The sequence below is a fragment of the Polynucleobacter sp. AP-Kaivos-20-H2 genome, from assembly GCF_018882215.1.
Lineage (GTDB): Bacteria > Pseudomonadota > Gammaproteobacteria > Burkholderiales > Burkholderiaceae > Polynucleobacter.
On record NZ_JACVOX010000002.1, the window covers coordinates 113,910 to 229,252 of the forward strand.

Genomic DNA, 115,343 nt, shown 5'->3' on the forward strand with positions numbered 1-115,343 from the left:
CTTTGACCTCGCCCAAAATACGCACGCCAAGGCCTGGTCCTGGGAATGGATGGCGATAGACCATCTCACGTGGCAAACCTAATGCAACACCAAGCTCACGCACTTCATCTTTAAATAATTCACGCAATGGCTCAAGTAACTTGAGATGCATATCCTCAGGCAGACCACCAACATTGTGATGACTTTTAATCGTGTGCGCGCCCTTCTTACCTTTACCAGCAGACTCAATGACGTCTGGATAAATAGTTCCTTGCGCAAGCCACTTGGCATTTTCGATCTTGCCAGACTCGGCCTGGAAAATCTCTATGAATTCTTTACCGATGATTTTGCGTTTAGCTTCTGGATCAGCAACCCCAGCCAACTCACCCATGAATTTCTCTTTAGCGTCAACGCGGATCACTTTCACACCAAGATTGCGTGCAAACATCTCCATCACCATATCGCCTTCATTGAGACGAAGCAGGCCGTGATCCACAAATACGCAAGTCAATTGATCGCCAATCGCGCGATGAATTAAGGCTGCTGCAACACTGGAGTCGACGCCGCCAGACAAGCCTAGAATGACTTCTTCATCGCCGACTTGCTTGCGAATATTCTCAACTGCTTCTGCAATGTAGTCGCCCATTACCCAGTCAGGTTTGCATTGGCAAATCTCGTGTACAAAGCGCTCAATGATTGCAGTGCCTTGAATGGTATGTGTGACTTCTGGATGAAACTGAAATGCATAGAAGCGACGCTCTTCATCCGCCATGCCAGCAATTGGGCAAGACTCAGTAGAGGCCATCAACTTAAACGCAGGTGGCATTGAGGTGACTGAGTCACCATGACTCATCCACACCTTCAAAATCCCATGACCTTCACTGGTGGAGAAGTCCTGAATGCCTTTAAGCAAATTGGTGTGGCCATGCGCACGAACTTCTGAGTAACCAAACTCACGCGCTTTACCCAAAGACTCTGCGGAAGCAACTGCGCCACCTAATTGGGTGGCCATGGTTTGCATGCCGTAGCAAATCCCCAAAACAGGTACACCAAGCTCAAAAACAATTTGGGGTGCACGGGGACTGCCGTCTTCAGTTACCGAACTAGGGCCGCCGGAGAGAATGATGCCCTTACCGCCCTGCTCTTGAATGAATTTTCGAATGAATTCAGGGTCGTAATCGTAGGGATGGATCTCTGAATACACGCGTCCATCACGTACACGCCGAGCAATGAGTTGAGTTACTTGTGAACCAAAGTCGAGAATCAGTATTTTGTCGTGCACGAAAAGATCAGCCTTTATTTCAGCTTTTTTTGTTGTTAATCAATATGATAATTTGGCGCTTCTTTAGTGATCTTCACGTCATGAACGTGCGACTCTCGCACGCCAGCTGAAGTGATTTCTACAAAATTGGCTTTTTCATGGAGCTCATCAATCGTTTTGCAGCCGAGATAACCCATAGAAGATCGAATGCCGCCGGTCAGTTGATGCAAGATGGCCAGCACGCTACCTTTATATGGCACCTGACCTTCAATACCTTCTGGCACTAACTTTTCTGCATTCGCAACAATATCGCTCTGGAAGTAACGATCAGCAGAGCCATCCGCCATCGCGCCCAAAGAACCCATACCGCGATAGCTCTTGTAAGAACGTCCTTGGTATAAGAACACTTCGCCTGGAGCTTCTTCAGTGCCAGCGAACATGCCACCCATCATGACCGAACTAGCGCCAGCCGCTAATGCTTTTGCAACGTCACCCGAGTAACGTATGCCACCATCAGCAATTAATGGAATACCAGTGCCCTTAAGTGCAGTTGCCACATTCACAATCGCAGTAATTTGTGGAACGCCTACGCCAGCAACAATACGAGTTGTACAGATTGAACCAGGACCAATACCAACCTTGACACCATCAGCACCATGATCAGCCAATGCCTTAGCAGCATCACCAGTAGCAATATTGCCGCCAATCACTTGTACATGAGGGTAATTTTTCTTAACCCACTTCACGCGATCCAATACACCTTGGCTATGGCCGTGAGCTGTGTCAACTACGATCACATCAACACCAGCGCGTACCAATAACTCAATACGCTCATCGTTATCAGGGCCAACGCCTACTGCGGCACCAACGCGCAACTTACCTTCGCTGTCTTTACAAGCATTCGGGTGTTCAGTTGCCTTGAGAATGTCTTTAACGGTAATGAGGCCACGCAGTTCAAACTTGTCATTGACAACCAATACGCGCTCTAAACGATGATGACTCATTAAGCGTTTTGCTTCATCTAATGAGCAACCCTCTTTCACAGTAATCAATCGCTCACGTGGAGTCATCTTGGTTTTTACTGGAGCATCTAAGTCTTCTTCGAAACGCAAATCGCGATTCGTAATAATGCCAACAACCTCTTTACCAACAAGTACTGGGAATCCTGAGAAACCATGCTCACGAGAAAGTTGGATCACCTGACGAAGAGTGACATCCGGGCTAATCGTGATTGGATCACGCAGAACACCAGATTCATATCGCTTTACTTTAGCTACTTCACGCGCTTGCTCAGCGGGCTTTAAGTTTTTATGAACGATGCCGATGCCACCTTCACTAGCCATGGCGATTGCCAAACGACCTTCAGTGACGGTATCCATAGCTGCGGACACCAATGGTGTATTAAGTGAAATATCTCGAGTTAACTTACTTGCCAAGCTGGCATCTCGAGGGAGCACCGATGAATAAGCCGGTACGAGGAGCACATCGTCAAAAGTGAGTGCTTTTTGAATGAGTCGCATGCAAAACCCCTAGTCGCAAAAACAGATTATAGCCTCCTAGCCTTTCTTTTAGCTGCGGCAGCCTGGAATTTGGCATCCTGGTTCTGATTAGCCTTCTTACGCCGAACCGTCTTAGGGTCGATTAATAGCGGGGAATAGAGCTCTAGGCGATCTCCAGCATAAATGGGACTATCCCAGTCCTTGCGCTTACCAAAGACCCCAAAGCAGCCTTTTCTGGCTAAAACAGGGTCGTCTGGACCAACTGCAATTCCAGCTCTCATGAGGGCTAGACCAATCGTAGGCAACTCGTTGTCCGTCAGAAAGAGCTTGAACGCCTTAAGCTCTGGCTCACCCTGCCTGGCATCACAGAGAATGAGGTCAAGTGAGCGCTCAGCCATAGAGGTCCTCGGCACGCTTTACAAAGCAGTCAACAAAGGTGCCGGCTATATGACCAAATACTGGGCCAATAATCTTGTCCAAAATCACGCTCTTGAACTCCCAGTGCAGCTTGAACTCCACCTTACAAGCATCTTCCCGCAAGGGGATAAAGTTCCATTGCCCAGAAAAGTGCTTAAACGGGCCATCTACAAAGACCATGTCAATCGTTTCAGGGCGGTGATTCACATTCCGAGTATGAAAATACTGGGTAATGCCCTTGAAATGAATATTAATTTTGGCGTCGAGCACGGTCTCAGTCTGCTCAAAAATCTCTACACCGCCACACCAAGGCAAAAACTCAGGATAGCGGGCGACATCCGTCACCAAGCCATACATACGGTCGGCTGATTGGCCAATTAAAACGGTCTTGTAGACGTCTGCCATAATCGTTCTTGAGAGCTAAATAAATATGAGTATCGTCGATAACAAAAAAGCCTTCTTTGATTATTTTATCGAGGAGCGCTTTGAGGCAGGGCTTGTGCTAGAAGGCTGGGAAGTGAAAGCCATCCGCGCAGGTCGCGTGCACGTCAAAGAAGCGTATGTTGTGATTCGCAAGGCGGAGCTATTTTTGATCGGCTGCCATATCACCCCCCTGCTCTCAGCCTCCACCCATATCGTTCCAGACAGCACTCGTACTCGAAAACTCCTTCTGAATGCGATTGAAATTAAAAAACTCATCGGCAAAGTAGAGCAAAAGGGCTATACCCTGGTACCCCTAAACCTGCACTTCTCCAAAGGCAATGTGAAGTGTGAGATTGGTCTGGCTAGAGGTAAGAAGCAACATGACAAGCGTGCAGCCACTAAAGAACGTGAGTGGGAAGTCCAAAAAGGTCGTATCGCTAGAGGCGATCTAAACGCTTAATTTCTCGCTTAACCCCATAAAAACTGGGGTAGACTGCCCTTAGGGCGAATATTTGAGCATTTATGCACTTTTATAGTGCAATTCAGCACCAAGCCGCTTCAAATCATTCATTCCAGCTTTTATATAGGCATTAGTTTGGTAACTATGAAATTGCCTTTTGACGAAATGCTCGACGCCGCAGGCCAAGCGCGTCCCCACTACCAAATCTTTCACAATTGGCTTAAACAGCAAAGTGACACCCTCATGGGTCTCAAACGTGCTGAAGCAGACCTGATCTTTAGAAGAGTGGGCATTACCTTTGCCGTCTACGGAGATGATCTGGGGTCGGAAAGAACCATTCCTTTCGATCAAGTGCCACGCATCTTTACTGCCAAAGAATGGGAGCAACTTGAAGCGGGATTACGTCAACGAGTCAAAGCACTTAATCGCTTTATCTACGACGTGTATCACGATGAGGACATTATTAAGGCGGGCATTGTTCCAGCCGAACAGATTTATAACAATGCGCAATATCGCCCTGAGATGCGCAACGTCAACATACCACGCGACATCTACGCACAAATTGCTGGCATCGATATTGTTCGCGCCGGTGAGGGTGAGTTCTACGTTTTAGAAGATAACTTGCGAGTTCCTTCCGGCGTGTCTTACATGGTTGAAGACCGTAAGATGATGATGCGACTCTTTCCTGATCTCTTCCAAAAATATCGCATTGCTCCTGTAGAGCACTACCCTGATCTTTTATTGGAATGTCTCAAGTCAGTTAAACCAGATGACGTTAAAAAACCAAACGTCGTTGTGTTGACTCCAGGCATGTATAACTCTGCTTACTTTGAACACAGCTACCTCGCGCAGCAGATGGGTGTTGAGTTAGTAGAAGGTAAAGACTTATTTGTGAAAAATGAACAAGTCTTTATGCGGACCACTCAAGGACCTGAGCGCGTTGATGTCATCTATCGTCGTGTTGATGATGACTTTCTGGATCCATTGGCATTCCGCTCTGATTCCACTCTAGGCGTTGCGGGACTCTTATCAGCACACCGCGCTGGTAACGTGACACTGGCAAATGCGATTGGCACCGGTATTGCTGATGACAAATCCATCTATCCCTATGTACCCGAGATGATCGAGTTTTATCTTGGCGAGAAACCAATTCTTAATAACGTTCCTACTTTCCAGTGCCGCAAGGCAGATGACTTAGCTTATACCTTAGCCAATCTAGATAAGTTGGTAGTGAAATTGACTCATGGCGCCGGTGGATATGGCATGTTAGTTGGTCCGGCATCAACCAAAGCAGAGATTGAAGAATTTAGAACGCACCTTATTGCCAATCCAGACAAATATATTGCGCAACCTACCTTAGCGCTATCCACCTGCCCTACCTTTGTAGAGTCTGGTGTTGCACCAAGACATATCGACTTAAGGCCTTTTGTTCTCTCGGGCAAAACGATCAAGATGGTTCCTGGCGGATTGACTAGGGTCGCACTCAAAGAAGGTTCTTTAGTAGTGAACTCCTCCCAAGGTGGCGGAACTAAAGATACTTGGGTATTGGAAGAGTGAGAGATGAGTATGGGGAATAAGAAAATATGTTGAGTCGTACCGCTGATTGTCTTTATTGGATGGCCCGTTACACCGAGCGCGCAGAGAATACTGCCCGCATGCTCGATGTAAACCATCAAACCTCCCTACTGCCACAGCCTGCGGAGTTTTTAGAGCAGAGTTGGAAAAAACTACTCACAATTTCCAAGCTGGAAGAAGCCTTCCTCAGCAAATATGATGTGGTTAATCGTGAGAATGTTTTGGACTTCATGATTTATGAAACCAGCAATCCTTCGAGCATCGTTTCTTGCTTGTTTGCTGCGCGTGAGAATGCCCGCGTTATCCGCGGCAAGATTACTTCCGAAGTTTGGGAAACCCAAAACACCACTTGGCTTGAGCTACAGCGCATCCTAGAAGCAAGACATCAAGCCGATCCTAGTCGCCTTTTGGAGTGGGTGAAGCACCGTTGCCACCTCTTTAGGGGCGTCTTATACGGCACGATGCTGAAGAATGAGGCCTTTTACTTTATCAGCGTGGGAACCTTGCTAGAGCGCGCCGACAACACTGCACGTATTCTGGAAACTAAGTATGAGGACCCAGCAGCACTGCGGGTTCTTGGAGCTAAGAAATCCTCGGAAGATGGCACTGATGGTGAATTCTTTGACTTCTACCACTGGGCAGCTTTACTGCGCTCCGTTTCCGCATTTGAAATCTATCGTCAAATTTATTCTGATCAAGTCACACCAAAACAAGTCGCACAACTACTCATCTTCAACAAGCAGATGCCTCGCTCCTTGGTATCCTGCATCAATGAATTAATCCCCCTCATTTCTGAGGTCAAGAATCAGCAATCCAAAGAAATTGAACGCTTACTTGGAAAACTCAAGGCAAGCTTGGATTACTCTGATATTGATGAGGTATTTGAGCAAGGCCTGGAAGAATTTATTGAGGCTTTCTTAGAGCGCATTAACTACATAGCCGATGAGTTTAGCAATGCTTATCTCATTCCACTGGCTGTTGCCTAAGAAATCACAAAGACTATATGCATCTTAAAATTCGCCATCGCACAGAATATCGCTATGAAACACCCGTGCGTTATTCCATACAAGAGTTGCGCTTGACGCCTCCCGCTCTAGCTGGCCAACAAGTCGATAAATGGAGAATTAGTACGCCAATTAAAGCATCTAGCTCTATAGATACTTTTGGCAATCTTTGCAGTGTATTTGTACAGGAAACCCCTTACACCTCAATGATGATTGAGGCTGAAGGTGAAGTGCATACACAAGATGCATTTGAATTTGTTGATGATGCTAAAGCAGTTTCGCCCTACTATCTTTTGCAGCAAACGAATCTCACTGAATCTACAGATGAAATGTTGGAATATTTCTCCTACGGCATTCCAAAGAAAAATTCAGTTGATCAAGTGCTTAAGCTCGCTGAGGCAGTTCAAGGATTGATTGTGTACTCTCCTGGCCAAACGAACTTTGCTACGACTGCAGCTCAATCCTTTGCCATGAAATCTGGTGTTTGCCAAGATCATGCGCACATTATGTTGAGTCTATGCCGCGCCTCTGGAATTCCAGCGCGATATGTCAGTGGTTATTTCTTTGCAGAAGAGTCTCCAAATCTTGCTAGCCATGCTTGGATCGACTTTTGTAGCGATATCGATAAAGGCATCTGGACCAGTGTAGATATCACCCATGCCTGCTTAGTTGACTCACGTCATATTCGCCTTGCCATTGGTAGAGATTATTATTCTGCTGCACCTGTTAAAGGGGTGCGCTCTGGCGGCGGAGGAGAAGAACTCAGCGCCAACATTTCGATTCAACAGTTGCCATAGCAACCCTCTGGGATATTTAAGAGATAATTCCAAGAAATAATGAAGAGGGTCTGTGTATGACGTATTGCGTTGGTCTTTGCCTTAAAGATGGTCTTGTTTTCTTATCTGATACCCGGACAAATGCTGGCGTAGACCAAATTGGCACTTTTAGAAAGATGTCTTTGTTTCAAAACAAGGATCGCTTCTTTACCTTGATGAGTGCCGGCAATCTTGCCATTACCCAATCCGTTAAAGAAATCCTGCTGCAAGGACAGCTTTTTAAGGGCAAAAATCTCTGGACAGCTAAAAACTCATATGAAGCCGCAGTTGTTGTGGGTGACGCCATTAAACAAGTGTATGAACGCGATCATATTGCACTTGAAAAATCGGGCCTTGAATTTAACTGCAATATGATTTTTGGTGGTCAAGTGAAAGGCGAGAAACCGCGCCTATTTAATATTTATTCGGCTGGGAACTTTATTGAGGCTACTCCCGAGACTTGCTATTTCCAGATTGGTGAATCTAAGTACGGCAAGCCCATCTTAGATCGAGTACTCAATTTCAATACACCACTTAATCTGGCAACCAAGTGCGCCCTCATCTCTATGGATTCGACTCTGAAGAGTAACATTTCGGTTGGACTACCTCTGGATATGCTGGTTTACGAAAAAAATTCTCTGAAAGCCACGAAGCTCGTCACTCTAGATGATGCCAACCCCTACTTCGCAATGATCCATCAAGCATGGGGCGAGAAACTACGCGAGGCCTTTAATTCGATAGCGGAACCCAGTTGGAGCGGCGCTCATAAATCGAGCGATATCTCCACTCCTGCTAAAAAAATGGGGATTGTTCCTATCAATCATCCCCCATCTAAGGCAAGAGCTCAAAAGGCCACAAGAACAACTAAGGCGACTCCCGTAAAGAAGGCGGCAAAGAAAGTGGTGCCAAAGAAGGTGACAGTAAAGAAAAAGTAAGTCTCCAATAATGAAGCGTTAGATGCATTTATAAACAAAAAGGCCTAGATTTTTTCTAGGCCTTTTGCTTTAACGCTATCCGCTTTGGTTTAGGCTTTTAAGTTCTTACCTAACATCTCCCAGGTAGCCACTACGCTATCTGGATTTAATGAGATTGAAGTAATCCCCTTCTCAACCAACCAACGAGCAAAGTCTGGGTGATCTGAAGGGCCTTGGCCGCAAATACCAACGTATTTATTTTGCTTACGGCAAGCATCAATTGAACGAGCAATCATGAACTCTACCGCTGGATCGCGCTCATCAAAGTCGATAGCCAACAATTCCATACCGGAGTCACGATCTAGGCCCAGAGTTAATTGAGTCATGTCGTTTGAGCCGATTGAGAAACCATCAAAGTACTCAAGAAACTGATCAGCCAAAATCGCATTAGATGGGATCTCGCACATCATGATCAGACGCAAACCATTCACACCACGCTTGAGACCAAACTTCTCCATCATGTCGATCACGCGCTTAGCCTGATTGATGGTACGTACAAACGGAACCATGATTTCTACGTTATCCAAGCCCATATCTTCACGAACTCGCTTCATTGCAGCGCACTCGAGAGCAAAGGCTTCACCAAAGTCTTCAGAAACGTAACGTGATGCACCGCGGAATCCCAGCATTGGGTTTTCCTCGTCTGGTTCATAACGTGATCCACCAATTAACTTCTTATATTCATTGGATTTGAAGTCTGACAAACGAACAATCACTGGCTTTGGATAGAAAGCAGCAGCAATCGTTGCTACACCTTCAACCAACTTATCTTCATAGAACTGACGCGGGCTAGCATAGCCACGAGCAACGCTCTCAACTGCACGCTTGAGGTCAGGATCAATATTTGGATATTCCAATACAGCACATGGATGTACACCAATGTAGTTATTGATGATGAACTCAAGACGAGCTAAGCCAACACCAGCATTCGGAATCTGACAGAAATCAAATGCCAGCTGAGGATTGCCGATATTCATCGTGATCTTCACTGGAATCTCGGGCAACACACCACGAGATAATTCAGTGACTTCGGTTTCGATCAAGCCATCATAAATATGACCTTCATCACCTTCGGCGCAAGAAACTGTCACCATCATGCCGTCTTGCAAATGCTCAGTGGCATCACCGCAACCAACAACTGCAGGTACACCTAATTCACGAGCAATAATTGCTGCGTGGCATGTACGTCCACCACGATTGGTCACAATCGCTGAAGCACGCTTCATGACTGGTTCCCAGTTAGGGTCAGTCATATCGGCGACTAAGACATCGCCTGGCTGAACACGATCCATTTCGCTTGGGTCACGAATAATACGTACAGGGCCTGCACCAATCTTTTGACCGATTGCGCGACCTTTTGCCAATACCTTTGAGCTGCCTTTCAACTTGTAGCGCATCTCTACTTGGCCAGCTGCCTGACTCTTCACAGTCTCAGGACGTGCTTGCAGAATGTAGATACGGCCATCTTGACCATCTTTACCCCATTCGATGTCCATTGGACGACCGTAGTGTTTCTCAATGATCACTGCATATTTAGCCAACTCAGTGATATCGGCATCCTCCAAAGAGAAGCGGTTACGCTTTTCTGGGGTGACATCAACAGTTTGTACTTTTTCTGCAGAGCCTTTAGGGGCAAATTGCATTTGAATTAACTTTGAACCCAAGGAGCGGCGAATAATTGCCTTCTTATCTTGAGCCAAAGTGGTTTTGAATACATAAAACTCGTCCGGGTTTACTGCACCCTGAACAACAGTCTCACCCAAGCCATAGCTAGAGGTAATGAAAACCACATCCTCAAATCCAGACTCGGTATCCAGAGTAAACATCACGCCAGCAGCTCCCAAGTCAGAGCGAACCATACGTTGAATACCAGCAGATAGGGCTACTTCAGCGTGAGCAAAGCCCTTGTGAACACGGTAGGAGATCGCACGATCGTTATACAAAGAAGCAAATACTTCACGAATTTTCTTGAGAACATCATCAATACCTTCGACGTTCAAGAATGTTTCTTGCTGACCTGCAAAGGAAGCATCTGGCAAGTCTTCAGCAGTCGCTGACGAACGTACTGCAAATGAGCCTTTGCCAGAATCATCCAACACTGCAAATGCTTTACGAATTTCTTCATCTAACTTTGGCTGAAATGGCGCAGTTTCGATCCAGCCACGAATTTCTGAGCCGGCTTGGGCTAATGCACGCACATCATCAATATTCAAACCATCCAAACGCTGTTGAATACGCTCAGTCAGATTGTTGTGCTTTAGAAAGTCACGGAATGCTAACGAAGTCGTAGCAAAACCTGTAGGAACACGAACTCCAGTAGAAGCCAACTGAGAAATCATCTCTCCCAATGACGCATTCTTACCGCCAACTGATTCAACATCAGTCATGCGGAGTTGTTCAAAAGGCAAAACATAGGCATCAGCCATACTGCTATTTTGTTGCTGTTGGTTGGACATAAAATACTCTCAAAAGATAAGGAAACTGGTGTAGCGGCCGCCCTAAAGGGGGCATGCTTTAATATGATTCTATTGTAGTGCTGACCCTGACTTTTAAGCCAAATCCATGTCTAACGAAACCCGCATTGTTTTTATTGTCTCTGACGGCACCGGCATTACTGCCGAGAACTTCAGCCAGTCGATTTTGGCCCAATTTGAGGCCACTTTTAAGCATATTCGGGTGCCCTTTGTGGATAGCGTAGACAAGGCCCATGACGCCGTCAGCAGCATCAACCAGGCAGCCAGTAAATATGGGGCTCAGCCGATTGTTTTCACCACCTTGGTGAACTCCGAGCTCAATGCCATTGTTGGCAAGGCAAATGGACTGATCCTAGACATGTTCCAGACTTTTGTAGCCCCATTAGAGGCAGCTTTGGGCATGAAATCCACCCATGCCATGAATCGCCTTCACCATAATGCAGATACCGAGGCCTATAAGAACCGAATTGAGGCCATTAACTATTCCTTGGCCCATGATGATGGCCAGTCCAATCAAAACTTGGCTGAAGCCGATGTCATTCTGATTGGCATCTCCCGGGTTGGTAAGACACCAACCAGTCTTTATCTGGCAATGCAATACGGACTTAAGGCGGCTAACTACCCCCTGATACCGGAAGATTTCGAACGAGGACAACTTCCGAAGGATTTAGTCCCATATCGCCAAAAAATCTTTGGCCTCATGATTGATGCTGAACGACTCTCAGAGATTCGTAATGAACGCAGACCTGGTAGTAACTACGCCAAGCTAGAAAACTGCCGCTATGAAATCAACGAAGCAACAGCGATGATGAAAAAGCAGTCCATTCCATGGGTGCTCACTACCAGCAAATCCATTGAAGAGATTGCAACTACTGTGCTGCAAGCAATCAAGTCGGATAAAACAATACTGGGGTAAGCTTTAACCCCATGGTTTAAGTACGCCTAATCCGCAGAGTCTCAAACAGACATACCGCCGCCGCAGTTGAGACATTAAGCGATTCCACCCGCGGATCAATCGGGATTGACACCCCTTTAGCTTGAGCAAGTAAATCGCCAGATACACCGTGCCCTTCACTGCCCATTACCCAGGCGACTGGGTGGAACAGTTCTTTTTTCAGGGCGTAGAGGTCTTGCTCTGCATCTGCTGTAGCTGCAAGTAATGGCGCTGTAACTGCACTCAGTAATTGCTGGTTAGACCAGCCTTCATATAAATCTAGAAGTTTGTGTGCGCCCATACCTGCGCGCAATACTTTTGTAGACCACAGATGGGCACAGCCTGATAAAGCGATGACTTGGGTAAAGCCTGCGGCTGCTGCAGTGCGCAGAATAGAGCCAACGTTACCCGCATCTTGTACCCGGTCCAGTATCACCACGTCACCATCAAAGTTTGCAATAGATTGAGGTGTTGTGAATGTAGATTTTGGAAGATCAAGTAAACCAGCAATATGCGGCGCATTCACTAAATCAGAAAGCAAGTCCCAGAGAGTGCTATCTAACTGAAATACCTTAGTTTTTGGACAGATCTCGATATGTTCGTAGACAGCTTGTGAGATTTCCGCATTCTTCAAACCAATTTCTGAAGTAAGCAATGTCTTTAAGGCTGGATCACCTACCCAAGTCTGCACCAGATGAATACCTTCCAATAATGCTTGGCCGCTAGCGAGCCTAGCCTTCTGCCCCTTAGATCCAGTGGCCTGTAGGTTACGAATCTCTTTAAACAAAGGATTCTCTTTGGAGGTGATGAGATCGAAGTTCATGACTTAATAGTTTTGATTTTCTAGAACTTTGCGCACCGGTGAAAAACTTCTTCTATGTTGATCGCATGCGCCAAATTGTTTAAGTGCAGCAAAATGCGCTTCCGTTGGATAACCCATATGATGTGCAAATCCATATTCCGGATGGCGCTCATGCAATATTTGCATTTGGCGGTCACGCGTGACTTTGGCAACGATCGATGCCGCTGATATTGCAGGCTCCTTAGCATCACCCTTCACAATTGCTTCTGCAGCTATTGGCAATTCTGGGCAGCGATTGCCATCAATCAATGCTTTATCAGGCCAAGCGCCTAAGCGAGTGGTGAGATCTTCAATTGCCCTGCGCATTGCCAGCATCGTGGCCTGCAAAATATTAATCTTATCGATCTCAGCCGGACTGGCTTCGCCAACGCCCCAAGCTTTTGCCTTTTCCATAATCTGCTCATAGAGATATTCACGACGAACAGCAGTTAACTTCTTAGAATCTTTTAAACCTTCAATTGGATTATTGGGATCAAGCACTACGGCACCGGCAACTACTGCACCAACCAATGGTCCTCGCCCCGCTTCATCTACGCCGCAAACCCAAATAAGACTCATGTGCTTACTTTCATGCGCTTACTTGCTTCTTGCGATTATTGGCGATCGTCTGAGCTATCGCTTGCGCAACCAATAAACCCGTTGGACGACGCAAAGTTTCATGCATCTGCGCAAAGCGTTCTTTGAGTTTGGCAACTTTAGCTGGATGCTCTAACCAGGCTTGCACGGCATGAGCTAGCTTTTCTGGAGTGGCGTCATCTTGCAGAAGCTCAGGAACAACAAATTCGCCACACAAGATGTTTGGCAGACCTACATAAGGCATATAGCCTTGCCGTTTCATAATCTGCGCAGTTAACCAGGGCACCTTATAAGAAATCACCATCGGCTTTTTCCATAGGGCAGCTTGCAAAGTGGCTGTACCACTAGCAATTAGTACAACATCCGATGCTTCTAGCACTTCATCAGCCATGGCATCCAGCAGATGAATCTGGATATCTGGATTGGTGTTTTTTGTCTTAAGTAAAAGTTGCTCAAGAGGCTCACGTAATCGCGGTGTCGCTACTGGAATTAAAAAGTGAAGCTTCTGACCTTTTAATCTCTCCGATAGGATCTGCATGGTTTCAAAAAAGACGGGGGCTATGAGCTCAATCTCTGATCCACGGCTTCCAGGTAAGACAGCAATTACCAATCCTTCAAGGGAGGTAGTAGGAATTTTGAGGTGTTTACTTAATTTTTCTCGCGCTTGCTCAATATTGGGTTCAAGCGGAATTTCACTAGCCAGTGGATGACCCACATAAGTCGATGCTACACCAGCTTTGTCATAGATTTCAGTTTCAAAGGGGAAGATGCACAGCATGCGCTCTACTGCTTGGGAGATCTTCTTGATGCGCCCTGCTCGCCATGCCCAAATAGAAGGCGAGACCAAATGCAAAGTGGGGATACCTGCTTTGCGTAATTGCAGTTCGACACCCAAATTAAAATCCGGGGCATCAATGCCCAGATAAACGTCTGGGCGACCCTCATTCAGGAGGTTTTGAATCAGTTCTTTACGCAGTTTCAGAATAGCTGGAAGCTGCTTAATAGCCTCTACATAACCGCGCACACTTAAGGTTTCCATTGGCCAATCGGAGCGCATACCTTCGGCTTGCATGCGAGGACCACCAATGCCATAAACCTCAAGACCAGCCATGTCCGGTATTTGATTTAGCGCACCAAGAACTGGCGCTGCTAATAGATCGCCAGAAGGTTCGCCAGCTACACAAGCTAATTTTGGCAAAGTACTTCCGTTACCGAATAATGCCGCGCGTTGATGCGGCAATAAAGTCATGGAACTGTGCGAGCTTCTCAGCAGTAGCTGCATCTGCCGCTGAAGCAACAACCATCTTCTGAATCTCTACTTTAGCGTCCTCAAAACTGAGCCCATCCTTATAAAGTACTTTATAGGCTTGACGCAAGGCTGAGATAGTCTCACTTGAGAAACCGCGGCGCTTTAAACCCTCAACGTTGATACCATGAGGAGAAGCTTTATCTCCAGCAGCAATTACAAATGGCGGAATATCTTGCACTAGCGCAGAAGCACCGCCCAACATTGCATGCTGACCGATGCGAACAAATTGATGCACACCAGACATGCCCCCCATGATGGCCCAATCTTCAACCTGAACATGGCCAGCGATTTGCGCATTGCTTGAAAAAATTGTGTGATTACCAACCTGACAGTCGTGCGCAATATGCACATACGCCATGATCCAGTTATCGTTACCAATGCGAGTAATGCCTTCGTCTTGCGATGTACCCGTATGTATCGTCGTGAATTCACGCACAGTATTACGATCACCAATAATCAACTGGGTTGGCTCACCACGGTATTTCATATCCTGCGGAGGACCGCCAATAGCTGCAAAGTGGGCAAAACTATTTTGCGTACCGATTGTGGTGTAACCCTCAATCACTGTATGAGAGCCTACTTTAGTACCAGCGCCAATCTTCACGTTAGGGCCAATGACGGAATACGGGCCAATCTCAACATCGCCAGCCAGCTCAGCCTTACTATCGACTACAGCAGTTGCATGAATACGAGTCATTACGCGCCTTTCGAACGTACTGCACAAGTAATATTAGCCTCTGCAGCAATCTCACCATCTACAGTTGCTTGCACTGAAAATTTATAAATACCTGCGCGTTCACGCTCTAATTTTGCAGTCATGATGAGTTGATCCCCAGGCAACACGGGCTTTTTAAAGCGCGCGCCATCAATACCGGCAAAGTAATAGATTGCATCTTCCGCGCGTTCTTCAGAGAAAGTCAGTAAAGCAGCTGTTTGCGCTAAAGCCTCAATAATTAACACACCAGGCATAACTGGGAAATCTGGGAAATGACCCTGAAAGAAAGGCTCATTCATGGTGACGTTTTTTAATGCGGTGATGCTTTCACGCGGGGTAATTTCTAATACGCGGTCTACCAATAGGAATGGGTAGCGATGGGGTAGCAATTGAAGAATCTTATTGATGTCGATTGCGATTGGTGTGCTCATAAATGACCCGCTGAAAAGTAAATATTAATTTTGGTTCTACAGAATCTTAAGACTCTGTAGTTTTGTTTTTATCTAACAAGCGCAAGCGCTGACGTATTTTATCTAGCCCACGCAAGATGGCAGCGTTTTTCTCCCAGGCGCCGTGGAGCATTGATGGATAAACGCCTGTGAAATGCTGCCCAGGCTCTGTAATAGATCGAATAATGGAAGTATTACCAGAAATCGTTGTTCTATCGGCAATCGTGAGATGACCAGCAAAATTTGCTGCTCCACCAATGATGCAGAAATTACCAATTTTGGTGCTTCCAGAGATGGCAGCACATCCAGCAACAACGCAGCAATTACCGATCACTACGTTATGCGCTATTTGCACCTGGTTATCAATTTTTGTTCCTGCGCCTACAACTGTGTCACTCATTGCACCACGATCAATCGTGGTTGAGGCGCCAATCTCCACATCATTGCCAATAACCACTCGCCCCGTCTGGGGAATCTTGACCCACTCCCCACCTGAAGCAGAAAAGTCTGGAGCAAAACCAAAGCCATCGGCACCGAGCACAGCGCCGCTATGAATAATGCAACGCTCACCAATCTGAGTATTGTAATAAATGGAAACCGATGGATAGATCAAGGTATCGCTGGCAATAACACTATCTTTGGCAATGGTGGTATTTCCCAGAATCGAAACACGTTCGCCTAACTTTACACCTGCGCCAATCTGAACAAATGGTCCAATGTGACAGGAAGATGGAACGATTGCAGTGGAATCAATGACTGCACTAGGATGAATGCCGGGAGCGTAAATTGGGCTACTTGCTTTTGCAAAGTGCTGCGCCATTCTAGCGAATGTAGCGTATGGATTTTTAGATACAAAGTACACCCGCTTTGCAGAATGCACGCTAGGATTTGCCTGCAAAAACTCTAAATCAGACTTGCCAACAATCAAGGCGCCAGCAGCGCTATCGCTTGCTTGCTGTCTATAAAGGGGATTGGATAGGAAGGATATCTGATCTGGCTGCGCTCGCTCCAAAGGAGCGAGGCCAGTTAATCCATGGGAAGCCTCCCCCACCAAGCTTGCTTGAAACTGTTCGGCCAGCTCAATGGCGGTCGGCATAAAGCTTACTTCTGGCTATTTAAAGCCTTGATAACGTCATCGGTTACATCTGCCTTAGGGCTGACATAAGCGGCTTCTTGAACAATGACATCAATTTTTCTTTGTTCTGCAATTTGCTTCAACACTGCATTTGCTTTTTCTGCAATCTTGGCGCGCTCTTCGAAAGTACGCTGGTTAAGATCCTCAGTAAATTCGCGCTGCTTGCGTTGCAGCTCCCGATCCTGATCGGCCAACTCACGTTGACGACGAACACGCTCCGCTTCATTCATCACAGCGGCATCACGATCTAACTTCTCAGCAGCAGATTTAATTTTTTGAGCGCCGTCACGCAAATCATTCTGACGCTTAGTAAATTCATTTTGCAAACGCGTTTGCATTGCTTTAGCTAGATTAGACTCATTAAACACCTTTTCGGAGTTCACAACCGCAACGCGTGTTCCCGCGTCCTGAGCAAAAACTTGGGGGGCTAAAAATGCTGTCATTGCAGCAGTCACGCCAATTTGAATCCATTTAGAAGATTGATAAAGCTTCATAAAACTTTCCTTAAACAATTAAAACGCTGTACCCACTTGGAACTGTAAACGCTGGACATTATCTGTTGGCTGTGTCTTGTACGGAATGCCATAGCTGAATTTCAAAGGTCCTAGTGGTGATATCCATGATAATCCCAATCCGTAAGAGTACCTTAGAACTAAATTGAGATTTTGTCCAAATGCATTACCGCCGTCAACGAAAGTAAATAAACGCAAGGTTTTATCGACGCCAGAGCCCGGCACAGGGAAGGTGTACTCCAGGTTAGACACAATCTTAGACTGTCCGCCGGTTGGCTGATAAGCGCCAATAACGGTGTTGTAGTACTGAGGGCCCAAAGATCCGGGTGCATAGCCACGAACTGAGCCAATACCGCCAACATAGTAGTTTTTAGTAATCGGGAAAGGCTTGGTACCGTAAGCCTCACCATAACCAACTTCACCATTAAAAGAGAGGATATTACCCTTGGAGAAGGAGTGGTATTTTTGATACTGCCCATACAGTCGATAGAAAGTAAGGTCACCCACCGGTGTTCCCACCTCTGCAGATAACTGCTGAAGCGATCCCTGAGAGGGAATCAATGCGCTATCACGGCCATCACGCGCCCAACCAACTGTTATGGGCACATTGTAAGTGGTTACAGCTCCAGGATAGCCTGGCGAGGGGACGCCATAACTCATTGCATAGTTTAAATAGGGGACCGGCGTATTAGAGGAAGTGTTGATTTGGAAGACCTCAACACCAGTACCAAAGAACACTCTATCTACTTCAGTGTAGGGCACGCCGAATTTAATATTTGAACCCACTGATTTGATCTGGTAGTCAGGATCGCCAACATAGTACAGCGGTTTGGATGAGCGGTAGTACAAATCAGTGTAGCGACTAATTCCATCCTCGGTAAAGTAAGGATCGTAATTGGAGAGCGTCAAGTTTTGATTAATCTTACCTAGAGACATATTTAGACCAACCGAAGTGCCTGTACCAAAGGCATTATCTTGATTTATGCCCGCAGACAGAATCAATTTCTCAGTTGATGAGAAGCCTGCACCAATAGTGATTGCACCCGTTGGCTTTTCGGTAACTTTGACATTGACATCTACCTGATCAGGAGATCCGGGGACATCTTCAGTAGTGATATCAGTTTCAGTAAAGTAACCCAAGCGGCCTAATCGTTTTTTAGATAAGTCGATCTTGTCACTATCAAACCAAGAGCTTTCAAACTGACGTAGTTCGCGACGAATCACCACATCGCGAGTTCTTGCATTTCCAGAAATTGCCACTTGGCGAACATAGATACGACGACCAGGATCTACAACCAAGGTAAGGTCTACCTCGGCTACGTCGCGACGGATATCTGGTTGCGGATTGATGGTTGCAAATGCATAACCATAAGAACCCAAAACCTCAGCAATTGCTTTAGTACTCTCAGTCAAACGCGCTGATGAGAAGGTATCACCGGATTTCAGAACAACCAACTGCATCAGCTCAGACTCTTTACCCAAAGTATCACCCGCTAAACGCACATCCTTAACGGTGAACTTTTTACCTTCCCGAATACTAATGGTGAGGTAGATACCCTTTTTATCCGGGGTAATCGATACCTGCGTGGACTCAATCACAAACTCAAGATAACCACGATTGAGATAATAAGACCGAATAGACTCTAAGTCTGCAGTTAACTTTTGTTTGGAATAAAGATTATCTTTGCTATACCAAGATAACCAACCGCCAGTTTTTAACTGCATCTCACTTTTTAAAGTGCCCTCACTGAACACTTCGTTACCAATGAAATTAATCTCTTGAATTTTGGCAACAGGGCCCTCATCAATATTGAAATAGACGGCCACTTGATTGCGCTCAACCGGGGTAACTGTAGCAACAACCTCTGCCGCATACATACCTTTACCAACGTATTGGCGCTTTAATTCTTGTTCTGCTTTATCAATTAGTGCTTTATCGTAAAAACGTGCCTCAGCAACACCAACTGCTTTTAAAGATTTACGCACTATCTCAGGATCAAACTCTTTCATCCCCGTAAACTCAATACGAGAAATCGTTGGACGCTCTTCCACAATCACAATCAGAACATTGCCCTGCTCTTGAATTTGAACGTCCCTAAAAAATCCAGTGCTATACAAAGCCTTGATCGATTCCGCACCTTTTTCTTCGTTAAAGGTATCACCCACCTGAACCGGCAAATAACTAAATACCGTTCCGGGTTCTACGCGCTGCAAACCTTCAACACGAATATCCTTCACCACAAATGACTCGGCCGCAGAGGCATTCAGACTCAGCCCAATCGCAGTAAATACCAAGATATGGGTGATGAAGCGGGCAAAAATACGGAAAGAATGTGTCAGAGGATTCAAGGCGAAATATAGCGTTGTAAATCATTAAACAAGGCCAGTAATGACATAGAAATCAGCAAAATAAAGCCCACTTTTTGGAGCTGCTCCCGCATTGATGTCGAAATCCGCTTACCAGCGACCAACTCCCATGCATCATACAGTAGCTGACCCCCATCAAGCATTGGAAAAGGGAGCAAATTCAGCAAACCAATGCTAATACTCATAAGCGCTAAAAAGGCTAAAAATGGCTGCCACCCTACCTGGGCTGATTTCCCCGCCATGTCCGCAATACTGAGGGGTCCGCCCAGCTGTTTTAAAGAGGTATTTCCGGTAAATAATCCTGCCATTAGCCTTGCTGAAACCTTGGTAATTACCCACACCCTCTTTGAAGCATAAATGAGGGCATCTGCCGACCCTAATCTCAGGTCCTGCCATTGCGACAACGGTGTCAATGCAGGCAGAATACCCAGAGCCAACATCGGATCCTGATTTGGACTGATTTTGGGTAAATCCTTGGCATAAAAGGACTTTATTGAGCTTCCACTAGCAGGTGTTGCTAGCTCTAGAGCAAATCCACTCTCTCCGGTAAGCGCATCCATCAAGTTCCAGCGCAAGGCATTCCAACTTGGGACGGAGTCAAAATCCCCTAAAAGGGGCATACCACCCTCCTCGGAGCCCAAATTCTGCCAACCGACCACCCGATCACCCGCTATTACCCCCAGCTTGGCAGCAACAGAATTTTCAGGGGGGCTTTGCAGAACGGCTGGTAATTGTGGGGCGCCGGAAATATAGATCAGGGCAAAAAAGACAATCGCTAAAAAGAAATTAGCTAATGGGCCCGCAGCCACAATCAATGATCTCTGCCATAAGGGCTTTTTATCAAAAGCTTCAGATTCATCGGCCGGAGTAATCACTTTCTGACGATCGCGACCATCAAGTAATTTCACATAGCCGCCCAATGGAATTGAAGCTAATACCCACTCTGTATTATTTTTTGCATGGTAAGTGAATAGCGGTTTACCAAAGCCAATTGCGAAGCGAAGGACTCGAACACCACAACAACGAGCAGCAAAGAAATGCCCAAACTCATGAAAGCTAACCAAGACACCCAGGGTTAACAAAAAAGCCGCAAGAGTAATCAATGCCTGCAAAGAATTTCCTTCACCACTACTTGCGCCGCTTGACGAGCGCGAGCATCAACATCCAAAATTAACTCTAGCGAGTCAGCATTCACGGAAGAAATAGTGTTCAACACACTGTCCACTACACGGGGGATTTGCAAATACGGCAGGCCTTCATCTAAGAATGCTGCTACTGCAACTTCATTGGCAGCGTTCAGAACCGCTGGTGCAGTACCCCCAGCTTTAGCGGCAGCAAACGCCAATGAGAGACAAGGAAAGCGCTCTAGCTCCGGATCGGCAAAACTTAAATTCGCCAACTGCGCCAAACTCAGTGGAGCCACACCCGCCTCAATACGCTCTGGCCAGGCCAGGCCATAAGCAATAGGAGTTCTCATGTCGGGCTGACCCAGTTGAGCAAGTACAGAACCATCACGATAACGAACCATCGAATGCACAACGCTTTGTGGATGAATTAATACTTTAATTTTTTCCAAAGGCAAACCAAATAACCAAAACGCCTCGATCACTTCGAGACCCTTGTTCATCATCGTCGCAGAATCAACTGAAATTTTTCTACCCATCACCCAGTTCGGATGTGCGCAAGCTTGCTCAGGAGTAATGCTGGCCAATTGATCAAGAGGCGTATTTCTGAATGGTCCACCGGAGGCAGTCAACCACAGTTCTTCAACCCCTAAGCTCGGATTAGGGGCTTTAGAAAATTGATCAGGCAGACATTGAAAGATGGCATTGTGCTCACTATCGATTGGCAGCAATTCTCCGCCCCCTGCCTTCATCGCCTGCATAAATAAATCGCCAGACATCACCAAAGCTTCTTTATTTGCGAGTAACACTCTTTTGCCAGCTTTTGCAGCAGCCAAGGCAGGCACCAATCCTGCGGCGCCTACAATCGCAGCCATAACGGTATCGCAATCCGATTCCGTAACAGCGCTAACTAAAGCTTGCGGTCCATGCAAGACCTGAGTATTGATTTTTTTCTCGAGCAAAATCTTGCTTAAGCGAGCGGCGCCATCAGCATCTGCCACTACCGCAATGGTTGGCTTAAATTCAACACACTGCTCAGCCAGCAGATCAACCTGTTTTGCTGCGGTAAGTGCGACCACCTTAAAGCGATCTGGGTGGGCACGAATCACATCGAGCGTGTTAACGCCAATGGACCCGGTTGAGCCTAGAATCGCGACCTGCTTGACCGACATTACACAAATCCCGCTAAGAGCGCTGCGATTGGCATTGCCGGAATCAAAGCATCCACTCGATCCAATACGCCGCCATGGCCTGGCAATAGACGGCTTGAATCTTTGACGCCAGCTAAACGCTTTAACTGAGACTCAAATAAGTCTCCAAAAATACTAAAGGCTGTTAATACTGTCACCATCATGAACATGGGAACCCAACCAAAGCGAATGGCCCATGCGCCAAACAATGTCGATTCAAAAGGCAAGAAGTAAACGCATAAGAATGCATAAACATAACAAAGTATTAAACCGCCGATAGCACCTTCAATCGATTTACCTGGGCTAATTTGCACGGCAAGCTTGTGTTTACCAAACGCCTTACCAACAAAGTAAGCGCCAATATCGGCAATCCACACTAGAGCCATACTACTAAGCAAAAAGATCAGGCCTAACTCGCGCAAAAACACCAATGCAAACCAAGTGGCCGGCAACAAAATCAATCCAAGCACCACATAAAAAGGTCGCAGTTTTTCAAGCGAAAGATTCATACCTTTGGCCAATATAAACGGCGCAACGAAGAACCAGAAAATAACGGCTAGAAGTAATAAGGCAAATTGCCATGAGGCGTTTTGCATGCACAGCAAAAACAAAATAATGGCCAAGCAAAATAATGCGTATAGCCAGGCAGCACGTCCTGCCTCAGGCGCCAATAAGCGGCTCCATTCCCAAGCAGCGACCAATAAAGCTACCAAAAAGAATGCGCCAACATACATTGCTGGGAGCAAAAACAGAATAGGTAGCAATACCGCCAATAGAACAAGGGCGGTAATGACTCGGGTTTTTAACATAGGGAATTTAGCTTAGTAATTGGCAGCGTCAAACTGCATCACTCATTGCATGGGATGCAAGCTGAGCACTGGTACGACCAAAACGGCGCTCGCGCTGGCTAAACCAGTCAAACGCCTTGTGCAATTCTTTATCATCAAAGTCAGGCCACAAAACATCTGTGAAGTACAACTCGGTGTAGGCCAGTTGCCATAACAAGAAATTACTGACGCGCTGCTCGCCACCAGTACGAATAAATAAATCCGGCTCTGGTGCGTAAGCCATTGAAAGATGAGGCTGAAGCAATTCTTCGGTAACCTGTTCTGGTTTCAAATTGGGATTAGCAGAAAGACATTGGCGCATTGCCTGCAAGATATCCCAGCGACCTCCATAGTTAGCAGCGATCGTAAAAGTTAATCCTTTGCACCCAGCAGTCTTTTGTTCAGAGAATTGCACCATCTCTTGGATAGTAGAATCAAATCGACTCAAGTCGCCAATTAATCGCAAAGCGATATCGTTTTCTGCCAGACGAGATACTTCACCCTTGAGTGACTTCAGAAATAACTTCATCAAGAAGCCTACTTCTTCTGGTGGGCGACGCCAGTTCTCTGAGCTAAAGGCAAATACAGTGAGATATTCAACACCAAGCCTACGGCATTCCTCAACGATTTTTCGCACAGCGCTCAAGCCTTCTGAGTGCCCAGCAACACGAGGCATCATGCGCTTGCTGGCCCAACGCCCATTGCCATCCATGATGATCGCCACATGGCGAGGTATAGCACTTACCTCGGGGATGGCTAGGGTTGAACTAGAGTGTTGAGTCATGAGAGGCAAAGAATTCAAGGCGGTTTTAAACCGTCATGATCTCTTTTTCTTTTTCAGAAACGATCTTATCGACGTCAATCACTGCTTTATCCGTCATCTTCTGAATGTCATCAGTAGCACGGCGCTCTTCATCCTCGGAAATTTCTTTATCTTTAGTAAGGCGCTTTAAATGCTCATTTGCATCACGACGCAAATTACGAACAGCAATCTTAGTTTCTTCACCCTCGTTCCTCACAACCTTAGTGAGGTCGCGGCGGCGCTCTTCAGTCAAGGCAGGCATTGGCACGCGGATTACGGTGCCCTGAGATGCTGGGTTTAAGCCTAAATCAGAATCACGAATTGCTTTTTCGATCACCGCAACCATCGTTTTTTCAAATGGTTGAACGTTTATAGTGCGCGCATCTGCTAAGCCTAGGCTAGCAACCTGACTTAATGGCGTTGGGTTACCGTAATAATCCACCTGAATGTGTTCCAGAATTCCTGGGTTAGCACGGCCAGAGCGAATCTTGGCTAAATTGGTCTTCAAAGCCTCTAGAGACTTTTGCATCTTTTGATCGGTATTGGTTTTAATTTCTGCTGCAGACATCAGGCCCCCTATTAAAAATGCACCTTAAACGTGTACTAAAGTACCTTCAGGTTCACCTTGCACTACACGCATTAATGCGCCTGGCTTGAGAATTGAAAATACTTTGATTGGTAATTTGCGATCACGGCATAATGCAAATGCAGTTGCATCCATGACTTGTAGATTCTTGATTAACGCTTCGTCAAACGTAATGGTTTTATACAAAGTAGCGGTTGGATCTTTTACTGGGTCAGCACTGTAAATACCATCTACCTTGGTTGCTTTGAGCATGATCTCAACACCCATCTCAGCCCCACGCAGAGCGGCAGCAGTATCAGTAGTGAAGAATGGATTGCCCGTACCCGCTGCGAAAATAACGACTTTACCCTCAGCCATCGCGCGAATTGCACGTGGACGAATATAGGGCTCAACCACTTGATCCATACGAAGAGCGGATTGCACGCGCGCTTCAACACCTTTTTGACGCAGCGCATCTTGCAATGCTAAGGAATTCATCATGGTTGCCAACATGCCCATGTAATCGGCAGTTGCGCGATCCATACCGGCTGCACCACCCGCAACCCCACGGAAAATGTTTCCGCCGCCAATCACAATCGCTAGCTCTACTCCGATATTCACAATATCGGCGATTTCTTTAACCATAGAATCGATAGTGACTGGATTGATGCCAAAAGCATCATCACCCATAAGGGCTTCACCAGATAGTTTTAGGAGGACTCGTTTGTAGGCTGGCATGTTTTTTATTTTCCGTAATTTGCCAAGTAATTAACTTACTTAGCTTATTGATCTTTAAGCACTTTTTAATATCTCCGCCAAATTATAAAGGGCTTAGGAGGGATCAAAGAAAAGGGCACAGAAACTAAGGTTTCTATGCCCTTTTGGGTATTACCAAGCAGTGGGGCAAGCCCCAAACTAGCCTATTAAGCTGTTGCTTTAGAAGCGGCAGCCACTTGTGCAGCTACTTCAGCCGCAAAATCATCTTGACGCTTTTCAATGCCCTCGCCTACAACAAACATGGTGAAACCCTTGATTGTTGTATTTGCAGCCTTGAGCATTTGCTCTACAGATTGCTTGTCGTTTTTAACGAAAGTCTGATTCAACAAAGAAACCTCTTTGAGGTACTTCTGAATAGAACCTTCAACCATCTTTTCAACGATTTCTGGTGGTTTGCCAGATTCAGCAGCTTTTTGAACGGCAACGCTACGCTCAACAGCAATTGCCTCAGCAGGAACGTCAGCCATAGACAAGGCTACTGGCTTCATGGCAGCAATATGCATTGCTACATCTTTAGCAGCAGTCTCGTCACCTTCGAACTCAACCATTACACCAATACGAGTGCCATGGAGGTAAGAAACCAACTTGTTGCTACCGGCAAAACGCTTGAAGCGACGTGGCATGATGTTCTCGCCGATCTTACCGATCAATGCGCTACGAACTTCATCAACAGTTTGACCATTCAATGGCAATGCTAACAATGCAGCAACGTCAGCTGGGTTCTTTTCAGCAACCAACTTCACGCAGTCATTTACAAATGCCAAGAAATCATCATTCTTAGAAACGAAATCGGTTTCGCAGTTCACTTCTAACAAAGCACCAGTAGTGCCATTGATAGAAGTAGCAACGATACCTTCAGCCGTTACACGAGAAGCTGCTTTACCAGCCTTGCTACCCAGCTTAACGCGCAGAATTTCTTCTGCACGAGCCATATCACCATCAGCCTCAGTCAAAGCTTTTTTGCACTCCATCATCGGAGCATCAGTTTTGGCGCGTAACTCGCCAACCATTGCAGCGGTAATAGCGGCCATTATTCAGCCTTCCCTTCTTCAACAAACTCTTCTTCACCTTCTTTAACTGCTGTCAAAATTTCTTGAACAGAGTTAGCTTTGCCTTCGAGGATTGCGTCAGCAATGCCACGTGCATAAAGGAGAACCGCTTTGCTGGAGTCATCGTTACCAGGGATGATGTAATCAACACCTTCTGGTGAGTGGTTAGTATCCACAACAGCGATTACTGGAATACCAAGCTTGTTTGCTTCAGTAATAGCAATCTTGTGATAGCCAACGTCCACTACAAAAATTGCATCAGGAACACCGTTCAAATCTTGGATACCGCCAAGTGCTTTTTGCAATTTGTCGAGATCACGGTCGTTAGTCAAAGCTTCTTTCTTAGAAAGCTTTTCCCAGTCGCCAGCTTCTTTAGCAACTGCCATATCTTTCAAACGCTTGAGGGAACCTTTAACAGTTTTGAAGTTGGTGAGTGTGCCACCCAACCAACGGCTGTCGATATAAGGCATACCAGCACGAGCAGCTTCTTCAGCAATGATCTCGCGTGATTGACGCTTAGTACCAACAAATAAAATCGTGCCACGATTAGCAGCAACTTGTTTTGCAAATTTCAGGGCGTCCTGAAACATTGGCAATGTTTTTTCCAAGTTGATGATGTGGATTTTGTTGCGATGACCGAAAATGTAAGGGGCCATTCTTGGGGACCAGAAGCGAGTTTGGTGACCAAAATGGCAACCGGCTTCCAGCATTTGACGCATAGTTACTGACATAACTTCTCCTAAGGGTTGTTTCTAAAGTTGAGTCCTAGCTGCGCTAAAAAACGCCACCCTGGAAGGCTCAACTCGCGATTTCAAGTCCAAAATAGACCTGAGAAAGAAATTATAGCTTAAATATCAATGCTCTAGCCACCCTAACCCCCAAGCAATAAAAGGTACCTACCCTCAAAATGACCCCCAGAAGCCCCAAAAACGGGATACTTGCCTAAATTTTAGGCAATAATGGCAAGCTAAAACTCTCCAAGTCGTTGATAATCAAGGCATGAATAGTGTATTTACCGCAGAAAAAGACATCCTTGGGATGCGCGAAGCTGGCCGCCTGGCTAGTGAAGTTTTGGATCATGTGGCTCCTCACGTCAAGGCCGGGGTTACCACCGGAGAGCTAGACCGGATTTGCCATGAATACATGCGCGATGTCCAAAAGACCATTCCTGCTCCATTAAATTACCAGCCGCCTGGATACCCGCCGTTTCCAGCATCCATCTGCACCTCTGTAAATGATGTGATCTGCCACGGTATCCCAGGAGACAAAGTTCTCAAGACTGGTGATGTTGTGAACTTAGATATCACCGTGATTACTCCTGATGGTTACTACGGCGACACTAGTCGCATGTTCATGGTTGGTGAAGCGTCGGTCATGGCTAAACGCCTGACACAAATTACTTTTGAATGCATGTGGTTGGGCATTGCTCAAGTGAAACCTGGTGCATCTCTTGGTGATATCGGTCACGTGATACAGACTCACGCAGAAAAAGCAGGTTACTCAGTCGTGCGCGAATACTGCGGTCACGGTATTGGTAAAGTATTTCACCAAGACCCACAGATTCTTCACTACGGCAAACCGGGTACTGGTGAAAAACTAGAAGTCGGCATGACCTTTACGATCGAGCCAATGATCAACGCGGGCAAACGAGACATTCGCACCATGCCTGACCAGTGGACCGTGAAGACAAAAGACCGTAGCCTGTCAGCCCAATGGGAACATACGCTGTTGGTTACTCCAACAGGCGTTGAGGTACTGACTTGGTCAGAAGGTAGCAACCCACCTCCTGATTGCGTTAAAGGCCTTTCATTTAGACCGACATTAGTAAGCGCTTAATAAAATGGGTCAGTCGCAAGCAGTTCGCAATGTTATTGATGCGGCTAGCCTGCGTGCGGCTCGCGAAATAGCTTACGACGAGTTTAGAAAAACACAGTCTGTTGGTAAATTAACTAAGCAACTCTCTAAATTAAGCGATCAACTCCTCTCCCATCTCTGGAATAGCTGCGACTTAAATAATGAAGCTACCTTAGTCGCAGTTGGCGGATTCGGTAGAGGTGCACTATTTCCTTACTCCGATATTGATATTCTGATTCTGCTGCCTGCTGATGAAGAACAGGCTAGAGCTCTTTCAAAGCAAGTTGAGCAATTTGTTGCAATCTGCTGGGATACTGGATTAGAGATTGGCTCCTCAGTCAGAAATGTTGCTGAATGCATCTCTGAGTCAGAGCAAGACATTACTGTGCGGACCTCCCTCTTAGAAGCGCGACTCATTTGCGGCAAGAAGCAACTCTTTAAAGACTTTGCCAAAGCTTTTGAAGTGGCGATGGATCCAAAAGCTTTTTTTCAGGCAAAGCAAGCCGAACAAATTCAGCGCCATTACAAATATCAGAACACTCCTTACTCTCTAGAGCCTAATTGCAAAGAGAGTCCTGGGGGCTTGCGTGACTTACAGGTGATTTCTTGGGTAAGTAAGGCTGCATTATTGGGTGATACCTTCAAGGACCTCAATGAAGCTGGTCTGGTGACGCAGCGCGAACTCACTGAACTCATACGCAATCAACGCTTCCTAGAAACGCTACGCGCTAACTTACATTTGTTAGCGGGACGTAGGCAAGACGTTCTTGCATTTGATTTGCAAGCAGCATTAGCAGCATCAATGGGAATCAAACAAGAATCCTCCCGTCAAGCGAGTGAAGCCATTATGCGTCGCTATTACTGGGCAGCTAAAGCAGTTACCCAGCTTAATGACGTTCTCTTGCAAAATATTGAAGCCCTCCTCTTTCCGCAAGAGTCTAAGACGATCCTCTCTATTCCTGGCGAAGGAAACGAGTACTTTATTGAGCGCCAAGGGGTATTGGACATTACCGACCCCCAGCTCTTTCAAAAGCATCCTGAACAAATTCTAAGAACCTTTTTGGTATTTGCTCAAACCTCAAATGTAAAGAGCCTGTCTGCAACTATTTTTAGAGCTCTATATAACGCTCGCACCAAGATGGATAGCAAGTGGCGCGCTGACCCTGTTAATAGGGCGCTCTTTATTGAGATCTTGAAACAGCCTGAGGGAGTAAGCCGCGCGTTTCATCTAATGAACCGTAGCAGCGTTCTCGGCCGCTATCTCCCTGCCTTCCGCAAAATTGTTGGACAGATGCAGCATGATTTATTTCATGTGTATACCGTTGATCAACACATCTTGATGGTCTTGCGCAATGTGCGCCGCTTCATGGTCGTTGAACATACGCATGAGTTCCCATACTGCAGCAGCCTCATCGCTCACTTTGAAAAACCTTGGTTACTTGTCATTGCCGCGCTCTTCCACGATATTGCCAAAGGACGTGGTGGTGATCACTCGCAATTAGGCAGAGCTGATATGCGCAAGTTCGCCAAGGATCATGGGTTAGATAAAAAAGATACTGAGCTATTAGTTTGGTTAGTCGCCGAGCACCTCAATATGAGTCAGACAGCACAGAAACAAGATATCACTGACCCTGATGTGGTGAAGGCATTTGCCAAAAAAGTAGGTGATGAGCGTCACCTTACTGCACTCTACCTTTTAACTGTGGCTGACGTACGCGGCACTAGCCCTAAAGTTTGGAATGCCTGGAAAGGCAAACTCTTAGAAGATCTGTATCGCGCAACACTCAGAGTATTGGGCGGGGCGAAACCCGATGCCTCATCAGAATTAGCGCAACACCAAGAAGAGTCTAAAGCTAAGTTACGTCTGTACGGTATCAATGATGAATCTTATGAAGATTTATGGAAGCAGCTAGATGTCGCCTTCTTCTTAAGACAAGACTCTTCAGACATTGCCTGGCTCACACGTCACCTATACAACAAGGTCAATAGCGATCAACCTATTGTGAGGGCAAGACTGTCCCCTATTGGCGAGGGCTTGCAAGTTGCCGTCTATGTTAAAGATCAAGAAGATTTATTTGCTCGTATCTGCGCCTACTTTGAAAGACATAGCTTCTCCATTTGGGATGCCCGTATTCACACGACGCGTCATGGCTATGCTCTAGATACCTTCCAAATCTCCGGCAGTAACTTAGTGGATGAAGGTGGTAGCTATCGCGACATTATTCAGCTGGTAGAGTTCGAGTTAACTGAGGCTTTAACCAATGCGGAGCCGCTACCTAGCCCAAGCATGGGTCGCCTCTCTAGACAATCACGTACATTCCCAATTCAGCCACGCGTTCACATGGTTCCAGATGATCGGGGCAGATATTACACACTTGCTCTCTCAGCAAGTGACCGCACTGGTTTGCTTTACACAATCTCCAGAGTGTTAGCGAAACATCAGGTCTCTATCCATACCGCCAGAATTAATACGCTGGGAGAAAGAGTGGAAGACATTCTATTGCTGGATGCAGCAAACCTGGGCAAGAATCCAAAGCTGCAAATCCAGCTAGAAACTGAATTGCTAGAGGCGCTGGGAGCTTAAGTCCTTGACCTAGACTTACTTCAGTAAATCCAGCATTGCAGCTTCATCAATTACTGGCACACCCAATTCTTCTGCTTTGGTAAGCTTGCTACCGGCATCTGAACCAGCAACAACATAGTCAGTTTTCTTGGAGACTGATCCTGCAACTTTAGCACCCGCCTTTTCAAGTAGATCTTTTGCTTCATCCCTTGTCATGGTTGGGAATGTACCCGTCAGGACAAAGGTCTTACCTGCAACAGCTGCACTAATAACTTTTGCTTCTACAGTAAGTTGCATTCCAGAATCTAAGAGTTGCTCAATGACTTCTCGGTTATGCGCCTCCTGCATAAAACTGGTGATGGAGTCCGCAACAACGGGACCTACGTCTTTAACGGTTAGTAGATTCTCGAGATTTGCATCCATTAAGGCATGCATCGATTGATAGTGATTAGCCAAATCCTTGGCGGTAGTCTCACCCACATGACGAATACCCAATGCAAAGATAAATCTCGCTAAGGTGGTGTTTCTAGATTGATTGATTGCCTGAATGAGATTGTCTGCAGACTTCTCACCCATACGCTCTAGGTTAGCTAGCGCAGTAAAACCAAGTCTGTAGAGATCAGCCGGGGTTCTAACAAGGTTGTGATCAACCAACTGATCAACAATTTTCTCACCCAGGCCTTCAATATCGAGTGCTCTTCTGTGGGCAAAGTGAATTAAAGCCTGCTTGCGCTGCGCTCCACAGAATAATCCGCCACTACAACGCGCAACTGCTTCATCTGCTAAGCGCTCAATATGAGAATCACATACCGGACAGTTTGTGGGCATCACAAATTCTGCTGCATTGGCTGGACGTCGATCCTTAATCACAGAAACCACTTCCGGAATGACATCACCAGCCCTTCGCACTGATACGGTATCGCCAATACGCACATCTTTGCGCTTGACCTCATCTTCATTGTGTAAGGTTGCATTGGTAACAGTTACACCGCCAACCTCTACTGGAGCAAGTCGCGCCACTGGAGTAATTGCCCCTGTACGCCCTACTTGAACATCGATACCTAAAACGGTTGTAAGGGCTTCTTGTGCTGGGTACTTATGAGCCAAAGCAAATCTGGGGGCTCTCGAAACAAAACCTAACTTAGCTTGCTCAGCGAAGGAGTTAACTTTATATACAACGCCATCGATGTCATAAGGCAGGGAATCACGCTTAGCACCAATCTCATTGTAGAAATTGAGGATGTCTTGAACTGAGTGCAATACCTTACGCTCAGAACAAACTGGCAAGCCTAAGTCTGCATATGCGTTGAGCAATTCTTCATGAGTTTGAGGTAACCAAGAGACTGGGTCTAGGGCGCCTAAGCCATAAGCAAAGAAGGATAAAGGTCGCTTAGCGGTAATCTTCGAATCCAATTGACGAAGACTACCTGCTGCCGCATTGCGCGGGTTGGCGAATTCTTTATCACCCAACTCTACAGCTTGTCGATTCATCTTCTCGAAGTCTTTGAGGTACATAAAGACTTCACCGCGCACTTCTAGAACTTTCGGGATATTCTTGCCCGTAAGCCTGAGTGGGATAGCGCGAATCGTTTTGATATTGGCAGTGACATCTTCACCGCTGGCGCCATCACCTCGAGTGGCAGCCGTTACTAGCGATCCATTTTCATAACGAAGAGAAATCGCTAAGCCATCAAACTTCAATTCACCCGCATAGCTCATATGATCAGTATGAAGAGCCTCACGACAACGACGATCAAAGGCAATCAGCTCGCTATCTTCAAATGCATTATTTAAAGAAAGCATTGGTACTGCATGGGTAACCGAATCAAATTCTTTTAATGCTGCTCCACCTACCCGCTGAGATAAAGATTCTGGGGTAATCCACTCAGGATGAGCAGTCTCAATATCAATTAACTCTCTATAGAGGCGGTCGTATTCAATATCAGGAAGAAGCGGGTTATCTAAAACGTAATAGGCATGCTCTAAGCGAGCAAGCTCTGCCTGTAAGAATGCGTAACGCTCCGCTAAATTTGTCGGACTAGTGGACGACAAAGTGATTTCCTAGCTAAATAATCTGCTAGCTGTAGAAGATCCAGCGGGGACGCCAGATTTCTCAAGATTGGCATAGAGAACATCAAGGTGCTGACGAATACTAATGACAGCGGCCTCACTCAAGTTGATGCCATTGTCATCTACTAAGCGCCCGTGAGCTGCTTGTGCAATCTCCACACCTTCAGAGAGCATTCTTTCAAATGCCCGCTCTTCTTGGGGGACCAGAGGGACTTCAAGCAATAAGGTCACTTGGGTTACAGACTTGTTTGGATCCAAATCGGCGCTACTAAACAGCACTACGCCTTTGCTGAGATATTCATATTGGCGGCCATTACGAGATAGCTTAAAGCCACGTTGACGCATGAGCGCATCAAAGTTACCCCATGGACATGGCTCATCAAAAAGCACATTGATACTCAATTGAATGTCGCTTTCGGCAGCCATGACATCTAATTCAGTCGCGCTTTCCAACATCGTGCTCACACTCGGCATATCGATTTGGGAGCCCAAAGTCTCAGCAAGCGCTTGGGCACGAGAACAAAAGTCGGATAACTCTAGGACGCCAATAGCGCCTTTGCGGCTTGCCAGCTGAATAGCTAGCTGTAAATCAGAATACGTAGAGTCAGGATGGAGTTCTTCCCAGTCCTCAGCAACATCTAGATTGGCATTTAAGCCTTCACACATCCAGCGTGCAGTTGATTGCGCCTGAAGATCCGTCCAGGCATTTATTTCTGCCAGAATTTCTGAGCCACTAATAGCCTCATCAAAGCGTAGTGTGATGACACAATCAATCCGTGGATCTATCGCAAACTTTTCTGGGGCTGAAATGGTTGTGATCACTTCGCCGAAGCTGGGCTCAGTGCGCCCTGCATCGCCATCAGCAAAGCCCTGAGCAAAGCTAGGCTCTTTTCCAAAGCGATCATCTAAAGAATACTCACTAAGCTCTTTTGCCTTGCGACGAGCACGGGCATACTTAATATTCAGAACCGCCACTACTATCAGAATTAATAGACCAATAACAGCCAGAGCAAATTGCAAATCAGACAGGCCCAACATCGTCATGATTTGTTCTACGTACACTTAGGCGGCCTCCACCATTGAAACAGCAGAAGAAATATCCACCGCAACAATGCGGGATACGCCCTGCTCTTGCATCGTGACACCAATGAGTTGATGTGCGATTTCCATAGTGATCTTGTTATGAGAGATAAACAAAAACTGTGTCTTATCTGACATTTTGGCAACTAGCTTTGCATAACGCAAGGTATTTGCGTCATCCAATGGAGCATCCACCTCATCGAGCAAGCAGAATGGGGCTGGATTTAAAAGGAATAGTGAGAACACTAAGGCAATTGCAGTCAAAGCCTTTTCACCACCAGAGAGGAGGTAAATAGAGCTATTTTTCTTGCCAGGAGGCTGGGCCATGACCTGGACACCAGAATCCAAAATCTCATCACCAGTCATTACCAATTCAGCATGACCACCACCGAACAACTCAGGGAAAAGTTTGCCAAAGTGCATATTGACTTGATCGAACGTCCCCTGTAAGAGATCGCGTGTTTCAGCATCAATTTTGGCGATCGCATCTGTCAGAGTCTGCATTGCTTCATTCAAGTCGGCAGACTGCGCATCCAAGAACTGCTTACGCTCACGGGAGCTTGATAACTCATCCAAAGCAGCCATATTGACTGGGCCTAATGACTGAATTTCAGTATTCAAGCGATTCACCTCGCTCTGCAAGGCGCCAACTTTTAAGTCAGTACTGAAATTTGCCTCAAGTGCAGTAAGGTCAGCCTCTGCATCCGATAACAATGTGGCAAATTGCTCAAAGTTCAAACGGGCAGCCTGTTCACGCAATTGCAAATCCACTACTTTGTCACGCATTGGCTGCAGGCTGCGCTCAACTTGCATACGAGATTCATCGGCTTCACGCAATTGATGCAATAAAGCATCCTGCTCAGTACGTGCATTCGCTAAGGCAGCTTCACGTGCACTGCGGGCTAGCAATAGACCTTGTAATTTATCTTGCGCCTCTTCGTCGCTCAGAGTTTCCAGTTCTTGAGCAGCGGCATCATGCTTATCCTGAATTTCCATGATCTGAGTACGGGCGGTACTTTGATCACGTTGCAAATCAGTGATGCGCTGCTGCAATGAGCGCGTCGCAAAAGCTGCTTCTTGAGCAGCCATTTCAGCAGAACGGAGTGACTCACGCAAACGATCGCGCTCTTCAGTAGAGCGCTCTAATTTTTCTTGAGCTACTTGCAAAGCTTCTTGCAAGCCTTCTTTAGATTCTTCTGATTCAAGCAACTCAGCAGCAGACTGCTCTTGGGTCTGGCTTACTTGCTCCATTTGTTGGCGCAACTCACTTAATTCACCCTGAATCTGTGCTGCACGTTGACTGTATTGCTCTTCAGCTTGAGTCAACTGCATTCTTTCCACTTCAAAGCCGTGTGATTCTTGAACAGCATGTTCTGCATTCTCGCGAGCTTGTTCTGCTGCTTGGTGAGCTGCTTGGTAATTCGCAACACATTGATCCAACTCACCCTTGAGCTCACTTTGCATGAATTGTTGTGCACGCAATTGCTTCTCAAGACTTTCCATCTCCTGAGCGCGTGCCAACATGCCGGCTTGCTCAGAATCAGCTGCATATAGTTGTACGCCAACACGACTCACTAAATGACCTTGTTGGGTAACAAATGCACCACCAGCCGGTAATTTTTCACGGCGATGCAAAGCATCCTCAAGACTACTAGCAATGTAGATCTTGTCTAGCCACTCTTGAAGAACAGAGGTCAATCTTGCAGCGCCTGCACTTTGTACGCGACTCAATAATGGTGTGAAGTCCGCTGGTGCAGAGGTATGTGCTGGCGTGATCTCTTCGGTGAGTAAGATGGCTAAACGACTAGGAGGGGCATCATTAGCCAAGGCCAATGTTTCTTGCACACTCTTTGCAGTCACAGCAGCTAAACGCTCGCGCAGTACTGATTCCAGCGCAGTTTCCCAGCCGCTCTCTACTTTGAGTTCTTGCCAAAGGCGCTTGCTCTCTTTAAGACCCTTGCTTTCAAGCCAAGGTCCAATCTTGCCTTGGGCCTGAACGCTTGCTTGCAAGGCAGTTAATGCAGTCAACTTGGCTTCAGTTTGAGCAAGATCTTGATTAGCTACTTGAATCTGTTGTTGCGCAGTATTACGGGCTTCATCAGCAGCCGGAACGCGTTGTTGGGTTTCAACAGCGCGCTGCTTAGCCTCTTCCACTTTACGGGCAGCCATGCCCTGACGATCTATTGCTGTTTGTAAAGCTTCAGCATCAGGACGACGTAAGCCATCGAATTCACCAACAAGGCGAGTCTCTCGCCCCTTCAATTCATCTGACTGAGCTGACATTGAGCGAAGACGTTCACCCAAACTGGCTAAACGTTGCTCAATAGAGGCAACTGAATCACGTGCGCTATTGAGTTCACGTGAGGCATTTTGATAAGCCTCTTCACGACTTGGCATTTGCTCTTGCAAACCATTTAAATCCGCTAAAAGTGTTTGTTCTTTTTCAGCAGCTAAAGACAACTCATGCTCAGTAGTACGCTGCGCTTGTGCTGCATCTGTTTCTTGCACAGTCCAGCGCTGTAACTGCGCTTGCAGATCCTGGGTTTGTTGCTGCAAACGTTGACGTGCTTCTTGCACATAAAGAATCTGCGCCTCAACCTGACTGACATCAGAATTGGTTTGATATAAATCACCTTGTGCTTGAGAAACTTTATCTTGTAATGCGTACTGTTCTGTACGCATGGTTTCTAGCTCAGCCTCGACGTGGCGCAGCTTAGCGGTCTGTTCTTCCAGGCCAACTTGAGTATCACGGATGCCATTGGCATGGCGCTCTTGCTCTTTACCAGCCTCAGTCTGACGCACAAACCACAAGAGCTGCTGTTGTGATTTCATTTGGGCAGAAAGCTCAGCATGACGCTCAGCAACAGTCGCTTGTTTTTCTAAGCGAGTGAGTTGTTGATCAAGCTCTCGCAAGATATCTTCAACACGCGTTAAATTTTCTACAGTGTCCTCTAAACGTGAGGCAGTTTCTTTGCGGCGCTCTTTATATTTAGAAACACCAGCAGCCTCTTCCAGAAACACGCGCAACTCTTCTGGCTTTGCTTCCAAAATACGGTTGATCGTACCTTGACCAATAATGGCGTAACCTCTTGGACCCATACCCGTGCCCAAGAAAATATCCTGAATATCTTTACGACGTACTACTTGGTTATTAACGTAATAGCTTGAATTTCCATCACGAGTTAAAACGCGCTTGATACCTAATTCTGTAAAAGCACTCCACTGACCTTGAGCGCGCCCTTCAGTGTTATCAAAAATGAGCTCAACACTAGCGCGGCCAGATGGCTTACGTAAACCAGAGCCATTAAAAATAACGTCCTGCATCGATTCGCCACGCAATTCGCTGGCACGGGACTCTCCCAAAACCCAGCGGACGGCGTCAATAATGTTCGACTTTCCGCAACCGTTAGGACCCACAACGCCAATAAGTTGGCCGGGCATTTCAAAATGGGTTGGGTCTACGAAAGACTTAAAGCCGGAAAGTTTGATGGATTTCAGTTGCACGGCGTACTTTGCAGGGAAAAAAGAGGTTCAAATAAAGGGGTAAAAATTAAAGCTAAAGTGGGAAGATGATAGCAAGCTCTTGCCTGCTTGGACGCGTTTTTGCCCCATCTATATAATGATAAATCTACCTCTCGGGACAAAATCCCTTAACAATCTGATAGTTAACTAAAAAGCATGAGCCAATCACCACAAAACATCATTGAACAAGCCTGGGAAAACCGCGCAAACCTCTCTCCAGATAGCGCCCCTGGGGATGTCCGTAATGCCGTAAATGCCGTATTAGAGGGCCTTAATGCCGGCACTATTCGCGTGGCTGAGCGCCGTGACGTTGGGAAGTGGGAAGTAAATCAATGGGTTAAGAAGGCCGTTTTGCTTTCTTTCCGTCTCGAAGACAATCAACCTATGAGTGCTGGTGGGTTTACCCAGTTCTACGATAAGGTTCCTAGCAAGTTTGAAAACTACACTGCCGCCGACTTTGCTGCTGGTGGATTCCGTGTAGTTCCCCCTGCCGTAGCCCGCCGCGGCTCATTTATCGGTAAAAACGCTGTTTTAATGCCTTCCTACGTCAATATTGGCGCTTATGTAGGTGAAGGCACGATGGTAGATACCTGGGCAACAGTAGGTTCTTGCGCTCAAATTGGCAAAAACGTTCACCTTTCTGGCGGCGTTGGTATTGGCGGTGTTTTGGAGCCAATTCAAGCTGGCCCAGTGATTATTGAAGATAACTGCTTTATTGGCGCCCGCTCTGAGGTGGTTGAAGGCGTTGTGATTGAAGAAAACGCTGTTTTATCCATGGGTGTCTATATTGGCCAAAGCACCAAGATTTATGACCGCGAAACAGGTGAAGTGCACTATGGTCGTGTTCCTGCTGGCTCAGTAGTTGTTCCAGGCTCCCTTCCGTCCGCTTGTGGCAAGTACAGCTTGTATGCCGCAATCATCGTTAAAAAGGTTGATGCCCAAACCAGAGCAAAGACAGCCATCAACGAATTACTCCGCGACTAAGTTAAACCCATGAGCGCCACACTTGAGCTCACCGAAGCTCTCATTGCCTGCCATTCCGTAACCCCTGCTGATGGTGGCTGCCAAGATTTAATTGCTAAACGTCTCCAAGCGATTGGTTTTCATACCGAGAGCGTGGTGAGTGGCCCTGAAAATTTCCAGGTAACCAACTTGTGGGCTATTAAAAAAGGTACAGCTGGCGATCAAGGCAAAGTCTTGGTATTTGCAGGCCATACCGATGTAGTGCCTACAGGCCCACTAGAGAAGTGGACAAACAACCCCTTTACCCCAACCATTCGTGACGGCATACTATATGGTCGTGGCGCAGCGGATATGAAAACATCCCTCGCTGGTTTTGTGGTCGCTACAGAAGAGTTTGTCACTACACACCCAGATCATCAGGGCACTATTGCTTTTTTAATCACTAGCGATGAAGAAGGTCCTGCAAACGATGGCACAGTCATCATGTGTGATCGCCTGCAAAAACAAGGTCAGCGTTTGGACTACTGCGTCATTGGTGAACCGACTTCAGTTGATCGGCTTGGCGACATGATTAAGAATGGTCGTCGCGGCTCTCTGTCAGGCAAGCTCAAGGTGAAAGGTATTCAGGCGCACATTGCCTACCCTCACCTCGGTAAGAATCCAATTCATCTTTCGGCACCAGCAATTTCTACATTAGTAGAAACTGAATGGGACAAAGGTAATGAATACTTTCAACCCACCAGTTTTCAGATCTCCAACGTGCATGCTGGCACCGGTGCTAATAACGTGATTCCTGGTGAGTTGGTGATCGACTTCAACTTCCGCTTCTCAACCGAGAGTAAGCCAGAGCAACTCCGTGAACGTCTAGAAAAGATTTTGAAGGATGCCGGTTTAGAGTTTGAGATTGACTGGGTATTGGGCGGTAGCCCGTTCATTACTGGTGATGGTGATCTGGCTGGAGCATTACGCAGGGCCATCAAAGCAGAAGCCAACATTGATACAGAACTCTCCACTACTGGTGGTACCAGTGATGGCCGCTTTATCGCCAAGATTTGCAAAGAAGTTGTGGAATTTGGTCCACTGAATGCAACTAGTCACAAAATTGATGAGTGCGTCATCGTTGACGATGTCGTGCCACTCAAAAATATCTATCGCAAGACCCTCGAACAGTTAATCGCTTGATCGATCAATTGCGCACCCGACTTTTCTTCTAAAGAACTCCACATCATGGACCCTGAGTCTCAGCAACACCTTACAGTAAACCAGTGCATCAATCAGATTGCACAAACACTCGAAGCGGCAAACTTACATTACGGCCACGGGGCAATTGATGCCCAAAGCGAAGCTTTGTGGATTGTGAGTAAACAGCTTAATCTCAGCCCAGCAGAAGCATTAGATCACCTAGATGATGAAATCTTCAATGAGCAGCAGCAAAATGCATCCACCGTTGCCAATACCAGAATCTCGACACGTAAACCACTTGCCTACATCTTAGGTGAAGCTTGGTTCATGGGTGTGCCCTTTTTCTGCAGCGAGCAAAGTATTGTTCCGCGTTCCTGGATTGCAGAACTCATCGTTGATGGTTCACTAGAGACCTGGCTGCCAGCTGATGGCAAAGCGCTTGATCTTTGCACTGGTAATGGCTCACTAGCCATCCTCTTGGCTATGTCATGCCCAGATATTCATGTGAGCGCGTGTGATATCAGCATGCCTGCCCTTTCAGTAGCTGCCCGTAACGTAGATCGTCACGGTCTCAGCTCTCAAGTAGAGCTATTAGATGGCGATCTTTGGGATGCTTTGCCACAACCAAATGAAGATAACCTCTTTAATCTGATCATCTGTAATCCACCATACGTGAATGCCGCCTCCATGAATGCGCTTCCTGCTGAATATCACGCGGAACCAGAATTGGCTTTAGCTGGTGGAGAAGATGGCATGGATATCATCAGGCGCATTATTGCTTCAGCACCTGATTACCTATCTGAGCGCGGCGCTATTTTGCTTGAGATTGGTAATGAGTATGAGCACTTCAAAAAGGCTTTCCCGCAAATTCCAGCAATCTGGATGGAAGTATCGGCAGGTGAAGAGCAAGTCTTACTCATACAAGCAGAAGACTTACGCTAAGGAATTAACTGAGCTCGGCTGCAGCAGCAATGGCTTGGTCAATTCGCTCCACTGGAATTACCTTCAATCCTGGAATCTTGGTCTTCGGCATATTCGCTTTTGGAATGATGGCAACAGTGAAACCTAATTTAGCAGCTTCTTTCAAGCGCTCTTGACCACGAGGACAAGGACGAATCTCACCAGCCAAACCAACCTCACCAAAGACAATCAACTCTTTTGGTAATGCGCGATTGCGAATTGAAGACTGAATAGCCAGAAGAACGGCTAAGTCAGCGGCCGGCTCAGAAATCTTGACGCCACCTACCGCATTTAAGAAAACATCTTGATCAAAACAAGCGATGCCAGCATGACGATGCAGTACCGCCAAGAGCATCGCTAAACGAGCTTGCTCTAAGCCAACGGCTAAACGACGGGGATTAGGCACATGCGCTGTATCTACTAAAGCCTGAATCTCTACCAACAAAGGTCTACTGCCCTCTTGTGTAACCAATATACAAGCGCCCGGAACCATTTGCTCATGTTGTGACAGAAAAATTGCTGACGGATTCGTTACGCCACGCAGACCTTTTTCAGTCATCGCAAATACGCCCAACTCATTGACGGCGCCAAAACGGTTCTTGATCGAACGTACTAAGCGGAAAGAGGAATGTGTATCACCCTCAAAGTACAAAACGGTATCGACAATGTGCTCTAAGACCCTAGGACCGGCGAGATGACCATCCTTGGTAACGTGCCCGACCATCAGCACACAGATACCGCTTGATTTAGCAGCTCTAGTGAGTTGCGCAGCACACTCACGCACCTGCGCTACAGAGCCAGGAGCCGAACTTAATACTTCTGAATACAAAGTCTGAATAGAATCCACCACCAATACTTGTGGCTTCACGGTATCCATAATAGAAATCAGTTTTTCCAACTGAATCTCAGCCAACACCTCAAGCTGTGGCGCATCTAAAGCAATGCGTTTTGCACGAAGGGCAATTTGCGCAGCAGATTCTTCGCCGCTGCTGTAGAGCACATTCATGCCAGCAGAACTCATCTCCGCCAATGCCTGGAGTAGTAAGGTAGATTTACCAATACCAGGATCACCACCCAAAAGCACCACACCACCTGGAACTAAGCCGCCACCCAGTACGCGATCAAACTCTTCAACACCCGTGCTAAATCTTGGCAAGTCTTCAGCGCTAATAGCGGATAACTTTTGTCTTGGAAGGGATTGCGCTAAACCCTGGAAGCGAGCATTAGATGTTGTTTCTGGCAGACCCTCTTCTAAAGTATTCCAGGCCTGACAAGATGGGCACTGACCCTGCCACTTGGCAGAGGTGCCACCGCAAGACTGGCAGATATAAACCGTTTTGACTTTAGCCAAGAGTTACCTAATGAAATATAAAAATAAATAAATAGAAATTAATCGAGCTGAGTGCCCGCTTTATTTTCTTGCGCGCGCTTAGGGGCATCCTTGCGTCGTTGCTCTAGATCGGCCGCTCTTGCTGCAGCATCTTTTTGTTTCTGCTCAAACTCGCGTTGATTGGCTGCTCGCTCAGCCGCTTTTTCGGGCGACGCCCTCTCAGCAGCACGCTTAGCATCTTCTTGAGTCTTTAAACTTTCACGAAGCTTACGTTGCACTTCATGCAAAGCCACCTCTTGTTCGCGTATCGGATCGATTTCCTTGCGATAGTCTGCGCGAGCACTTCTCAAACAAGAATTGACCCAGTATTCCTGGTAGCACTCAGAAGAAGCTTTACCCCAGCGGAATTTAGACCACTCGCGCTGAAGTTCTAATTCTTGCTCAATCTTGTCTAACTGATCAAGCTCAGCCTCTTCAGCAGGAGTTGCCAATACAACCCCACTCAATGCAGACGCCAACAAAAATATTGAAATCAATATTTTTGATTGGAGCAAAAGACTCTTTCTCAAATCTCGACCTTTGCACCCAACTCAACCAAGCGATTTGCAGGAATCTTAAAGAAGTCTGACTGGCGTCCAGCATTCTGATACATCCAAGCAAAGAGACGTTCACGCCAGATTGCCATACCCGGCAATGAAGTGGGAACAATAGTATCCCTTGAGAGAAAGAATGAGGTGTTCATTAAATCAAATTTCAGATCAAACTGCGTCTCAAGCAAAGCCAAAATTTGATTGGTATCAGGAGTCTCTTTGAATCCATAAACTGCACGCACTACATAAATATTGGGGCCAAGCTCTTTTAAAGTAAGTCTTTGGTCATCACTTACATAGGGCACATCCCAGATGCTGCACTTTAAGAAAAAGACACGATCATGAAGTACATGGTTATGTTTTAGGTTATGTAAAAAAGAAACAGGCAAATAATCTACATGGGCAGTGAGAAAGATAGCAGTACCTTCTACTCGGTGCGGTGGGTTCTGCAACAGAGAAGCGATAAAAGTATCCAGCCGAATTCCGTCATTCAAAACACGTTCGCGAACAATTTGACGGCCTTGGTACCAAGTCATCATTAGCAAGAAGCAAATCGAAGCAATCACTACCGGGAACCAACCACCTTCAAACAACTTGACCAGATTCGCGGTGAAGAAGCCGATATCAATAACTAAGAAGCAACTAATGATGATGGCTACAAGAATGGAATTCCACTTCCATAAAGCCTTCATCACCACTGCAGCCAACAAAGTTGTTAAGAGCATTGTGGTTGAAACAGCAACGCCGTATGCATTAGCTAAGTTTTCAGACTTCTTGAAAGCTAAAACAATTCCAATCACAACAAAGCAAAGCACCCAATTGATAAAAGGAACATAGATCTGCCCTTTTTCCTTGGCCGAAGTAAATGCAATTTTCATGCGGGGCAAAAAGCCGAGCAAAATAGCTTCGCTAGTCATTGAGTAGGCACCGGAGATACATGCCTGAGAAGCGATTACCGTAGCCAGGGTAGCCAATACCACTAAAGCAAATGTATATGATTCAGGCACCATCAAAAAGAAGGGGTTTGAGACCGTCTCTGGATGAGCCAGGAGCATTGCTCCTTGCCCAAAATAATTAATCAATAAACAAGGCATTACCAATAAAAACCATGCGTATTTAATCGGACGTATTCCAAAATGCCCCATATCTGCATACAAAGCTTCGGCGCCAGTAAGAACTAAAAAGATAGAGCCTGTCACTGCAAATGCGATGCCCGCATCCTGAGTCATAAATTGAAGGGCGTGAATAGGATTTAAAGCGCCAATAATTTGCGGCGCATCTTGAATTTGGTTGAAGCCCATTAAAGCTAAAGATCCAAACCACACCAACATGACAGGTCCAAAGAGTGCACCAACCACTGAAGTACCTTTTTTCTCAAACAAAAATAAGCACAACAAAATTCCAATCGTAATTGGAATAACGTACGGGATAAAGCTATCAGACACAACTGTGGTGCCCTCGATGGCGGAGAGCACTGAGATAGCAGGGGTAATAACAGCATCTCCATAAAACAGGCAAGCACCCAAAACCCCCACAACCATAATAACGATGGATCGCTTAGATTTCGTTTTAGCTGTGCGCAAAGCAAGAGCCATCAAAGACAGAATGCCGCCTTCACCATGGTTATTTGCTCGCATGACAAACAATAGATACTTAAGCGATACCACCAAAATGAATGACCAAAAAATCATAGAAGTGACGCCGAATATAGATTCAGTGGTCATCGGAATGCCATTTTGCGGATCAAAGCAAACCTTTAAGGCATAAAGTGGACTAGTGCCAATATCGCCAAAGACAATACCAATTGCGCCCAGCGCTAATGTCGCTAGGCCGCCCTTTTGATGATGATCTTGACCCTGGATTTCAACCGGACGCAATATCTCTGAGTGCGAAAATTCGGGATTGCTAACTGACATGAATCATCCTTTTATAGGCCAAATGTTCAACTTAATGCGTGGCGATATGTTACTCCTTAACGATACCCATCAAATCCAGATTTTCCTTAATAAAACTGCTCATTTATGCGTTATTTACAGGAATACCTCGACAGAGGCCCCCAGAAAATGGTAGAATTTCAGCTTCAGACGCGGGGTGGAGCAGTCTGGCAGCTCGTCGGGCTCATAACCCGAAGGTCGTAGGTTCAAATCCTGCCCCCGCAACCAAGAATTACGTACTAAGCCATTAAATTTTAAGGGCTTTTTGCTTTTCTAAGCATTAAAAAAGCCCAATTTCTCGGGCTTTTTCGCTATTTTCAAGTGGGTTTAGTTCAAAACCTTGTAACCACGACCACTCAAACATCTCTTCACAACAGCATCTTGAGCCTGATTACCAGTAAATGCACCGCCTGCACCGCCAATCACGGCGCCAGCTCCAGCAGCCTGTACGATGCCCGTTTTATTGCCACCTGTCACAAGGCCTAATAAGCCACCAACTACAGCGCCAGCACCAGCGCCTTTGGCCGCAGTCTCACCCATACCTGATTGCTGTTGAGCATAGTTTTGGCAGTCTTTTAAATCACTCTCATATGCAGCCTCATTAACGCCCTTCATATCCACTAAGGGGCGAACATTTGCGCCGGCACACCCAACCGTCACAACAACCACCAGAGAACATAGGGAAAGTAACTTATTCATCTGCAATTCCTTTTATTCAATTTCACATCGATCGATGCCATATCCGTTTTATATCATGTCGCAAAAACTGTGTCGAAGATTTTGAATTATTTTTAAATAGCCAAGTTTGGGCACCTGTTCTCGGCGTTTGATGAAAAGGAATCCCTAAATTCTGATAGCGCGCCGTGACATCTGGATGTGGATGCCCATAACGATTGCGATAGCCATTTTGTGCAAAAGCCTGATGAGGTTCCAATCTCTGTAGGAGGGCCAAGGAAGAGGATGTTTTGCTGCCATGATGTGGCGCCATAAAAATCAATTCCCTGTCGCCGATTTCATGCAACATTTTTTCATCTAAGCGCTCGGTAATTTCTGCTTCAGCTTGCTTTTCAACATCACCCGTTAACCAAAGCGAGCTTTGTTGATTGCGCACCTCAATCACGCAACTCATTTCGTTGGGCTTACCAGGATATTGATCAGTAAATACTGTCTCTTCATGAGGGTGCCAAATTACAAATTCGACACCATCCCATTTCCAACGCTGACCAAAGCGACAAGGGATGGCCGGAATCTTTCTTTTATGCAAATTTTGAAGCAGTGGATTCGCGCTAGGCAAAGATCCCATCATCAAATCAAATTGAATACTCTTCAGAAGTGTTGCAGCACCACCAATATGATCACTATCGCTATGACTAATGACCATACGATCAATGTGATTGATCCCCTGGCCACGCAAATAGGGAAGAATTACTCTCTGACCTGCATCATCTTTCTTGCCCTGAATCGGTCCTGTGTCGTATAGCAATTTTCTATTGGCGGTTTCGATGAGAACCGCAGTGCCCTGGCCAATATCAAAAACACTCGCCCTGAACTCTCCTTGAGCGAGATACACCTCTCCAAATAATTGGCTTGGCCAAAAAAATAAGGGGGTAGATAAAAAGATACCAAGCAATCGACCTTTCCACGTTTCTCCAATCGGACCAGGGCGAATTGCATACACAATTCCACATCCAGCAATCACCAGCATCCACCACTCGGGCTGCTTCGACCAAGCTACAGACCAACTCCAACTCGCCATCCATTCCAGGATGACTGCAAGATATTCCATGGATGTATGCGCCGGCAATAAGAGCCAGCGGCCGATAAATTCTGGAAGCAAGGCACCAGCAATTGCCAGCGGGGTCACGATATAACTGACCAACGGAATAGCAAACGCATTAGCCAGTGGTGAAACAATTGAGACTTGGTAAAACCAATACAAAGTCAATGGCAGGAGCGCCAGCGTGACAACAGCCTGGACACGACACGCCTCACGAAGGGCTTGTCCCATGCGATGCATCCAATGCGTTTCTAATTCTTTTCCCGTAGGGATACCCAATAAACCAGAAGAATCTCCCATGGCATACAGAATGGCAGCTACAGCACCGAAAGATAACCAAAAGCCTGGCGTGTAGGGAGCCATAGGATCGATAAGCAACACGAATGCTAGAGCCCACCACCAGATATCAAAGGAACGTGGATTTCGGCCAGTCCATAAAGCGAATGCCACCACCCCAACCATATACATCGTTCTTTGCGCTGGAATCTGAAAGCCCGCCAACCATGCATAGATAAACGCAGTCACAAATCCCGCTACAGCCGCTACCTTACTGACTGGAGCAATCAGTGGCCATGTGCGTCGACGCCATATAAATGCAGCAATTGAAGCGCCAACTCCTGCCAACATCGTTACATGAAGTCCAGATATAGAGATGAGATGCCCAATACCCGTTGCATTAAATATTTGCCAGTCATCTTGATCGATGGCGTTCTGATCACCCATTACCAAAGCAATCAAAACACCTACATACCTCGCATCATCCGACAGCATAGACTGAATCTTTTTTCGCAGATGCCATCTAGCAAGCTCCATACGTAACTCAAACTCTGTCCAAGCGATATCACTATCGAGCAATAACTCCCCAGACCTTACTGATCCGCTAGCTCCAAAGTCTTGATGAAAAGACCAACGCTCAAAATCAAAGGTATGTGGATTTAAGGAACCATAAGGACGCTTTAGCTTTGCCCTGATCTTCCAGCGCTGTCCAGGAATTACCTCTGGAATTGCTTGAGGATTTCTCCAGGCGGGCTGCCAACTCAAATAGATTCTCTCTGGAAAATGATTCAGGGCTTCTTTTCCAGAGAAGGCCTCGTCAACCTCGAAGGCAAACTTGGCGCCCGATGAATTACTTTGTGGCAATGCTGCAACTCTTCCCTTGAGCGTTAACTCTTTGCCCTCCAACTCTGTGGCAAGAATATTCTTTAAGCGATTTTCAGCATACAAAGCATTCCAAGTAAAACCTACTACAAATAGCAAACTAATCACTGCAAATTTCTTTAAAAGAGATTCTGGATTAGAAAGCAGGATTGTCAGCAAACAAAATACGCTAAAAGTCATGGAGGAAATGAGCCAATATTCTGGCAATTGCGGCAAAAGCAAAAGGAGTAATCCCCCGGCAATGAATGCCGCAATAGCTAATCGCAAGTAATTAAGAGGCTAAGTTGAGACTTGAGAGCTGAGGAATACCTGCGCAGAGGGCAGACCAGCGTGGCAATACCTGCATTGCATTACCCCATATCGCCGCAGCAAATTTTGCATCACTGACACCCCTAACTAAGGCGAGTTCTTTTGCAATCCGCGGTAGAAAAGCAGGCTCATTAAAAGCAATACCCTCCCCTCTGAGCCATGCTGGTGGGATGTCGGGAGAATCTGTTTCAGTCACAATGCTGTCAAGTGGCAATTCTTTTAAAAGTCTACGGATTTGCAAAGCACGCTCATAAGTCGCTGCACCGCCAAATCCCAATTTAAATCCGAGCTCAATAAATTGCTCGGCCTGCTGAAAACTGCCATTAAAAGCATGTGCAATTCCACTGGGGATACTTCGACGACGCAAGGCTTTTAAGATTGCATCCTGAGAACGACGTACATGCAAAATTACAGGCAATTGATATTTCTGAGCCAAATCCAATTGGGCATTGAAAAAGAATTCCTGCTTATGAGGGTCTAAATCCTCAACAAAATAATCTAGGCCAATCTCACCAACACCCACAAAGCGAGGATCAGATAGAGATTCAACAATTCTTTTCTCAAGTGTTTCGATGTCACCCTCTTGGGCTTGATTGGTATACAGCGGGTGTATTCCCAAGGTATAAACCAAACCTGGGATTGCTTGACTATATTGATGGGCTAAGTCTCTAACATGAGCACAGTCAGCCACCTTCACAGCAGGCAACAGTATTGCTTTAACGTTTTTTTTAGCAGCCACCTGAATAATTGTCTGCAATGAAGTCGCAAACTCAGTGGCATCTAGATGGCAATGGGTATCAATCCACATGGGATGCCCACTCACACAGAGAATGGTTTTAATACTCCACGCTCCAAATGCAAGATCCGATCACAACGTTTAGCGCGTACAGGGTCATGCGTCACGATCACAAAGGCTGTGCCTTGATCTCGAGCAATATCCAACATCAAATCAAATACGCCATCTGCAGTCTCGGTATCGAGATTGCCTGTTGGCTCATCCGCCAGAACGCAAGCGGGATTACCAACCAAGGCACGAGCTACCGCCACACGCTGACGTTCTCCTCCAGATAATTCACCTGGGGTATGGAGTTCACGTGCAGCCAAGCCAACCGCTTTAAGCATCTTACTCGCGCGATCCATTGATTCATCATTACTAAGGCCACGAATACGCAAAGGCAAAGCTACATTTTCTGCAGCACTAAATTCATCCAAGAGATGATGGAATTGATAAATAAACCCAAGACTATGGTTACGCAGTTGATCTAACTTCTTCACTGATAAGTTATTCAAGTTAGAACCAGCCAAAATGACGGAGCCAGCGCTTGGAGTATCTAAACCACCCAATAAATGAAGTAAGGTGCTCTTGCCAGAACCTGAAGAACCGACGATAGCCACCTTCTCCGATGGAGAAACATCCAAATCAATCGCTTTTAATACTTCTACCGCAGTGGGTCCTTGACCATAGGTCTTGGCTAAGCCTCTGGCCTTCAGCACTAAGTTATTCACATCACTCATAGCTGAATTATTCATAACGCAGGGCCTCCGCAGGTTGGACCTTGGCAGCACGACGACTTGGGTAAAGCGTAGCTAATACAGAAAGACCAAATGCCATTAATCCCACTGTCAGCACATCACTTGCCCTAACATCAGAAGGTAATTCGCTAATGAAATACACCTCACGTGGTAAAAACTGTACACGGAAAATAGCTTCAATGACTGGCACGATGACATCAATGTTCAGTGCAATCAACAGACCTAGTGCAACACCAACCAACGAACCCAAAAGACCAATCGCCAATCCCTGAATTAAAAATATTCTCTGAATGAGTCCAGGGCTTGCACCCATGGTTCTCAGAATAGCAATATCGGCCTGCTTCTCGTTCACAGTCATGACTAAGGTGGACACCAAATTAAATGCGGCTACGGCAATAATTAAAGTCAGAATGATGAACATCATCTTTCTTTCAGTCTGAACTGCTGCAAACCAATTGCGGTTTGATCTTGACCAGTCAGTGACCCAAAGCGCCTGAGGAACAATCGCTGCTAACTCATTAGCGACTTCTGGGGCCCGCTGCATATCATCTACCTTGACGCGCAGACCGGACGGATCATGTAGGCGCAACAGGGCAGCAGCGTCCTTCCAATGCATGATGGTTAGAGAGCTGTCGTATTCATAATGACCACTGTCAACAATGCCGACTACCTGCAAAGTGCGCATCCGTGGCATAGCACCTGCTGGAGTTAAATCACTTTCGGGAACAATTAAATTAATACGATCACCGACATGTGCGCCAACAATTGCTGCAAGTTGTGCGCCCAGAGCAACACCAAAACTACCGGGCTTTAGATCATCAATATTGCCGGTAACAAATTGTTTTGGTAAATCCGAAACCTTACCTTCTTCGCTAGGCAGGATGCCACGAATAGCAACGCCACGCATCACTCCTTCGCGAGTCAATAAGCCTTGCGAACTTACCATGGGCGCCACACCAATAACGTGTGGTTGAGCTGCAACCTTCAGTGCCAGTGGCTCCCAATTTGCCAAACCATCAGGAGCGGTAATCTCCACATGAGATAGCACCGACAACATGCGATCACGCACTTCCTTTTGGAAACCATTCATCACCGAAAGAACCACAATCAGCGCGGCAACCCCTAAGGCGATACCAGCAGTAGAAATCCCGGAGATAAAGGATAGGAAACCATCGCGCCTCCCCACGGTCTTACGACGCTTGGATCGGGTGTAGCGCAGGCCAATTTCTAGCTCAATAGGAAGTCTCAACATAGCCACAGTTTAGTGAATCGCGCAGACAAACTGATGGAATACTTAAATGCCACCTAAAATCAGGGGAATGACTGCGAATTTCACCTCCCCCAAGGCTCCGCTACGCCGCTTCACCCTGATGCTTTCAGGGGAAGATGCCTTAGATGAGCTCGAAAGCAGAGATAGCCCCCGTAAGGGACTACCTCATGAGCGCTTTTTGCTCGGAGAATTACTCCCTCTTGCACCGGTCTTACTGCTCGGACAATCCAATCAAGTAGTCAAACCCAACGAGGTCATTGCCTGCTTACAGCCCGTTCATCTGCATGCCACTCGGGATCACCTCATTTTGATGGGTCAAAACCAGATTGATCTGACTCCCGAAGAGTCAGCTAAGCTTCTGCAAGCAGCACTCCCTTTTATTGAAGAAGATTTTCAGGGTTCTGTACTTTTTCATAACCAGCATTATTGGTTTGTGCCTGCTGGCCCATTTTCCAGCCTAGCAAGTTACAGTGTGGACCAGGCTCATGGCCGGAATATTGATTGGTGGATGCCGCGTGATACTCAAGAAGAAGGAATCGCGAAACGTTGGCGTAAACTTCAAAATGAAATCCAAATGCTTTGGCATATTGCCCCCGTTAATGAAGAGCGCGGACAACGTGGCATACCCAGCATCAACTCAATCTGGATTAGCGGCATCGGTAAGCTCAATGATGTTCAAGCGCCTGCATTATTAAAACAATCGCAGCGCCTCATCGGCTCACACCCCATTCTGGCTGGCCTATCCAAGCTACTATGCCTGCCGCATGAAATCGATTTAGATGATAAAAATTTACTTGGTGCCTTCGCCTGGCTAGATGAACCACAAGCAGCATGGCCTCAGTTAAGTGCAGCACTCCATAGCAAACAACTAGATGAGGTTGTCATCATCGACTTTCCGAGGGGAAAGGTACGCGAACGTATTTTCACTGCTAAAGACCTCAATAAAAAATCTTGGGCCTTCTGGAAAAAAGCTGAGCCACTGACTTGGAAAGAAATTAGTCAGCTATGAGTTACACATGAGTTTCATATGAGCTTATTTTCACAACGCCCATTCTCTGAACGCACTGCTACCTGGTTAGCGCAGAGTGGCTTACACCCACTACTGGCTAGACTCTATGCTGCTCGAGGCCTGCAATCTCCAGAAGAACTCTCGCTCGATTTAAAGCGACTGATTTCACCAGTTGAACTAAAGAATTGCATCAGCACCGCCTCTTTACTCGCCGATATCCTTGAGAAAAAAGAGCCCATGCTCATCGTCGCAGACTATGACTGTGATGGCGCAACCGCTTGTGCCGTAGGTCTGCTAGGTCTGCGCATGCTGGGCGGACCTGATACACCAATTCAGTTTCTAGTTCCGAACCGCTTTACGATGGGGTATGGCCTCACACCCGAGGTTGTTGAGTTGGCTGGACAACAAACGCCTAAACCGAAATACCTGATCACTGTCGATAACGGCATTGCTAGCGAGGCTGGCGTTGATCGTGCTCGTGACCTGGGTATGGAAGTGATTGTGACCGATCATCATCTGCCCGGAGATAACTTACCCAAAGCGCTAGCAATCGTTAATCCCAACCAACCAGGTTGTAGATTTCCAAGCAAAGCTCTTGCTGGTGTGGGTGTGATGTTTTATATGCTGGTGGCATTACGCGCTGAACTTCGCAAGCGCGGTAAATTTACCAATGAAACTCAACCTAAGGTAGAGAACCTATTAGATCTAGTTGCCTTAGGAACAGTTGCTGACGTAGCGCAACTCGATCGCAATAATCGAGTATTAGTTTCGAATGGCTTAAAACGTATCCGTGCAGGGATATCTCAACCAGGCATTCAGGCGCTATTTCAGGCAGCGGCTCGAGACCCACGCAAAGCAAATACTTTTGATCTAGGCTTTGCCATCGGCCCTAGACTCAATGCGGCCGGGCGTCTAGCGGATATGACTTTAGGCATTCGCTTACTCCTCACTGACAATACGGATGAGGCACTCAATCTTGCGCATGAACTTGATCGCATTAATCGCGAACGCCGCGTGATTGAAACAGGGATGCAAGAAACTGCCCTCTCTCATCTTGCCGAAGATCAACTTGACGGCACTATGGCTGAGCGCCCCAGTATTTGTTTATGGAATTCTGAGTGGCATCAGGGTGTTGTTGGCATTGTGGCTTCACGACTGAAGGAGCGCTTTAATCGCCCAGCGATTGTGTTTGCTCCTGCCGATGGAAATACCGGCGAAGAATTACGTGGTTCAGGTCGCTCGTTGACAGGATTTCACTTAAGAGATGCTCTCGATCTTGTTTCGAAACGAGAGCCTGGACTCATTCTGAAATTTGGCGGACACGCCATGGCGGCAGGCCTAACGATTCGAAAAAGTGATTTTGAAAAGTTTGATGCCTGTTTTCAGGATGTAGCAAGCGGCTTATTAACGGATGAATTATTAGAACGTCGCCATGCCCACGATGGCACGTTGGAGCTCTCCGAATTTACACCTGAAATAGGTGACCTACTAGCTGAAGAGATCTGGGGGCAAGGTTTCCCGCAGCCCGTTTTCTATGGGGAATTTGAAATTACCCAGCAAAGTCTCATGAAAGAAAAGCATTTACGACTGATGGTTCGCCCTATCGGCAGTTCTGAACTCAAGCCGACCAATAAGCCACTCACTGCCGTTTGGTTTAACCGCACCCAGAGCCTACCCGCCAAAGCTAAATTAGCTTATCGCCTTGTCACTGACCGTTATCAGGGCCAGGCTCGTGTGCAGTTGATGATTGAAGCCCATGACGAGGCAGCAAGCACCTAAAGGCCTAAGGCAATAACCCCCTTATAATCAGGGGATGGAAGCTGAACAACTAAATACTATTTCGAATACCTTGTCCGATCTGCTCACCCGTGAGCAAGCTCTTCGGGGGTATCTTTGACTTCGAAGTAAAGTCACGTCGCCTTACCGAAGTTAACTCGATTCTGGAAGATCCCACTATTTGGGATGATCAAAAGAAAGCACAAGCGCTGGGCAAAGAAAAGAAATTGCTCGATGGCGTAGTGGCGACTCTTACTGATCTCAATACCAATATTGCTAGCGCACTTGAGCTGTTTGATATGGCCAAAGAAGAGAGCGACTTTGAAACGATTGGCGCTATTGAAAAAGATGTTGAGAGCTATAGCAAGACCATTGGTGATCTAGAGTTCCGCCGCATGTTCCATAACGAGATGGATTCTTGCAATTGTTTTATCGACATTCAAGCTGGAGCTGGCGGTACCGAAGCCTGTGATTGGGCCAGTATGCTCTATCGTCAATACCTCAAGTATTGCGAGCGTAAAGGTTATAAAACAGAAATACTCGAAGAGTCTGATGGCGACGTTGCAGGTATTAAGAGTGCGACGATTAAAGTCGATGGTGAATACGCATACGGACATCTCCGCTCTGAAACTGGCGTACACCGTTTAGTACGGAAGTCGCCTTTTGACTCATCCAACGGTCGTCATACTTCCTTTGCCTCTATCTACGTGTATCCAGAGATTGATGACTCGATTGAGATCGACGTTAACCCTGCCGATATCCGCACTGACACCTACCGCGCTTCTGGTGCGGGTGGTCAGCACATTAATAAAACCGACTCAGCTGTCCGCTTAACCCATATTCCAACTGGGATTGTGGTGCAGTGTCAGAATGACCGTAGTCAGCACCGCAATCGCGCTGAAGCGATGAGCATGCTCAAGTCTCGCCTCTATGAACATGAGATGCAAAAGCGTCGCGCCGAACAAGACAAATTAGAGGCCAGCAAAACTGATGTGGGCTGGGGACATCAAATCCGATCCTACGTTCTAGACCAAAGCCGTATTAAAGATTTACGCACTAACGTCGAAATTTCCAATACTCAAAAAGTATTAGATGGCGATCTCGATGCCTTTATTGAAGCCAGCCTAAAACAAGGCGTGTAAAAACCAACTCTCATTACTGCACCACTATAGATATGAACGATAAAACCCATTTAGATACTGCTCCAGCTACCGAAGTAGTTGATGAGAATCACATCATTGCGGAGCGCCGTGAAAAACTGGCCAAGCTTCGTGCTGGCGGTGTTGCATTTCCGAATGACTTTGTTCCTACTCATTTAGCGACTGATTTGCATGCTCATTACGACAGTCTGACCAAAGAAGAATTAGCCGCCAAGAAAGTTCATGTCAAAGTAGCCGGACGCATGGTTCTCAAACGCGTGATGGGTAAAGCCAGCTTTGCCACCATTCAAGATCGCAGTGGGCAGATTCAGTTCTACATCAATGATGAGCTCAGCGGTACCGATGTTCATGGTGCCTTCAAGCACTGGGATATGGGTGACTTCATCTCTGCTGAGGGCAATCTCTTTAAGACCAATAAAGGCGAGTTGTCTGTTGAATGCAGCAACTTACGCTTACTCAGCAAATCATTACGCCCACTACCGGATAAGTTCCATGGCCTCTCAGACCTAGAGACTAAATACCGCCAACGATATGTCGACCTCATTGTGAATCCAGAGAGTCGCAATACATTTAAAGCGCGTAGTAATGCGATCGCTTCATTACGTCGCCATATGTTGGATGCCGACTTCATGGAAGTGGAGACACCAATGCTCCACCCTATCCCCGGTGGTGCAGCAGCGAAGCCCTTCATTACTCACCACAATGCTCTCGACATGCAAATGTTCTTGCGTATTGCTCCAGAGCTTTACCTTAAGCGTTTAGTAGTTGGTGGTTTTGAGCGTGTCTTCGAAATCAATCGCAACTTCCGTAACGAAGGTGTAAGCCCACGCCATAACCCTGAATTCACCATGATGGAATTCTATGCGGCATATACAGACTATCGCTGGTTGATGGACTTCACTGAAGGCTTGATTCGTGCAGCCGCCATGGATGCTCAAGGCACTGCCGTATTAACGCATCAAGGTCGTGAACTCGATCTGAGCAAACCATTCCAACGCCTAACTATTACTGAGGCCATCCTCAAGTACTGTGGCCAGTCAGGTAAGAGCTATGATGCATCTCAGTTGGATGACATCAACTTCATTCGTACTGAATTGAAAAAAGGTGGCGAAAACCCAGACGCCCCAACCCTCAAGAATGCAGGTATCGGCGCACTTCAACTTGCTCTATTTGAATTGGTTGCTGAGGAACACCTTTGGGAGCCAACCTACATCATTGATTACCCAATTGAAGTTAGCCCACTCGCCAGAGAGTCCGATACCCGCCCAGGCATCACAGAGCGCTTCGAGCTCTTCATCACAGGCCGCGAAATTGCTAACGGCTTCTCTGAACTCAACGATGCAGAAGATCAAGCTAATCGCTTCCGTAAGCAAGTAGAGCAAAAAGAAACGGGCGATGAAGAAGCGATGTACTTTGACCACGACTTCATCCGTGCCTTAGAGTACGGCATGCCTCCAACCGGTGGCTGCGGCATTGGTATCGATCGTTTAGTTATGCTGCTGACTGATGCACCAAACATTCGTGACGTGATTCTATTCCCGCACTTGCGGCGCGAAGAAGAATAAATTCTTCAGCAAAGAAAAAGAGAGGCAACTGCCTCTCTTTTTTAACTTCTTTTTTATTGCTATACCAGCAATAACTTAATTGCCATAGACCTCAACGCCGCCTTTAATAGTTTTAAGGACTTGTATATTCTTAATATCATCTGGCGCAACCTTTAAGGGGTTTTGATCCAGAACTACTAAATCAGCCAGCTTTCCTGGTGTTAGCGATCCCTTGCTGAGCTCTTCCTTGTATTGATAGGCCGCATTGCGAGTAAAGCCCTGTAGAGCCAAATACGGAGTAATGCGCTGTTCAGGCCCCAACACTGCACCGGAGAATGTTTTACGGTTCACGGCACTCCAAACTGAAAAGAGCACATTCGGGCCGGACGAAGGAGTGTCATTATGCAGAGCAAGTGTTATGCCTTTTGTATTAGCGCTATTCGCAGGGCTTAAATTAGCAGCCCTTTCACCACCTAAGACCTTGTTATAAACATCGCCATACAACCAGGTATCGTTTGGCATCATCACTGCCATAATATTTTTCTTCTTGTAGTCATCTAACTGATCATCGCGTGCAAAGAATGAGTGCGCAATCACGGTACGACGATCTTCTGTAATACCAGTCTCAGAAATTGTTTTAGCCAAAGCCGCTAGAGTCATATCAATACCAGCATCACCATTGCTATAACCAAAATATTGAATGTTTTTCTCGTAAGCCAACTTGGTGTACTTATCAAACAAGGCCTGTGGGTAGTAGGCAAAGCCACGCCAGTCTTTTGGAAAACCGGTGATATCTAAATAAGGCTTGGAAAAATAAGCCAAACGCAGTTGCGGCGCCCCATCAGTAGGCACCTGAATTCCGGCAACCTTAAAACCTCTATCACCCTGGCTATAAGCACCAAACTGAAAATTAGGATTAGTCGCCAACATTTGATCAACAACATCGAAGGTTGGTAACGCAATTAAATCGATGGTCACAATTTTTCTATCGATAGCTAATCGCATATTACGCATATCCGCAATGCTGGCTTCGTAACTTTGTGCAGTTGTAAAACCATTGGAGACGTAGATCTTCTCGGCTTTGCGGTAAGTTTCAAACGTCAGATCTTGTGAATACTTGCCGACCGCCTTAGCAACCGCCTCTAAATAAGGCATGCCGATCAATTCACCTGTGAGTTGACCAGTTTTGGGGTCTACCGGAATAAACCCAGAAACGGCCTTAGTAGCTTTTGTGATTCCCAGCTTCTTGAGGCCAGCAGAATTCACCATACCGGTCAACGTAGAAATATTCTCAAGCAATACCGGTTGATTTGGGTAGGCCGCATCTAGATCTGAAATTGTCAATCCACCATCAGACAGCATTGCTTCAGCGTAACCCGTGCCAATAATCCAGCCATTAAATACCTTTGCTTCTGAACGCAGCCTACTAATCACGTCCGTCTTAGTCTGCGGAGGTTTTCTGGAGAAGTAGGCAAGATTTACACCGAGCGTATCTTGGGCGATTAATGCAAAGTGCCCCCAAGTATCAATAAAGCCAGGCAATAGGGTGTGCCCTTTTAAATCTTGTAGAGCGGCATTGGATCCAGCCTGAGTCAAGGCTTCGCGCATGTCGCCGGTGTAGGCAATCTTGTTGTCTTTGACAACCAGTGCTTCAACATACCTAGGGGTGTCACCCTCCATCGTGAGGATGTCCCCGTTGAAGTATACGGTGGGCGCAGTAACATTAGCGGCGGAAGCCAATGAAAATGTAGCTAAAAAGAGGGCAAGAAATTTATAAGTATTTTTCATAATCTCCTTATAAACCATTTAGGCTAAAGAGCCTACCGAGTATTCCGCTTGGAGACCAATTATGCAGCCAAGCCTTTTTCGTCAAACACCCCTTCGAATAAGGCAGAGCTTAAATAACGCTCAGCTGTATCTGGAAGCACCACCACGATGGTTTTACCCGCGTATTCAGGCTTCTTAGCTAAACGAACCGCTACTGCAGCTGCAGCACCGCAGGAGATGCCTACCAAAATACCCTCTTCTTTAGCAATACGGCGGGCAAATTCAATGGCTTCTTCGTTGCTTACTTGCTCAACTTTATCGACTACTGATAAATCTAGATTCTCCGGAATAAAGCCGGCACCAATTCCCTGAATCTTATGTGGGGCAGGCTTGATTTCTTCACCATTGAGTTTTTGCGTGATGACTGGACTTGAAGTGGGTTCAACCGCAACTACCTCAATATTCTTTTTCTTGGTGTTCTTGATGTAACGAGCAACACCGGAGATTGTTCCGCCAGTTCCAACACCCGCTACAAACACATCAATCTTGCCATCAGTATCCTCCCAGATTTCTGGACCAGTGGTCTTTTCATGAATCGCTGGATTCGATGGATTACTAAATTGCTGCAGCAAGACATATTTAGGATCTGACTCTGCAATCTCTTTAGCCTTAGCAACCGCACCATTCATCCCCTTGGGACCTTCGGTCAAGACAATCTTTGCACCTAAAGCCGTGAGCAACTTGCGGCGCTCAATACTCATGGTCTCCGGCATGGTCAATGTCAAAGGGATGCCGCGAGCTGCCGCTACGAAAGCCAATGCAATGCCAGTATTGCCACTAGTTGGCTCAACCAGTTCTTTTCCTGGCCCCAAAATGCCTTGTTCTTGCGCATCATTAATCATGGCCACGCCGATACGACACTTGACTGAATAAGCTGGATTACGGCCTTCGATCTTGGCGAGCACAGTTGCCTTAGCGCCATCGGTTACGCGATTTAGACGCACTAAAGGTGTCTTGCCAATGGTTTGGGAGTTATCGGTAAAGTAAGTCATGAGGATTCCTTAATGCGAAGATATGAATAGAGATCTTATGGGTTAAAGTAATTCTTGTAAAAGAAATGGTGGTTATTAGCTAAATACTAAATGCTATTAAGACACGCCCTGAGAGCGAAGCAAGGTAATAGCTTCTTGCGCCGTCATCACGCCCTCATCGGTAGGGATTACCCATACCTCAACACGACTTTGTGGAGTGCTAATTTTTAACGTTAGATGCTGAGTTGCCTCTTGATTTAGCTTTTCATCTAACTCAACCCCAAGCCACGCCAGTTTTTTACAAACCGCTGACCTCAAAATAGGATCATGCTCGCCAATGCCGCCACTGAAAGAAATCAGATCGAGGCCACCGAGACAGCCAATCATAGCCCCGCCCTCGCGAATAATCTTATAAATAAATAACTCAATCGCCTCTTTAGCCAAAGGATTGGAGCTACTTCTTAGCTTTCTCATGTCCGCAGAGATGGTTGAGACCCCAAGCAAGCCACTCTTTCTATAAAGGAGATCTTGTAGCTGATCATGGGTATAGCCACGCTCGACCAAATACATCAATACACCGGCATCTAGAGAACCGCTGCGAGTCCCCATCATCAAGCCATCTAATGCAGAAAATCCCATCGTGGTCGCCACACTCTTACCATCAATGGCAGCACACAAACTTGCGCCATTACCAAGGTGAGCCATCAAAACTTTATCTCTTGCTTTGTTCGAGCTCTCCATCAACTCGCCAATAATGTACTGATACGAAATTCCATGAAAACCATAGCGGCGGACTCCTTGATCAGTAATCTCTTTAGGTAATGCTAGAGATGTTTCGAGAGTGCTCATGGTTTTATGAAAGGCGGTATCAAAACAAAGAACTTGGGGAATGTCCGGAAATACTTGAGAGAAAGCTTTCACGCCATCCAGGCTATGGGGCTGATGCAATGGCGCTAAGGCACTCATCGCCGACAATTTCTCTAGCGTCGCTGAGGTTGAAATGATGGGCTGAAAAAACTCAGCACCACCATGAACAATACGATGGGATACAGCCCGAATGGGAGGAAGATCTTTAATTCCGAGCAGTAATTCCTTGAGGTGCATTAAGGCCGCAAGAAAAGGATCTTGATCTACATCTACAAAATACTCAGCATGCTCTACCCCTTGATAGGCATAGCGTAGTTCGGTTTTTCCACCTGGCTCAAGACCCTCAAAACTGCCAGCCAAAATAGAAGGCAAGACTGCTCCATCGAGGGTTGGATAAATAGAAAACTTGAGAGATGAGGAACCAGCGTTAACGGTCAGAATTGCCATAAGAATATAAGGTAGGTGTGATGAAGCTCTTCAATAAAAAGCTAATGGTGAGAGCGCTATTAAGTTTTAGTATTTTTAAAAAATGTCACCGCAAATAAAATCAGTAAGACACAAAACCATAACAAGGACCATTCCGGAACCTGTAATCCTAAAATCGCAGGTAACTTAGCAGAACAAAGTCCATCCGCTTTAAACAACCAAGGCAAATCTTGGACCAACTGAAATTGATTGATCCAAACCTCTAGAGGGTCTATGCCGCAAGAAGCTTCTGGATGCGATAAGAGCCAGACCTGCTTACCCGCGATGATTGCTCCAGAACAAGCGGACAGTACCGCCAATATGTGAAATAACTTTTTCAAAGCAGGAATGCCGGCCGCTAAAAAGCAACTGATAGCAATTCCAAGGTAGCCAATTCTTTGCAAGATGCATAGGGGGCATGGCAAAAAAGAGGTGTTCTGATAACCAAATTGCTGAAGTAAGACGGCAAAGACCACCAAGCTCAGGCAAAATAAAGAAATGAAGAGGTATTGAGTGCGGGTCATCCCTAGATGATAGCGAGATCACCCTATAAAAGACCCAAACTCAGGCTTTTATAACTAAAAGTGCATAACTTATAAGAAGTTAATTGCTAACTGAGTCATGGATAGCCCCTGCAGCAACCCAAGATTGAGGATAATTGAGGTTTAGATAACCTCAACAAGATTAAGCATTTATGGCAGCCTACAACACTGAAACCGTTCTGACCGTTCATCATTGGAATGACACCCTTTTTAGCTTTACCACCACCCGTAATAAAGGGCTACGCTTTCGCAGCGGTCACTTTTTGATGATTGGTCTTGAGGTTGAAGGTAAACCACTTGTAAGGGCATATAGTGTTGCTAGCCCCAACTACCAAGAACATCTCGAATTTTTAAGCATTAAAGTCCAGGATGGTCCACTAACATCGCGCCTGCAAAAAATTCAGGTGGGAGACCCTATCCTTGTTAGCGAAAAATCTGTTGGCACTTTAGTCATTGATGATTTAAACCCTGGCAAGCATCTTTACCTTTTTAGTACCGGCACAGGTCTCGCACCATTCATGAGCATTATTCGTGACCCAGAGACTTACGATAAGTTCGAGAATGTCGTTCTCATTCATGGTGTTCGCCTGGTCAGTGAACTTGCTTATGGCGACTACATTAAGAATGAGCTGACTCAAGATGAGTATCTGGGAGAGTTGATTAGAGAAAAGCTCATCTACTACCCTACCGTAACCAGAGAAGCCTTTAAGCATACCGGACGCTTAACGACTGCTATCGAATCTGGTCAGTTATTCAAAGACATCGGCCTACCGCCATTGGATCCTGCAGTTGATAGAGCTATGATTTGCGGAAGCCCTTCCATGCTCAAGGAAACCGCTGAGATGCTGGATGCCAAAGGCTTTAAGGTATCTCCAAGCCTAGGCCAACTCGGCGACTATGTATTCGAACGCGCCTTTGTAGAAAAGTAAGCCTCGAATCAATATAGCTAAAAGTAGTTTAGTTATCGCTATATATTCCTTGCGAATATATAGCGGCCTTGATACAGTGTTTCTAACGAGATCAGTTTCAAGGAATTAAGATGTCACCTACCAGAGAACATTACAACCCGGCCATTATCAGCCTGTTGCGTGCACACGATCAGTTACCCCATGACAATATTGCTGAAAGAAAAAGTTTTCAGCGCCAAATTCTCTTTTTAATGAATGCCATCAAAACTGCAGAATTTGAAACTTCATTCTCTTAAGTAGTCATTTCTAAGACATAAAAAAACCGCCTAAATGGCGGTTTTTTTATTGACCTGAAAAGCACCTAACATCAGGGCGACTTATTTTGGCTTCACTTATTAATCTTCTATTTGAAAATACACTTCAGCGTTTGCTTGTTTGCTAGCCTGGCTAATCACAACTTGATCAGCAACCTTAGATGAGGCGAAAGTTTTTTCCGTAGTCTGCAAAACGGATTTAACAACTGCATCTTGTGTATTTTCAACTGTGTAACCCATGTCGAACTCCCCTATCCAATCTATGCCGGCGTATTTGCCTAATGAGCTTACAGAATAGGGTGTTTTTTTATATCTGAGAAGAATATATATTTCATTTGCTTATATCTATTTAAATATAAGTAGAAAGAGCAAATTAAAGCCTGCATTGGCAATGAGAAGCCATAAACAGAGCCTCTTTAAGGCATTGTCTGAAACAGCATGAACCCCCAAAACCCACTGAGCCAGCCTTAGACCAAGCCAATATGCTGGAATAGCGAATACAAGATAGGTAATCCAGCCTAATCCACCACCCATGAAGCTTGCAGCAACGATTGCAAATATAGAGATCCCAGAAACGAAATGGGATAACAAAGACCGCGTTCTATCGAATGCTTGATTGGTTGAGTTGAGATACAAAGCTGCTGGAGGCCCACCAATTCCACAGGCTCCCAACAACAAGCCTGACAAGCCGCCTGCCAGTCCGTCCAAAGCATTAGAGCTAGTTACTCGTACATGGGGCTTAAATAATAAGTAAGCAGCAAAAAACAAAACAACCAAACTTGTCGCTGTCTTCAGCGTTACCAATGGAATAAATCTTCCCAACCAAATGCCTATGGGTAAAGACGCTGCAGAAAAAACCAACATCAGCCAAAGTCGAGGGCGATCTGTTTGATGGACCTTCCATTGCCGGGAAAGTAATACGCCTCCAAACACTTCAGAGCACATCACAATTGGAATCAAAAAGGGGATTGGGAACACCCACATTAGAAGAGGCGTCATGATGAGCGCCCCTCCAAAACCACTTAACCTTCTGATGAATCCGCCAAAAACTGCTGCGACTAGCAATAAGCCGATCGAGGGCAAGCTTTCAAGAATCAAACGGCCTCACTGACATCATGTTCGCCAGCAATGAGGTCACGAATCTGACGACGGATTTCTAAATAAGCAGGAGTATCTTCAACCATTCTTCGCGGCTCAGGGACGCGAATAATCTCCTTCACTCTGCCAGGACGACGCGTCATCACAACAATGACATCGGAAAGATTGATGGCTTCCTCAATGCTATGGGTTACCAATACGACTGTTTTGCTTTCTTCATTCAGAATTCGAATCATTTCAGCCTGCATCATCGCGCGATTTTGCGCATCTAAGGCTGCAAAAGGCTCATCCATTAAGAGCACCGTCGGATCCACAACTAGCGCTCTTGCAATCGATACGCGTTGACGCATACCGCCAGAAAGTTGATGTGGGTAATGGTTGATAAATTGACTTAAGCCAACTAGCGCAGCAAAGCGAGTAACGATTTGTTTAATTTCTGCAGCATTAATGCCTTTAATTTTTAAACCGAAAGCAATATTGTCAAATACAGTCAACCAAGGAAAGAGTGCGTAATCCTGAAATACCATGGAGCGATCTGCGCCAGGACCCTTGACTACCTTACCAGCACACTCGATATGGCCAGCCGTTGGAACCTCAAAGCCAGCAATCAAATTGAGCAAAGTAGTCTTGCCGCAGCCGCTGTGCCCTAAGATTGAGCAAAACTCATTCTTGCGAACCTCTAATGAAATATCGTCAATAGCCAATACCTCTTGGCCCTTGGCGTGCATTGACGGATAAATTTTTCGTACGTGTTCTACTTTAAGTGCTGGCATTAGATTATCTATTTACATGTTTAATGATTAACAATACTGTTTACGCATTCAGCGCTCTCGACCAAGGCATGAGTTTCTGCGCGGTATATCGAATCAGCCTATCCAAACATAAACCAATAACTCCGATAGCTAACATGCCAACCAAAATATAATCTGTGCGCAAAACAGTACGGGCGTCGTTAATAAGGAAGCCAAGACCAGAATTAGCACCAACCAATTCAGCTGCCACTAAAGCCATCCAACCCACTCCCAGACCAATGCGAATGCCAGTCACTATCTGAGGCAGTGCAGCGCGCAAAATAACGCGAGTAATCACACTCCAAGAACCCGCACCTAGGCAACGCGCAGCTCGAATGAGATTCGGCTCTACATTTTTTACTGCATCGATTGTATTAATTAGGATTGGGAAGAAGATTCCCAAGAAAATAATGAATTGGTTTTGAGTGTTACCAACTCCAAACCACAAAATACTTAATGGAATCCAAGCAATTGGCGGAATAGGTCGCAAGATTTCTACGATGGGATCTACCTGCTCATTTACCCACTTAAAACATCCCATCACTATCCCCAAAGGGATAGCGACAGAGGCATAACAAAATGCTACAAACTCTCTAGACAAACTATCGAACAAATGTTTCCAGATTTCTCCAGATTTCATTAATTCAAATCCGCCTTGCGCCACCCCCGAAGGAGGAGGCAACAAGGTGGCTTCTGTTTTATCCAGAATAAACCGACTGGCATATTCCCAGGCAGCAAGCAATAGAACCAATAAAGCTAGGCGACGAAATTGCTTCAAAAAATGAATTATTGGCATAACGCTTTATTTTTTATAAACCTTGCCGTCAAAAGACCAATCTCTTGTGAGATCGCCCTTTTCTGGGAAAGCCTGAGGTTTTGTAGTATTCAATGGATTCATATAAGTTGGGTAAGGCGTTTTATCCATTGGTGCAGACCAGTTAGCCGGCAAGAATGGTGGTCTTGTAATAGTTGCCCAACCTAATTTTTCAAAAGTCTTATCCATAAATCGGGTATCCACAGCACGGGCGAAATCAATACCCGTTAGCTTATTCTGAATGCGCTTGTTTTCATAAAGCCAGGTATAAATCGGCTCATTTGCACGACCCCAGAACACTGGAATTGGGTAAATGTAATTGGGCTTGTACAAGAGGTTGTAGGCAGAAATTTGCTGACGTAAGATTTCTTTTGAGTAATTCTTGAGATTCGGATCTTCTTGCATAACATCTACAGCGGCATCCGGATTCTTTCTAATCCAAAGCGTTGCTTCAGCAATGGCATCGGTAAAGGCCTGAACCACGTCGGGCGCATTATCAATCACCTCTTGGCGCACATAGAAAGTTCCCTCATAAATATTGTAGGGATAGCTATCGCTAATAATTCTGGCGTTCTTGCGCTCCTTCGACATGATGGTTGGGGTTGGATCCCAAGGTACTACCGCATCAATTCCTTTAGGCATCGCCATTTGCTCACCCGGAGGCATATTCTTTAGGATGATGTCTTTTCCAATCTCAATACCATTAGCCTTGGCTGCGGCTTGAATATAAAACTCAGCTGAAGAGCCAGTCACGATACCAATAGTTGCTGGGGGATTCGAGCCCTTAAAGTCCTTAAAGGATTTAATTTTGGAATCCAATGGCACCAAAACTGCATGCATCAAATTCGTGTTGATCACTGCAATGGTTTTAACAGGAATATTTTTATCAATTAATGAAGTGAACGGGAAATTGCCGCCGTTGCCAAACTGGAAACGACCAGAGATGATGACCTCGTTAATAGCCGGCCCAGAAGGGAACGCCTGCAATTTCGATTCAATACCCCGCTTGGCCAATAGACCTTTTTTATCCATTACTAAGTTAATCGTATTTTGACCTGACCATGGTGGCTGAAATGCAATCTGCAATGGCCACCAACCCTTTTCTTTGAGCCAGGCTACAGACTTGGCGGATACCTTCTCATCAGCACCCTCCGGCCATCCATAGTCATTGAATTTGGTGGCGTTCTGAGCCATCGATAACATTGGAGCGCCCGATAACATGGCGACAGCAAGTACTGAAAAGATACGGCGTAATGCGCTAAATTGTTTCATTACGATCTCCTTAAGAATGAAATTTCTTGTACCGAATACAACAAGCAAAGGTCAAAAAAACTAACTGCTGAAGCTTAACTCTATACCGCCCAACTTGGTTCTAATTTTTCTATATTCTTTTTTCATAACTAAATACTTCACCAACTCGGTAAAGGGCTGTAAAGCAGGCCCCTGCTTCAAAGCTTCCTGAGCACCATCTCTTAATCCTAATGCAAGATTTTCAGGATAAAAAGCATGCAAACTCAACTGCTCCTTACTTACTGAGCGCCCCCATTTTTTTCTTAATCCAGATAACGCAGGCTCAATCAACTCCCCAGGCCTACGAGAGGCGTCGTAATCTACGTTGGCACGATTCATTACCTCAGCACTGGGAGTGCCAGCCAATCTTCCGTAGTGACCCTTGAGATATAACTTAACCTCATCAGGAATCGTTTTATAACGTTCACCCTGCATCACATTTAGAACAGCTTGCGTCACGATATATTGGGCAAATGGGCTGACCAGAATGGGATAACCCAAGTCTTCGCGAACTCTGGCCGTCTCTTCAAGAATCTCAGATTCTCTATGAGAAATGCCCATTGTGGCCAACTGAGCACGTAGATTAGAAATCATCCCGCCAGGGATTTGATGTTCATATAAAGCTGGATCGTAACTGGCCTTCTCTCCGCGAGCAAAATTGTCACGCGCACAAATCCAATCGAAGTATTCATTCACTTTTTGCAAAGCAGCGCGATTCATCTTTGGTGCACGACCTAGTTTCTGTGCGCTAGCATATACATCTAGCACTGAAGGCAAGGAAGCACCATTCGCTAAACAGTCAGTTGCGACATATCCATAAGCAAATCCAGCCTTGATAGCCTCTTCGTATACCAATGGAGCCAAACCAGATTGGCAATGAGAATGTAATTTAATCGGGATACCAGTGGCTGCAGAGACTACCGCAGGGAAAAGTGTTGCAGCCCGATCGGGAGTAAGTAAGCCTGTTGGGTCTTTTACCGAAATAAAATCGACACCTAGCTTTACCAACTCACGTGTGCGAGCAATAAAGTAAGCATCATCATGCACAGGGCTTAAGGCATAAGTCAACATGGCATTGATCAACATGCCATATTTTTTACCTGCCTTAACAGAGGATTCAATATTGCGGTTATCGTTCAGCGCATCGTAAACAGTAAGCACTCTCACGCCAGACTGGGCTAATAACTCCACATTCAACTCAACTACGTCATCCGGGAATAACTCAAACGTATAAATACTTTGGCCACGTGTTAATGCATCTGTTGGCGTGCTGAGTTGCTTACTCAAAAACTCCATACGCTTCCATGGGTCTTCACGCAAGAATCGCACCATCACATCGAATACAGCTCCGCCCAATATATTGATGTAGCCATAGCCAGCCTGATCTATATCAGCCAAGGCTGGATACATATGGGGAGTAGTCATACGGGTAGACCAAAGGCACTGATGCGCATCGCGCAAAGTGACATCAATCATTTCGAATGGCGTCTTCTTAGTCATCACGCAAGCTCAATCACCATCAGAGGCTGCCCAACTTCGATCGTTGCGCCATCCTCCACTAGAATCCTAGACACCTTACCAGCGCACTCTGCAGGAATCGTGTTGAGTAATTTCATTACCTCGACAATGCATAGGTCCGTAGTAGGCGTAACGCTATCACCCACCTCAACAAATGGCGGAGAGCTTGGGCTTGGCCGACGATAAAAAGTACCGATCATTGGACTCACAATCATGCGCTCTGAAGATGAAATAGTCAGTGCCGCATTAGGTGCCGGAGCAGCAATAGGGCTTGGAGCTAACACAGCAACTGGGGAGGCAGCGTAAGCGACCGGAGCGGAAACATTTGGAGTCCCCACGGAAATCTCAATCTCAAATTCTTCAGTCTTATAACCAAAGGTCGTAAACGTACCCGCGTCCTTGATGAGGGCAACAATTTCCTTTACCTGCTTCATTGTGAATTCAGGAGGGGTCTTCACCTTGGTTGCAGCTTTTGTTGCTGGAACTTTTTTAGAAGTCTTTGGGTTTGCTTTCGCTTTGGAGGCGACTTTCTTTTTTGTTTGCACTGTCTCGTATTTTTAGTTAATATTTTCTCTAATGAAATTTAAAGTATCATCAGATGAAATGCTTTAAGGGTAAACACTTAAAAATGCAAAAATCCTCAAAAAATCCTTAATAAATGCCGCAAAAACTCTCCCGCATCACTCCTCCAGCCGAAATATTGGAAGAATCCGCCAAATCCAGCATGGCGGAAAAGGTGCTGCTCATTCTGGAGACAATTGCGCAATCAGAATTTCCGCTTACCCTTGAGACCATATCGACTGGCACTGACTTAGCTAAGCCCACTGTATTTAGATTACTCAACACATTAGTTACACAAGGATTTATTGAGCGCGATCCCAATGGCAGGCGTTTTCAACCCAGTGCAAAACTCAGAATTTTAGGAATCAATATTCTCTCGGTGGACTCGATCCGGTCACAACGCGTAGCAGTAATGAAACGTCTTGTAGAAGAAATTGGTGAAACTTGTAACTTCAATATTTTGGATGGCAACAAGGTGATGTATCTAGATCGTGTTGAAACAAGCGCGCCTATTAGACTTCACGTAGATCTAGGTATGCGCGTTCCGCTTCACTGCACTGCTAGTGGAAAATTATTTCTCTCAGGCATGACTGAATTGCAGGTTCAGCGCTCACTTGGGAATGAGCCTTTTGAAACTTATACGCCCAGAACCATTACTACTTACGATAAATTATTTTCTGAGCTGGAAAATATTCGTCAAAATGGCTACGCCCTTGATGAATCGGCCTTCCTGGAGGGTTTCATTGGTATCGCTGTACCAGTAATTAACTCTAAACAGAAAACCTTTGCGACGATTACGGCTCATGGTCCCGCGCCGCGCATGCAAGAAAAATCCATTGATTTTTATATCAACCCTTTAAAACGCGCTGCGCAAGATATCCAAAGCAGCCTATCTGAAACTAGCAATTAATTTCTTGGAATTTATATGAGCACACCAGTAATCATCACAGTAGCAATGACCGGAGCGATTCCTAGAAAAAAGGATTGCCCAGGTTTGCCAGTAACCACTAGCGAGCAGATTGAAGAAACTCAAAAGGCTTTTGAAGCAGGCGCTTCTCTTGCACACATTCATGTGCGCAATCCTGATGAAACCCCAAGCTCTGATCCTGATTTATATGCAAAGGTACAAGAAGGTATACAGAAATATTGTCCAGGAATGATTGTTCAATTCTCTACCGGTGGTAGAGGTCGTGATCAAGCGGCACGTGGCGGTATGCTATTTCACCGACCTGATATGGCTTCCCTAGCAACCGGATCAGTCAACTTCCCCACCGGAATCTATGAGAATCCCCCAGAATTTGTAGATGGACTTGCAAGTGAGATGCTTAAATATGAGATCAAGCCAGAAATTGAGATTTTCGATCTGGCCATGCTCTACAACGCGGCAAATCTGATTGAACGCGGACTCCTAAAGGCGCCGGCTCACGTGCAATTTGTGATGGGCATCCCAAATGCAATGCCAGCGAGACGTTCGATTCTAGAATTTCTCATTTCAGAATTAAAAGCCGTGATGCCCGATGCCACTTGGACTGCAGCAGGTATTGCACGTCATCAGCTCACGGTAAATGAATGGACACTTGAATTAGGTGGCCACGTTAGAACCGGGTTGGAGGACAATACTCGCTTTGATAAAACTCGTGCAGCAAAAGATAATGCAGAGCTTGTTACGCGCTTAGCTGAAATAGCCCCTAGATATAACCGAACAGTTGCAACGCCAGCACAAGCTCGCGAAATCTTAGGATTAAGAAAGCACTAATCAACATGTCAAACACATCGTTCGATTACATTGTTGTCGGCGGCGGCTCATCCGGCTGCGTTTTAGCCAACCGCCTCTCGGAGGATCCCAAGAATTCCGTTTGCCTTATTGAGGCGGGGCCTAAGGACCGCTCTCCTTGGATTCATCTACCAATTGGTTACGCAAAAACGATGTGGGACCCAAAACTCAATTGGAAATTTCAGACCGAGCCTGATACCGGCGTGAACAATCGACAAATTTATTGGCCCAGAGGAAAGACATTAGGTGGCTCTAGCTCAATCAATGGCTTAATTTTTATTCGCGGCCAGAAAGAAGATTACGACACTTGGCGTGATCTCGGTAATCCAGGTTGGGGTTGGGATGACGTACTACCCTACTTTAAAAAAGCAGAAGGTAATGATCGCTTGGGCGAGCCATTACATTCAAAAACTGGACCATTAAAAGCTTCCTCTATTCCAAAGAAGCATCCTTTGGTTGAGGCATTCAAAAAGACGGCTAATGCTTTAGGAGTGCCAGAGACAGATGACTTTAATAACTTAACGCAAGAAGGCGTTGGTTACTATCAACTCACAACCCACAAAGGCTTTCGTTGTAGCACTGCCGTTGCTTACTTAAAGCCCGCTAAGAAACGCAGTAACTTAAAGATCCTGACAGATAGCCAGGTTTGCAAAGTTATTTTTGAAAATAAAAAAGTCGTTGGGGTTGAGCTCATTCGCAACGGCGTTAAGAGTGTCGTCCATGCAAACAAAGAGGTTATTCTTAGCGCTGGTGCCATTCTCAGTCCACAGCTCCTGCAGCTATCCGGAGTGGGCCCAGCTCAACTACTACAAGAATTTAATATCCCTGTTGTACAAGATTTGCCAGGGGTCGGAGAAAACTTACAAGACCATCTGCAGCACCGCCTCATTTATGAACTAAACCAACCCATCTCCACCAACGACCAACTCTCATCTTGGTTTGGGCAATTAAAAATGGGATTGGATTGGCTGCTTTTCCGTGGTGGTCCACTGTCTATTGGCATCAATCAAGGCGGCCTCTTTACACGAGTCATGAAAGACTCTAAAACGCCTGATATTCAATTTCATTTGGCAACACTTTCTGCTGAAATGGCTGGAGGCAAGGTGCATCCATTTTCTGGATTCACCATGTCAGTATGTCAATTACGACCAGAATCTCGAGGTCACGTCCGCATTCAATCTTCGGACCCACTTGTGCCGCCAAAAATGTTAGCCAACTATATGTCGACACCTTACGACCGCGATATCAGCATTGCGGCAGTCAAGTACGCCAGAAAAATTGCGCGGACTGAACCACTGAGATCCCTTGTGGTCAGAGAGGTCAAGCCTAATAACCCACAATCGGATAAAGAAATCTTAGAGTTTTGCCGCAACAATGGTGCAACGATTTTCCATCCTACTGGCACATGTCAAATGGGTCCGGATAGCGATCCAATGGCAGTACTTGATTCCTCTTTAAGAGTTAAAGGTGTACAAGGCTTGAGAGTGGTTGATTGCTCTGCAATGCCAACACTTCCCTCAGGCAATACCAATTGGCCCGCAGTAATGCTCGCTGAAAGAGCCTCGGACCTTATTCTAGGAAAGATTTAATCTCCCTAATGCATTTCTTTATCTTTTCATTAATTGGGGTGATGACAGGCTTGCTAATGGCCCTTTTTGGTATCGGTGGCGGTGCATTTATTGTTCCGGCATTAGACGCTGCTTTTTTAGCAGTGCCCAATTCTGCTCATCCGCCTTTTCAACTGATAGTGATTGGTAGCTTATGCACTATTGTTATAGGATCCCTACCGCGCGCTATTAAAGTTTTAATTGGCGATAAAAATGAACGTAGCATTGCAAGGTTATTAATACTCAGCGCGCTTCCATTCATATTGCTAGCCAGCCTAGCAGCCACTCAATTGGCTGATCAAGCGCTGCGCCTAGGGTTTTCTGGGACGATTGTTTTAATTGGACTATGGACTCTCTTTGGCAAAAATCCATCGAGCAAATCAGCTGCCGTTCCTGTTAAGCCCAGCACTTACAAACTCATTACTGTAGGGGCCATTTCAGGCATATCATCAGCATTGTTTGGTCTCGGCGGCGCAACCCTTTTGATGCCGCTCCTAACAATGTGGGTTGGATTGCCGATTGCAATTTGCGTTGATATTTCGATTCTATTTGTATCAGCCACTTCCATTGTGAGCCTCACTACCCTCAGTTCAGCCTGGGTAGGAATTCATGGGGCAGATAGCATCGACAGCACAATATTAATTTTGATACTCATTCTGGGGATAAGTGCCGCATTGACACAGACTCTCGCATCAGGAAAATTAGTCAAAATGAAGGATGGTTTAAGGCAGCGCTTACTAGGGTGCTACCTCGTAAGTCTAGGGATCTGGGTAATTGCCCGCTCGCTTAACTAAACTGCTTTAGGAATAACATCGATCAGCTTTAAGCGCTGAACCTTGCCAGATGGCCCCCGCGGTAGATCTTCCATAAAGAGAATAATCTTTGGCGTTCTGAATTTACCTAATTCTTTTAGGCAAAATTCGCGCATTTCTTCTTCGGAACAAGTAGTGCCTAGTTTGAGAACAATGCACACCATAATCTCTTGGCCATAATTACTATCAGGAATACCCACTGCTGCTGCATCCAATACTGCAGGATGCTTTAGGACAGCCTCATCGATTTCGCGGGGGGCAATATTTTCTCCGCCTTTAATAATGAGCTCCTTCAGGCGGCCGGTGATGAAATAAAAACCATCATCATCACGCATTCCAAGGTCGCCAGTCTTAAGCCATCCTTCACTATCAAAAGCCTTCGCAGTTTCTGTTTCTGCTTTGTAATAGGCATTGAGTACATTACCGCCACGTAAGCAAATTTCACCGACGGCATTGTTTCCCAGCGGATTGCCTTCTGGATCAATGACCTTTGCCTCTACCCCGCAAGGTTGGCCTGGGCTGCCATAGCGTCGGCTTTCATCATGGGGATTACAAAAAACCATGGAGGCTGACTCTGTCATGCCCATGCCTTCAATGACGGTAATTCCAAACAGCGCCTCGAATTCACGATGATGCTCAGGGGGTAAGGGAGCAGAAGCAGATCGACCAAATCGAATCGATTTCAACTCCTCGCGACTCGGTAATGCACCACCACTCTTGGCTGCATTAATTAAATACGCAATGATGGTTGGGACCATATTGATCCATGTGCAGTGGTATTGAATGGCCAAGCTCCACCAATTCTTTACAGAGAATGAATGTGGAGCCACAACAGATCCACCAGATACAAACGGAGTGATAGTAGAAATTACCTGGCCATTAATATGATAAATCGGCAAAGAGCTCAACACAACATCCGCCTGCGTCAATGAATGCCATGCGACCATAGATCGAGCGGCATGCAATAAATTGGCGTGAGTTAACAAGACGCCCTTAGGTGTGCCTGTCGTACCTGAGGTATACATTAAGAGTGCAGATCGTGAAGACTTAACCGCAGGTAATGTTCCAGAAGCGCATTGCATGAATGGTCCTGCGGCAGCATCTGGGTCAAGCTCCACTAACAGGAACTTTCTTTTGGTTTTTTCAATGGCCAAAAATAGACTTTGCTTCTTGTCAGGCGAGTAAAACAACACTTCAATATCACTATGATCCAAGACCCAAGCCAGTTGATCCGTGGGGGCCAATAGATTTAAAGGGGTAATCACGCGACCACAAGACATGGTTGCCAGAAATACCGTGCTGGTCTGACGCCCGTTTTGCATAAACAAGCCAACGTGACCCTGCTCACTAATGTCTTGTTGCTCTAACCAAGTTGAAAAGTGGCGCGCTTCTATTGCAAGTTGCCCATAACTTAGAGCAGCCCCAATCTCAGGCGCAAATAGAAATGATTTATCTGGCTGTACCGCCTCCCAGTGCAGTAGTACCTCACCCAAACTCTTGCAAGCTACGGTCATCTTTAAACTAGATCTGTGGAAAGCGGCTGAAATATTCTTTCAACAAATCCTCTACCTTGGGCACATGCTCAGGGATTGGCCTAACCACTCTCGTGATGTTCATATAGTGGCGATAATTCATATTCTCAGAGAAATTATTCTTCCCCCAGGTACCGCAACCCATGGATAAAGAAAAAGGTAGGCCATTTTCAAAGCTACCGCCCGTTGCAATCGCATGGGCCTGATTCACAATGATTCTAGCTACTGGCAATTGCTGCGCTAGCGCTGCAGCCCTTGCTTCCTGTATGTCACCGCTTTGCGCAGTATGCAAGCCAACAGAATGTCCAGCACCTTGGTATGCATATACATTAGCAATTAATTGTTTAGCTGCCTCAAAGTCGGCAGCCTTCCAAACCGTTAACACCGGACTGAGTTTTTCACCAGAAAATGGCGCATCCGGCCCATAACCCTGCTCCTCAACCATAAAAAATTTGGCTGATTTTGCTTTTGGATTCTGTAATTGAGCGCGCTCTGCAATAATGGCTGGGCTTTGAGCAGTAAGTGTTGAGGTCAACTTGCCATTTTGGAACATGACATCTTCTAGACGTTTCTTATCAGTCGCATCCAACATCAAGCCACCTGCTGCCTCAAGAGCACCAATAGCCTGATCGTAAATCTGAGCACAAATGATCGCCCCATTTTCACTTGAGCAACTTGTAGCGTTGTCGAATGTTTTGGACTGCAGTATTTTGTTAGCCGCGCTAGCAAGATCCGCATACTCATCAATGATCACCAGCACATTGCCTGCGCCGACCCCAAAAGCAGGTGTACCGCAAGTATATGCAGCACGAATATTAGATTGAGAGCCTGTAGCAACTACCAGATCAACCAAACGCATTAACTCATTCGTAGAGTCTTTAGTGATTGGCGATGGCAACATCTGCACTAAATCGCGAGGTGCTTTCACTTGATCTAGCTGGTGATGAACAAACTCCAACAGACGCGCACAGGTTGACTGCCCTTTTGGAGAGGGCGCAATAATGACTGCATTACGGCATTTCAAGGCATTCAAAATTTTGTTAATTGGGGTTGCGCCAGGGTTAGTTGAGGGCGTGATAGCTCCCACTACACCGACTGGGCGAGCATATTCTGTAAGTCCCGTTTTTAAATCCTCCGAAATAATCCCCACTGTTTTGGCGTAACTTAAGTCGCGCACTAAACCTAAGGTTTTTCTAAAGTTCTTCTTAAATTTATCAGCCACATCCCCAAGACCAGTATCTGTGACGGCCAGTTCTGCTAACTCTTGATTACGCTTTGGCTCCAATATTGACCAAGCTACAGCCTCGACCACTAAATTAACCTGTGCCTGGGTGTACTGCTCATATATTTTTTGAGCTGCACGTCCGCGCTCAACAATAGTTTCTACTGGCGTCATCATTTATCTTTTTATCTTTGCTAATGAATTTGATTCTTCAGATTTACTAAAACTTATTCAGCCTTGATGCTGGCATCCTTCGTTACTTTTTTCCACTTAACCAATTCTGCTTTCACAATTGCACCCAATTGCGCAGGAGTACTACCCACCGCTTCAGCACCTTGTCCTAATAATTTTTCTTTTATAGCTGGCTCAGACAATACTTTGATAGTGGCCTTATTGAGAGTCTCAACAATGGCACTTGGTGTACCTGCAGGCACAAACATGGCATACCAAGAATCAACTTCGTAGTCTTTAAAACCAAGCTCAACCATGGTTGGAACATCCGGGAACATTGGTGAACGCTTCACGGTGGATACCGCTAGAGCCCTAAGCTTTCCGGTCTTAACGTAGTTAGCAGCAGCTGGAATAGAAACCCACAACAAAGGAACTTGTCCAGCAATCACATCGGTAATTGCTGGGCCACCACCACGATAAGGTATGTGCATCATGTTTACACCAGCAGAGCCTGCCATCATTGCACCTGCCAAATGACCAGGAGAGCCATTGCCCACTGAAGCATAAGAAACTGCATCAGGTTTAGCCTTCGCCATTTGAATCACATCCTTAACTGACTTCACTGGGAAATCAGGATTGGCTACCAATATTTGTGGAAGCGAGGCCACCAAAGATACTGGCAAAAAGTCTTTTTCAGTATCAAATGCCAACTTTGGATAAATGGCAGGGTTAATAGTATGCGAAGAGAGGGTGAACAAAACGGTATAACCATCCGCCGCAGATTTTGCAGCAATGTCGGTTCCGATTGAGCCGCCAGCGCCGCCGCGATTATCAATGATGATTTGCTGGCCAAGGGCCTGACTTAAGGGCTCTTGCATGATGCGGGCAATAACATCAGTACCCCCACCCGGTGGGTAAGGAACGATAAATTTAATAGGTTTGCTTGGCCAAGCTTGTGCTTGAGCAAACTGTACCAAACCAAGCGAGCCCGTTAAGGCTAGGACCATCGACAGAAAAGCGCCTAATAGATTGCTTCTACGCATACCCAATCTCCTGTTAAAACTGCTATTGGGCCTATCTTAGCCCTTATTTGCCATCTCTTGAAGCATAAATGATCTTATTCAACGGAACAAGTTGTTTCGTATAAGTAAAAATACTAACATTTTCCCTAGAAATTACAACCTTGTTCTATTAGAATGAACAAAACGACACATTTCATGAGATTTAACACTTATGCTTGAATTAGACCCTATCGAACAGCTAGATATCGCCAAAAAGGATAATTCTGGCGAAAACTCTTCCATGCTGAAGGGTGTGGTGATTTTGGAGGCCTTGGCCGGATTGCAACAGCCCGCCACCTTAGCTCAGCTTATGCAAATTACTGGCATGCCAAAAGCATCCCTGCATAGAACATTAGCTATTTTCGAAGAGGCAGGCTTGGTAGCACGAGAGCCTGGGGGACGTACCTACGCTCCTGGTGAACGCCTTTCACATTTAGCAATGTCGACACTAACGCACGACACTGTCTCAGCCATACGCCACACTATTCTTCGTGGCTTAGTAGCTGATCTTGGTGAGACTTGCAACCTGGCAGTCTTAAGGCGTGGCGAACTTTTTTATTTGGATCGTGTTGAGGCGAATTGGGCTTTACGTCTGCACCTCCCACCCGGAACAGTACTGCCCCCACATTGCAGCGCCAGCGGAAAATTACTACTCGCCTACAAGCCTGTAGAGGAACGTACTAAGATTTTAGAAAATCTTCCGCTTGAGCAATTTACTCATAGAACCATTACAGATCGTCACTTATTGGAATCTGAAATGGAGCGAATTGTTAGTACTGGTTATGCGGTAGATAATGAAGAGTATGTATTAGGGGTCTCTTGCGTAGCTGTGCCGGTAAGAGATTCGATCGGCGAGGTAGTGGCAGCTATTGCTGTCCATGCGGCAACCGCAAGACTCCCATTAAATCAAGCGATGGAGCATATTCCTAAGTTAAAAGAAGCGTCTGAGCGCATCTCTCAAACTCTTTCCTAATCAGCACTGCATCACGGAAATCTTGGGGAATATCTAATCATGAAATACCCGCTCTTAGAAAAAATGATTGATGAGGCTAAGAGTGATTTACCTCTTGGAGTGGTCTACCCACTGAGCGCGCCAGCATTGGAAACTGTTTTTGATCTCATCAAACGTCAGTTGTGCACACCTATCCTAATAGGCCCCAAAAAAGATATTGAAGAGCTGGCTGCCATTGAACGACTCCCTTTAGATGGTATACAAATTGTCGATACACCCAAAGATCCCATCTTAGCAACCAAGAAGGCTGTTGAGATGGTTAAAGAAGGGAAGTTGGCAGTTTTGATGAAGGGGTCTTTACATACCGAAGATCTGATGGGCCCGATTGTGAGTCGCGATGGACTGCGCACCGATAAACGCGTCAGCCATCTTTTCTTATTTGAACTTGCGCGTTATCACAAGCTACTGGGCGTCACAGACGCAGTGGTAAATATTGCGCCTAACGCTCAACTCAAAAGAGAAATTCTTGCCAACAGCTTAGATGCCTTAAAAAGATTAAGCATCAGCAATGTCAAAGTAGCCATTATTGCTGCCACCGAAGTCATCAACCCAGCAATGTCATCAACTACGGATGCGAAAGAAATTGTCGATGAGCATATTGCTCATCCTATTTTTCCAGACACCATCATTGAAGGCCCCTTTGGATTTGATAACGCGATTTCAGCTCAGTCAGCAAGAACCAAGGGCATTTATTCCAAGGTTGCCGGGGATCCAGATCTCTTGTTGATGCCAGATTTACAGGTCGGCAATATTCTCTACAAGTCCTTTGTTTATATGGCTGGCGCCGAATGCGCCGGAACCATTTTAGGTGCTCAAGTTCCCATCACCCTAACATCCAGATCTGATTCTGTTTTTTCTAGAGTGGCCTCTACAGCGATGGCTATTCTTCTTGCTAAAAATCCTCAATAGTTGAGAAGGCTATGTTCAAAATATTTTCTAGTGACCCAGTGCATGACCCCGTCAATAAACAAGCGCCAGCAACTGAGATAAAAAAGACCACCTGCTACATGTGTGCCTGTCGTTGTGGTATCCGGGCGCATTTACGTGACGGTAAATTGGTGTATATCGATGGCAATCCTGAGCACCCATTGAATCAAGGCGTCATTTGCGCCAAAGGCTCCTCAGGAATCATGAAACAAAATTCTCCTGCACGCATTACGCAACCACTGTTGCGAAAAGCGGGTAGTGAAAGAGGCAATGGCGAGTTTGAACCCATCAGTTGGGAAAAAGCATTTGAAATCCTGACTGAGCGTCTTGCTAAAATTCGTGCTACTGATCCAAAGAAATTCGCCCTCTTTACTGGCCGCGACCAGATGCAAGCTCTCACAGGTTTATTTGCAAGACAGTTTGGTACACCTAACTATGCAGCTCATGGCGGTTTCTGCTCGGTCAACATGGCTGCGGGCATGATCTATACGATTGGTGGAAGCTTTTGGGAGTTTGGCGGTCCGGATCTAGATCAAGCGAAGTTGTTTGTCATGATTGGCACAGCGGAAGATCACCATAGCAACCCGATGAAGATCGCTTTATCGAAATTTAAACGAGCTGGCGGTCGCTTTATCTCAATCAACCCAGTAAGAACTGGTTACTCTGCGATTGCAGATGAATGGATTCCAATTAAACCCGGTACAGATGGGGCACTCTTCATGGCTTTGATGCATGAACTGATTCGTCTTGAGAAATATGACGCTCCTTTCTTAAAGCGCTTTAGTAATTCTGCTCAATTGGTATGCATGGACTCAGGTCCAGAGGAAGGTTTGTTTTTATATGATCCTGACTCTGATCCAATTAACTTAGATTTACCTCATAACAAATACATTTGGGATGAAAAATCCCAAAGTGCGAAACCTTGTTTTGCACAAGGCACATCACCTGCTCTATTAGGTGAATATGTCATGGGGCCAGGACCACACCAAGGAAAAAAAGTAGTCCCTTCATTTGAGCTTCTTAAGCGACAAGTAAGTGAAACTACACCAGAGTGGGCTGCAGCCATTACTAGCATTACAGCAGAACGGATTCGCAAGCTTGCTCTGGAGATGGCCGATACCGCCTTTGGTCAAGAATTTGAGTTACCCATTCAGTGGACAGATTCTTGGGGTGAAAAGCATGAGTCTGTCACTGGCAGACCAGTTGCTTTCCATGCAATGCGTGGACTCTCAGCACACTCCAATGGATTCCAAACCACGCGTGGCTTAGCAGTACTAATGTCTTTACTGGGAACCATTGATCGCCCAGGCGGCTTTAGACATAAAGCGCCTTACCCACGTCAAGTTCCACCAAATGCAAAGCCACCGTCTTCCGAGAATGACATTAAACCTAATACGCCTTTGGCCAAACCTCCTCTTGGATGGCCAACACAACCAGAAGATCTGGCATTAGATTCTGATGGCAAGCCATTGCGCATTGATAAGGCTTATTCATGGGAGCATCCTTTAGCAGCTCATGGATTGATGCACAACGTAATCACTAATGCAGTGAAAGGCGACCCCTACTCCATTGATACGCTCATGATCTTCATGGCCAATATGTCTTGGAACTCCACCATGAATACGATGGAAGTTCGCGAACATCTCAATGCTAAAAATGATGATGGCGAATTTAAGATTCCATTCTTGGTAGTTTGTGATGCATTCCAGTCGGAGATGGTCGACTTTGCTGACTTAGTGCTCCCAGACACTACTTATCTAGAGCGTCATGATGTCATGAGTATGCTCGACAGACCTATTTCTGAATTTGATGGTCCAGTCGACTCTGTTCGCATCCCTGTTCTGGAGCCATTAGGGGAATGTAAGCCATTCCAGGAAGTATTGATTGAGCTGGCATCCCGCTTAAAGTTCCCTGCATTCACTACGCCGGAAGGGGATCGTAAGTTTAAGGATTATCCCGACTTTATTACTCGCTTCCAAACCACACCAGATTCAGGCATTGGCTTCTTAAGCGGTTGGCGCGGAAAAGATGGTGATAAATCATTGCGCGGTGAACCGAATCCTAATCAGTGGCAAAAATATGCCGAGAATAATTGCGTTCATCAATATCACACGCCTCCTGAGCATCAGTACATGCGCAACTGGAACAAAGGGTATTTAGATTTCTCCAAAGACAATGCTCTACGTCAGAAAAATGATCCGATCATGATCGCAATCTACTCAGACATATTGCAACGCTTTCGCTTGGCGGCAACTGGCAAACGTCCTGGCGCCCAACCGCCAGAGCATCTGAAAGCACGAATCTTCAAATATTTTGATCCACTGCCTTTCTGGTACCCACCACTTGAGGATGAAGCTACAGATCTTACTAAATTTACCCTCAATGCAATTACCCAGCGCCCGATGGCGATGTACCACTCATGGGATTCACAAAATGCGTGGCTACGACAAATTCATAGCCATAACTATCTATACGTCAATACTGCTACTGCACTTAAAAGCGGCATTGCAGATGGCGCCTGGATGTGGATTGAATCCCAGTGGGGCAAGGTCAGGTGTATGGCAAGACACTCAGAAGCTGTTGATCCTGGAACAGTATGGACCTGGAATGCTATTGGTAAAGCAGAGTCAGCCTGGAGTTTGACTAGTGATGCAGATGAATCTAAAAAAGGCTTTTTATTAAATCACCTCATCTCAGAAGAGCTTCCGTTGGGAGGCTTCACTGTTAGCAATTCTGATCCAATTACTGGTCAAGCAGGATGGTATGACGTCAGAGTGCGATTGGCGCCTGCAGATGAAAATGAACCCAAAGAAACCTGGCCACAAGTAAAGGCATTTGAAGTTCCTGGAATGGCCCTCAAAAAATCGGGGGAGACTAAATGAGCAAAAAAAATAAACAACTCGCTCTCGTTATTGATCTTAATGTTTGCGTGGGATGTCACGCTTGTGTGACTTCATGTAAAGAGTGGAACACCTCTGGATCAGCAGGCCCCCTCACCGATCTAAATGCCTATGGCGCCAATCCGAGCGGCACTTTTTTTAACCGAGTACAAACTTTTGAGGCGGGAACCTTCCCGAACACCCAAACAGTTCACTTTCCTAAATCATGCTTGCATTGCGAAGAGCCGCCCTGCGTTCCTGTTTGCCCTACCGGTGCGAGCTATAAGCGCAAAGAGGATGGGATTGTGCTGGTCGATTATGACAAGTGCATTGGTTGCAGCTATTGCTCTTGGGCATGTCCTTATGGCGCTCGAGAGCTGGATCAAGAACGTCAAGTGATGACCAAGTGCACACTCTGTGTGGATCGCATCTATAGTGAGACTTTGCCAGAGTCCGAGAAAAAACCCGCCTGTGTTCTAGCCTGCCCTACTAGCGCACGTATCTTTGGAGATGTTCATGATCCAGAGTCTGCTGCTAGCAAAGCGATAGAGGAACGCTCAGGTTATGCACTCATGCCTGAATGGGAAACCCAGCCTGCCAATCACTATTTACCGCGCTCCATTATGGAAACTATTGATGCGGCAAGGAATGACAAATAATGCGCCCACAATTTTCAATCATTTTCTTTACCACCCTAGCTGGAATGGCACAGGGTCTGTTATTTTTCATTGCCCTATCGTATTTATATAGCCAAGCAATTCCTATTGCCTTTCTGACTAACCTTGCTCTGCCTATTGCCTTTGCTCTCCTTAGCCTAGGCTTGATAGCGTCGTTTTTTCACCTGGGTCACCCTGAGCGAGCATGGCGTGCTGCCATGATGTGGAGAACCTCCTGGCTATCCAGAGAAGTGATTGCCTTGCCAGCACTCATGGCAGTGACTCTCGTGATTTACTTTTGTGCAACAAATGGCGAAGTCCCAAAATGGCTTTGGATAGACCTTCTCATCTGCACACTGGCTCTTTGGATCTGCACCGCCAAGATCTATCAATGCATACGCTTTATACAAGAATGGTCGCATCCATCTACCATCGCTAACTTCATCCTCCTTGGATTGGGATCGGGATTGATTTTGTTGGAGTTGCTGATTGCTTTATGGGGCGACTCCGCAACACAGATCATTGATGCGCCACTATCAATGCTTGCCCTCTTGCTACTATTCCTGTCTTTTAATCTAAAGCTTTGGATTTGGAAGCGCAATCAGGACCTAAAACCGAAGTCTAATCTCTCTACAGCAACCGGCATCAAAGGTAGCAATATTCGTCAAACCTCAATGGGTTTAATGGGCGGAAGTTTTAATACCCGCGAATTCTTTCATCACCAAACAGATCGCGTCATTGCCAATCTTCGTAAAATTATCTTGCTGTGCGCCTATGTAATACCAATGATATTGATGGCATATACCATTACCATTCCAAGCACTTTGATAATTGCCTTGGCATTACTGATCAATTACCTAGGCTTGCTTGCTGAAAGATGGATGTTCTTTGCAGAAGCAAATCATCCACAGAACTTGTATTACCAAAGAGTCTCTTAAGTACGCCTGATGCATATGGATCAATTTGCCGAACAACTGATTCATGGCAGAACCCATATATCGCCCAAAAGATTGGGCGATCCAGGCCCAAGCCCCGCAGAGAAAGAAACCATTCTCTTGGCAGCCAATGCCGCCCCTGATCACGGCAGAATGGTTCCATGGCGCTTCATCGAGATCCAGGAAAGTAGTCGCGCCGCCCTAGGAGAAGTATTCCACCAGTGCCTGCTAGATCGCGATCAGAACGCTACCTCGATACAACAACAAGAGGCGCGTGACAAAGCATCCCGTGGCCCACTACTGCTACTGGCCATTGCCAACTACCGAGATGCAAATGACGATATTAGTAAACAAGAGAAGCTAGTTTCCCTTGGATGCGCCATCCAAAATATTCTTCTGAGTGCTTATGCCTTTGGCTTTGGCTCTGGACTATCTAGCGGCAGAGCTTTGCAAAGTGGTCGTATCCGAGAGTTATTCCAACTCACAAAGGATGAGGAACCGATTTGCTTCATTACGATTGGTACCGTCCAAAAAAATAAGCCCGGTCGTATTCGACCGAGCTTATCTGAGTACCACTCTATTTTTTAAGTAATTACTAGAGCACTTCCACTGTTTGATTTTTAGTATCGATGCGCAATTTAGCACCACTTGTAATTGCCTTAGTAATATCGCAATCGAAGCCACTCAACATCGGAATACCAGCATGAGCAGCGCCTTGTGCCAAGATTGGATTGGCTGCATTAAAAATAATGGCAGATGGACAAAGATTTCTCGATTTCATCTCATAGAGCATCCATGCGCTTGCTACCCCGCCTTTAGCGGCATCTAGAACCAAAATCTTATCTTTATAAGATTGGCCAAAAAGCTTATGCGCCGGCCGTGAGAAAACGCCTTTTATGCGATCCAAATCATAGCGGGCTGAAAATCCATCGGATGCACTCAGACATTCGCCTTCGATACTCTCGCCTTGGGCATGTTTAGCCTTATAAATTTTTCCACTCACTTTAATCTCCCCGTTACAGCAGCTTGCACACAGTCCTCCATGGAGGCCAGCATCGGCGTATAACCATAGCCGCCCAAAATATTCACAATTTTTGCACTATTGGTTGCCAATACCTTCCACCCATTAGTCTCCGCAATCTCTCTCGCATAAGATTGGTAAAAACACATTCCAGAAAATACCGTGCCGCCAGCGGTTTCAATCATGTCGGTATATCCCATGCGATCAGAGTCTGGTTTTACTTGCGGGCTAGTCATAGCCAGCAAAGGCTTAATGAATTTCTTGCCTTTACATAGCTCTGCAATACTCTTCATCTCCATGAGACTTAACTGCGGCGCAGAAAATACCACCACATCAATTTCTTCCGCAATACGATAAGAATTTTGCAATCCCATTACCTCTTCTTTGGTAATGGGAACCCCTGGAAGATGTAAATACTCCAAATCTCGAGCGCGAAGAGCTTCAGGCGTAACACCCAATATGTGAAATAGCGCAGTAGATCCAAAACTCGCCATTGCTGCACCAAAGTGTTTCATAGCATCAGAGCCTGGATGACCTTCGATCCCTTCCAAAATAGGAACTGACCAATAATTCCCTGATTTTTTGCCAATCAAACCTCCTAAAGCACCCCACTCATTGAGCGTTTGAGGTGTCCATGAAGTTTTAAAGCAATGCGTAGGCTTACGGTGTTCATCGAGGTGATAACCATAGCGAGGGGTTCTGCCGGTCAAACCTGCTGCCAATGCAGAAGGGCCTCCTTCAAAATTTGATCTGGCACCACAGACGCTATTGGAATAAATAACCACTCCGGTGTCACCAAATGCTAAATGTTCTCCAAATACGGGCGCCATAATAGTTTGGTAATTAATGCAAGTGTCCGTCATAGACACGCCCATTTTTACAAAGGCATCAATAGCGCGTCTTTCAAGCTCAAGCATTTTTTCAGTTTGACCTAATTGCTTTGCTTTGCTGAAGTCAGTACCTCTTGGATCAGTAATCGTTGGAATGCGAACCGATCGATCCTCAATCGAATTCTTAGCTAGGCTTTCTAACCATTCAACACCAGCTTCACCCAAACTCTCGGTATCAGCCATGATGTGCGCTTGGGATACAGGTACTAAATCTTTAGCGCCAAAGAACTCACCTACTTTAATTTGATGTGCGATAGCTGTTTGTCTTACTGGACCAAATTCACCGGCAAGCATGGCCTTTTCTTCTTGATTTAGCTTCATCTTGTTCTCTTCTCAATCCTCATTGGTCTACCATCAATCAATAGTGGCACCAGAATCTCTAACAACCCTGGCCCATTTCGCAATCTCACTAGTCTGGAAATTAGCCAAACTCTCTTTGAAGTCTGTATTTGGCTGAACACCCAAGTTACCCAAGCGCTCTTTGAACGCAGCCGATTGGGCCACCCTCTCTGTATCGACTCTTAATTTTTTGGTGATTGCATCTGGTAATTTCGCTGGACCAAATAAAGCCCACCAAGCAGTTGACTCAAACTGGGGGTACCCCAACTCTGCAACCGTTGGTACGTTAGGCAATAAAGGTGAACGAGTCTTACTAGTTACAGCTAAAGCACGCAGTTTTCCAGAGGTGATGTGCGGCAATACGGATTGAATCGGATCAAAGACTAATGGTATCTGATTACCAATAAGATCTGTTACTGCGGGCGCACTCCCCTTATAGGGAATATGCTTTAGCTTGATCTGAGTGGTGGATTCAAATAAGGCAGCAGTTAAATGTCCTGGGGTTCCATTTCCAGCAGTTCCATATGCAATGGTATCGGGCTTTGAACGAGCTTCAGAAATTAACTCAGCAAGCGTTTTAATGCGATCGCTTGAATTAACCACAATGACAACAGGCGCGGAGGCAACCAAAGCAATTGGCGTGAAATCTCTAATCATGTCGTATGGCAGCTGTTTATACAAACTGCCATTAATTGCATTCGTTCCTACGGTACCCATAAACAAGGTATAGCCATCTGGTGCTGACTTAGCAACGAGATCGGCGCCAATCGAGCCACCAGCACCGCCCTTATTCTCAATAATGATTTGCTCTTTAAGGCGATCACCCAGGAGCACTGCTAACGGTCTAGCAACAATATCAGTAGGCCCTCCAGGCGGAAAAGGAACGATTAGCCTGATAGGCTTGCTCGGATAGACATCTGCCATCACATTGCTTGAAAGCAAAATCAAGCCAAAGCAAATTAAGAAATATTTAAAACTTTTTATTACCAGGCTATTCATATAAACAGACCTCAGCAAAGTGCGAATGGGATTAGTCTAGTACAAAAGAAAAAGTCCAGTTGAACCGGACCTTTTCTTCATGCTCATAGTGACTTATACGTAATCTTTATATTTATCCAGGAAACGTACTGGCTTAGATAAAGCATCACGGCGGAATGGATCACCAAGTTCACGAGTACACATGATCTCGATTACACAGGTCTTTCCTTCCTTCATCTGCATATCAATTGCTTTCTTGAGGACTGGGCCAACTTGATCAAGCTGGTCAACGACGATTCCCTCAGCGCCCATGGATTGCGCAATACCAGCAAAGCTTGGACTCTCTAACTCGCCAGCTACAAAGCGGCGGTTATAGAAGTCCACTTGGTTCTTTTTCTCGGCACCCCACTGACGATTATGGAACACAATCGCTGTAACCGGAATGTCGTGACGAACTGCAGTCAGAATCTCAACCATGCTCATTGCCCAAGCGCCATCACCAGCATAAGCAACCGCCGGACGATCAGGGGCGGCTGCCTTAGCTCCAATAATAGTTGGTAGTGCATAGCCGCAATTACCAAAACTCATTGGGGCAAAGAAGCTACGTGGCTTTTCAAAGCGGAGATAGCTATTAGCAACGGAGTTGATATTGCCAATATCAGTAGACACCATTACATCAGCAGGCATAGCCTTTTCAAGCTCACGCAAAACTTGACGTGGGTGCAAGTAATGACCACCAGTTGGAGTGACTTCTTTTTTCTGCTCTTCAATCATGTCAAGACTGAATGCGTCTTTTTCATGAGTCCACTCATCTAACTCTTTTTCCCATGCCGCTTTTTCTGCGGCAATCGTTTTAGCACGCTCTACTTTAGTGGCATCACAGACTAACTTCTTACCTTCTAAACGTTTAGTTAATGCTACAGCAGCAGCCTTAGCATCACCACAAATGCCTACTGAAATTTTCTTCACTAAGCCGAGCATCTTATTATCCGCATCGATCTGAATGATCTTGGCATTTTTTGGCCAGTAATCCATACCGTGTTGTGGCAATGTTCCAAAAGGTCCAAGGCGTGATCCAAGAGCAACGACTACGTCTGCCTGCGCCATCAACTTCATTGCAGCCTTGGAGCCTTGATATCCCAGAGGGCCACACCATAAAGGATGGCTTGCAGGGAATGAATCGTTATGTAGGTAACTATTGACTACTGGGGCACCTAAGCGTTCGGCAAAAGCCTTACACTCTTCAACCGCATCGCCCATTACTACGCCACCGCCAGAAATAATCACTGGGAATTTTGCATTAGCCAAGAGTTCTGCAGCTTCATCTAAGCTCTTTTCGCCGCCAGGTCCGCGATCAAGGCGATTAGGCTGTGGAATTTCTACCTCAATCTCGCCATAAAAATAATCACGTGGAATATTGAGTTGGGTTGGACCCATTTCAGACAATGCGCGATCAAAACAACGGCCAGTAAATTCAGCCATACGCTTTGGATTATTAACGTGACCTTGATACTTTGTGAATTCTTCAAACATTGGCAATTGGTTAGCTTCTTGGAAACCACCTAAGCCCATACCCATGGTTCCTGTTTCAGGAGTAATGATCACCACAGGACTATGCGCCCAATATGCCGCTGCAATTGCAGTTACGCAGTTACTAATGCCGGGACCATTTTGTCCGATTACTACGCCGTGACTTCCGCTAACGCGAGCATAGCCATCGGCCATGTGTGCAGCACCCTGTTCATGCACCACTGGAATCAAGCGAATTCCTGCCGGAGCAAAAATATCCATTGCATCCATAAAGGCAGAGCCCATGATTCCAAAAATATCCTTCACCTTGTTGGCGACCATGGTCTCCACAAAAGCTTCGGAAGGGGTCATTTTTTGTGGGCCAGTAGGTAAATTAGTGCCAGACTTAGACATAAAGCTCTCCTAGGTATTCAATTAAACGGAACATTTTGTTCTACAATATGCATAATAATAGCGTATTTTTAGGAAAGTCAAGCATATAAACCCCAATCTGGAATATATTTGACAACATATTAAGACTTTTAAGGGCAAGGAAATGGCTGAAAGCACCTCTTCAATCGATTTAATGGGTTTACAGCCTGAAAAGGTGGTTTCTTTGCACTCAGCCTTTCCAGAGTGCCAGGGCTTTGCATATTTTCAAATCCCCGCCTTTAATAAGGCCAGCGAACTTGTTCCGGCTATTGACCCGAGCTATCAACTGAATCCTGAGGCGACCTTAGCCATTCTGGCTGGATTTGCCTTTAATCGCAGAGTGATGATTCAAGGCATGCACGGCACTGGCAAATCCACTCATATTGAGCAAGTTGCAGCCCGTTTAAATTGGCCCTGCTTACGCATCAACCTAGATGGCCAAATTACTCGGATGGATCTCATTGGCAAAGATGTTATTGGCCTAGAAGACGGAAAGCAAATTACCCGCTTTCAAGAAGGTCTCATACCTTGGAGTCTGCAACGCCCTATTGCACTTATCCTAGACGAATACGATGCTGGTCAGCCAGATGTCATGTTTGTTATTCAGAGAATGTTGGAGCGCGAGGGTCGCCTTACCCTGCTCGATCAAAATAGAGTGATCAATCCTAATCCCTTCTTTCGAATCTTTGCTACTAGCAACACAGTAGGCCTAGGAAATTGGAATGGGTTATATCAAGGCACACAATTACTGAACCACGGCCAAATGGATCGATGGGATATCGTCGCGGCTCTGAACTATCTTGAACCAAGCGAAGAGCAAAAGATTTTGATGGCAAAAGTGCCCGAGCTTTCAGATGCACAAGCAAAGGCGATGATTAGCCTTGCAAACCTGACTAGAAGTGGCTTTGCGGCCGGAGATATCTCTACTTTAATGTCAACAAGAACCCTCATTACCTGGGGAGAAAATTGGCGCATTTTTAAGGACTTGCAGATTGCATTTGCTCTCGCATTTTTAAACAAATGTGAATCCGAAGAAAAAGCATTGGTAGCTGAATACTACCAACGCTGCTTCGCTAGCGAGCTTGATTTAAATACGAAATAACTTTAGGCGCGATTAGACTCACCTTGCAAACCCAAACTCACCAAGACTTCGAACAGCAGCAGCAATATGGTGCGATGATTCGTTCATTGTCTGGGGAAGTTAGCGTGCAGATTCGAGATTGGCAACTCTTCCATCAATCTACGCCACTCGATTCGATTGCCCCGCATCTCAGCCTTGAGAATTTAAAAGCCTCTTGGGCTTATCCACGTGGAGTACTTGATGGCATAGCTTTACGTCTCCGCCATTCAAATGCGAACTTACATGCATCTCTAACCCCTCATGGCATGATTGAATCGCTGATATTTGAAGTTTTGGAACAAATCCGTGTTGAAAGTAACTGTCCAGATGAACTCAAAGGCAGTCAGCAAAATATTCAGACTCAGTTTATTGCCTGGATGCAGCAATTTATTGCTAGTGGTGGTACGGAGGGCAGTATTGGCCTATTGTTGATCACCATTTTCTCAACAGTCTGGATGAAGTTAAATAGTCAGCCGATTCCGCAGTTAATGCAAGATATTGTTGAAGCCACCAGAGCCGGAATAGCAGAAAGCATGGGGCCACTTCTAGTGAAGCTCAAGGCAAATCGTAATAATCAAGAGGTGTATGCGCAAACTTCGCATGAGGTGATCAACCTCATATCCGCACTGATTGCTAATGAATATCGCAATAATCCCAGTATTCGTACTAAGCGTAAAAATCAAGCTGCTACCCATTTAAAAATTGAATGGGTTCCACCGCATGTAGGTAAAGTTGCCACCGACTTTAAGAGTCCGGCAATATCTTCGAGCGAGAAGCGATCTTTACTTAAGAAATCGCTTGAAAAATATACTATCTATAACTCAAGCTACGATACTGAAGTTGAAGCTAAGAAAAAAATTAGATCGGGGCAGTTGGCTATTTATCAAGACCAGTTGAATACTGAAATCGCTAAGCAGAATATTCCCTGGGCAAAACTCATTCGCATTTATCAGCAATTATTCTCAAGCAACTTACCAAACCGCTGGCAAACCACAGAAACTGAAACAATTCTTGATCGCCGCTACCTCACGCGTGTCGCTACCTCACCACTTCAACCAGCACTCTATAAACAAGTTACACCCAACAGTAAGGTAAATAGCCGAATTACCCTCTTAGTTGATTGCTCAGGATCTATGAAAGAACAGCGGGTCAAAATTGCTGTGTGTGTTGATTCACTTTCTAGAATTTTGGAGCATGCTGGGATTCAAACCGAGATCCTTGGATACAGCACAAGTACCTGGCAAGGAGGCAGACCTTTTAAAGAGTGGCGTAAAAATGGTCAACCCCCCAACCCTGGTCGCCTCAATGAGCGAGCACATTGGATTTTTAAAGACTTTGATACAAGCTGGCGGAGAGCTCGTGCAGGCATAGCTGCGCTGTTGCACCCTGAAATATATGCTGAGAGTGTTGATGGTGAGGCTCTCATCTGGGCAACAGAGCGGTTAAAAAAGAGCAGCACCAATCAGCAAATCAATAAAACACTAATTCTTTTTTCTGATGGCTGCCCAATGGATCGAGCCACGATTGAGGCGAATGGCGAAGAATTTCTGAAGAACCATCTTCTGCAAGCTATTGCTTGGTGTGAACAGCAACCTTATCTTCAATTATGGGGGTGTGGGATTGGAGAGGAATTAAGGCCATTCTTTCCAAACCGCTTAAGTTGGAATCATGAAATAGAGAATATTAGTGAAAACCTTGCTGATTGGGCTAAAGAATTAAAAAATACAAAGGCTAGGTAACTAATTCATTAAAGTATTCATGATGAGAAGTGTTTAGCGTAGAAATGCGCCATTCAATAGGTTCATCTTGTATGTCTAGAGCCACTCTTCGTATATGGAGGACAGGAGACTCTGGCTTTAACTTTAACCAAGTCGACATTTGTCTACCTGCCAATCCAGCCCGTAATCTTTCATGCGTTTTAACTACTGACTGACCATAACGCTTTTGATATAGCTGATAAATACTTCCTTCGCGCTTATCAAAATCATTGCGTGTTAAGTTTTTGAATCGTTTTTTATCTAGGGTAATGTGATCAATCATTACACATTCATCCTCTAAGTAAAGGCAAGTAACAATTCGCCAAATAGAGGCACCCTCTTTAATACTCAACTTAAAAGATTCTTCCTTACTTGCTTGTGATGTTCCAAAAGAGGCCGTTTCTACACGAGGATATGTTTTTTTATCAGCATCCCAACGCACTACATGGAAAAAATAATACAGTAGGCGTTTGGCATCATGTTCAGCAACATAGGTTCCCCTGCCTTGACGTCGGACAACAATTCCTTCCGCAACTAATTCATCTACCGCTTTACGCAGGGTTCCTATAGATACATCCAATTCTTGGGCTAAATCCTTTTCAGCAGGCAATGCCTGCCCCATCGGATAACGCCCCCTGACCAGATCTTCAGTGATCTTTTGCTTCACTTCTTGATAAGCGGTCAGGGACTTCATACTCTTAGACTTAAGCAGATTCGTATAGACGAGTCATCACAAACTCACGGTGACCCAAAATTTCCGCTGCTGTTAACTCGCCATTTGCAGTTCTCAAAAGAGCGTCGAGCAGCTTCTCGCCTGCAGAATCCAAGGTCTCTTCACGACGCAAAATGCCAGAAACATCTACATCAATATGTTCAGACATCGTCCGCACTGTTTTTGGATTAGCACAAAGTTTAATCACTGGAAGAATTGGGTTGCCAATCACATTGCCTTGCCCAGTTGGGAAGAAATGTGCTGCAAAACCAGCGGCTGCACAAAGCGTAACCATCTCGGCAGCAGCAGATGAAGAATCCATAAAATGTAAGCCTGGAATTGCTGGGGTCTCAGCTTTGTCGAGAACACCATCTACAATACATTTTTTACCAATTTTCTGGATATTACCGAGGGCTTTCTCTTCGATAGTTGTGAGACCACCAGCAATATTACCTTTGGTAGGTTGAGAATCTGATAAATCGCTAGTTTTATTCTTCTCTACTACATCTTGATAGCGATCGAACATTTGACGGAATTTCTGCTTAATTTCTGGTGTACGGCATCGCGCTTCAACTAGGTGCTCTCCACCAGTTAATTCGGTTGTTTCACCAAAGACTAATGTAGAACCGATCTCGTAAAGCTTATCAAATGCATTACCTACCGTTGGGTTCGATGCGCAACCAGAAGTAGTGTCAGACTCACCACACTTTGTTGAAACCCAGAGCTCTGATAGTGGAGCAGAAACTCTTTGTTGCTTAGATGCATGTTTCATCATGGAGTAAGCAGCTTTACTAGCGCTTGCAATAGTTGCTGTATCGCCATTTCCTTCAATCCAGAAACCCTCAACTGGCTTACCAGAAGCTTTAATCCCATCAACCACAATCTTTGTCCATTGCGGTTCAATACCAATCACTACCACTCCAGCTACGTTTGGATTGCAACCTGCACCAATCAAAGTTCTAAAGTGTAGCTCTAAGTCTGCGCCAAACTGAAGGCGGCCATAAGGATGCGGAATGGCAATCGTACCTTTAATATTATTTGCAACTGCTTCACATGCAGCATTCGATAAATCATCTAAGGGCAGAATTACAACATGGTTACGAATACCCATGCGGCCATTTTCACGGTGATAGCCCATAAAAGTTGCTTTTTTTAAATTAATCATTTCTATCTCTCTTAATATCTTAATGAATGCGGGTATCAATTACCAACGCTTAGTTTTGACATTTTGAACATGGGTATGCTCGCCCTTTTTGATGGGTACAACTACCTTACCAATATCAACACCATACTTAATAATGGTGTCGCCAGTCTTCATGTCCTGCAATGCAATCTTGTGCCCAATCGGAATATCACTTTCAGACTTGATATTGACAGTACTATCACCATCCATTACCCAGCCAATTAAATCTGTTCCGGCTTTCACACCCTCCACCACCACAACGCCAACGACGTCTCCTGGTTCATGCACGACAAAATGAATCATTTCTTTCTCCTTATTAATCTTGTTTGAACACTATCTATTCCATGACTGACGAATGCCAGTCTGAATTTCTTCTAAAACCACATCAGAAATATTTACACCCTCTTTAAATCCTGCGGCTCTTTGCTTAAAGCGTCGCTGCCCCGGCAAGCGAGTGCCCGTATCCGCCGCTAATACTTTTAAAAAAGCTTGCATTTTATTTGCAAAAACTTGACTACCTGCAAGACCTGGATCGATCGTTAACAACAACTGACCAATACGTGGACGATTCCCCTTGGCGTCAAAAAATGAGTCGGCCTCATATGAGAACCTGCTACCAGACAAGCCCACTACTAACAATTCAATAATCAATGCTAGCAATGCACCCTTATCGCCGCCCAATGGAACCATCAAACCTTTTAATCCCTCTTGTGGATTTGTTGTTGGCTTTCCATCTGCTGTTAATGCCCAACCCTCAGGAATAGATTCTCCTTTTTTTGCAGCAACCAATAATTTGCCACGTGCAACTGCTGATAAAGACATATCAATTACTAAGGGGTCATGCTTGGCGATTGGAAATGCTGCAGCTAAAGGGTTAGTACCAAAGATGGCTTTGCTACCACCAACCATGGGCATTGCAGCTGGAGTATTACCAAACAATAGAGAGATATAGCCCGCACGTGCAGCAGCTTCAGCAAAATGACCGGCAACACCAAAGTGATGACTATTAGTTACTGCTACGAGACCAATCCCATTCTTAGAGGCAAGATTGACTGATAAATCTGTTGCAAAACGAAGAGCCGGAAAAGCCAATCCATCACAGGCATCAACTAAGGCTGCGGAGGTCTTAAACGGACGAACTTTAATTTTAGGAACCAGCTCAACCCGGCCATTTTTTGCATGACCTGCATATTGAGAAACTCGAGCTAATCCGTGTGAAGCTAAACCATCTAATTCAGCAAGCGCTAAAAATTGGGCCGTTTCAAAAGCAGCCTTATCGCCGATGCCGGAAGCTTTCAAACCGGCCATCGCCAACTGAACCATCTTTTCGTAGGATAAGTTCAATTTAAACCCCTAAATACCGATTGACTTCAACGGCAATCATTTGACTAACACGATCATTACTTTCATGCGTGATGCCCGCAATATGTGGTGTCAAAATGAGATTTTCAATCCCTGAAAAATGACTTAAATCCTTTGCGGGCTCTGTAGAAAATACGTCAATTGCAGCGCCGCCAATTTTTCCTGAGCGCAATCGCTCGACAAGCGCCAACTCATCAACTATGCCACCACGAGCAGTATTAATGAGGCAAGCACCCTCTTTCATTAGGTCTAGCATGACCCCATCAAATAAATTCTTGGTTTCAGGTAAATAGGGAAGATGCAAAGAAACCGAATCACTTCTGGCAAGCAAGTCATTTAATTTGAGCAATGGAACTGAAAAGCCCTCAAGTGCTAAAGAGTCACCAGATAACATCGGATCGTAAGCAACGCATTGCAGGCCGAATGCATGCGCTTTTTTAGCCACTACCCTTCCAATGCTGCCAAAGCCAACGATACCTAATGTCTGACCTAAAAACTCATGATAGCCAGAAAAACGGGGGCGCGGCCAGATCCCTTTGAGAGTAGCCATTGTTGCAGGAATAAATCCACGTGTTAATGCAACTGCTGCCCCGACAACATATTCAGCTACTGACTCAGCATTAGCTCCCGTTGCAGGTATGACTTTGATATTGCGTTTAGCACAAGCTGGTAACTCGATATTTTCAAGACCTACGCCCAAGCGGCCAACAACCTTTAAATTTGTTGAAGCAATCAACACTTCTTCATTAACCTGAGTTAAGTTACGAACAATTAGTGCCTCAACATTTTGCATTGCAGCAATTAAAGCTGTGCGATCCTTATACATCTCTGGTTCATAAGTGACATCATGCTTAGAACGTAGGGTATCCAAGGCTTGACTAGTAATGAATTCAGAGATCAAAATATTGGACATATCCATATCATATAGATGATTTAAATCACTTGCAAGCCAACATACGTTTTTTTAGAAGTAGGCAGGACTATTACTTATAAATATTGCCTATTAAATATCAGTAGAAATAAGATAAAAATTAATCAACCTGGGAGAGCAAGATGTTTAGGAAAGAATTTATTACCGCCTTAAGACGTTCACTTATTAGCCTGGGAACAGTAATATTGATCACCTCCCCTTCACTTTCACAGGCTCAGAGTTGGCCGGATAAACCCGTCAAACTCATTGTTCCTTTTGCTGCTGGTGGTACCACCGATATTCTTGGAAGAATTTTTGCGCAACAAATGACGAACATTCTGGGTCAAAATGTCATCGTCGAAAATAAAGGTGGTGCTGGAGGTAATATTGGCGCCGAAGTTGTTGCGAATGCGCCTCCTAACGGTTACACCCTATTACTTGCATCAGGAAGCATGATGACGGTAAACCCATACCTGTATAAAAAGCTTCCTTTAAATTACGCTACTGACCTTACTTACATTACTGCAGTAGCTGGTGGTCCAATGCTTGTATCGGTTAGCCCAAACCTGCCTGTAAATAACCTAAAAGAGCTAATCTCTTTAGCAAAAGCGAAAGAACTTACTTTTGGCTCCGCGGGTATTGGTAGCCAGGTACACATGGCAGGAGAAAATTTCACTTACGCAGCTGGAATCGCTGCTACTCACATACCTTATAAAGGTGAGGCTCCAGCCATTAATGATTTGATTTCTGGGCAAATTGACTTTATGGTTGGCAACCTTCCGGCAGCAGCTGGCTTTGCAAAAGCTGGAAAAATCAAAGCTCTCGCGATTACTAGTAGCAAAAGAGTTGCGCAATTACCGGACGTTCCAACTGTTGCGGAAGCGGCCATTCCAGGATTTGTTAATGTTGGTTGGTATGCATTGGCTGCGCCAGCAGGCACTCCAAAAGCTATTGTGGAGAAAATTTATATCGCTACTCAAAAGGCACTGGAATCGGAAGCAATGCGCAAGAGCCTAGAAATTAATGGCCTGACAGCAATTGTCAATGCACCTAAGGAACTAGATACTCAAATTAAAAATGAATCTGCAAGCTGGGAAAAGGTCATTAAAGCTCGCAATATTCAAGCCCAATAAATATTCTTGAAGGGCACTCTTTTTGGGTGTCCTGAACTTTATAACTTAGCCCAAACAAATCCCTTTAGACTAACTGGTGTACTAATAAAGTAATTCCTGAAAAAAACAAAATAGACCCATAAGCTATCCGCATTGCTCTATTGCTTAATTTAGAATGGATGCGGGTTCCAGTCCAAATTCCAAGAAAGGTTGCGGGAATTAGGCAGATCGCCAATCCAATTACTGGCCAGCTCAAAATCAAGCCCGTAAAAAGCATTAAAGTGAGACGCAAAAAGGTCAGTATGAATACTGCAAACGCCATAGTTGCCCGCACGATCTTGGGATCCCTAATACGTAGTCCAAGATATGATGCATAAATAGCGCCACCAGTAGAAAATAATGCAGTAAAAACACCTCCAAAAAATCCAAATGGCGCAGCCCACCACTTATCAATAGGGTCGCGTATCTCTGAGTTTCTCTGCCATAGTACTCGAGCACCATTGATTAAAGCGAAACAGCCTAGTGCAATTAATAATGGCTCACTAGGCGCACTTACCAATAAAAAAATTCCCAAGACCATCCCTAGCAAAGTAAATGGAAATAGCCATTTCAGCTCTTTTAGATTAGCATCCTTAGAAGATTTTTTACCGACATATAGCGAAGCGAATAAATCAATGATGACCATCATTGGCACAACTGATTTCAGAGGGTACATCTGTACTAGTAAGGGAACTGAAATAATAGATGAGCCAAATCCTGAAATACCGAAAATAAAATATGCGCCAAAAATAATGAGGGTTGCCAATATAAACTGGCCAGGCTCAATCAAATCAAAAATAATTAAGCCTCAACCAAAATTGTTTGCCCAGGCTTAACCATCGTAAATTTCACAGGAATATTTTTAATAACTAACTCTTGGTGATTAAAATTAACAGCCGTGTAATAAGAGTCTTCAAGTGACCCTGGATCTGGGAAATCTTCACGATAGTGAGCTCCCCTTGAATTTTCTCTTGCAATAGCAGCTTCTGTTACTGATTGACTGACCAAGATGAGATTTTGTAAGTTCATCCAATCTTGCCAGGTATTACTGTATTCACGCTGAATATTGCCCACACCCATTTGATTTAATTGAGATGCTAGCAGTTTCAGAGTTTGGCGTGCGCGCCATAAACTCTCTCTAGTTCTTGAGATGCCTACATCATCCCACATGCATTCCGCAAGAGCATCCCGAATTAACTCAATATCGCCAGGTGGTTTTTGTAATGGTGCTTCATGCTGATGAATACTCAACATAATCTCATCCATATTGCACTCTCTTAGCTGCTGTGAAGCGACCCAGCGGGCCATCGACTCTCCTGCAATACCTCCAAATACTGTTGAGTTGGCCACGCCATTACCGCCTAATCGATTAGCGCCATGCACACCGCCAGTATCTTCTCCAGCCGCAAATAGCCCGGGCAAATCAGTGCTGCAGTCTTTTTTAAAGATTAGCCCCCCCATCATGTAATGGGCAGTTGGCACGACCTCCACTAAATCATTGGTTAAATCAAAGCCGCTATCAGCACAACGCTCGACCATACCCTTAAATAATTTGCGGACGATCTCAGGACCTAAATGACTCATCTGTATATAAACACCACCATTAGGTGTTGCGCGCCCAGCACGGATCTCTGAATTAATAGCTCTAGAAACAATATCTCTTGTGGCGCGTTCATTGCGTGGATCATAGTTACCCATAAAGCGCTCTTGATTGCCATTGAGCAAATATCCGCCAGCTCCACGCAAGCCTTCCTCTATGACTGTGCCTGTCATACGAGTGCCTGGTCCAGCCAATAAACCCGTAGGATGGAACTGCACCATCTCCATATCACGTAAAGTGAGGCCAGCTCGCAATGCCATTGCTAAACCATCACAACTCTTATCTCCCGAAGGTGTGTGATATTTGTACATTGTTGGACCACCGCCAGTAGCAAGTAAGACAGCCTTAGTGCGCAATAATACAAAGCCTCCTGTCTGCATATTTAACATTAAGACGCCAGCAAGAGAATTGCCATCTTCACTATGAATTAATTCAATAGCGCGATGCTCTTCAAGTCGATTAATACCTCTGGCCCATACTTGTTCAGCTAGGCGATTGATAATCTCGATACCTGTTAAGTCACCCTTATGCACAGTCCGGTCAAACGTTTGTCCAGCAAATGCTTTTTGATGAACTGTGCCGTCAGGGTTGCGATCAAAAAAGCAACCTAACTCATTTTCTAACTCATGAATACGCTCAACTGCTTTGCTTACTAGTGTCCATGCTAGATCCTGATCAGAAAGCCATTTACCACCCTCAATCGTATCCATAAAATGGCGCTCAACAGAATCTCCCTCCGCTAAGGCCACGTTATAACCACCTTGAACCATGCGTGTGCATCCACTCTTACCTAGCAGTCCTTTAACAGCGATAGTGATATCTAGATTGGGGTTTTCTTGATGCGCATGTAAAGCCGCAAAGAGACCGGCGCCCCCAGATCCTAGGATCAAAATATCGGTCTCTATTGTTGGAATAGGACTCATAAAATTACTCCAAGACTTTTAAGTACTGCGTCTTTTTTCCGCGCCACATCACCCTGAACTTCTTCATAAATGCTGCCGCCATGACTATCCATAGCAACCAATAAAGGGCCAAAATCTTTTATCTTGAAGCGCCAAAGCGACTCTGGATTAAGGTCATCCATATCGACATCTTCGATTTGATCTATCCAAGTAGTCTCTAAAGCTGCTGTGCCACCAATAATTGCTAGGTAAACGCCGCCCAACTCCTGAAAAGCTTTAGCAGAACCCTCGCGCAAACCACCCTTACCCACGACCATCCGCACACCATTTTGAGTCATGAGTGGACGTGTAAATCTCTCCATACGATCTGAGGTCGTAGTACCAATGCAGATAGGCTCGTAACCTGCAGGAAACTCGGCGCTCACTGGCACTTTACGAACATTGGGTGCTGTATGAATCACTGCATGACCGTTTAAATCAAAACGCGTCTTACGATCATAATCAAACATCTGAATCTGTGTCGCATCACGGATGCCAAATAATGTGCTTTGTAAGGTCACGGTATCGTTAATACGAAGTTTGCGGATATCTTCTTCAGTAACTGGTGTTGACAGGTTGTAATGAGCCATCAGTTATTTTCCTAGAATCCGTAGCTCACGCCAGCGGGCGTGAAGGTAGCACGGGCTCTGCGTGCAGAATGGCACTGCATATTGACAGCTACTGGATTCATAGTAATGTGCGTATGAGCAAGTTCGACCTGAACCGCGAATGCAGTTCCGTCACCACCCAGACCCTGCGGACCAATACCTAGTTGATTCACGGCAATGCTTAGCTCCTTCTCAAGCTTTGCCCCTTCCTCATCACTACAGATGCTACCAAGCTCACGGGTCGCTGCTCGCTTTGCCATGGCTACACATTGATCAGATGTTCCTCCGATACCAACACCCACAATCGTTGGCGGGCAAGTCTTACCGCCAGCAGAGACAACGCTCTCAATCACAAATGCTTTGACGCCCTTAATGCCATCTGCAGGGATCGCCATTTTTAAAAAGGAATTATTCTCTGAACCACTTCCCTTTGGCACCATTTCAATTTCGACTGACTCTGCTTCATCAAAAAAATCAATATGAATGGCCGGCATATCAATGCCACAAGAGGTGTGATTATTTTTACGAGTAATCGGATGTACCACCGAGGATCTCAGTGGATACTCTTTAGTGGCACGCTCACAACCCTTGCGAATAGCCGCCTTTAATGCCATGCCATCAAATTGCACATTGCTACCAATCTTCACGTTATAGATCGGTAGACCGGTATCTTGGCAAAGCAGATTATCCTCACGCTCTGCTACGGTGATATTAGTAATCATGGTCTTCAAGACTACCTGAGCGCGTGAATCTGTCTCAGCCTTGTCTAATCTATTAATACCCGCCTTAATATCATCAGGCAAAATCTTCAGAGCGCGAATGTAGAGCTCTTTACAAGCCTCTTCCACTAAATTCATTTGTAATTGCATATCAGCCTAATCAACTAGCAAAATATAAAAATAAGAGTCCGCAAGCGATGGCGAACAGGATGGAGAGCTGTATCCAGCTCTTACGCAAGCCCTTCCATGGCCCAAACTCAATCATTAACAGGCGTATTCCACCGGCTAAATGAACAGCCAGTAAAATCACAAGAACCCACTCTCCAAACTTAAATACCCAGAAATCCGTTAAAGCTAAAGATTTTTCAAAGCCCTGTGCACCTCGCAAGGATTGGGAGAGCATTAAAAAGTGTAGTGGAATAAAGCATGCCAATAACAGACCAGAAAAGCGATGGCATATATATGCGAAATAAGACAAGTGACTTTTAGCGCGGTAATCTAACTTTGGTCTGGAGCTCATAACTGACCGCCTGTAAATACCCCAATAACTGCTGTAGTACCAAGTACCAAAATCAGCAAAGCCAGAATCCAAGATAGAGGCCTAGCTAACCCACTCTTAGGGAAAGTTTCCTGCAGAATATTCGCAACGCCGATTGGCGCATGTACAAAACAGGCAATAACAAACACTTCATAAAAAATGGCAAATAGGATGTTGCCTTGAGTGCGGCCTAATATCTCTTGAGCACTTAAGCCACCTCTAATGGCGTAAAAAATGATCAGTAAGTGAATCGCTACACAAAGTCCAAGCACCATAGCACTAATTCTTTGTGCATACCAAAGCTTTGCCTGCAGGATGCCCGTACTCATAACTTGCCCCATCTACTTCCGCGGACAGCAGCCCTTGCCACCAACTTTTTCAGGCCGGCAATACTTGCTGTCGGCTCAATAGCCTTCGGACAACGCTCAGTGCAAGAGCCTTGTGTATGGCATGCATGGCAGCCAGCATCGCCTGCTACGGCACGCATACGCTCAACTTGCTGAACATCCCTTACATCATTCGTTAGTGTCCAGGCGCGATTTAATGCAGCCGGACCCAGATAATTTGGCCTAGACTCTACAACCTCACAAGAGGCATAACAAACACCACAACCAATACATTCAATTCCTGCATTAGCTAACTGACGCTCTACAGAATTTGGTTCGACCTTAGCAAAATCATCATGGCGGGTTTGATTGCCTTTAAAGAATCCAACTGCACCTTTCCACTTATTAAAAAACTCTCGCATATCAGTTGCAAGATCTTTAATGACGGGCAAGTTATTCAAGGGGGCGATCTCTAATGAATCACCCTGAAGAATTTGAGAGACGTGCGTACGACAAGTCCAGCGAGCCACACCATTAACAGTCATAGCGCAGGAGCCGCACATACCTACCCGACAAGCAAAGCGATAACTCAAGGTGGAATCAAGCTTCCTCTGAATATAGGTAACCACATCCAAAACCGTTTGATTTGGGTTGCGAGGCACGAGGTATTCAACAAACTCGCCCTCCTGGGAGCCGCGCCACACCCTTACTTTGAGATCAGTATTTGACATGAATCTATTATATTGACGAATAGTAAAAAATAAATCGAATTAATTTTTCTTTGAGATAAAGTATTTATTTATAATAAAACCTATGTCTAGCATCAAAACCCTCAAAAACTTCCTTTCAATCACTCGTCATAAGAGTGTTGCTGCAGCAGCCAGGGAAATTGGTCTTACTGCTGCTGCCGCTGGCCAGCAATTACAACAACTAGAAAAAGAAATTGGCCTTGAGCTATTTGATCGGACTAAGCGGTCTCTTACACTAAATGCGCACGGCAGATCTTTAATTGAGCCTATCCAAGAAATTGTGGCTCGTTACGAGACTCTTGGCTCGGATCTAAAATCAGATCTTAGCGGCACTATTGTTTTGGGAGCACTCGTATCCACCCTGATGGGCGCATTCGGTAAAACTTTAAATGAACTAAAACAGAGCTTCCCCAGCCTTGAAGTGAAATTAATTGCTGGTTTATCGAGCAACTTCCTAGATCAGGTTTTAGATGGCAGCTTGGATGCAGCAATTGTCACAGAGTCTCCATATGCATTACCGCAAAACGTCCAATGGACCGAGCTATACAAAGAGCCGATGATCTTGATTACGCCAGCATCTCTATCAAAACGCAATGCAAGCTTAGCGCAATTTGAGCCTAAGCTTCCCTTCATTCGTTTCGAAAGAAATACTTGGACAGGCCACCTTGTAGATCAAACCATTAAAGCCAATAAGCTATCCATTCAAGAGGGAATGGAGCTTAACTCTGTTGAAGCGATTATTGAATTAGTGCGACAAGGGCTTGGCTACTCAATAGTCCCAAAGCTTGCAAATATTGCCTGGGAAAATGATCGACAACTATCAATTAGAGATTTATCCGGCAAGGCTATCTACAGAAAAGTGGGCTTATTAGAGCGGAAGAAACACAGCCGGCAAAATGTTACTCAACTAATTAAGCAGCAATTTTTATCGACTCTATAGCGCTTCTCGATATAGGGCAGCAGCATCACTCAGTGTGATCTCACGTGGACTGTTTTTTAGGAGGCGGGTTTGCAACATGGCATCCCTAGCTAATTGGTCTAAGTCATTCTCCGTAATACCGACCTCGACTAAATGCTGTGGCAATCCAAGCTCCCCAGCAAGTCCACCTAGATAATCGGCCAATCCATTTGCCTGCTCGATGGTTGTTCCCTTTAGACCTGGCTTAATAATCTGCCCGAGTTCTGCGTACATAGAATGTGCAACTTCAATGTTAAAGCGAATTACGGGTGCCAACATTAAGGAGTTGGACAAGCCATGAGGCACATGAAATCTTGCCCCAATCGGATATGCCAATGCATGAACTCCTGCTACTGGCGCGTTGGTAAATGCCATACCTCCTAGACAGGCACCGAGCAACATATTTTCACGCGCAACAATATCGCTTCCAGAGTTAACGGCTTTATGAAGATTGCCTGATAGCAAACGCAGCGCCTCTTTGGCTACGCAATCAGATATGGGATTTTTTTGATGCTTAGTTGTATATGCCTCAATAGCATGAACCATCGCGTCTATTCCAGTAGCAGCTGTTACGTGGGCCGGCAAGCCAAGCGTTAACTCTGCATCCAATATCGCCAAATCTGGCAATAGATGTGGCGAGAGAACACCCTTCTTTTCACTTTCACTAACAGTTACTACAGAGCTTTGAGTTACCTCAGAACCTGTACCAGCAGTTGTAGGCACCAGAATCAAGGGCAATCTTGGTCCTTTGGCCATTCCAATACCGTATATGTCGGCAAGATTTTCAGTACCAGGACTTAACAAAGCAACAAGCTTTGCTACATCCATCGAGCTACCGCCACCAAAGCCCACAATGAAATCTGCTTTACAGTCCTGCGCCACCTTCACCGCTTGATTAATTACAAGAACCGGAGGATCCGCCTCAACATCGGAAAAAATCTGAAATGGGAGCTTTAACTCTTTAAATTGGGGCAGCGCTTTATCTAGCAAGCCCGCAGAAAGAACGCCGGGGTCCGTAACAATTAAGACAGATTTGCCGCCTCGTTCCAGAATTTTTTTTGCAAGATTGGCTGAGCCGCCTCTTTCTAAAAAAATAGAAGGCGTGGAATGAAAGACAAATTGCATACTGAGTAACCCGTGAATATTTAAAACGGTTTTAGGAGAACTTTTGCACCAGCTATTTTTCCGGCATGTAAGTCACTAAAGGCCTGAGGCCCATTATCTAAAGACCGCTTTTCTACCCAAGACAAGTCGCCAAAGGCATTGCGAGCGAGTAAATTGACGGTGGCTTGAAGATCAACCGTGGAGTAGGTGTAGGTTCCAAGCAGTGTGATTTCAGCAAGCGTAAGCTTCCTCATATCAATTTCGCTAGCCCAATCCTGAAGACCTACATGCATCATCACACCGCCCGGCTTTACGGCAGCCAGTGCAGTGTTACGAGTAACCACAGCACCAACGCAATCCATCACAAACTCAACAGAATTCTCGGTAATTTTTTCGTCTATGGGATTGAGTGTCTTGCAGCCAACATGTTCCTCAATAGCTTTTCTGCGCAATGGGTTTACTTCGGCAACCGTTAAATCATCAACACCATAATGCTTCAAGAGCAGCGCAGAAAGCATTCCTATAGCGCCACCACCCAATATCAAAACACGACATTCTTGAATGGGTCTTTGAAGGGCTTGCATTGATAAGTTAATTGCATGAACAGCAGTGGCTGCTGGCTCAGTCAATGCAGCAGCATCCAGACTAAGACCTTCGGGTATGGCAATTAGTGAACTCGCAGGAATACTCATATATTCAGCAAAAGCTCCCGGTCTTGTCATTCCCACCATGGTACGATTGGCGCACAAATTATTTCTTCCCTGTAGACAATATTCGCAGTAGCCACAAGTAATCAATGGATTGCCTGTAACTCTCTGCCCCTTAGTGAAAAGCGAAGAGCTTGTATCAGCAATGATTCCAGCAAATTCATGCCCTAAAACTAAACCTGGTTTTCTTCTTGGGTCATGGCCATGAAAGGCATGCATATCACTACCACAAATACCTACTGACTCAATCTTGAGCACCACCTCCTCAGCATCCAGCGAAGGATAAGGACGATCTAAGATCTGCATTTCATTTGGCTGTGTATAGACCAAGGCTTTCATAATTACGATCCTTATATTGCGGTGTAACCGCCATCGAGCATGATGGTTTGCCCAGTAATGTAGGCAGAGGCATCGCTAGATAAGAAGATGGCTAAACCATGGATATCTTTCATCTCACCATTGCGACCTATCGCTGTTTTTTCTGCATGCATTTTGACTAAATCAGCATTGTTAAAGACTGGCGCTGTTAATGCCGTAGGAAAGAACCCAGGACCAATAGCATTACAAGTAATCCCGAACTTTGACCATTCCTGCGCGATAGCTCGCGTTAACTGAACGACCCCACCCTTTGCTGCACCATAGGGTGCGCTATTAGCAAAAGCGCGATAGCTCTGTAGTGACGCAATATTAATGATGCGGCCCCATTTACGAGCTTGCATTTGTGGTGCCAGAGCTTGGGTCATAAAAAATGGGGCAGCTAACTGCACATTTAATTGCTCTTGCCAGCTCTGTGGAGATACTTCTCCGTAGGGCTCTCTCAAGTTAATGCCTGCAGCGTTAACCAAGATGTCGACTTTTCCGAGATGACTTAAGACGCGCTTGGACAAAACCTCTGCTTGCTCTAAGTCGCTTAAGTTAGCAGTAAATGAGGAGGCCTTAATGTCCTGAGCGATAAGACGCTCTGCGGCTTCCTTCAAAGGAGCTTCTCTGCGGGCAGCAATAGCGACTTCAGCACCAGCCAAACCTAATGCAAGGGCAATGCCCTCACCTAAGCCACTACTACCACCGGTAATGAGGGCTGTTTTACCTTGCAGATTAAATAGTTGATGAATGATTTGACTCATACTTCTACTGGACTTCCAAGATCAAACTTCTCGTTAGGAAAGTACTTTTCTAAACGATCATCTGCAGTACGCGCATGCGCCTCCATTCCCTCTAGACGACTAATTCGAGCTGTTACTAGCGCCATTTCTTTGCTTCCCTCGCGAGTCATCTTCTGCCAAGTCAGTGTTTTCATGAACTTATGCACAGATAAACCACCTGAATATCTTGCCGCACCCTTCGTAGGCAAAACATGGTTTGGTCCACTAGTCTTATCTCCAAAGGCAACAGTAGTTTCTTCACCCAAGAATAAAGATCCATAGCATGTGAGATTGCTTAACCACCAGTCTAAGTCTTTTGCATGGACTTCAAGATGCTCGCTTGCATACTGATCCGAAATCTTAGCCAGCTCTTCTCGGGTGCTGCACACAATAACCTCGCCATAATCACGCCATGCGCAGGCAGCAGCATCTTTTGCTGTTGGCGGCAAGAGATCAATCATCTGAGGAACCAATGCTATTACTTCATTAGCCAATTTGGCTGAGGTAGTAAATAACCATGCAGGAGATTCGTGACCATGTTCAGCCTGGCCAACTAGATCACTCGCTACAATTTTTGGATCCGCCGTTTCATCTGCAATCACTGCAATTTCAGATGGTCCAGCAAATACATCAATTCCGACTTTTCCGAATAGAGAGCGCTTTGCTTCAGCCACAAACTTATTACCCGGCCCCACAACTACGTCAGCAGGTTTGCCGGTAAATAATCCATACGCCATCGAAGCAATCGCCTGAACACCACCCAATGTCATGATGACATCAGCGCCGGCGGCCTTAAATGCATAGAGTACATAAGGATGAATACCGCCACCCCTAAAAGGACTTGAGCATGCAATGATATTTTTAACGCCCGCTGCTTTTGCTGTAGCTACCGTCATATAAGCGGATGCAATGTGAGCATATCTACCAGAAGGCGCATAACAACCCACCACATTTACTGGCAACACCTTTTGACCAGCAGTAACCCCAGCATGTAAGGTGGTAGAGAAATCTTGAATACTATTTTTCTGAGCAATGGCAAAGTCATAGACTTGCTTTACAGCAAAATCAATATCTCGCTTCACTGTTGCTGGCACATCAACTAAAATGGCGTTCATAGCCTGCTCTGACATCACAATATCGCCAGACCATTTATCCAGTTTTAATGCGTAATCCTTAACAGCTGACTCACCATTTTTCTCAATATTAGCAAGCATCTCCGTCACTACCTGCTGAGCTGTAGATGTCTCAGTCTCTGGCGTTTTGGCTGCTTTCTTTAAAAAATCTATAGACATATTTCTATCCTTAGTTTTGTAAGCGCTTACAGTCTCTATCTAAAAAATGAGGCTACCCCCATTTTTTAGATTGCTTTATCGACTACTTAGAGTTGTTTGCAAATTCGCGAAGCTTTTTATCTGCATTTACCATTTTCATGAATTCATCAGTGATGTATTCATTTGCTGGCGGCACAGTTTGTATGGCGCCAGTTGATTGCATAAAGCCAGCAATAGAGTTAAACCATCCGTCTACTTGTGATGGACCCTTAGAGCCATCCATAATCTTCAACTCAGTCGCCAAGTCATAGTTAGGACGGGTATCAAACTCTTTCTTCATTGAGGCCTCAGAAATAGTGACGCCACCTTGCTCATAGAACTTTTTCATCATCGCAATTGCTTGCGGCTTATTGGCATTCATCCACTTCCAAGCACGCAAATACACAGCTAAGAACTTAGCCACATTTTGTGGATTTTCTTTTGCATAATCAGCACGTACGATCAAGGCACCAGGAACAAAAGCACCACCATCTTTACCGCTACAAATGACCTTTGCTCCAGCCTTCTCTTCGAGCGTATAAATATTTGGCGCCCACAGGCCGCCAAAATCTGCGTTACCGGAAGACATGGCAGAAATAATTTCGCCCTGACCCATATTCTTGATAACAACATCAGTCTTAGCTAAACCATATTTCCTAAGACAAGATTGAACCGCGTAATCTCCAGTGGAGTTACCAGTCAATACAATAGTTTGTCCTTTTAATGACTGAGGATTGGCTGCGAATGCCTCTGCAGCTTTACCAGTGGCTAACAAGGCATTGCCTGCTGACTCATCATTACTCAATCCGATAGTCTTAATACCAAAGCGGACATAACCCAATACAGCAGGAACAGATCCAGTGCCACCTACATCCCATGACTTGGAGGCAGAGGCTGCAATTTGCGGAACTCCAGCGGGGAAAGTGCTAAATTCTGGCTTAAGGCCCAACTCACCCCACCAGTTCTTTTCTGTTGCCACAAAGAATGGAAGTGCCCAATACAAAGCAGGCTGATAGCTCACCTTAATCTCGATTAATGCAGGCTTTGCTTGTGCGTAGACATTACCAACGCTTGCTGCTGCGAGTAACGTTCCCCCCAAAATACTTGCTAATGATTTCTTAAATTGCATTTTTATCTCCTTCAGATATTACAAAAGTGAATCAATGATCAACACCCAGGTTTTGCTCGCGCAACAACTTCCAAATCTGACTACGTAACTGCACAAAAGAACTTAAATCCATTACATCCTCAATACGACTATGAGTATCCCAACCTTCTTTTTCACGAATGGGCTTAATCTCGATCACATCTCGAATCAGACCGGGCCTCCTGGACATCACCACGACACGATCTGCGAGAAACACCGCCTCTTCAACAGCGTGGGTAATAAATAAGACGGTTTTAGGATTCTTGCGGGCAAGCCTTACAAGCTCTTCCTGCATAACCACTCGAGTTTGGGCATCCAAAGCGCCGAATGGCTCATCCATCAAAAGTACTTCCGGCTCTAGGACGTATGCACGCGCAATAGCTACGCGCTGCTGCATACCACCAGATAATTGATGAGGATAGGCCTGCTCATATCCATCTAGGCCCATCAGTGAAATTAAGCGGGCGGTTTTATCTCGTTTTTCGGCCGAACTCATACTCATGGATTTAAGGCCAAACTCAATATTTTCCTGAACTGTTTTCCATGGAAATAAAGCGAATTGCTGGAATACCACTGCACGGTCTGGTCCAGGCCCTTTTACCTCTTTACCGCCAACAAGTACCCGCCCTTTACTAGGCATTTCAAGGCCAGCTACCATGCGTAAGCAAGTAGTCTTTCCGCAACCAGATGGGCCAACGATCGCAACAAACTCTTTGTCTTTAACAGTTAAGTCAACACCGCCAACGGCCAAAAACTCTTTGCCGCTTTGTTTAAAGCTGCGCTCTACTGAATCGAAAACAATATCTGCCATAAATCAAATTTCTCTATAGTGAACAGCGAACTTTTCAGCTTGCCTTAAAAGCACATCAATCAATAAACCAATGAGACCAATTGCAATCATGCCGCTCATCACAATATCGGTCTGAATACTCGCCTGGCCTTTAACCATCATGTATCCAACACCACTAGATGCAACAATGAGTTCAGCGCCAACTAAGGATTGCCAACCTAATCCAGCAGATATCCGCAGGCCGGCAATGATTGATGGGATGGCTGCTGGAAATAAGACTTCGGTCATCAAACGCAACCTACCTGCCCCAAGCATTCTGGCTGCTTCAAGATATTTTTTATCTACGTGAATTGCTCCGCGATAGGTATTGATTAAGACTGGAGGAAATGCCCCCATAAAAATCACCAAAACCGGACCACCGATACCAGTTCCAAACCAGAGGGCAGCAAATGGAACCCAAGCGATTGGCGCAACAAAGCGAATACTTTCAAAAAATGGTGTGATTAGTTGATTGGCACACTTAGATAAAGCCATTAATAATCCTAATGGCACTCCAATCACCACTGCCAATAGGAATCCATATAAAAAGCGCTGAAAACTTGATGCAATATGAGCCAATAAGGTGTAACCAGAGAATGGCTCGTTGAGCAGGTAAACAAACCTCTGCAAAACCTCATGAGGCGCCGGAAGAAACTGCTTTGGAACGACCCCCAGCAGCACCGAGATATACCAAACCCCAAAAAAACTAGTAATGCCTAGTCCCGTCCACAATAAAAACTCACCTTGATTTAAGCGTTCTTGACGTGCCATTACGCTCTCCAAGGTGTGGCATAGCGCTCAGCCTTAGCCAATATCTGAGTCATCAACCAACCAGAAACTGCTACGCTAATCATACCCACCATAATCATTGCCGGATTAATGTCTTGAGCCGCTTGATTTAGGATCGATCCCAAACCTAAAGTTGCGCCAACTAATTCCGCCGCAACTAAAGTGGTCCAGGATGCCTGAAGTGATAGACGTAAGCCAGTAAAAATAAACGGCAATGCGCCAGGAATTAACACTTCGTAATAGTAAGCAAAACGACTAATACCCAACATTGCAGCGGCTTCGCGCTGCGGCACCTCTATTGATCTAACACCAGTGAAGCTATTAATCACTGCTGGCACAAAGGCTGCTACATAAATCACCATCACCTTAGCGGAATTACCAAGCCCTAGCCAAACAATAGCCAAAGGAATCCATGCCAAAGGGGGTATTGGCCTCAAGGTTAAAAATATTGGATTTACAAAAGCTTCAATTTTCTTATTCGCCCCCATCAGAATCCCAAGCAGGATTCCCAATGAGGAAGAGACCAAAAATCCGGAGGTAACTAAAATAACGCTTTGTAAGACATGTTGATGAAGTTTGCCATTGCCGTAACCCTGTAAGGCAATAATTCTGAAAGAATTCCAGGTTTCTGTGGGCGATGGAAATCTAGCAATTGAGATTGTGCCTGTCCACTCTGTCAGCCCAAACCAAGCGAGTAGCAGAATCGCACAGAACAAAAAGAAGGATAAAAGCTTGCTAAAAATTTCCAATTCCTCATAAAATAAATAAAATGTAAGCGCTTTCATTCTAACCATAAATTACTTGCAAAATTAACACCACCAACTGAAATTGACTAGGGCTTTCCCTTAGGTTTTGATGAAAAATAAAATTGGCTCTATCACCATAGTTCATGTAGCGGCTGCAGCAAAAGTTTCTACCGCAACCGTCTCCAGAGCCTTAAATAATCCAGATGCAGTTAGCGCCGAGCTAAAAGAAAAAATTAGTGGTGTTATTAAAAAATTGGGGTACATACCGAATGCTGGGGCTCGCGCATTGATGCTTAAGCGCTCTGGGACTATTGGCGCAATTGTTCCCACTCTTGACAATGCAATTTTTGCACAAGGGCTTGCAGAGTTTCAACGTCAACTAAATCAATCTGGGCACCAACTTTTAGTAGCAAGCAGTAACTACGATCCCGAGATCGAAGCAAACCAAATAACCAACCTACTGACTCGAGGCGTTGAAGGTATTGCCCTCTTTGGCGTTAGCCAGCGGCGCGAAGCATTAAAACTTCTGAAAACTCGCAATATTCCATATATACACGTGGGCTCATTATCCACACCCTATAACGGGTACGCCTCCGGCTTTGATAATCGAGAGGCAATCAAGCCCGGGGTTCAGCACCTACTCTCTCTTGGACATAAACATTTTGGGATATTGGCAGGCATCACTACGTACAATGATCGTGCTAGAGACCGGGTTGATGGAGTTATTGAGCTTTTGACTGAGAAGAAAATTCAGATCAAAAGCGATGTGATAGTGGAGTGTGCTTATGGTTTACATGAGGCGCGTCTCGGATTAAAAAAATTGCTCCTCAACAATCCCAAAATCACTGCAATTATTTGCGGTCAAGACGTTTTAGCTCTGGGCGCGTTGCTTGAGGCTAAAAAGCAAGGGCTGAGAATTCCAAAGGACTTATCAATCATTGGATTTGATGACTTAGAAATTTCTCAACACATCACACCCAGTCTGAGCACTATCCACATAGATGCTATAGGTATGTGGGCGCAAGCGGCCAATCACCTCATTTCCCAAATTAAAGGTGTGGATAACCTTCCCAGAAAAATCAAAACAAGTGTTAATTTGGTTATTCGTGAATCTAGCTCGTCACCACCAAAACTCTAAGCGCGCCCCAAAAGAAAAAGCCACCCCGAAGGATGGCTTAAAAGATTTTTTGGAGGTACTACCTAAAGAATGAACTACAACTTCATATTAGTCCCGCCAGAAATTGCTCTTTACTAAGTTTGCATGATTGCAGGCATTAATGCATTATTTTGGTGCATTAATGATTCTCTTTGGCGTGATTGATTGAATATTTAGGGATTTCAATCACTAAATCTTGTTTGGCGACAATGGCTTGGCAAGATAAACGGGACTGGGGGTTTAGCCCCCATGCACGATCAAGCATGTCTTCCTCATTCTCATCAGGAGGATTAAGACTGTTAAAGCCCTCTTTCACAATGACGTGGCAGGTAGTGCAAGCACACACCATATCGCAGGCATGCTCAATCGGAATATCGTTTTCCAATAAAGCCTCACAAATCGAAGTGCCTGGGGCAACCTCAACAACTGCACCTTCAGGACAATATTCACTATGTGGTAGTACAACGATTTGAGTCATGATTCTTTTCTATTGGTATTCGGTTTGTATTTTGTTTACTTAAATTTCAGCAACGTTCTTGCCAGATAGGGCTTTTTGAATACTAGCGTTCATGCGTTTTTGCGCAAAGTCATCCGTCGCTTTGGCGGCATGATCAACTGCCTTGCGAACAATGGCGCTATCAGTTTCTTCATTTAAGATCTTTTGCAGGGCTGCCATCTCTTGATCAACCTCTTTCTGCTCTTCCACACTCAGTAAGGAACGATCACTCGCTAACGCAGTTTGAACTGCATCCAGCAAGCGCTGCGCATTCACTTGCTCTTCACGTAAAGACCTAGAAAGTAAATCTTCTTTGGCTGATGCAAAACCATCTTGTAGCATGCGAGCAATTTCAGCATCTGTTAAACCATACGAAGGCTTGATATCAATAGATGCCTTGACTCCAGAGCCTTGCTCTACCGCGCTTACAGACAATAAGCCATCGGCATCCACCTGAAAGGTGACCCGGATACGGGCTGCGCCTGCAGCCATTGCTGGTATGCCGCGTAATTCAAACTTACCTAATGAGCGACAGTCTTGCGCAAGTTCGCGCTCGCCCTGCACTACCTGAATGGCCAAGGCAGTCTGCCCATCTTTAAAGGTCGTGAAATCCTGCGCTCTGGCAACTGGAATCGGTGTATTGCGTGGAATGATTTTTTCCACTAAACCGCCCATAGTTTCAATACCAAGCGATAGTGGAATAACATCTAATAGCAGCCACTCATCATCTTTACTCTGATTGCCAGCCAATAAGTCAGCCTGCATCGCAGCACCTAATGCAACCACTTGATCAGGATTTAAATTATTTAAGGGTTGAGTGCCAAACAACTCACCTACAGCACGCTGCACATTCGGCATGCGAGTTGAACCGCCCACCATCACTACGCCTTTAACGTCTTCTGCCTTAAGGCTGGCATCGCGCAATGCTTTTTTACAAGCCATCAAAGTCTTAGCAACTAGGTTTTGAGTTATTTCAAAGAGCTGTGCCTGGCTAACCCCAACATTGACTACCGTGCCATCTGCCAAAGTTTCATGCACGCGCGCTAGAGGGTTGTGACTCAGCAGCTCTTTGGCATGCTTACAAGCTTGCAGGAGCGTACGATGATCGTGAATGGATAAAGGAGGAAGCTTAGCTTGCTCAATCACCCAACAATACAAGCGGTGATCAAAGTCATCGCCGCCTAGAGCAGAATCACCACCTGTAGCAAGCACCTCAAATACGCCGCGACTCATGCGCAGTATGGAAATATCAAAGGTGCCGCCACCTAGGTCATAAACGGCATAGATACCTTCAGAGGCATTATCCAATCCGTAGGCAATTGCAGCAGCAGTAGGCTCATTCAATAAACGGAGAACTTCGATGCCGGCTAACTTAGCAGCATCCTTGGTTGCTTGACGTTGCGCATCATCAAAGTAAGCGGGCACTGTGATCACTGCGCCAACAATCTCATCAGACACAGAGTCTTCCGCTAATTGACGCAAGCGCGCCAAGATTTCCGCCGAGACTTCAATTGGACTCTTATCCCCAGCAACTGTTCTGATTTTGAGCATGCCTGGTTGATCAACAAAATCGTATGGGGCGCTTTCAATATTCTCGACATCTAGCAAGCCGCGACCCATGAAACGCTTCACTGAAACAATAGTGTTTTTTGGGTCAATGACCACGCTCTCAAGCGCTTCAAAGCCAGCTTGAGTTCTGCCATTAGGCAAATAACGAATAACGGAAGGAAGTAACTCGCGCCCCTGCGCATCTGGTAATACTTTAGGCAAGGCATCACGCACAATGGCCACTAAAGAATTAGTGGTTCCCAAATCAATACCCACGGCAATACGGCGCTGATGGGGCGCCAGCGATTTACCAGGTTCAGAGATTTGTAATAATGCCATAGGAGATAGAGTTTAGCTTGAGTGACGACTAGATTAAGGCTGCGATGGTGTCATCAAGCTCAACCGCAAACTTATCGATGAAGAGTAAGCCACGAAGTAGCTCTGCGGCGCGTACATAATTCTTGGCGCCATCAATAGCTTGGGCAATTTCTGCAAGCGTATCTTGTTTTGATTGCTCTACTTCAGTCATCAAGGCTTCAAGCGCCGGCAAGTCTTCCGCTTGTTCATCTAAATTCTCGCGCCATTCCATTTGCTTCATCAGAAAAGCAGCAGGCATGGCAGTATTGGTTTCTAGCTTGGCATCAACACCATGAAGCTGGCAAATATAGAGGCCACGTTGGATGGGGTTCTTTAGTGTTTGAATGGCAGTATTAGCAAAGGTAGCCATCTGCATAGCAAGGCGCTGTTCAGCATCGCTACCACGCACATGGCGATCAGGATGCACTTCTTTCTGAACGGCCAGGTATGCCTGATCTAGAGCAGGCAAATCGATTTTGAATTGCTGATTTAATCCAAAGAAGTTGAAGTAATCGTCAGACGCGGAAGGATTCGCCACAACCACACTCATCTTTTACGTTTGGATTTTGAAACTTGAATCCCTCGTTCAAACCCTCGCGCACAAAGTCTAGCTCCGTACCATCCAAGTAAGCCAAGCTTTTTGGATCTACAAATACCTTAATGCCATTGGACTCAAATACCTGATCTTCAGCAGCAGGCTCATCTACATACTCCAGCTGATATGCCAAGCCAGAGCAACCTGTTGTGCGAACACCCAAGCGCAAGCCGCAACCCTTACCGCGCTTCTCAAGATTGCGGTTTACGTGTGCAGCTGCTTTGTCGGTTAAGGTAATTGCCATAGTTATGCCTGCTTATTCTTTACTCTTTATTTCAGCTTTTATTTCGCCGGATGCTTCTCTTTGTAATCCGCTACTGCTGCCTTGATAGCATCTTCAGCCAAGATAGAGCAGTGAATCTTTACAGGGGGCAAAGCCAACTCTTCAGCGATGAGTGAATTCTTGATCTCTAGCGCTTGATCCAAAGTCTTACCTTTAACCCATTCGGTTACCAGGGAAGATGAAGCGATCGCAGAACCACAACCATAAGTCTTGAACTTGGCATCTTCAATCACACCTTGATCGTTCACACGAATCTGTAATTTCATTACGTCGCCACAGGCTGGGGCTCCAACCATACCAGTACCTACGCTGTCGTCGCCCTTTTCAAATGAGCCAACGTTACGGGGATTTTCGTAGTGGTCGATGACCTTTTCGCTATATGCCATGGTAATTCCTCTTTAATTTCTTTATCTTTAAATATCTTTTAGTGTGCAGCCCATTGAATCGTGCTGATATCGATTCCGTCTTTATACATTTCCCACAGCGGAGATAACTCACGTAACTTGGCAATCTTTTCTTTTACTAACTTGATAGTAAAGTCCACCTCTTCTTCAGTCGTAAAGCGACCTAAAGTAAAGCGAATGGAGCTATGAGCCAACTCATCGTTGCGACCTAGGGCACGCAATACATAGGAAGGCTCTAACGATGCTGAGGTACAAGCTGAACCAGAGGAGATCGCTAAATCTTTTAACGCCATCAACATAGACTCGCCTTCAACATAGTTAAAACTAATGTTGAGGTTATGCGGAACACGATCATCCATGTCGCCGTTGACATAGACTTCTTCAATATCTTTCAAACCATTGAGTAAGCGGTCACGCAGTCCGCGAATACGCTTGTTCTCTTCAACCATCTCAACACGAGCAATACGGAAAGCCTCACCCATACCAACGATTTGGTGAACAGCCAAGGTTCCGGAGCGCATACCGCGCTCATGACCGCCGCCATGAATCTGCGCCTCAATACGAATACGTGGCTTACGACGCACAAACAAAGCGCCAATACCTTTAGGACCATAAGTCTTATGCGCAGAAAAGCTCATCAAGTCCACCTTGATCTTTTCTAGATCAATATCTACTTTGCCAGTCGCTTGCGCTGCATCCACATGAAAAATCACGC

General features: G+C 45.6%; 108 protein-coding genes and 1 tRNA gene (2 of these 109 cut by a window edge). 33 read left to right on the forward strand and 76 right to left on the reverse strand.

Annotated elements, in window-relative coordinates:
* The 4 genes in view from guaA to ICE89_RS05015 are tightly spaced (at most 35 nt apart) and all read right to left on the reverse strand, a layout consistent with a single transcriptional unit that may run on beyond the window.
* Window positions 1-1,261: the 5' portion of a glutamine-hydrolyzing GMP synthase gene (gene guaA / locus ICE89_RS05000; protein ID WP_216265095.1), read on the reverse strand. Its footprint begins 347 nt before the window's first position; the window shows 1,261 of its 1,608 coding nt (coding positions 1-1,261); the start codon lies at window positions 1,259-1,261; its stop codon lies off the left edge, out of view.
* A gap of 35 nt (window positions 1,262-1,296) precedes the next feature.
* Complete coding sequence (gene guaB, locus ICE89_RS05005; protein ID WP_215359572.1) at window positions 1,297-2,760, reverse strand: IMP dehydrogenase; 1,464 nt, start codon at window positions 2,758-2,760, stop codon at window positions 1,297-1,299.
* A 26-nt stretch (window positions 2,761-2,786) separates the two neighbouring features.
* Window positions 2,787-3,137, reverse strand: a complete 351-nt coding sequence (locus ICE89_RS05010) for an RnfH family protein (protein ID WP_216263590.1) — start codon at window positions 3,135-3,137, stop codon at window positions 2,787-2,789.
* Window positions 3,130-3,561, reverse strand: a complete 432-nt coding sequence (locus tag ICE89_RS05015) for a type II toxin-antitoxin system RatA family toxin (RefSeq protein ID WP_215359568.1) — start codon at window positions 3,559-3,561, stop codon at window positions 3,130-3,132. Before ICE89_RS05015 ends, ICE89_RS05010 begins: the two co-directional genes overlap by 8 nt.
* Before the next feature lie 25 nt (window positions 3,562-3,586).
* Between ICE89_RS05015 and smpB the strand changes: the two genes are divergently transcribed.
* The 5 genes from smpB to ICE89_RS05040 all read left to right on the forward strand — a co-directional run bounded on the left by smpB (window position 3,587) and on the right by ICE89_RS05040 (window position 8,368).
* The gene (smpB, locus tag ICE89_RS05020; protein WP_072583017.1) at window positions 3,587-4,039 is read left to right on the forward strand and encodes an SsrA-binding protein SmpB; all 453 of its coding nucleotides are present in this window, start codon (window positions 3,587-3,589) and stop codon (window positions 4,037-4,039) included.
* A 144-nt stretch (window positions 4,040-4,183) separates the two neighbouring features.
* Window positions 4,184-5,596, forward strand: coding sequence for a circularly permuted type 2 ATP-grasp protein (locus ICE89_RS05025; RefSeq protein ID WP_216263588.1), 1,413 nt, complete (start codon window positions 4,184-4,186; stop codon window positions 5,594-5,596).
* Between the two features lie 26 nt (window positions 5,597-5,622).
* Window positions 5,623-6,600, forward strand: coding sequence for an alpha-E domain-containing protein (locus tag ICE89_RS05030; protein ID WP_216265096.1), 978 nt, complete (start codon window positions 5,623-5,625; stop codon window positions 6,598-6,600).
* Between the two features lie 17 nt (window positions 6,601-6,617).
* On the forward strand, window positions 6,618-7,415 hold the full coding sequence (locus ICE89_RS05035; RefSeq protein ID WP_216265097.1) for a transglutaminase family protein: 798 nt from the start codon (window positions 6,618-6,620) through the stop codon (window positions 7,413-7,415).
* Window positions 7,416-7,471: 56 nt separating this feature from the next.
* Window positions 7,472-8,368, forward strand: coding sequence for a peptidase (locus ICE89_RS05040; protein WP_216265098.1), 897 nt, complete (start codon window positions 7,472-7,474; stop codon window positions 8,366-8,368).
* 89 nt (window positions 8,369-8,457) lie between these two features.
* Here ICE89_RS05040 and ppsA read toward each other — a convergent pair whose 3' ends face one another.
* A complete protein-coding gene (ppsA, locus tag ICE89_RS05045) occupies window positions 8,458-10,863 on the reverse strand; it encodes a phosphoenolpyruvate synthase (protein WP_216265099.1) in 2,406 nt (801 codons plus the stop codon).
* Window positions 10,864-10,969: 106 nt separating this feature from the next.
* Here ppsA and ICE89_RS05050 point away from each other — a divergent pair, with 106 nt between their 5' ends.
* Window positions 10,970-11,797 carry a pyruvate, water dikinase regulatory protein gene (locus tag ICE89_RS05050; protein ID WP_216263583.1) on the forward strand — a complete coding sequence of 276 codons (828 nt, stop codon included), beginning with the start codon at window positions 10,970-10,972 and terminating at the stop codon, window positions 11,795-11,797.
* 16 nt (window positions 11,798-11,813) lie between these two features.
* Here the strand turns inward: ICE89_RS05050 and ICE89_RS05055 are convergent, their stop codons facing one another.
* From ICE89_RS05055 to rpsB, 16 genes are all read right to left on the reverse strand, one after another.
* Window positions 11,814-12,638, reverse strand: a complete 825-nt coding sequence (locus ICE89_RS05055; RefSeq protein WP_216265100.1) for an RNA methyltransferase — start codon at window positions 12,636-12,638, stop codon at window positions 11,814-11,816.
* Window positions 12,639-12,641: 3 nt separating this feature from the next.
* A complete protein-coding gene (gene rnhB / locus ICE89_RS05060; RefSeq protein WP_216265101.1) occupies window positions 12,642-13,235 on the reverse strand; it encodes a ribonuclease HII in 594 nt (197 codons plus the stop codon).
* 10 nt (window positions 13,236-13,245) lie between these two features.
* Window positions 13,246-14,502, reverse strand: a complete 1,257-nt coding sequence (gene lpxB, locus ICE89_RS05065) for a lipid-A-disaccharide synthase (RefSeq protein WP_216265102.1) — start codon at window positions 14,500-14,502, stop codon at window positions 13,246-13,248.
* Window positions 14,462-15,259 (reverse strand): acyl-ACP--UDP-N-acetylglucosamine O-acyltransferase, encoded by a 798-nt coding sequence (lpxA, locus tag ICE89_RS05070; RefSeq protein ID WP_216265103.1) that lies wholly within the window; start codon window positions 15,257-15,259, stop codon window positions 14,462-14,464. Before lpxA ends, lpxB begins: the two co-directional genes overlap by 41 nt.
* Window positions 15,259-15,708 carry a 3-hydroxyacyl-ACP dehydratase FabZ gene (gene fabZ / locus ICE89_RS05075; RefSeq protein WP_216265104.1) on the reverse strand — a complete coding sequence of 150 codons (450 nt, stop codon included), beginning with the start codon at window positions 15,706-15,708 and terminating at the stop codon, window positions 15,259-15,261. The genes lpxA and fabZ overlap by 1 nt, the downstream gene beginning before the upstream one ends.
* Before the next feature lie 46 nt (window positions 15,709-15,754).
* The gene (gene lpxD, locus ICE89_RS05080; RefSeq protein ID WP_216265105.1) at window positions 15,755-16,822 is read right to left on the reverse strand and encodes a UDP-3-O-(3-hydroxymyristoyl)glucosamine N-acyltransferase; all 1,068 of its coding nucleotides are present in this window, start codon (window positions 16,820-16,822) and stop codon (window positions 15,755-15,757) included.
* Between the two features lie 5 nt (window positions 16,823-16,827).
* Entirely contained in the window at window positions 16,828-17,355 is a 528-nt protein-coding gene (locus tag ICE89_RS05085; protein ID WP_216265106.1) for an OmpH family outer membrane protein, read from the reverse strand.
* An 18-nt stretch (window positions 17,356-17,373) separates the two neighbouring features.
* Window positions 17,374-19,722 (reverse strand): outer membrane protein assembly factor BamA, encoded by a 2,349-nt coding sequence (gene bamA, locus ICE89_RS05090; protein ID WP_216265107.1) that lies wholly within the window; start codon window positions 19,720-19,722, stop codon window positions 17,374-17,376.
* Window positions 19,719-20,852 (reverse strand): RIP metalloprotease, encoded by a 1,134-nt coding sequence (locus ICE89_RS05095; protein WP_216265108.1) that lies wholly within the window; start codon window positions 20,850-20,852, stop codon window positions 19,719-19,721. Before ICE89_RS05095 ends, bamA begins: the two co-directional genes overlap by 4 nt.
* Complete coding sequence (ispC, locus tag ICE89_RS05100; protein WP_216265109.1) at window positions 20,840-22,036, reverse strand: 1-deoxy-D-xylulose-5-phosphate reductoisomerase; 1,197 nt, start codon at window positions 22,034-22,036, stop codon at window positions 20,840-20,842. The genes ICE89_RS05095 and ispC overlap by 13 nt, the downstream gene beginning before the upstream one ends.
* On the reverse strand, window positions 22,036-22,863 hold the full coding sequence (locus ICE89_RS05105) for a phosphatidate cytidylyltransferase (protein WP_216265110.1): 828 nt from the start codon (window positions 22,861-22,863) through the stop codon (window positions 22,036-22,038). Before ICE89_RS05105 ends, ispC begins: the two co-directional genes overlap by 1 nt.
* Before the next feature lie 28 nt (window positions 22,864-22,891).
* Entirely contained in the window at window positions 22,892-23,665 is a 774-nt protein-coding gene (locus ICE89_RS05110) for an isoprenyl transferase (protein ID WP_216265111.1), read from the reverse strand.
* 25 nt (window positions 23,666-23,690) lie between these two features.
* Window positions 23,691-24,251 (reverse strand): ribosome recycling factor, encoded by a 561-nt coding sequence (gene frr / locus ICE89_RS05115; protein ID WP_216265112.1) that lies wholly within the window; start codon window positions 24,249-24,251, stop codon window positions 23,691-23,693.
* A 24-nt stretch (window positions 24,252-24,275) separates the two neighbouring features.
* Window positions 24,276-24,986: a UMP kinase gene (gene pyrH / locus ICE89_RS05120; protein ID WP_216263571.1), complete on the reverse strand. Its 711-nt coding sequence runs from the start codon at window positions 24,984-24,986 to the stop codon at window positions 24,276-24,278.
* Window positions 24,987-25,171: 185 nt separating this feature from the next.
* Window positions 25,172-26,056 carry a translation elongation factor Ts gene (tsf, locus tag ICE89_RS05125; protein WP_215392247.1) on the reverse strand — a complete coding sequence of 295 codons (885 nt, stop codon included), beginning with the start codon at window positions 26,054-26,056 and terminating at the stop codon, window positions 25,172-25,174.
* Complete coding sequence (rpsB, locus tag ICE89_RS05130; RefSeq protein WP_216189398.1) at window positions 26,056-26,805, reverse strand: 30S ribosomal protein S2; 750 nt, start codon at window positions 26,803-26,805, stop codon at window positions 26,056-26,058. Before rpsB ends, tsf begins: the two co-directional genes overlap by 1 nt.
* 268 nt (window positions 26,806-27,073) lie before the next feature.
* Between rpsB and map the strand changes: the two genes are divergently transcribed.
* Entirely contained in the window at window positions 27,074-27,910 is an 837-nt protein-coding gene (map, locus tag ICE89_RS05135; protein ID WP_216265113.1) for a type I methionyl aminopeptidase, read from the forward strand.
* A gap of 4 nt (window positions 27,911-27,914) precedes the next feature.
* Window positions 27,915-30,512, forward strand: a complete 2,598-nt coding sequence (locus tag ICE89_RS05140; RefSeq protein ID WP_216265114.1) for a [protein-PII] uridylyltransferase — start codon at window positions 27,915-27,917, stop codon at window positions 30,510-30,512.
* Window positions 30,513-30,527: 15 nt separating this feature from the next.
* Here ICE89_RS05140 and ligA read toward each other — a convergent pair whose 3' ends face one another.
* From ligA to smc, 3 genes are read right to left on the reverse strand one after another with little or no spacing between them, the layout of a single operon-like run.
* Window positions 30,528-32,543 (reverse strand): NAD-dependent DNA ligase LigA, encoded by a 2,016-nt coding sequence (gene ligA, locus ICE89_RS05145; RefSeq protein ID WP_216265115.1) that lies wholly within the window; start codon window positions 32,541-32,543, stop codon window positions 30,528-30,530.
* A 9-nt stretch (window positions 32,544-32,552) separates the two neighbouring features.
* Entirely contained in the window at window positions 32,553-33,623 is a 1,071-nt protein-coding gene (locus ICE89_RS05150) for a cell division protein ZipA C-terminal FtsZ-binding domain-containing protein (protein WP_370625334.1), read from the reverse strand.
* Window positions 33,624-37,145, reverse strand: coding sequence for a chromosome segregation protein SMC (gene smc, locus ICE89_RS05155; protein WP_216265116.1), 3,522 nt, complete (start codon window positions 37,143-37,145; stop codon window positions 33,624-33,626).
* A gap of 174 nt (window positions 37,146-37,319) precedes the next feature.
* Here smc and dapD point away from each other — a divergent pair, with 174 nt between their 5' ends.
* Genes dapD through prmB form a run of 3 tightly spaced genes read left to right on the forward strand, consistent with a single transcriptional unit; the run spans window position 37,320 to window position 40,250 of the window.
* The gene (gene dapD, locus ICE89_RS05160; protein ID WP_216263566.1) at window positions 37,320-38,147 is read left to right on the forward strand and encodes a 2,3,4,5-tetrahydropyridine-2,6-dicarboxylate N-succinyltransferase; all 828 of its coding nucleotides are present in this window, start codon (window positions 37,320-37,322) and stop codon (window positions 38,145-38,147) included.
* 9 nt (window positions 38,148-38,156) lie between these two features.
* Window positions 38,157-39,308: a succinyl-diaminopimelate desuccinylase gene (dapE, locus tag ICE89_RS05165; protein ID WP_216265117.1), complete on the forward strand. Its 1,152-nt coding sequence runs from the start codon at window positions 38,157-38,159 to the stop codon at window positions 39,306-39,308.
* A 45-nt stretch (window positions 39,309-39,353) separates the two neighbouring features.
* Window positions 39,354-40,250: a 50S ribosomal protein L3 N(5)-glutamine methyltransferase gene (gene prmB / locus ICE89_RS05170; protein ID WP_216265118.1), complete on the forward strand. Its 897-nt coding sequence runs from the start codon at window positions 39,354-39,356 to the stop codon at window positions 40,248-40,250.
* A 4-nt stretch (window positions 40,251-40,254) separates the two neighbouring features.
* Here prmB and radA read toward each other — a convergent pair whose 3' ends face one another.
* From radA to ICE89_RS05185, 3 genes are read right to left on the reverse strand one after another with little or no spacing between them, the layout of a single operon-like run.
* Window positions 40,255-41,619 carry a DNA repair protein RadA gene (radA, locus tag ICE89_RS05175; protein WP_216265119.1) on the reverse strand — a complete coding sequence of 455 codons (1,365 nt, stop codon included), beginning with the start codon at window positions 41,617-41,619 and terminating at the stop codon, window positions 40,255-40,257.
* Between the two features lie 38 nt (window positions 41,620-41,657).
* Entirely contained in the window at window positions 41,658-42,152 is a 495-nt protein-coding gene (locus ICE89_RS05180; protein WP_255537543.1) for a hypothetical protein, read from the reverse strand.
* Window positions 42,153-42,163: 11 nt separating this feature from the next.
* Window positions 42,164-44,104 (reverse strand): potassium transporter Kup, encoded by a 1,941-nt coding sequence (locus tag ICE89_RS05185; protein WP_216265120.1) that lies wholly within the window; start codon window positions 44,102-44,104, stop codon window positions 42,164-42,166.
* A 169-nt stretch (window positions 44,105-44,273) separates the two neighbouring features.
* On the opposite strand from ICE89_RS05185, the gene ICE89_RS05190 reads away from it, so the two are divergent.
* Window positions 44,274-44,350 (forward strand) — tRNA-Met (locus ICE89_RS05190).
* 99 nt (window positions 44,351-44,449) lie between these two features.
* Here the strand turns inward: ICE89_RS05190 and ICE89_RS05195 are convergent.
* Genes ICE89_RS05195 through ICE89_RS05215 form a run of 5 tightly spaced genes read right to left on the reverse strand, consistent with a single transcriptional unit; the run spans window position 44,450 to window position 50,151 of the window.
* Entirely contained in the window at window positions 44,450-44,821 is a 372-nt protein-coding gene (locus ICE89_RS05195; RefSeq protein WP_216265121.1) for a glycine zipper family protein, read from the reverse strand.
* Window positions 44,822-44,843: 22 nt separating this feature from the next.
* Window positions 44,844-47,324, reverse strand: a complete 2,481-nt coding sequence (locus ICE89_RS05200) for a DNA internalization-related competence protein ComEC/Rec2 (RefSeq protein ID WP_370625335.1) — start codon at window positions 47,322-47,324, stop codon at window positions 44,844-44,846.
* Window positions 47,325-47,328: 4 nt separating this feature from the next.
* Window positions 47,329-48,174, reverse strand: coding sequence for a TatD family hydrolase (locus tag ICE89_RS05205; RefSeq protein WP_216265123.1), 846 nt, complete (start codon window positions 48,172-48,174; stop codon window positions 47,329-47,331).
* Between the two features lie 11 nt (window positions 48,175-48,185).
* A complete protein-coding gene (locus tag ICE89_RS05210) occupies window positions 48,186-48,881 on the reverse strand; it encodes an ABC transporter ATP-binding protein (protein WP_216265535.1) in 696 nt (231 codons plus the stop codon).
* A 7-nt stretch (window positions 48,882-48,888) separates the two neighbouring features.
* Window positions 48,889-50,151 (reverse strand): lipoprotein-releasing ABC transporter permease subunit, encoded by a 1,263-nt coding sequence (locus ICE89_RS05215; protein WP_216265124.1) that lies wholly within the window; start codon window positions 50,149-50,151, stop codon window positions 48,889-48,891.
* Window positions 50,152-50,218: 67 nt separating this feature from the next.
* Between ICE89_RS05215 and ICE89_RS05220 the strand changes: the two genes are divergently transcribed.
* From ICE89_RS05220 to lysS, 4 genes are all read left to right on the forward strand, one after another.
* Complete coding sequence (locus ICE89_RS05220; protein ID WP_255558711.1) at window positions 50,219-51,178, forward strand: hypothetical protein; 960 nt, start codon at window positions 50,219-50,221, stop codon at window positions 51,176-51,178.
* A gap of 18 nt (window positions 51,179-51,196) precedes the next feature.
* Window positions 51,197-52,957: a single-stranded-DNA-specific exonuclease RecJ gene (gene recJ, locus ICE89_RS05225; RefSeq protein WP_216265126.1), complete on the forward strand. Its 1,761-nt coding sequence runs from the start codon at window positions 51,197-51,199 to the stop codon at window positions 52,955-52,957.
* A gap of 34 nt (window positions 52,958-52,991) precedes the next feature.
* Window positions 52,992-54,096, forward strand: a protein-coding gene (gene prfB, locus ICE89_RS05230) for a peptide chain release factor 2 (RefSeq protein WP_216265127.1) whose coding sequence is annotated in 2 segments (ribosomal slippage) — window positions 52,992-53,063 and window positions 53,065-54,096 — 1,104 coding nt in all. Because the reading frame shifts where the segments join, the coding sequence is not laid out codon by codon here.
* A gap of 32 nt (window positions 54,097-54,128) precedes the next feature.
* On the forward strand, window positions 54,129-55,679 hold the full coding sequence (lysS, locus tag ICE89_RS05235) for a lysine--tRNA ligase (protein ID WP_216265128.1): 1,551 nt from the start codon (window positions 54,129-54,131) through the stop codon (window positions 55,677-55,679).
* A gap of 75 nt (window positions 55,680-55,754) precedes the next feature.
* Here lysS and ICE89_RS05240 read toward each other — a convergent pair whose 3' ends face one another.
* The 4 genes from ICE89_RS05240 to ICE89_RS05255 form a co-directional block, all read right to left on the reverse strand.
* Window positions 55,755-57,446: an amidohydrolase gene (locus ICE89_RS05240; RefSeq protein ID WP_216265129.1), complete on the reverse strand. Its 1,692-nt coding sequence runs from the start codon at window positions 57,444-57,446 to the stop codon at window positions 55,755-55,757.
* A gap of 59 nt (window positions 57,447-57,505) precedes the next feature.
* Window positions 57,506-58,477 (reverse strand): cysteine synthase A, encoded by a 972-nt coding sequence (cysK, locus tag ICE89_RS05245; RefSeq protein WP_215362830.1) that lies wholly within the window; start codon window positions 58,475-58,477, stop codon window positions 57,506-57,508.
* A gap of 96 nt (window positions 58,478-58,573) precedes the next feature.
* A complete protein-coding gene (locus ICE89_RS05250) occupies window positions 58,574-59,770 on the reverse strand; it encodes an acetate/propionate family kinase (protein ID WP_216265130.1) in 1,197 nt (398 codons plus the stop codon).
* Between the two features lie 59 nt (window positions 59,771-59,829).
* Complete coding sequence (locus tag ICE89_RS05255; protein ID WP_216265131.1) at window positions 59,830-60,312, reverse strand: disulfide bond formation protein B; 483 nt, start codon at window positions 60,310-60,312, stop codon at window positions 59,830-59,832.
* Window positions 60,313-60,482: 170 nt separating this feature from the next.
* Between ICE89_RS05255 and ICE89_RS05260 the strand changes: the two genes are divergently transcribed.
* Both ICE89_RS05260 and ICE89_RS05265 read left to right on the forward strand, forming a co-directional pair.
* Window positions 60,483-61,259, forward strand: a complete 777-nt coding sequence (locus ICE89_RS05260) for a ferredoxin--NADP reductase (RefSeq protein ID WP_216263551.1) — start codon at window positions 60,483-60,485, stop codon at window positions 61,257-61,259.
* Window positions 61,260-61,369: 110 nt separating this feature from the next.
* Complete coding sequence (locus tag ICE89_RS05265) at window positions 61,370-61,534, forward strand: hypothetical protein (protein WP_192874953.1); 165 nt, start codon at window positions 61,370-61,372, stop codon at window positions 61,532-61,534.
* A gap of 99 nt (window positions 61,535-61,633) precedes the next feature.
* Here ICE89_RS05265 and ICE89_RS05270 read toward each other — a convergent pair whose 3' ends face one another.
* The 7 genes from ICE89_RS05270 to accB form a co-directional block, all read right to left on the reverse strand.
* Window positions 61,634-61,792, reverse strand: coding sequence for a hypothetical protein (locus ICE89_RS05270; RefSeq protein WP_216265132.1), 159 nt, complete (start codon window positions 61,790-61,792; stop codon window positions 61,634-61,636).
* Between the two features lie 105 nt (window positions 61,793-61,897).
* Complete coding sequence (locus ICE89_RS05275) at window positions 61,898-62,650, reverse strand: sulfite exporter TauE/SafE family protein (protein ID WP_216265133.1); 753 nt, start codon at window positions 62,648-62,650, stop codon at window positions 61,898-61,900.
* On the reverse strand, window positions 62,647-63,423 hold the full coding sequence (locus ICE89_RS05280; RefSeq protein ID WP_215291633.1) for an ABC transporter ATP-binding protein: 777 nt from the start codon (window positions 63,421-63,423) through the stop codon (window positions 62,647-62,649). Before ICE89_RS05280 ends, ICE89_RS05275 begins: the two co-directional genes overlap by 4 nt.
* A gap of 40 nt (window positions 63,424-63,463) precedes the next feature.
* Window positions 63,464-64,237, reverse strand: a complete 774-nt coding sequence (locus ICE89_RS05285; protein ID WP_216265134.1) for an ABC transporter permease — start codon at window positions 64,235-64,237, stop codon at window positions 63,464-63,466.
* Window positions 64,238-64,243: 6 nt separating this feature from the next.
* Window positions 64,244-65,527 (reverse strand): ABC transporter substrate-binding protein, encoded by a 1,284-nt coding sequence (locus ICE89_RS05290; protein WP_216265135.1) that lies wholly within the window; start codon window positions 65,525-65,527, stop codon window positions 64,244-64,246.
* Between the two features lie 60 nt (window positions 65,528-65,587).
* On the reverse strand, window positions 65,588-67,045 hold the full coding sequence (locus ICE89_RS05295) for a pyruvate carboxylase subunit B (protein WP_216263545.1): 1,458 nt from the start codon (window positions 67,043-67,045) through the stop codon (window positions 65,588-65,590).
* Entirely contained in the window at window positions 67,045-67,608 is a 564-nt protein-coding gene (gene accB / locus ICE89_RS05300; RefSeq protein ID WP_216265136.1) for an acetyl-CoA carboxylase biotin carboxyl carrier protein, read from the reverse strand. Before accB ends, ICE89_RS05295 begins: the two co-directional genes overlap by 1 nt.
* Window positions 67,609-67,721: 113 nt before the next feature.
* Here accB and ICE89_RS05305 point away from each other — a divergent pair, with 113 nt between their 5' ends.
* Genes ICE89_RS05305 through ICE89_RS05320 form a run of 4 tightly spaced genes read left to right on the forward strand, consistent with a single transcriptional unit; the run spans window position 67,722 to window position 71,799 of the window.
* Window positions 67,722-68,534: an IclR family transcriptional regulator gene (locus ICE89_RS05305; RefSeq protein WP_216263543.1), complete on the forward strand. Its 813-nt coding sequence runs from the start codon at window positions 67,722-67,724 to the stop codon at window positions 68,532-68,534.
* Between the two features lie 15 nt (window positions 68,535-68,549).
* Window positions 68,550-69,380: a 3-keto-5-aminohexanoate cleavage protein gene (locus ICE89_RS05310; RefSeq protein ID WP_216265137.1), complete on the forward strand. Its 831-nt coding sequence runs from the start codon at window positions 68,550-68,552 to the stop codon at window positions 69,378-69,380.
* A 5-nt stretch (window positions 69,381-69,385) separates the two neighbouring features.
* Window positions 69,386-70,987, forward strand: coding sequence for a GMC family oxidoreductase (locus tag ICE89_RS05315; protein ID WP_216265138.1), 1,602 nt, complete (start codon window positions 69,386-69,388; stop codon window positions 70,985-70,987).
* A 41-nt stretch (window positions 70,988-71,028) separates the two neighbouring features.
* Window positions 71,029-71,799 (forward strand): sulfite exporter TauE/SafE family protein, encoded by a 771-nt coding sequence (locus tag ICE89_RS05320; protein WP_216263540.1) that lies wholly within the window; start codon window positions 71,029-71,031, stop codon window positions 71,797-71,799.
* On the opposite strand, the gene ICE89_RS05325 is transcribed toward ICE89_RS05320, so the two are convergent.
* Genes ICE89_RS05325 through ICE89_RS05335 form a run of 3 tightly spaced genes read right to left on the reverse strand, consistent with a single transcriptional unit; the run spans window position 71,796 to window position 75,785 of the window.
* Window positions 71,796-73,331 (reverse strand): AMP-binding protein, encoded by a 1,536-nt coding sequence (locus tag ICE89_RS05325; protein ID WP_216265139.1) that lies wholly within the window; start codon window positions 73,329-73,331, stop codon window positions 71,796-71,798. The two genes, ICE89_RS05320 and ICE89_RS05325, sit on opposite strands and share 4 nt — an antisense overlap.
* A gap of 7 nt (window positions 73,332-73,338) precedes the next feature.
* The gene (locus ICE89_RS05330) at window positions 73,339-74,748 is read right to left on the reverse strand and encodes an aldehyde dehydrogenase family protein (RefSeq protein ID WP_216265140.1); all 1,410 of its coding nucleotides are present in this window, start codon (window positions 74,746-74,748) and stop codon (window positions 73,339-73,341) included.
* Window positions 74,749-74,798: 50 nt separating this feature from the next.
* Complete coding sequence (locus ICE89_RS05335) at window positions 74,799-75,785, reverse strand: tripartite tricarboxylate transporter substrate binding protein (protein WP_216263537.1); 987 nt, start codon at window positions 75,783-75,785, stop codon at window positions 74,799-74,801.
* 190 nt (window positions 75,786-75,975) lie between these two features.
* On the opposite strand from ICE89_RS05335, the gene ICE89_RS05340 reads away from it, so the two are divergent.
* From ICE89_RS05340 to ICE89_RS05365, 6 genes are read left to right on the forward strand one after another with little or no spacing between them, the layout of a single operon-like run.
* Complete coding sequence (locus ICE89_RS05340; RefSeq protein WP_216263536.1) at window positions 75,976-76,776, forward strand: IclR family transcriptional regulator; 801 nt, start codon at window positions 75,976-75,978, stop codon at window positions 76,774-76,776.
* Window positions 76,777-76,815: 39 nt separating this feature from the next.
* Complete coding sequence (locus ICE89_RS05345) at window positions 76,816-77,724, forward strand: bifunctional enoyl-CoA hydratase/phosphate acetyltransferase (RefSeq protein ID WP_216263535.1); 909 nt, start codon at window positions 76,816-76,818, stop codon at window positions 77,722-77,724.
* A gap of 11 nt (window positions 77,725-77,735) precedes the next feature.
* Window positions 77,736-80,624 (forward strand): molybdopterin oxidoreductase family protein, encoded by a 2,889-nt coding sequence (locus ICE89_RS05350; protein ID WP_216263534.1) that lies wholly within the window; start codon window positions 77,736-77,738, stop codon window positions 80,622-80,624.
* Entirely contained in the window at window positions 80,621-81,280 is a 660-nt protein-coding gene (locus tag ICE89_RS05355) for a 4Fe-4S dicluster domain-containing protein (RefSeq protein ID WP_216263533.1), read from the forward strand. The genes ICE89_RS05350 and ICE89_RS05355 overlap by 4 nt, the downstream gene beginning before the upstream one ends.
* Entirely contained in the window at window positions 81,280-82,215 is a 936-nt protein-coding gene (locus ICE89_RS05360) for a DmsC/YnfH family molybdoenzyme membrane anchor subunit (RefSeq protein WP_216263532.1), read from the forward strand. Before ICE89_RS05355 ends, ICE89_RS05360 begins: the two co-directional genes overlap by 1 nt.
* A 9-nt stretch (window positions 82,216-82,224) precedes the next feature.
* The gene (locus ICE89_RS05365) at window positions 82,225-82,800 is read left to right on the forward strand and encodes a nitroreductase (RefSeq protein ID WP_255558714.1); all 576 of its coding nucleotides are present in this window, start codon (window positions 82,225-82,227) and stop codon (window positions 82,798-82,800) included.
* Window positions 82,801-82,807: 7 nt separating this feature from the next.
* On the opposite strand, the gene ICE89_RS05370 is transcribed toward ICE89_RS05365, so the two are convergent.
* From ICE89_RS05370 to xsc, 4 genes are all read right to left on the reverse strand, one after another.
* On the reverse strand, window positions 82,808-83,215 hold the full coding sequence (locus ICE89_RS05370; RefSeq protein ID WP_370625336.1) for an aconitase X swivel domain-containing protein: 408 nt from the start codon (window positions 83,213-83,215) through the stop codon (window positions 82,808-82,810).
* Window positions 83,212-84,444, reverse strand: coding sequence for an aconitase X catalytic domain-containing protein (locus tag ICE89_RS05375; protein WP_216265141.1), 1,233 nt, complete (start codon window positions 84,442-84,444; stop codon window positions 83,212-83,214). Before ICE89_RS05375 ends, ICE89_RS05370 begins: the two co-directional genes overlap by 4 nt.
* Window positions 84,445-84,477: 33 nt before the next feature.
* Window positions 84,478-85,461 (reverse strand): tripartite tricarboxylate transporter substrate binding protein, encoded by a 984-nt coding sequence (locus ICE89_RS05380; RefSeq protein ID WP_216263529.1) that lies wholly within the window; start codon window positions 85,459-85,461, stop codon window positions 84,478-84,480.
* Window positions 85,462-85,554: 93 nt separating this feature from the next.
* Window positions 85,555-87,363, reverse strand: a complete 1,809-nt coding sequence (gene xsc, locus ICE89_RS05385) for a sulfoacetaldehyde acetyltransferase (protein WP_216265142.1) — start codon at window positions 87,361-87,363, stop codon at window positions 85,555-85,557.
* Between the two features lie 142 nt (window positions 87,364-87,505).
* Here xsc and ICE89_RS05390 point away from each other — a divergent pair, with 142 nt between their 5' ends.
* Both ICE89_RS05390 and ICE89_RS05395 read left to right on the forward strand, forming a co-directional pair.
* Window positions 87,506-88,483: an AAA family ATPase gene (locus tag ICE89_RS05390; protein WP_255558715.1), complete on the forward strand. Its 978-nt coding sequence runs from the start codon at window positions 87,506-87,508 to the stop codon at window positions 88,481-88,483.
* A 23-nt stretch (window positions 88,484-88,506) separates the two neighbouring features.
* Window positions 88,507-90,240 carry a hypothetical protein gene (locus ICE89_RS05395; protein WP_216265143.1) on the forward strand — a complete coding sequence of 578 codons (1,734 nt, stop codon included), beginning with the start codon at window positions 88,507-88,509 and terminating at the stop codon, window positions 90,238-90,240.
* On the opposite strand, the gene ICE89_RS05400 is transcribed toward ICE89_RS05395, so the two are convergent.
* The 5 genes from ICE89_RS05400 to ICE89_RS05420 are packed head-to-tail and all read right to left on the reverse strand — an operon-like array spanning window position 90,233 to window position 94,428.
* Window positions 90,233-90,952, reverse strand: a complete 720-nt coding sequence (locus ICE89_RS05400; RefSeq protein WP_216265144.1) for a GntR family transcriptional regulator — start codon at window positions 90,950-90,952, stop codon at window positions 90,233-90,235. The two genes, ICE89_RS05395 and ICE89_RS05400, sit on opposite strands and share 8 nt — an antisense overlap.
* A gap of 10 nt (window positions 90,953-90,962) precedes the next feature.
* The gene (locus ICE89_RS05405) at window positions 90,963-92,135 is read right to left on the reverse strand and encodes a UxaA family hydrolase (protein WP_216861960.1); all 1,173 of its coding nucleotides are present in this window, start codon (window positions 92,133-92,135) and stop codon (window positions 90,963-90,965) included.
* 39 nt (window positions 92,136-92,174) lie between these two features.
* The gene (locus ICE89_RS05410; RefSeq protein WP_216265145.1) at window positions 92,175-92,456 is read right to left on the reverse strand and encodes an SAF domain-containing protein; all 282 of its coding nucleotides are present in this window, start codon (window positions 92,454-92,456) and stop codon (window positions 92,175-92,177) included.
* Window positions 92,457-92,486: 30 nt separating this feature from the next.
* Window positions 92,487-93,497: an Ldh family oxidoreductase gene (locus ICE89_RS05415; RefSeq protein WP_255558716.1), complete on the reverse strand. Its 1,011-nt coding sequence runs from the start codon at window positions 93,495-93,497 to the stop codon at window positions 92,487-92,489.
* A gap of 1 nt (window position 93,498) precedes the next feature.
* The gene (locus ICE89_RS05420; RefSeq protein WP_216265146.1) at window positions 93,499-94,428 is read right to left on the reverse strand and encodes a hydroxyacid dehydrogenase; all 930 of its coding nucleotides are present in this window, start codon (window positions 94,426-94,428) and stop codon (window positions 93,499-93,501) included.
* A 140-nt stretch (window positions 94,429-94,568) separates the two neighbouring features.
* Here ICE89_RS05420 and ICE89_RS05425 point away from each other — a divergent pair, with 140 nt between their 5' ends.
* Entirely contained in the window at window positions 94,569-95,558 is a 990-nt protein-coding gene (locus ICE89_RS05425) for a tripartite tricarboxylate transporter substrate binding protein (protein WP_216265147.1), read from the forward strand.
* A 64-nt stretch (window positions 95,559-95,622) separates the two neighbouring features.
* Here ICE89_RS05425 and ICE89_RS05430 read toward each other — a convergent pair whose 3' ends face one another.
* The 7 genes from ICE89_RS05430 to ICE89_RS05460 are packed head-to-tail and all read right to left on the reverse strand — an operon-like array spanning window position 95,623 to window position 101,039.
* Entirely contained in the window at window positions 95,623-96,366 is a 744-nt protein-coding gene (locus ICE89_RS05430; RefSeq protein WP_216265148.1) for a sulfite exporter TauE/SafE family protein, read from the reverse strand.
* 11 nt (window positions 96,367-96,377) lie between these two features.
* Window positions 96,378-98,099, reverse strand: coding sequence for an L-aspartate oxidase (locus ICE89_RS05435; protein WP_216265149.1), 1,722 nt, complete (start codon window positions 98,097-98,099; stop codon window positions 96,378-96,380).
* Window positions 98,096-98,707, reverse strand: a complete 612-nt coding sequence (locus ICE89_RS05440; protein WP_216265150.1) for a fumarate hydratase C-terminal domain-containing protein — start codon at window positions 98,705-98,707, stop codon at window positions 98,096-98,098. Before ICE89_RS05440 ends, ICE89_RS05435 begins: the two co-directional genes overlap by 4 nt.
* Before the next feature lie 11 nt (window positions 98,708-98,718).
* Entirely contained in the window at window positions 98,719-99,594 is an 876-nt protein-coding gene (locus ICE89_RS05445; RefSeq protein ID WP_216265151.1) for a fumarate hydratase, read from the reverse strand.
* Window positions 99,595-99,604: 10 nt separating this feature from the next.
* Window positions 99,605-99,964 carry a succinate dehydrogenase, cytochrome b556 subunit gene (gene sdhC / locus ICE89_RS05450; RefSeq protein WP_072583075.1) on the reverse strand — a complete coding sequence of 120 codons (360 nt, stop codon included), beginning with the start codon at window positions 99,962-99,964 and terminating at the stop codon, window positions 99,605-99,607.
* On the reverse strand, window positions 99,961-100,311 hold the full coding sequence (locus ICE89_RS05455; protein ID WP_072583076.1) for a succinate dehydrogenase: 351 nt from the start codon (window positions 100,309-100,311) through the stop codon (window positions 99,961-99,963). Before ICE89_RS05455 ends, sdhC begins: the two co-directional genes overlap by 4 nt.
* A complete protein-coding gene (locus ICE89_RS05460) occupies window positions 100,308-101,039 on the reverse strand; it encodes a succinate dehydrogenase/fumarate reductase iron-sulfur subunit (protein ID WP_216265152.1) in 732 nt (243 codons plus the stop codon). Before ICE89_RS05460 ends, ICE89_RS05455 begins: the two co-directional genes overlap by 4 nt.
* Window positions 101,040-101,121: 82 nt before the next feature.
* Here ICE89_RS05460 and ICE89_RS05465 point away from each other — a divergent pair, with 82 nt between their 5' ends.
* The gene (locus ICE89_RS05465; protein ID WP_216265153.1) at window positions 101,122-101,997 is read left to right on the forward strand and encodes a LysR family transcriptional regulator; all 876 of its coding nucleotides are present in this window, start codon (window positions 101,122-101,124) and stop codon (window positions 101,995-101,997) included.
* Here the strand turns inward: ICE89_RS05465 and ICE89_RS05470 are convergent.
* From ICE89_RS05470 to ICE89_RS05505, 8 genes are all read right to left on the reverse strand, one after another.
* Window positions 101,992-103,140, reverse strand: a complete 1,149-nt coding sequence (locus ICE89_RS05470) for an iron-containing alcohol dehydrogenase (RefSeq protein WP_216265154.1) — start codon at window positions 103,138-103,140, stop codon at window positions 101,992-101,994. The two genes, ICE89_RS05465 and ICE89_RS05470, sit on opposite strands and share 6 nt — an antisense overlap.
* A gap of 20 nt (window positions 103,141-103,160) precedes the next feature.
* Window positions 103,161-104,165, reverse strand: a complete 1,005-nt coding sequence (locus ICE89_RS05475; RefSeq protein WP_216265155.1) for a galactitol-1-phosphate 5-dehydrogenase — start codon at window positions 104,163-104,165, stop codon at window positions 103,161-103,163.
* An 11-nt stretch (window positions 104,166-104,176) separates the two neighbouring features.
* A complete protein-coding gene (locus ICE89_RS05480; RefSeq protein ID WP_216265156.1) occupies window positions 104,177-104,950 on the reverse strand; it encodes an SDR family NAD(P)-dependent oxidoreductase in 774 nt (257 codons plus the stop codon).
* Complete coding sequence (hisD, locus tag ICE89_RS05485; protein ID WP_216265157.1) at window positions 104,947-106,260, reverse strand: histidinol dehydrogenase; 1,314 nt, start codon at window positions 106,258-106,260, stop codon at window positions 104,947-104,949. Before hisD ends, ICE89_RS05480 begins: the two co-directional genes overlap by 4 nt.
* Before the next feature lie 82 nt (window positions 106,261-106,342).
* Window positions 106,343-107,407 carry an ABC transporter substrate-binding protein gene (locus ICE89_RS05490; RefSeq protein WP_216265158.1) on the reverse strand — a complete coding sequence of 355 codons (1,065 nt, stop codon included), beginning with the start codon at window positions 107,405-107,407 and terminating at the stop codon, window positions 106,343-106,345.
* Between the two features lie 31 nt (window positions 107,408-107,438).
* A complete protein-coding gene (locus tag ICE89_RS05495) occupies window positions 107,439-108,236 on the reverse strand; it encodes an ABC transporter ATP-binding protein (RefSeq protein WP_216265159.1) in 798 nt (265 codons plus the stop codon).
* 3 nt (window positions 108,237-108,239) lie between these two features.
* A complete protein-coding gene (locus tag ICE89_RS05500) occupies window positions 108,240-109,025 on the reverse strand; it encodes an ABC transporter permease (protein WP_216265160.1) in 786 nt (261 codons plus the stop codon).
* Window positions 109,025-109,792: an ABC transporter permease gene (locus ICE89_RS05505; protein ID WP_255558718.1), complete on the reverse strand. Its 768-nt coding sequence runs from the start codon at window positions 109,790-109,792 to the stop codon at window positions 109,025-109,027. Before ICE89_RS05505 ends, ICE89_RS05500 begins: the two co-directional genes overlap by 1 nt.
* A 106-nt stretch (window positions 109,793-109,898) precedes the next feature.
* Between ICE89_RS05505 and ICE89_RS05510 the strand changes: the two genes are divergently transcribed.
* Window positions 109,899-110,927 carry a LacI family DNA-binding transcriptional regulator gene (locus ICE89_RS05510; RefSeq protein WP_215321642.1) on the forward strand — a complete coding sequence of 343 codons (1,029 nt, stop codon included), beginning with the start codon at window positions 109,899-109,901 and terminating at the stop codon, window positions 110,925-110,927.
* Between the two features lie 157 nt (window positions 110,928-111,084).
* Here ICE89_RS05510 and fdx read toward each other — a convergent pair whose 3' ends face one another.
* The 6 genes in view from fdx to ICE89_RS05540 are tightly spaced (at most 39 nt apart) and all read right to left on the reverse strand, a layout consistent with a single transcriptional unit that may run on beyond the window.
* Complete coding sequence (gene fdx / locus ICE89_RS05515) at window positions 111,085-111,423, reverse strand: ISC system 2Fe-2S type ferredoxin (protein ID WP_215275308.1); 339 nt, start codon at window positions 111,421-111,423, stop codon at window positions 111,085-111,087.
* Window positions 111,424-111,462: 39 nt separating this feature from the next.
* The gene (gene hscA, locus ICE89_RS05520; RefSeq protein ID WP_216265162.1) at window positions 111,463-113,328 is read right to left on the reverse strand and encodes a Fe-S protein assembly chaperone HscA; all 1,866 of its coding nucleotides are present in this window, start codon (window positions 113,326-113,328) and stop codon (window positions 111,463-111,465) included.
* Between the two features lie 28 nt (window positions 113,329-113,356).
* Window positions 113,357-113,884 carry a Fe-S protein assembly co-chaperone HscB gene (gene hscB, locus ICE89_RS05525; RefSeq protein ID WP_370625337.1) on the reverse strand — a complete coding sequence of 176 codons (528 nt, stop codon included), beginning with the start codon at window positions 113,882-113,884 and terminating at the stop codon, window positions 113,357-113,359.
* On the reverse strand, window positions 113,862-114,185 hold the full coding sequence (iscA, locus tag ICE89_RS05530) for an iron-sulfur cluster assembly protein IscA (RefSeq protein WP_012357505.1): 324 nt from the start codon (window positions 114,183-114,185) through the stop codon (window positions 113,862-113,864). The genes hscB and iscA overlap by 23 nt, the downstream gene beginning before the upstream one ends.
* Before the next feature lie 38 nt (window positions 114,186-114,223).
* Window positions 114,224-114,610: a Fe-S cluster assembly scaffold IscU gene (gene iscU, locus ICE89_RS05535; protein ID WP_068322308.1), complete on the reverse strand. Its 387-nt coding sequence runs from the start codon at window positions 114,608-114,610 to the stop codon at window positions 114,224-114,226.
* A 38-nt stretch (window positions 114,611-114,648) separates the two neighbouring features.
* Window positions 114,649-115,343: the 3' portion of an IscS subfamily cysteine desulfurase gene (locus ICE89_RS05540; protein ID WP_370625338.1), read on the reverse strand. Its footprint extends 565 nt past the window's final position; only the last 695 of its 1,260 coding nucleotides appear in the window; its start codon lies off the right edge, out of view — the gene reads right to left on this strand; the stop codon is at window positions 114,649-114,651.

Coding starts and splice junctions, on each gene's coding strand:
- guaB (WP_215359572.1), bottom strand. CDS start 2,760: ATGCGACTCATTCAAAAAGCACTCACTTTTGACGATGTGCTCCTCGTA.
- ICE89_RS05010 (WP_216263590.1), bottom strand. CDS start 3,137: ATGGCTGAGCGCTCACTTGACCTCATTCTCTGTGATGCCAGGCAGGGT.
- ICE89_RS05015 (WP_215359568.1), bottom strand. CDS start 3,561: ATGGCAGACGTCTACAAGACCGTTTTAATTGGCCAATCAGCCGACCGT.
- smpB (WP_072583017.1), top strand. CDS start 3,587: ATGAGTATCGTCGATAACAAAAAAGCCTTCTTTGATTATTTTATCGAG.
- ICE89_RS05025 (WP_216263588.1), top strand. CDS start 4,184: ATGAAATTGCCTTTTGACGAAATGCTCGACGCCGCAGGCCAAGCGCGT.
- ICE89_RS05030 (WP_216265096.1), top strand. CDS start 5,623: ATGTTGAGTCGTACCGCTGATTGTCTTTATTGGATGGCCCGTTACACC.
- ICE89_RS05035 (WP_216265097.1), top strand. CDS start 6,618: ATGCATCTTAAAATTCGCCATCGCACAGAATATCGCTATGAAACACCC.
- ICE89_RS05040 (WP_216265098.1), top strand. CDS start 7,472: ATGACGTATTGCGTTGGTCTTTGCCTTAAAGATGGTCTTGTTTTCTTA.
- ppsA (WP_216265099.1), bottom strand. CDS start 10,863: ATGTCCAACCAACAGCAACAAAATAGCAGTATGGCTGATGCCTATGTT.
- ICE89_RS05050 (WP_216263583.1), top strand. CDS start 10,970: ATGTCTAACGAAACCCGCATTGTTTTTATTGTCTCTGACGGCACCGGC.
- ICE89_RS05055 (WP_216265100.1), bottom strand. CDS start 12,638: ATGAACTTCGATCTCATCACCTCCAAAGAGAATCCTTTGTTTAAAGAG.
- rnhB (WP_216265101.1), bottom strand. CDS start 13,235: ATGAGTCTTATTTGGGTTTGCGGCGTAGATGAAGCGGGGCGAGGACCA.
- lpxB (WP_216265102.1), bottom strand. CDS start 14,502: ATGACTTTATTGCCGCATCAACGCGCGGCATTATTCGGTAACGGAAGT.
- lpxA (WP_216265103.1), bottom strand. CDS start 15,259: ATGACTCGTATTCATGCAACTGCTGTAGTCGATAGTAAGGCTGAGCTG.
- fabZ (WP_216265104.1), bottom strand. CDS start 15,708: ATGAGCACACCAATCGCAATCGACATCAATAAGATTCTTCAATTGCTA.
- lpxD (WP_216265105.1), bottom strand. CDS start 16,822: ATGCCGACCGCCATTGAGCTGGCCGAACAGTTTCAAGCAAGCTTGGTG.
- ICE89_RS05085 (WP_216265106.1), bottom strand. CDS start 17,355: ATGAAGCTTTATCAATCTTCTAAATGGATTCAAATTGGCGTGACTGCT.
- ispC (WP_216265109.1), bottom strand. CDS start 22,036: ATGTCGGTCAAGCAGGTCGCGATTCTAGGCTCAACCGGGTCCATTGGC.
- ICE89_RS05105 (WP_216265110.1), bottom strand. CDS start 22,863: ATGTTAAAAACCCGAGTCATTACCGCCCTTGTTCTATTGGCGGTATTG.
- ICE89_RS05110 (WP_216265111.1), bottom strand. CDS start 23,665: ATGACTCAACACTCTAGTTCAACCCTAGCCATCCCCGAGGTAAGTGCT.
- frr (WP_216265112.1), bottom strand. CDS start 24,251: ATGTCTGCAGCAGAAATTAAAACCAATACCGATCAAAAGATGCAAAAG.
- pyrH (WP_216263571.1), bottom strand. CDS start 24,986: ATGCCAGCCTACAAACGAGTCCTCCTAAAACTATCTGGTGAAGCCCTT.
- tsf (WP_215392247.1), bottom strand. CDS start 26,056: ATGGCCGCTATTACCGCTGCAATGGTTGGCGAGTTACGCGCCAAAACT.
- rpsB (WP_216189398.1), bottom strand. CDS start 26,805: ATGTCAGTAACTATGCGTCAAATGCTGGAAGCCGGTTGCCATTTTGGT.
- map (WP_216265113.1), top strand. CDS start 27,074: ATGAATAGTGTATTTACCGCAGAAAAAGACATCCTTGGGATGCGCGAA.
- ICE89_RS05140 (WP_216265114.1), top strand. CDS start 27,915: ATGGGTCAGTCGCAAGCAGTTCGCAATGTTATTGATGCGGCTAGCCTG.
- dapD (WP_216263566.1), top strand. CDS start 37,320: ATGAGCCAATCACCACAAAACATCATTGAACAAGCCTGGGAAAACCGC.
- dapE (WP_216265117.1), top strand. CDS start 38,157: ATGAGCGCCACACTTGAGCTCACCGAAGCTCTCATTGCCTGCCATTCC.
- prmB (WP_216265118.1), top strand. CDS start 39,354: ATGGACCCTGAGTCTCAGCAACACCTTACAGTAAACCAGTGCATCAAT.
- ICE89_RS05185 (WP_216265120.1), bottom strand. CDS start 44,104: ATGTCAGTTAGCAATCCCGAATTTTCGCACTCAGAGATATTGCGTCCG.
- ICE89_RS05195 (WP_216265121.1), bottom strand. CDS start 44,821: ATGAATAAGTTACTTTCCCTATGTTCTCTGGTGGTTGTTGTGACGGTT.
- ICE89_RS05205 (WP_216265123.1), bottom strand. CDS start 48,174: ATGTGGATTGATACCCATTGCCATCTAGATGCCACTGAGTTTGCGACT.
- ICE89_RS05210 (WP_216265535.1), bottom strand. CDS start 48,881: ATGAGTGATGTGAATAACTTAGTGCTGAAGGCCAGAGGCTTAGCCAAG.
- ICE89_RS05215 (WP_216265124.1), bottom strand. CDS start 50,151: ATGTTGAGACTTCCTATTGAGCTAGAAATTGGCCTGCGCTACACCCGA.
- ICE89_RS05220 (WP_255558711.1), top strand. CDS start 50,219: ATGACTGCGAATTTCACCTCCCCCAAGGCTCCGCTACGCCGCTTCACC.
- recJ (WP_216265126.1), top strand. CDS start 51,197: ATGAGCTTATTTTCACAACGCCCATTCTCTGAACGCACTGCTACCTGG.
- lysS (WP_216265128.1), top strand. CDS start 54,129: ATGAACGATAAAACCCATTTAGATACTGCTCCAGCTACCGAAGTAGTT.
- ICE89_RS05240 (WP_216265129.1), bottom strand. CDS start 57,446: ATGAAAAATACTTATAAATTTCTTGCCCTCTTTTTAGCTACATTTTCA.
- cysK (WP_215362830.1), bottom strand. CDS start 58,477: ATGACTTACTTTACCGATAACTCCCAAACCATTGGCAAGACACCTTTA.
- ICE89_RS05250 (WP_216265130.1), bottom strand. CDS start 59,770: ATGGCAATTCTGACCGTTAACGCTGGTTCCTCATCTCTCAAGTTTTCT.
- ICE89_RS05255 (WP_216265131.1), bottom strand. CDS start 60,312: ATGACCCGCACTCAATACCTCTTCATTTCTTTATTTTGCCTGAGCTTG.
- ICE89_RS05260 (WP_216263551.1), top strand. CDS start 60,483: ATGGCAGCCTACAACACTGAAACCGTTCTGACCGTTCATCATTGGAAT.
- ICE89_RS05265 (WP_192874953.1), top strand. CDS start 61,370: ATGTCACCTACCAGAGAACATTACAACCCGGCCATTATCAGCCTGTTG.
- ICE89_RS05270 (WP_216265132.1), bottom strand. CDS start 61,792: ATGGGTTACACAGTTGAAAATACACAAGATGCAGTTGTTAAATCCGTT.
- ICE89_RS05280 (WP_215291633.1), bottom strand. CDS start 63,423: ATGCCAGCACTTAAAGTAGAACACGTACGAAAAATTTATCCGTCAATG.
- ICE89_RS05285 (WP_216265134.1), bottom strand. CDS start 64,237: ATGCCAATAATTCATTTTTTGAAGCAATTTCGTCGCCTAGCTTTATTG.
- ICE89_RS05290 (WP_216265135.1), bottom strand. CDS start 65,527: ATGAAACAATTTAGCGCATTACGCCGTATCTTTTCAGTACTTGCTGTC.
- ICE89_RS05295 (WP_216263545.1), bottom strand. CDS start 67,045: ATGACTAAGAAGACGCCATTCGAAATGATTGATGTCACTTTGCGCGAT.
- ICE89_RS05305 (WP_216263543.1), top strand. CDS start 67,722: ATGCCGCAAAAACTCTCCCGCATCACTCCTCCAGCCGAAATATTGGAA.
- ICE89_RS05310 (WP_216265137.1), top strand. CDS start 68,550: ATGAGCACACCAGTAATCATCACAGTAGCAATGACCGGAGCGATTCCT.
- ICE89_RS05315 (WP_216265138.1), top strand. CDS start 69,386: ATGTCAAACACATCGTTCGATTACATTGTTGTCGGCGGCGGCTCATCC.
- ICE89_RS05320 (WP_216263540.1), top strand. CDS start 71,029: ATGACAGGCTTGCTAATGGCCCTTTTTGGTATCGGTGGCGGTGCATTT.
- ICE89_RS05325 (WP_216265139.1), bottom strand. CDS start 73,331: ATGACCGTAGCTTGCAAGAGTTTGGGTGAGGTACTACTGCACTGGGAG.
- ICE89_RS05330 (WP_216265140.1), bottom strand. CDS start 74,748: ATGATGACGCCAGTAGAAACTATTGTTGAGCGCGGACGTGCAGCTCAA.
- ICE89_RS05335 (WP_216263537.1), bottom strand. CDS start 75,785: ATGCGTAGAAGCAATCTATTAGGCGCTTTTCTGTCGATGGTCCTAGCC.
- ICE89_RS05340 (WP_216263536.1), top strand. CDS start 75,976: ATGCTTGAATTAGACCCTATCGAACAGCTAGATATCGCCAAAAAGGAT.
- ICE89_RS05345 (WP_216263535.1), top strand. CDS start 76,816: ATGAAATACCCGCTCTTAGAAAAAATGATTGATGAGGCTAAGAGTGAT.
- ICE89_RS05350 (WP_216263534.1), top strand. CDS start 77,736: ATGTTCAAAATATTTTCTAGTGACCCAGTGCATGACCCCGTCAATAAA.
- ICE89_RS05355 (WP_216263533.1), top strand. CDS start 80,621: ATGAGCAAAAAAAATAAACAACTCGCTCTCGTTATTGATCTTAATGTT.
- ICE89_RS05360 (WP_216263532.1), top strand. CDS start 81,280: ATGCGCCCACAATTTTCAATCATTTTCTTTACCACCCTAGCTGGAATG.
- ICE89_RS05365 (WP_255558714.1), top strand. CDS start 82,225: ATGCATATGGATCAATTTGCCGAACAACTGATTCATGGCAGAACCCAT.
- ICE89_RS05375 (WP_216265141.1), bottom strand. CDS start 84,444: ATGAAGCTAAATCAAGAAGAAAAGGCCATGCTTGCCGGTGAATTTGGT.
- ICE89_RS05380 (WP_216263529.1), bottom strand. CDS start 85,461: ATGAATAGCCTGGTAATAAAAAGTTTTAAATATTTCTTAATTTGCTTT.
- xsc (WP_216265142.1), bottom strand. CDS start 87,363: ATGTCTAAGTCTGGCACTAATTTACCTACTGGCCCACAAAAAATGACC.
- ICE89_RS05390 (WP_255558715.1), top strand. CDS start 87,506: ATGGCTGAAAGCACCTCTTCAATCGATTTAATGGGTTTACAGCCTGAA.
- ICE89_RS05400 (WP_216265144.1), bottom strand. CDS start 90,952: ATGAAGTCCCTGACCGCTTATCAAGAAGTGAAGCAAAAGATCACTGAA.
- ICE89_RS05405 (WP_216861960.1), bottom strand. CDS start 92,135: ATGATTAATTTAAAAAAAGCAACTTTTATGGGCTATCACCGTGAAAAT.
- ICE89_RS05410 (WP_216265145.1), bottom strand. CDS start 92,456: ATGATTCATTTTGTCGTGCATGAACCAGGAGACGTCGTTGGCGTTGTG.
- ICE89_RS05420 (WP_216265146.1), bottom strand. CDS start 94,428: ATGTCCAATATTTTGATCTCTGAATTCATTACTAGTCAAGCCTTGGAT.
- ICE89_RS05425 (WP_216265147.1), top strand. CDS start 94,569: ATGTTTAGGAAAGAATTTATTACCGCCTTAAGACGTTCACTTATTAGC.
- ICE89_RS05435 (WP_216265149.1), bottom strand. CDS start 98,099: ATGAGTCCTATTCCAACAATAGAGACCGATATTTTGATCCTAGGATCT.
- ICE89_RS05440 (WP_216265150.1), bottom strand. CDS start 98,707: ATGGCTCATTACAACCTGTCAACACCAGTTACTGAAGAAGATATCCGC.
- ICE89_RS05445 (WP_216265151.1), bottom strand. CDS start 99,594: ATGCAATTACAAATGAATTTAGTGGAAGAGGCTTGTAAAGAGCTCTAC.
- sdhC (WP_072583075.1), bottom strand. CDS start 99,964: ATGAGCTCCAGACCAAAGTTAGATTACCGCGCTAAAAGTCACTTGTCT.
- ICE89_RS05455 (WP_072583076.1), bottom strand. CDS start 100,311: ATGAGTACGGGCATCCTGCAGGCAAAGCTTTGGTATGCACAAAGAATT.
- ICE89_RS05460 (WP_216265152.1), bottom strand. CDS start 101,039: ATGTCAAATACTGATCTCAAAGTAAGGGTGTGGCGCGGCTCCCAGGAG.
- ICE89_RS05465 (WP_216265153.1), top strand. CDS start 101,122: ATGTCTAGCATCAAAACCCTCAAAAACTTCCTTTCAATCACTCGTCAT.
- ICE89_RS05470 (WP_216265154.1), bottom strand. CDS start 103,140: ATGCAATTTGTCTTTCATTCCACGCCTTCTATTTTTTTAGAAAGAGGC.
- ICE89_RS05475 (WP_216265155.1), bottom strand. CDS start 104,165: ATGAAAGCCTTGGTCTATACACAGCCAAATGAAATGCAGATCTTAGAT.
- ICE89_RS05480 (WP_216265156.1), bottom strand. CDS start 104,950: ATGAGTCAAATCATTCATCAACTATTTAATCTGCAAGGTAAAACAGCC.
- hisD (WP_216265157.1), bottom strand. CDS start 106,260: ATGTCTATAGATTTTTTAAAGAAAGCAGCCAAAACGCCAGAGACTGAG.
- ICE89_RS05490 (WP_216265158.1), bottom strand. CDS start 107,407: ATGCAATTTAAGAAATCATTAGCAAGTATTTTGGGGGGAACGTTACTC.
- ICE89_RS05495 (WP_216265159.1), bottom strand. CDS start 108,236: ATGGCAGATATTGTTTTCGATTCAGTAGAGCGCAGCTTTAAACAAAGC.
- ICE89_RS05500 (WP_216265160.1), bottom strand. CDS start 109,025: ATGGCACGTCAAGAACGCTTAAATCAAGGTGAGTTTTTATTGTGGACG.
- ICE89_RS05510 (WP_215321642.1), top strand. CDS start 109,899: ATGAAAAATAAAATTGGCTCTATCACCATAGTTCATGTAGCGGCTGCA.
- fdx (WP_215275308.1), bottom strand. CDS start 111,423: ATGACTCAAATCGTTGTACTACCACATAGTGAATATTGTCCTGAAGGT.
- hscA (WP_216265162.1), bottom strand. CDS start 113,328: ATGGCATTATTACAAATCTCTGAACCTGGTAAATCGCTGGCGCCCCAT.
- iscA (WP_012357505.1), bottom strand. CDS start 114,185: ATGGCAATTACCTTAACCGACAAAGCAGCTGCACACGTAAACCGCAAT.
- iscU (WP_068322308.1), bottom strand. CDS start 114,610: ATGGCATATAGCGAAAAGGTCATCGACCACTACGAAAATCCCCGTAAC.